This window comes from Bacteroides sp. GM023 (genome assembly GCF_014750685.1).
Lineage (GTDB): Bacteria > Bacteroidota > Bacteroidia > Bacteroidales > Bacteroidaceae > Bacteroides.
Map to the genome: position 1 here is coordinate 230,687 of NZ_JAAXGE010000005.1, position 115,343 is coordinate 346,029.

83 protein-coding genes (2 of these 83 running past the window's edge) are annotated in these 115,343 nt (G+C 41.9%); 45 read left to right on the forward strand and 38 right to left on the reverse strand.

Translation table 11 applies throughout. The features are described from left to right. The 8 genes from HC965_RS11930 to HC965_RS11965 form a co-directional block, all read left to right on the forward strand. Positions 1-35, forward strand: partial view of a fimbrillin family protein gene (locus HC965_RS11930; RefSeq protein WP_191031662.1) — the final stretch only. 1,873 nt of this gene lie to the left of the window's left edge; the window shows 35 of its 1,908 coding nt (coding positions 1,874-1,908); its start codon lies off the left edge, out of view; the stop codon is at positions 33-35. Positions 36-151: 116 nt separating this feature from the next. Continuing rightward, the gene (locus tag HC965_RS11935; RefSeq protein WP_191031663.1) at positions 152-1,180 is read left to right on the forward strand and encodes a virulence RhuM family protein; all 1,029 of its coding nucleotides are present in this window, start codon (positions 152-154) and stop codon (positions 1,178-1,180) included. A gap of 61 nt (positions 1,181-1,241) precedes the next feature. Further along, on the forward strand, positions 1,242-1,733 hold the full coding sequence (locus tag HC965_RS11940) for a PaaI family thioesterase (RefSeq protein ID WP_191031664.1): 492 nt from the start codon (positions 1,242-1,244) through the stop codon (positions 1,731-1,733). Positions 1,734-1,989: 256 nt separating this feature from the next. Continuing rightward, positions 1,990-2,841: an ATP phosphoribosyltransferase gene (hisG, locus tag HC965_RS11945; protein WP_191031665.1), complete on the forward strand. Its 852-nt coding sequence runs from the start codon at positions 1,990-1,992 to the stop codon at positions 2,839-2,841. Between the two features lie 100 nt (positions 2,842-2,941). After that, positions 2,942-4,231 (forward strand): histidinol dehydrogenase, encoded by a 1,290-nt coding sequence (gene hisD / locus HC965_RS11950; protein WP_191031666.1) that lies wholly within the window; start codon positions 2,942-2,944, stop codon positions 4,229-4,231. 17 nt (positions 4,232-4,248) lie between these two features. Beyond that, a complete protein-coding gene (hisC, locus tag HC965_RS11955; RefSeq protein ID WP_191031667.1) occupies positions 4,249-5,289 on the forward strand; it encodes a histidinol-phosphate transaminase in 1,041 nt (346 codons plus the stop codon). A gap of 3 nt (positions 5,290-5,292) precedes the next feature. Beyond that, complete coding sequence (gene hisB, locus HC965_RS11960; RefSeq protein ID WP_191031668.1) at positions 5,293-6,417, forward strand: bifunctional histidinol-phosphatase/imidazoleglycerol-phosphate dehydratase HisB; 1,125 nt, start codon at positions 5,293-5,295, stop codon at positions 6,415-6,417. A gap of 20 nt (positions 6,418-6,437) precedes the next feature. After that, a complete protein-coding gene (locus HC965_RS11965) occupies positions 6,438-6,989 on the forward strand; it encodes a dual specificity protein phosphatase family protein (RefSeq protein WP_191031669.1) in 552 nt (183 codons plus the stop codon). 463 nt (positions 6,990-7,452) lie between these two features. Here HC965_RS11965 and HC965_RS11970 read toward each other — a convergent pair whose 3' ends face one another. Beyond that, complete coding sequence (locus tag HC965_RS11970) at positions 7,453-9,378, reverse strand: NAD(+) synthase (RefSeq protein WP_191031670.1); 1,926 nt, start codon at positions 9,376-9,378, stop codon at positions 7,453-7,455. Between the two features lie 650 nt (positions 9,379-10,028). Between HC965_RS11970 and HC965_RS11975 the strand changes: the two genes are divergently transcribed. The 8 genes from HC965_RS11975 to HC965_RS12010 are packed head-to-tail and all read left to right on the forward strand — an operon-like array spanning position 10,029 to position 24,802. Beyond that, entirely contained in the window at positions 10,029-12,983 is a 2,955-nt protein-coding gene (locus HC965_RS11975; protein ID WP_191031671.1) for a TonB-dependent receptor, read from the forward strand. 26 nt (positions 12,984-13,009) lie between these two features. After that, on the forward strand, positions 13,010-14,569 hold the full coding sequence (locus HC965_RS11980) for a RagB/SusD family nutrient uptake outer membrane protein (RefSeq protein ID WP_191031672.1): 1,560 nt from the start codon (positions 13,010-13,012) through the stop codon (positions 14,567-14,569). Positions 14,570-14,598: 29 nt separating this feature from the next. Then, on the forward strand, positions 14,599-15,546 hold the full coding sequence (locus HC965_RS11985) for a DUF4984 domain-containing protein (RefSeq protein ID WP_191031673.1): 948 nt from the start codon (positions 14,599-14,601) through the stop codon (positions 15,544-15,546). Between the two features lie 11 nt (positions 15,547-15,557). Beyond that, positions 15,558-17,504: a BACON domain-containing protein gene (locus HC965_RS11990; protein WP_191031674.1), complete on the forward strand. Its 1,947-nt coding sequence runs from the start codon at positions 15,558-15,560 to the stop codon at positions 17,502-17,504. Between the two features lie 24 nt (positions 17,505-17,528). After that, positions 17,529-20,186, forward strand: a complete 2,658-nt coding sequence (locus tag HC965_RS11995; protein ID WP_191031675.1) for a DUF4458 domain-containing protein — start codon at positions 17,529-17,531, stop codon at positions 20,184-20,186. Positions 20,187-20,224: 38 nt separating this feature from the next. After that, positions 20,225-21,976 (forward strand): BACON domain-containing protein, encoded by a 1,752-nt coding sequence (locus HC965_RS12000; protein ID WP_191031676.1) that lies wholly within the window; start codon positions 20,225-20,227, stop codon positions 21,974-21,976. Between the two features lie 14 nt (positions 21,977-21,990). After that, entirely contained in the window at positions 21,991-23,784 is a 1,794-nt protein-coding gene (locus HC965_RS12005) for a leucine-rich repeat domain-containing protein (RefSeq protein ID WP_191031677.1), read from the forward strand. Continuing rightward, positions 23,777-24,802, forward strand: a complete 1,026-nt coding sequence (locus HC965_RS12010; RefSeq protein ID WP_191031678.1) for a hypothetical protein — start codon at positions 23,777-23,779, stop codon at positions 24,800-24,802. The genes HC965_RS12005 and HC965_RS12010 overlap by 8 nt, the downstream gene beginning before the upstream one ends. Before the next feature lie 81 nt (positions 24,803-24,883). Here the strand turns inward: HC965_RS12010 and HC965_RS12015 are convergent, their stop codons facing one another. Beyond that, positions 24,884-25,615 (reverse strand): DUF1573 domain-containing protein, encoded by a 732-nt coding sequence (locus HC965_RS12015; RefSeq protein WP_191031679.1) that lies wholly within the window; start codon positions 25,613-25,615, stop codon positions 24,884-24,886. Positions 25,616-25,764: 149 nt separating this feature from the next. Between HC965_RS12015 and HC965_RS12020 the strand changes: the two genes are divergently transcribed. The 3 genes from HC965_RS12020 to HC965_RS12030 all read left to right on the forward strand — a co-directional run bounded on the left by HC965_RS12020 (position 25,765) and on the right by HC965_RS12030 (position 27,505). After that, positions 25,765-26,193, forward strand: coding sequence for a Fur family transcriptional regulator (locus HC965_RS12020; RefSeq protein ID WP_191031680.1), 429 nt, complete (start codon positions 25,765-25,767; stop codon positions 26,191-26,193). 22 nt (positions 26,194-26,215) lie between these two features. Next, complete coding sequence (locus tag HC965_RS12025; RefSeq protein WP_007759170.1) at positions 26,216-26,773, forward strand: NADH peroxidase; 558 nt, start codon at positions 26,216-26,218, stop codon at positions 26,771-26,773. A gap of 96 nt (positions 26,774-26,869) precedes the next feature. Beyond that, on the forward strand, positions 26,870-27,505 hold the full coding sequence (locus HC965_RS12030) for a SagB/ThcOx family dehydrogenase (protein ID WP_191031681.1): 636 nt from the start codon (positions 26,870-26,872) through the stop codon (positions 27,503-27,505). Between the two features lie 119 nt (positions 27,506-27,624). Here the strand turns inward: HC965_RS12030 and HC965_RS12035 are convergent, their stop codons facing one another. From HC965_RS12035 to trxA, 8 genes are all read right to left on the reverse strand, one after another. After that, positions 27,625-28,950 carry a BT_3987 domain-containing protein gene (locus tag HC965_RS12035; protein ID WP_191031682.1) on the reverse strand — a complete coding sequence of 442 codons (1,326 nt, stop codon included), beginning with the start codon at positions 28,948-28,950 and terminating at the stop codon, positions 27,625-27,627. Between the two features lie 33 nt (positions 28,951-28,983). Then, complete coding sequence (locus HC965_RS12040) at positions 28,984-30,858, reverse strand: RagB/SusD family nutrient uptake outer membrane protein (RefSeq protein WP_191031683.1); 1,875 nt, start codon at positions 30,856-30,858, stop codon at positions 28,984-28,986. A 15-nt stretch (positions 30,859-30,873) separates the two neighbouring features. Then, entirely contained in the window at positions 30,874-34,323 is a 3,450-nt protein-coding gene (locus HC965_RS12045) for a TonB-dependent receptor (protein WP_191031684.1), read from the reverse strand. 126 nt (positions 34,324-34,449) lie between these two features. After that, the gene (locus HC965_RS12050) at positions 34,450-35,661 is read right to left on the reverse strand and encodes a FecR family protein (protein ID WP_191031685.1); all 1,212 of its coding nucleotides are present in this window, start codon (positions 35,659-35,661) and stop codon (positions 34,450-34,452) included. A gap of 89 nt (positions 35,662-35,750) precedes the next feature. Continuing rightward, a complete protein-coding gene (locus tag HC965_RS12055) occupies positions 35,751-36,344 on the reverse strand; it encodes an RNA polymerase sigma factor (RefSeq protein WP_191031686.1) in 594 nt (197 codons plus the stop codon). A gap of 12 nt (positions 36,345-36,356) precedes the next feature. Next, the gene (locus tag HC965_RS12060; RefSeq protein ID WP_191031687.1) at positions 36,357-37,907 is read right to left on the reverse strand and encodes an arylsulfatase; all 1,551 of its coding nucleotides are present in this window, start codon (positions 37,905-37,907) and stop codon (positions 36,357-36,359) included. A 196-nt stretch (positions 37,908-38,103) separates the two neighbouring features. After that, positions 38,104-38,568, reverse strand: coding sequence for a co-chaperone YbbN (locus HC965_RS12065; protein WP_191031688.1), 465 nt, complete (start codon positions 38,566-38,568; stop codon positions 38,104-38,106). A 17-nt stretch (positions 38,569-38,585) separates the two neighbouring features. Then, positions 38,586-38,885 carry a thioredoxin gene (gene trxA, locus HC965_RS12070; RefSeq protein WP_022139528.1) on the reverse strand — a complete coding sequence of 100 codons (300 nt, stop codon included), beginning with the start codon at positions 38,883-38,885 and terminating at the stop codon, positions 38,586-38,588. 197 nt (positions 38,886-39,082) lie between these two features. On the opposite strand from trxA, the gene HC965_RS12075 reads away from it, so the two are divergent. Continuing rightward, positions 39,083-40,210 (forward strand): glycosyltransferase family protein, encoded by a 1,128-nt coding sequence (locus HC965_RS12075; RefSeq protein ID WP_191031689.1) that lies wholly within the window; start codon positions 39,083-39,085, stop codon positions 40,208-40,210. Next, the gene (locus tag HC965_RS12080; RefSeq protein WP_191031690.1) at positions 40,207-40,389 is read left to right on the forward strand and encodes a type II toxin-antitoxin system HicB family antitoxin; all 183 of its coding nucleotides are present in this window, start codon (positions 40,207-40,209) and stop codon (positions 40,387-40,389) included. Before HC965_RS12075 ends, HC965_RS12080 begins: the two co-directional genes overlap by 4 nt. A gap of 96 nt (positions 40,390-40,485) precedes the next feature. Here HC965_RS12080 and HC965_RS12085 read toward each other — a convergent pair whose 3' ends face one another. From HC965_RS12085 to HC965_RS12095, 3 genes are read right to left on the reverse strand one after another with little or no spacing between them, the layout of a single operon-like run. Further along, positions 40,486-42,645: a S46 family peptidase gene (locus HC965_RS12085; protein WP_191031691.1), complete on the reverse strand. Its 2,160-nt coding sequence runs from the start codon at positions 42,643-42,645 to the stop codon at positions 40,486-40,488. Continuing rightward, a complete protein-coding gene (locus tag HC965_RS12090) occupies positions 42,646-44,805 on the reverse strand; it encodes a S46 family peptidase (protein ID WP_191031692.1) in 2,160 nt (719 codons plus the stop codon). A gap of 49 nt (positions 44,806-44,854) precedes the next feature. After that, positions 44,855-46,096 carry an anaerobic sulfatase-maturation protein gene (locus HC965_RS12095; protein ID WP_191031693.1) on the reverse strand — a complete coding sequence of 414 codons (1,242 nt, stop codon included), beginning with the start codon at positions 46,094-46,096 and terminating at the stop codon, positions 44,855-44,857. A gap of 158 nt (positions 46,097-46,254) precedes the next feature. Between HC965_RS12095 and HC965_RS12100 the strand changes: the two genes are divergently transcribed. The 3 genes from HC965_RS12100 (at position 46,255) to HC965_RS12110 (ending at position 49,441) form a co-directional block, all read left to right on the forward strand. Continuing rightward, on the forward strand, positions 46,255-46,989 hold the full coding sequence (locus HC965_RS12100) for a DUF4369 domain-containing protein (protein WP_191031694.1): 735 nt from the start codon (positions 46,255-46,257) through the stop codon (positions 46,987-46,989). Between the two features lie 42 nt (positions 46,990-47,031). After that, positions 47,032-48,765, forward strand: coding sequence for a hypothetical protein (locus HC965_RS12105; RefSeq protein ID WP_370539977.1), 1,734 nt, complete (start codon positions 47,032-47,034; stop codon positions 48,763-48,765). Between the two features lie 196 nt (positions 48,766-48,961). Beyond that, the gene (locus HC965_RS12110; protein ID WP_191031696.1) at positions 48,962-49,441 is read left to right on the forward strand and encodes a polysaccharide deacetylase; all 480 of its coding nucleotides are present in this window, start codon (positions 48,962-48,964) and stop codon (positions 49,439-49,441) included. 76 nt (positions 49,442-49,517) lie between these two features. Here HC965_RS12110 and HC965_RS12115 read toward each other — a convergent pair whose 3' ends face one another. Next, positions 49,518-50,276, reverse strand: coding sequence for a 1-acyl-sn-glycerol-3-phosphate acyltransferase (locus tag HC965_RS12115; RefSeq protein WP_191031697.1), 759 nt, complete (start codon positions 50,274-50,276; stop codon positions 49,518-49,520). A 121-nt stretch (positions 50,277-50,397) separates the two neighbouring features. Between HC965_RS12115 and HC965_RS12120 the strand changes: the two genes are divergently transcribed. Both HC965_RS12120 and HC965_RS12125 read left to right on the forward strand, forming a co-directional pair. Beyond that, positions 50,398-51,651 (forward strand): exonuclease SbcCD subunit D C-terminal domain-containing protein, encoded by a 1,254-nt coding sequence (locus tag HC965_RS12120; RefSeq protein ID WP_191031698.1) that lies wholly within the window; start codon positions 50,398-50,400, stop codon positions 51,649-51,651. Then, positions 51,648-54,515 (forward strand): AAA family ATPase, encoded by a 2,868-nt coding sequence (locus HC965_RS12125; protein WP_191031699.1) that lies wholly within the window; start codon positions 51,648-51,650, stop codon positions 54,513-54,515. The genes HC965_RS12120 and HC965_RS12125 overlap by 4 nt, the downstream gene beginning before the upstream one ends. Here HC965_RS12125 and HC965_RS12130 read toward each other — a convergent pair. The 6 genes from HC965_RS12130 to HC965_RS12155 all read right to left on the reverse strand — a co-directional run bounded on the left by HC965_RS12130 (position 54,499) and on the right by HC965_RS12155 (position 59,875). Continuing rightward, on the reverse strand, positions 54,499-55,665 hold the full coding sequence (locus HC965_RS12130) for a metallophosphoesterase (RefSeq protein WP_191031700.1): 1,167 nt from the start codon (positions 55,663-55,665) through the stop codon (positions 54,499-54,501). The genes HC965_RS12125 and HC965_RS12130 overlap by 17 nt on opposite strands. A 35-nt stretch (positions 55,666-55,700) precedes the next feature. Further along, complete coding sequence (locus tag HC965_RS12135; RefSeq protein ID WP_191031701.1) at positions 55,701-56,276, reverse strand: hypothetical protein; 576 nt, start codon at positions 56,274-56,276, stop codon at positions 55,701-55,703. A gap of 5 nt (positions 56,277-56,281) precedes the next feature. Further along, entirely contained in the window at positions 56,282-56,794 is a 513-nt protein-coding gene (locus HC965_RS12140) for an RNA polymerase sigma factor (RefSeq protein WP_191031702.1), read from the reverse strand. Positions 56,795-56,861: 67 nt separating this feature from the next. Further along, complete coding sequence (locus HC965_RS12145; protein ID WP_191031703.1) at positions 56,862-57,773, reverse strand: vitamin B12 dependent-methionine synthase activation domain-containing protein; 912 nt, start codon at positions 57,771-57,773, stop codon at positions 56,862-56,864. A 24-nt stretch (positions 57,774-57,797) separates the two neighbouring features. Further along, a complete protein-coding gene (locus tag HC965_RS12150) occupies positions 57,798-59,135 on the reverse strand; it encodes a dihydroorotase (RefSeq protein WP_191031704.1) in 1,338 nt (445 codons plus the stop codon). After that, entirely contained in the window at positions 59,132-59,875 is a 744-nt protein-coding gene (locus HC965_RS12155) for a polyprenol monophosphomannose synthase (protein WP_191031705.1), read from the reverse strand. The genes HC965_RS12150 and HC965_RS12155 overlap by 4 nt, the downstream gene beginning before the upstream one ends. 334 nt (positions 59,876-60,209) lie before the next feature. Between HC965_RS12155 and mfd the strand changes: the two genes are divergently transcribed. Continuing rightward, the gene (gene mfd / locus HC965_RS12160) at positions 60,210-63,584 is read left to right on the forward strand and encodes a transcription-repair coupling factor (protein ID WP_191031706.1); all 3,375 of its coding nucleotides are present in this window, start codon (positions 60,210-60,212) and stop codon (positions 63,582-63,584) included. Between the two features lie 96 nt (positions 63,585-63,680). On the opposite strand, the gene HC965_RS12165 is transcribed toward mfd, so the two are convergent. The 8 genes from HC965_RS12165 to HC965_RS12200 all read right to left on the reverse strand — a co-directional run bounded on the left by HC965_RS12165 (position 63,681) and on the right by HC965_RS12200 (position 73,095). After that, a complete protein-coding gene (locus HC965_RS12165; protein ID WP_191031707.1) occupies positions 63,681-65,579 on the reverse strand; it encodes a YgiQ family radical SAM protein in 1,899 nt (632 codons plus the stop codon). A gap of 84 nt (positions 65,580-65,663) precedes the next feature. Next, positions 65,664-65,888 (reverse strand): sulfurtransferase TusA family protein, encoded by a 225-nt coding sequence (locus HC965_RS12170; RefSeq protein WP_191031708.1) that lies wholly within the window; start codon positions 65,886-65,888, stop codon positions 65,664-65,666. Further along, positions 65,888-66,205: a hypothetical protein gene (locus HC965_RS12175; RefSeq protein WP_191031709.1), complete on the reverse strand. Its 318-nt coding sequence runs from the start codon at positions 66,203-66,205 to the stop codon at positions 65,888-65,890. The genes HC965_RS12170 and HC965_RS12175 overlap by 1 nt, the downstream gene beginning before the upstream one ends. Positions 66,206-66,284: 79 nt before the next feature. Beyond that, complete coding sequence (locus HC965_RS12180; protein ID WP_191031710.1) at positions 66,285-69,194, reverse strand: xanthan lyase; 2,910 nt, start codon at positions 69,192-69,194, stop codon at positions 66,285-66,287. Positions 69,195-69,320: 126 nt separating this feature from the next. Further along, positions 69,321-71,312 (reverse strand): glucosamine-6-phosphate deaminase, encoded by a 1,992-nt coding sequence (locus HC965_RS12185; protein WP_191031711.1) that lies wholly within the window; start codon positions 71,310-71,312, stop codon positions 69,321-69,323. Between the two features lie 124 nt (positions 71,313-71,436). Next, entirely contained in the window at positions 71,437-72,237 is an 801-nt protein-coding gene (locus tag HC965_RS12190; RefSeq protein ID WP_191031712.1) for an amidohydrolase, read from the reverse strand. A 25-nt stretch (positions 72,238-72,262) separates the two neighbouring features. Further along, positions 72,263-72,817, reverse strand: coding sequence for a 1-acyl-sn-glycerol-3-phosphate acyltransferase (locus HC965_RS12195; RefSeq protein WP_191031713.1), 555 nt, complete (start codon positions 72,815-72,817; stop codon positions 72,263-72,265). Positions 72,818-72,825: 8 nt separating this feature from the next. Then, positions 72,826-73,095, reverse strand: coding sequence for a hypothetical protein (locus HC965_RS12200; RefSeq protein ID WP_073348315.1), 270 nt, complete (start codon positions 73,093-73,095; stop codon positions 72,826-72,828). A gap of 378 nt (positions 73,096-73,473) precedes the next feature. On the opposite strand from HC965_RS12200, the gene HC965_RS12205 reads away from it, so the two are divergent. The 4 genes from HC965_RS12205 to HC965_RS12220 all read left to right on the forward strand — a co-directional run bounded on the left by HC965_RS12205 (position 73,474) and on the right by HC965_RS12220 (position 78,225). Further along, a complete protein-coding gene (locus tag HC965_RS12205) occupies positions 73,474-74,427 on the forward strand; it encodes a tyrosine-type DNA invertase cluster 3b (protein ID WP_191031714.1) in 954 nt (317 codons plus the stop codon). A 409-nt stretch (positions 74,428-74,836) separates the two neighbouring features. After that, the gene (locus HC965_RS12210; protein ID WP_191031715.1) at positions 74,837-75,550 is read left to right on the forward strand and encodes a YjbH domain-containing protein; all 714 of its coding nucleotides are present in this window, start codon (positions 74,837-74,839) and stop codon (positions 75,548-75,550) included. Positions 75,551-75,565: 15 nt separating this feature from the next. Further along, positions 75,566-76,774, forward strand: a complete 1,209-nt coding sequence (locus HC965_RS12215) for a YjbH domain-containing protein (RefSeq protein ID WP_191032013.1) — start codon at positions 75,566-75,568, stop codon at positions 76,772-76,774. A gap of 47 nt (positions 76,775-76,821) precedes the next feature. Further along, complete coding sequence (locus HC965_RS12220; protein ID WP_191031716.1) at positions 76,822-78,225, forward strand: carboxypeptidase-like regulatory domain-containing protein; 1,404 nt, start codon at positions 76,822-76,824, stop codon at positions 78,223-78,225. Between the two features lie 282 nt (positions 78,226-78,507). On the opposite strand, the gene HC965_RS12225 is transcribed toward HC965_RS12220, so the two are convergent. After that, positions 78,508-80,724: a patatin-like phospholipase family protein gene (locus tag HC965_RS12225; protein ID WP_191031717.1), complete on the reverse strand. Its 2,217-nt coding sequence runs from the start codon at positions 80,722-80,724 to the stop codon at positions 78,508-78,510. 275 nt (positions 80,725-80,999) lie between these two features. Here HC965_RS12225 and HC965_RS12230 point away from each other — a divergent pair, with 275 nt between their 5' ends. The 10 genes from HC965_RS12230 to HC965_RS12275 all read left to right on the forward strand — a co-directional run bounded on the left by HC965_RS12230 (position 81,000) and on the right by HC965_RS12275 (position 95,646). Continuing rightward, positions 81,000-82,193: an efflux RND transporter periplasmic adaptor subunit gene (locus HC965_RS12230; protein WP_191031718.1), complete on the forward strand. Its 1,194-nt coding sequence runs from the start codon at positions 81,000-81,002 to the stop codon at positions 82,191-82,193. A gap of 3 nt (positions 82,194-82,196) precedes the next feature. Then, positions 82,197-85,301, forward strand: a complete 3,105-nt coding sequence (locus HC965_RS12235) for an efflux RND transporter permease subunit (protein ID WP_191031719.1) — start codon at positions 82,197-82,199, stop codon at positions 85,299-85,301. After that, a complete protein-coding gene (locus HC965_RS12240; protein ID WP_191031720.1) occupies positions 85,301-86,680 on the forward strand; it encodes an efflux transporter outer membrane subunit in 1,380 nt (459 codons plus the stop codon). Before HC965_RS12235 ends, HC965_RS12240 begins: the two co-directional genes overlap by 1 nt. Positions 86,681-86,788: 108 nt before the next feature. After that, on the forward strand, positions 86,789-88,435 hold the full coding sequence (locus HC965_RS12245) for a diphosphate--fructose-6-phosphate 1-phosphotransferase (RefSeq protein WP_191031721.1): 1,647 nt from the start codon (positions 86,789-86,791) through the stop codon (positions 88,433-88,435). Positions 88,436-88,547: 112 nt separating this feature from the next. Then, the gene (locus HC965_RS12250) at positions 88,548-89,441 is read left to right on the forward strand and encodes a glycoside hydrolase family 25 protein (protein ID WP_191031722.1); all 894 of its coding nucleotides are present in this window, start codon (positions 88,548-88,550) and stop codon (positions 89,439-89,441) included. Between the two features lie 76 nt (positions 89,442-89,517). Beyond that, entirely contained in the window at positions 89,518-90,861 is a 1,344-nt protein-coding gene (gene lpdA, locus HC965_RS12255) for a dihydrolipoyl dehydrogenase (protein WP_191031723.1), read from the forward strand. 19 nt (positions 90,862-90,880) lie between these two features. Then, positions 90,881-91,603, forward strand: coding sequence for a lipoate--protein ligase family protein (locus HC965_RS12260; RefSeq protein WP_191031724.1), 723 nt, complete (start codon positions 90,881-90,883; stop codon positions 91,601-91,603). Positions 91,604-91,712: 109 nt separating this feature from the next. Then, entirely contained in the window at positions 91,713-93,056 is a 1,344-nt protein-coding gene (locus HC965_RS12265; protein WP_191031725.1) for a dihydrolipoamide acetyltransferase family protein, read from the forward strand. A gap of 37 nt (positions 93,057-93,093) precedes the next feature. Continuing rightward, positions 93,094-95,127, forward strand: coding sequence for a thiamine pyrophosphate-dependent enzyme (locus HC965_RS12270; RefSeq protein WP_191031726.1), 2,034 nt, complete (start codon positions 93,094-93,096; stop codon positions 95,125-95,127). A 12-nt stretch (positions 95,128-95,139) separates the two neighbouring features. Then, positions 95,140-95,646: a flavodoxin gene (locus HC965_RS12275; protein WP_191031727.1), complete on the forward strand. Its 507-nt coding sequence runs from the start codon at positions 95,140-95,142 to the stop codon at positions 95,644-95,646. A gap of 252 nt (positions 95,647-95,898) precedes the next feature. Here HC965_RS12275 and prmA read toward each other — a convergent pair whose 3' ends face one another. Then, positions 95,899-96,747 (reverse strand): 50S ribosomal protein L11 methyltransferase, encoded by an 849-nt coding sequence (gene prmA, locus HC965_RS12280; protein ID WP_191031728.1) that lies wholly within the window; start codon positions 96,745-96,747, stop codon positions 95,899-95,901. Between the two features lie 141 nt (positions 96,748-96,888). Here prmA and HC965_RS12285 point away from each other — a divergent pair, with 141 nt between their 5' ends. The 4 genes from HC965_RS12285 to HC965_RS12300 all read left to right on the forward strand — a co-directional run bounded on the left by HC965_RS12285 (position 96,889) and on the right by HC965_RS12300 (position 103,651). Continuing rightward, a complete protein-coding gene (locus tag HC965_RS12285; RefSeq protein ID WP_191031729.1) occupies positions 96,889-98,520 on the forward strand; it encodes a HAMP domain-containing sensor histidine kinase in 1,632 nt (543 codons plus the stop codon). Continuing rightward, complete coding sequence (locus HC965_RS12290; RefSeq protein WP_191031730.1) at positions 98,517-100,454, forward strand: hypothetical protein; 1,938 nt, start codon at positions 98,517-98,519, stop codon at positions 100,452-100,454. The genes HC965_RS12285 and HC965_RS12290 overlap by 4 nt, the downstream gene beginning before the upstream one ends. A 168-nt stretch (positions 100,455-100,622) precedes the next feature. Next, positions 100,623-101,963: a hypothetical protein gene (locus HC965_RS12295; protein WP_191031731.1), complete on the forward strand. Its 1,341-nt coding sequence runs from the start codon at positions 100,623-100,625 to the stop codon at positions 101,961-101,963. 38 nt (positions 101,964-102,001) lie between these two features. Further along, complete coding sequence (locus tag HC965_RS12300) at positions 102,002-103,651, forward strand: OmpP1/FadL family transporter (RefSeq protein ID WP_191031732.1); 1,650 nt, start codon at positions 102,002-102,004, stop codon at positions 103,649-103,651. A 118-nt stretch (positions 103,652-103,769) separates the two neighbouring features. Here the strand turns inward: HC965_RS12300 and HC965_RS12305 are convergent, their stop codons facing one another. From HC965_RS12305 to HC965_RS12340, 8 genes are all read right to left on the reverse strand, one after another. Further along, a complete protein-coding gene (locus tag HC965_RS12305; RefSeq protein WP_191031733.1) occupies positions 103,770-104,573 on the reverse strand; it encodes a fimbrillin family protein in 804 nt (267 codons plus the stop codon). Between the two features lie 43 nt (positions 104,574-104,616). Then, positions 104,617-105,087: a nucleoside deaminase gene (locus HC965_RS12310; protein WP_073348335.1), complete on the reverse strand. Its 471-nt coding sequence runs from the start codon at positions 105,085-105,087 to the stop codon at positions 104,617-104,619. Between the two features lie 153 nt (positions 105,088-105,240). Beyond that, complete coding sequence (locus HC965_RS12315; RefSeq protein WP_167964103.1) at positions 105,241-106,227, reverse strand: Gfo/Idh/MocA family protein; 987 nt, start codon at positions 106,225-106,227, stop codon at positions 105,241-105,243. 476 nt (positions 106,228-106,703) lie between these two features. Continuing rightward, positions 106,704-108,170, reverse strand: coding sequence for a hypothetical protein (locus HC965_RS12320; protein WP_191031734.1), 1,467 nt, complete (start codon positions 108,168-108,170; stop codon positions 106,704-106,706). Between the two features lie 12 nt (positions 108,171-108,182). Next, on the reverse strand, positions 108,183-109,727 hold the full coding sequence (locus HC965_RS12325) for an IPT/TIG domain-containing protein (protein ID WP_191031735.1): 1,545 nt from the start codon (positions 109,725-109,727) through the stop codon (positions 108,183-108,185). A 19-nt stretch (positions 109,728-109,746) separates the two neighbouring features. After that, complete coding sequence (locus tag HC965_RS12330; RefSeq protein ID WP_191031736.1) at positions 109,747-111,237, reverse strand: RagB/SusD family nutrient uptake outer membrane protein; 1,491 nt, start codon at positions 111,235-111,237, stop codon at positions 109,747-109,749. A 20-nt stretch (positions 111,238-111,257) separates the two neighbouring features. Next, positions 111,258-114,365, reverse strand: a complete 3,108-nt coding sequence (locus HC965_RS12335) for a TonB-dependent receptor (protein WP_191031737.1) — start codon at positions 114,363-114,365, stop codon at positions 111,258-111,260. A gap of 21 nt (positions 114,366-114,386) precedes the next feature. Beyond that, on the reverse strand, positions 114,387-115,343 hold the 3' portion of the coding sequence (locus tag HC965_RS12340; protein ID WP_191031738.1) for an alginate lyase family protein. 246 nt of this gene lie beyond the right edge of the window; the window shows 957 of its 1,203 coding nt (coding positions 247-1,203); its start codon lies beyond the right edge, outside the window — the gene reads right to left on this strand; it ends in the stop codon at positions 114,387-114,389.

Below are 115,343 nucleotides of genomic sequence, written 5' to 3' on the forward strand. Positions count from 1 at the left end.
GAAAAGCTTTTGCAATTCGTTGTATCCGAAAGTAAATCCACAGAAATGATTTTTGTTTTTCATATTTTGCTTATATTTGAAGAAGAAAAGATGTGGGTTATAGGTAAATAAGGAGATTGGAAAAAGAATCATTGATAATATAAAATAATATATGAGTAAGAAGATTCAAATACATAATAGTACAGCAGAATTCTTGATTTTTACCAGTCAAGCTAAGGAGGATGGCATTGAGGTTCGGTTGCAAAATGAAACAATCTGGCTGAGCCAAAAGTTGATGGCTACTTTGTTTGATTGTTCAACAGATAATATCTCTCTTCATCTGAAAAATATATTTAATGAGGGGGAATTAAACTCGGAAGCAGTTACCGAGGAATTCTCGGTAACTGCTTCCGATGGTAAAAGCTATCGTACAAAACATTATAATTTAGATGCTATTATAGCTGTAGGCTATCGGGTAAATTCTAAACGGGCAACCGCTTTTCGGCAGTGGGCAACGAATGTTTTGCGGGATTATGTTATTCGTGGATATATTATCGATAAGGAACGGATGAAAAATGGAACTTTTTTCAACCAAAACTATTTTGATAGTTTGTTGGAAGAAGTTCGTGAAATCCGAGCTAGTGAGCGTTTATTCTACCAAAAAATCACAGATATCTATGTAACAGCTTTCGATTACAATCCAAAATCACAAACAACACTTGACTTCTTTGCTACGGTACAGAATAAACTCCATTTTGCAATTCATCATCATACTGCTGCTGAGCTAATAATAGAACGGGCAAACTGTGAAAAAGAACATATGGGATTGACTACATGGAAAAACTCTCCAAGCGGAAAAGTCCTTAAGAGTGATGTTTCTATTGCAAAGAACTATCTGACAGAAAAAGAGTTGCACGGATTGGATCGTATTGTATCTATGTATTTGGATTATGCTGAAACACAAGCCGAACGACATATTCCAATGACTATGGAAGATTGGGCGAAAAAGTTAGATGCTTTTTTACAATTTAATGAATATGATTTATTGCATAATATTGGTTCTGTATCAGCCCATGTAGCTAAAGCGTTTGCGGAAAGTGAATTTGAGAAATATCGTATTATTCAAGATCAGTTGTTTCAATCTGACTTTGATAAATTCAGTTTCAAAGGATTACTAAATTTTGAGAATGATGAAAAATGAATAAAATAGGTTGAGCTATTAAAAATAAATATTACTTTTGTTTTTATAAAAAGAGAGAACCATGAAGAAGATAATAAATCCCTGGAAAGGCTTGGAAGGATACAACTGTTTCGGTTGTGCACCCAATAATGAAGCAGGAGTAAGAATGGAGTTTTACGAAGACGGTGACGAAATAGTGAGCATTTGGAAACCTCGTCCTGCATATCAGGGCTGGATTGATACATTGCACGGAGGCATTCAAGCAGTTTTGTTGGATGAAATTTGTGCATGGGCAGTGCTTCGTAAGTTGCAGACAACGGGCGTAACCTCAAAAATGGAGACTCGCTATCGGAAACCAATTGATACGAAAGATTCTCATGTCGTACTGCGTGCATCCATTAAAGAGATAAAGCGTAACATTGTCATTATTGAAGCAAAGCTATACAATAAGGATGGTGACGTATGTACAGAAGCCGTTTGCACCTACTTTACCTTCTCGCAGGAGAAGGCAAAAAGTGAAATGCATTTTCTGCAATGTGATGTAGAGTCGGAGGAGATATTACCTTTAATTTGAAATGAAAACTCAAGTTTTTGTGATAAATGTTTGGTAGTATCAAACAAATACTTTACTTTTGTCGCAGTTAATAAAAGAATATGAAATATACAGCTACACATCATCATCATCATTTTCCTAACGAATAACCGGTGGGCATAGATGATATTGTGTATACTCTATATAACGATAACGAAGGCTTGCCGAATACGGTAAGCCTTTTTTTATTTTTCAACGTACTATACTTGTAATTAATAATAAATAATTAAATAAAGTCATGTTAAGAATCGCAGTACAAGCCAAAGGACGTCTCTTCGAAGAGACAATGGCACTTTTAGAAGAGTCGGATATCAAGTTGAGCACTACTAAACGTACCTTACTGGTACAATCTCCTAATTTCCCCATCGAAGTTCTTTTCCTTCGTGATGACGATATTCCACAGACAGTAGCTACCGGAGTAGCCGATTTAGGAATTGTCGGTGAGAATGAATTTACGGAAAAAGAAGAAGATGCGGAAATCATCAAACGTTTAGGATTCAGTAAATGTCGTTTGTCATTGGCTATGCCGAAAGATTTGGAATATCCCGGACTGTCATGGTTCAACGGAAAAAAGATAGCGACCTCTTATCCTGTTATCCTTCGCAACTTCTTGAAAAAGAATGGTGTGAATGCAGAAATTCATGTCATTACCGGTTCGGTAGAAGTATCTCCGGGTATTGGATTGGCTGATGCCATTTTTGATATCGTAAGCTCCGGTTCTACTTTGGTTAGCAATCGTTTGAAAGAAGTAGAAGTCGTGATGAAATCGGAAGCTCTGTTGATTGGCAACAAAGACATGAGCGATGAGAAAAAAGCAGTGTTGGAAGAACTGTTGTTCCGCATGAACGCTGTAAAAACTGCCGAGGATAAGAAATACGTATTAATGAATGCTCCGAAAGATAAACTGGAAGAAATTATTGACGTATTACCGGGCATGAAAAGCCCTACCGTGATGCCGTTGGCACAAGAAGGATGGTGCTCCGTTCATACAGTACTTGATGAAAAACGTTTTTGGGAAATCATCGGAAAACTCAAAGCACTGGGAGCAGAAGGTATCTTAGTGCTGCCGATTGAAAAGATGATTGTATAAATATATATAGGCACAGATTACACGGATTACACAGATAATGCAGTCACTAATCTCAGATACCGCGTAATCCGTGAAATCCGTGCCTAATAAAATATAAACTATGAAATTAATTAAGTATCCATCAAAAGAGCAATGGACGGAACTCTTGAAACGTCCGGCACTGAATACGGAGAACTTGTTCGATACGGTTCGTACTATTATAAATAAGGTAAGGGCAGAAGGTGACAAAGCTGTACTGGAATATGAAGCCGCCTTTGATAAAGTTACTTTGTCTGCGCTTGCAGTGACTCCTGAAGAAGTGCAGGTTGCCGAAACATTAGTAAGTGATGAACTGAAAGCCGCCATCTCCCTGGCAAAACAAAATATTGAAACCTTCCACTCTTCCCAACGTTTTGTGGGAAAAAAGGTGGAAACGATGAATGGCGTAACCTGTTGGCAAAAGGCCGTGGGTATTGAAAAGGTCGGATTATACATTCCGGGAGGAACAGCACCGCTTTTCTCAACCGTATTGATGCTTGCCGTCCCTGCTAAAATAGCTGGATGCAAAGAAATCGTACTTTGTACTCCCCCCGATAAAAATGGAAATATCCACCCTGCCATTCTCTTTGCCGCCCAACTGGCCGGAGTTAACAAAATTTTCAAGGCAGGTGGTGTACAAGCGATTGCTGCCATGGCTTATGGCACAGAAAGCGTTCCAAAAGTATATAAGATCTTCGGCCCTGGAAATCAATATGTGACAGCAGCAAAGCAATTGGTAAGTCTGCGTGATGTTGCCATTGATATGCCTGCCGGCCCTTCCGAAGTAGAAGTGTTGGCTGACGCATCCGCAAATCCGGTTTTCGTGGCAGCGGACTTACTCTCCCAGGCAGAACACGGAGTCGACAGCCAAGCCATGTTGATAACAACTTCCGAGAAACTCCAAACAGAAGTGATGGCAGAAGTGGAACGTCAACTGGCAGAATTACCCCGTCGTGAGATAGCTGCAAAATCGTTGGAAAACAGCAAACTGATCTTGGTTCAGAATTTGGATGAAGCACTGGAATTGACTAATGCCTATGCCCCCGAACACTTAATTATCGAGACAGAAAACTATTTGGAAGTGGCAGAACGTGTCATCAATGCCGGTTCTGTATTCCTCGGCTCATTAACTCCCGAAAGCGCAGGTGACTATGCTTCGGGCACTAACCATACCTTGCCGACCAACGGATATGCCAAAGCCTATAGCGGTGTAAGTTTGGATAGTTTCATCCGCAAGATTACATTCCAGGAGATTCTTCCGGCAGGAATAAAAGCCATCGGCCCGGCTATTGAAGAAATGGCAGCCAACGAACTTTTGGATGCACATAAAAACGCAGTTACTGTCCGTCTCAAAGCAATTCAAAATTCATAACTTAAAAAATCAAAGAAGTGAAAACGTTACAAGAACTAACCCGTCCGAACATTTGGAAACTAAAACCATACTCTTCGGCCCGTGATGAATATAAAGGAGTGACAGCTTCTGTCTTTTTGGATGCCAATGAGAATCCATACAATACGCCTCATAACCGTTACCCGGATCCTATGCAATGCGAACTGAAAACACTGCTGTCGAAAATCAAGAAAGTAGCTCCCGAACATATTTTCCTCGGAAATGGTAGCGACGAAGCCATTGATTTAGTCTTTCGTGCTTTCTGCGAACCGGGCAAAGATAATGTAGTAGCTATCGACCCCACTTACGGGATGTATCAGGTTTGTGCAGATGTGAACGATGTTGAATACCGGAAAGTGCTATTGGATGATGACTTCCAGTTCTCTGCTGATAAGTTAATGGCTGCTACAGACGAACATACCAAACTTATTTTCCTTTGCTCACCCAATAATCCGACAGGAAACGATCTGCTTCGTTCCGAAATAGAAAAGATTCTGAATCAGTTTGAAGGACTGGTGATGCTGGATGAGGCCTACAGTGATTTTTCCAAAGCTCCATCTTTCCTGAGAGAGTTGGATAAATATCCTAACCTTGTCGTATTCCAAACATTCTCTAAAGCCTGGGGATGTGCCGCTATCCGTTTGGGAATGGCTTTTGCATCCGAAGAAATCATTGGTATTTTGAGTAAAATCAAATATCCCTATAACGTTAACCAACTCACTCAACAGCAGGCTATCAGTATGCTTCATAAGCATTATGAGATAGAACGTTGGGTGAAGACACTGAAGGAAGAACGTGATTATTTGGAAGAAGAATTTGAAAAACTTCCGTGTACCATTAAGATATTCCCGTCCGATGCTAATTTCTTTTTGGCTAAAGTAACGGATGCAGTGAAAATCTATAATTATTTGGTAGGCGAGGGGATTATTGTCCGCAATCGTCATACCGTTTCACTCTGCTGCAACTGTTTGCGTGTGACGGTTGGTACTCGTACAGAGAATAACACCTTATTGGAAGTCCTTAAAAAATATCCAGGATAGATTATGAAGAAAAAAGTTTTATTTATAGACAGAGACGGGACACTGGTTATTGAACCACCAGTTGATTATCAACTCGACTCCTTAGAGAAATTGGAATTCTATCCGAAAGTATTCCGTAATTTGGGCTTTATCCGTAGCAAACTCGATTTCGAATTTGCAATGGTCACCAATCAGGACGGACTGGGTACATCATCCTTCCCGGAAGAAACATTCTGGCCTGCCCATAATCTGATGCTTAAAACATTGGAAGGCGAAGGAATTACTTTTGATGAAATACTGATAGACCGTAGTTTTCCTGAAGATAATGCGCCGACACGTAAACCACGTACCGGAATGTTGACGAAGTATCTGAATAATCCTGAATACGATCTGCCCGGAAGTTTTGTTATCGGCGACCGTCCTACAGATGTGGAACTTGCCAAAAAACTGGGCTGCCGTGCCATCTATTTGCAAGATTCAACAGAAAGTCTGAAAGAAAAAGGGCTGGAAGATGTTTGTGCTCTCGCTACAACGGACTGGGATCAGATAGCCGAATTCCTGTTTGCCGGTGAGCGGAAAGCGGAAGTACGCCGTACCACGAAAGAAACTGATATTTATGTCGCCTTAAACCTGGACGGAAATGGTGTTTGCGATATTTCTACCGGGCTTGGTTTCTTCGATCATATGCTCGAACAGATTGGAAAACATTCCGGCATGGACTTGACAATCCGGGTCAAAGGTGATTTGGAAGTGGACGAACATCATACTATCGAAGATACTGCCATTGCTTTAGGGGAATGTATCTACCAGGCTTTAGGCAGCAAACGTGGAATTGAACGTTATGGATATGCTTTACCGATGGACGATTGTCTTTGCCAGGTATGCCTGGATTTCGGTGGCCGCCCCTGGTTGGTATGGGATGCGGAGTTCAAACGTGAGAAGATAGGGGAGATGCCGACTGAAATGTTCCTGCATTTCTTTAAGTCATTGAGTGATGCCGCAAAAATGAATCTGAACATCAAGGCTGAAGGAGAGAATGAACATCATAAGATAGAAGGTATTTTTAAAGCATTGGCCCGTGCTTTCAAGATGGCTTTGAAACGTGATATCTATCATTTCGAACTTCCATCCAGTAAAGGAGTGCTTTGATTTCTTAAATGCATGGACTAATGCAGAAACGAATACTGTTGAGCCTACTTTTAGGAGTAATCTTCTCTATCTCTCTTTCCTGTCAGAATTTGAAAATAGAGAAAATTACTCTTCCCGATAGCGAACTGACTAATCTGTATATGATAGATACGGGTGTATATCGTTCGGAACAACCTTCAAAAGATGATTTTAAGGCTTTGGAAAAATATGGAATCGGAGAATCTCTTAACCTCCGTAACAGGCATAGTGACGATGATGAGGCGAAAGGAACGTCTGTGAAGCTTCATCGGGTTAAGATGAAAGCGCACTCCGTAAGTGAAGCGCAATTAATAAGTGCATTACGTATCATTAAGAATCGTAAAGAGCCGATTGTCATTCATTGCCATCACGGCTCTGACCGTACAGGGGCTGTATGCGCACTTTACCGCATTGTATTTCAGAATATCCCCAAAGAAGTTGCCATTCGTGAAATGACTGAAGGCGGATTTGGATTCCATCGTATTTATAAAAATATTATTCGACGAATCAGGAAAGCTGATATTGAACGGATAAGAAAAGAAGTGCAGGAATAATCCGATTGGACTGTATGAGCTCATCAAATCATACAGTCCAATCGGGAATTTCTATTGCATGAATTAGAGAATTCTACCATATGAATTAATGTTTCCCTTCATTCTATTAGACAATTCATGTACTCGATTTAACTTGTTGCACTTGTGTGGCAGACCAAATGGAGTTGAGCAACAGACTGGATGCACTTGTGTAACTGACCGGTTACTCAAGTCTGTTCAAATAGTAGTAATTATATGAGGTAATATGCTGGAAAATAGTATATTATAAGAAAAGTGCAATTTTTCTCTCTGAAATATAAAAATCAACCTTATGTTTTTTGTGAACTTCTCTTAAAATAGGGCTGTTTTTATACTTAAATTGCTGATTATTAGCTCTGTGACATTTTTGTATCTTCCCCGTATAAAACTTTAAATAGATACAAAAATGTCACAGGATATATTATCAATCATTGAAAAAGAATGATTATAAATTCTCTATTTCTTTAAGCCACATTGCTGAACTGGCATCACTCGGCATTCTCCAATCTCCTCTTGGACTGATAGAAATACTTCCTACTTTTGGTCCGTCAGGCAAGCAAGAACGTTTGAACTGTTGATTAAAGAAACGACGGAAGAAAATAGAAAGCCACTTCTTGATTGTTTCTTCATCATAAACACCCTTGAATGCAATATTTGCCAAATAGAAAATTTTCGTAGGACGGAAACCGAAACGCAGGAAATAATAAAGGAAGAAATCATGTAGTTCATAAGGACCTACCAAATCTTCAGTCTTTTGTTTAATCTCTCCGTTTTCGTCGGCCGGAATCAGTTCCGGGCTGATAGGCGTATCAACAATATCAAGCAAAGTCGCTTTTGATTTTTCGTCTACGCCATTCTCTGCCACCCATTGTACCAAGTGCTTAACGAGAGTTTTAGGAACACTTGCATTTACTCCGTACATTGACATATGGTCACCGTTGTAGGTTGCCCATCCCAATGCAAGTTCAGATAAATCTCCTGTGCCGATAACCATTCCCCAAGTCTGATTGGCTACGTCCATCAGTATTTGTGTCCGTTCGCGTGCCTGAGAGTTCTCGTAGGTTACATCATGTAAATTTATATCATGGTCTATATCCTTAAAATGCTGGATACAGGCATCCTTTATGCTGATTTCGCGAATGGATATACCCAGTGATTTCATCAAATCAATGGCATTGTGATAAGTACGGTCGGTAGTTCCGAATCCCGGCATTGTGATTCCAAGAATATCTTTTCGGGACAATCCCAATTTATCAAAAGTCTTCACGCAAACAAGTAATGCCAATGTTGAATCTAACCCGCCGGAAATACCGACTACGGCTGTCTTGGCTCCTGTATGTACCAGTCTCTTTGCCAATCCCGCTATCTGAATAGAGAATACTTCGTTGCAGTGTTCGTCTAATTCGGCTCCCTGTGGCACAAAAGGATGGGGATTGAACTTGCGTGTTAAAGTCAGCTCTTTGCTATTGACAAATTCTGTGGCAATGGAAACAGCTTTTTTATCTCCCAAGTTTGCTTGATTTGCGGAAAAAGTTGTGTTTATCCTACGTTCTGCGCGAATACGTTCTACATCAATTTCACTGATAATAAGTTGTTCTTCCATACTGAAACGTTCGCTCCGTGCAAGGAGTGAACCATTTTCATAAATCAACCCATTACCCGCAAATACTACGTCAGTGGTGGATTCTCCAAAACCGCAGGATGAAAATACATATCCGGCAATACAACGTGCGGACTGCTGGCTGATAAGAGAACATAGATAATTGTTCTTTCCGATTCCTTCATTATCTGCCGACATATTGAATATGATTTCTGCTCCTTGCAGGGCAAGTGATGAACTAGGCGGAATAGTCGACCAAAGATCTTCGCAGATTTCGATACCGAAAGTCGTGTCCGATGTTTCAAAAAGTAAATTAGCACCTATAGGAACAATCTGTCCGCACAAACGTACAGTATCTGTTGTCAATTGAAGAGCGGAAGTAAACCAGCGTTGTTCATAGAACTCTTTATAATTAGGCAAGTATGTTTTAGCGGCAACACCTAATATTTTTCCTTTTTGAATCGTTACGGCTGCATTAATTACTGTCGAATTAACAATTACAGGCATACCGACAATGGAAATAATATCCAATTGACGGGTATTGTTTAATATCTGCATTAGCCCCATTTCTGCTTCTTCAAGCAAAAGCTGTTGCCCGAACAAGTCGCCACAAGTATATCCCGTAATACTCATTTCCGGGAATATAATCATCTGCACCCCTTTACCTTCGGCTACTGCGATTAAACTTTCTATCTTCTCTACATTAAATTTACAGTCAGCCACTTTGACGTGTGGCACGGCTGCAGCTACTTTCACGAATCCGTAGTTCATCTTACACCTTATTTATATATAGTGGATGCAAAAATAGGAAATAGTTTTGAATATTTATCGTTTCTACTGCGAATCCTCTCAAAGAGATAATTTAGGTGATTTATGATACTGTTGCTTAAACAATTAAATAGATTGTCAAAATGAAACAAAACATGTGCGTTTTTTTGTGTATATGGCACTGATATTTTGAATTCATTGATGAATGTATGCCTAAAATGGTGTCAAAAAGATATTGTTGGAAAAATGGTATAAAATAAGCGATATTTAGTTTCTTTTATTTAACTATAATATTTATATTTGCAGTCGAATTAATGCTATTTAAGACAGATGACACTAAGAAACAAGCGATATTACTTGTTAGAAGATATAATTTAAGAGAAGATGGATGTATATTTAATTTCTGCAACAGAAACACAAAAGAGGTATATAAATATTTGGCGTAATATCAAGAATCAGCCAAGTTAAATCTTTCCTGTTTTATTTTTTAGAAAATATTGAATATTCTTTTGTTATTGGCATTCAGGGCATATGTGCTTTTAGAAAGTCTAGTTAAAAAGAAGTGTGTATTATTGTTTTATGTGTGAAATATTATACGCATAAATCACTGTAGAATAAATCAATATCATTAATTTTTAATTCAAGTATCAAAGATGAGAAAATCAATTCTCTTGTTTGTACTCTTTACTCTGCTGAATATCCCCCTGTTGCTTTTTGCGCAGGGTGGATATCAGGTAACTGGGCATATCATTTCATTGGAAGATGGAGAACCGATGATTGGGGTGTCAGTTGTAGAGAAGGGTACATCAAATGGAGTAATTACCGATATGAATGGTAATTACAGTATTAAGGTGACGAAATCTCCCGCCACTTTGCAGTTTTCTTACATCGGGATGAAAACAATAGAGAAACAGGTGACTGGCTCTATTCGTTTCGATTTAAAGATGGAAAACGACGCTCAACAAGTGGACGAAGTGGTTGTAATTGCGTACGGTGTACGTAAAAAGGGAACAGTGACAGGCTCTATGTCGGTAGTAAAAGCTGGACAAATGGAGAATATACCAGCTCCTAGTTTTGACCAGGCGCTACAAGGCAAAACACCGGGATTGCAGGTCATTTCTAATAGTGGTGAACCCAGTGCGACTGCCGACTTTCAAATTCGTGGTGCCAACTCTATTAATTCCGGTACTACTCCATTATTTATTTTAGATGGCATTACTATTACAGATGATGTGTTTTCGTCTATTAATCCCAATGATATAGAAAGCATTTCTGTATTAAAAGACGCATCTTCTACATCAATCTATGGAGCGCGTGCTGCAAATGGTGTAGTAGTAATAACGACGAAACGAGGGCGTGTAAATGATAATGGACAGATTACGGTTCGTGCACAATACGGGGTTTCTAAACTTGCCTATGGAGAATGGGATTTGATGAATACAACGGAACGCTTGAACTTTGAAGAAGAAATAGGTATACGCAAGGCAGGTACTTACGACCGTGATTTGTTGGAACGTACAAATATTGATTGGCGTGATGTGGTATATAATGATGCTGCTCCGTTGGTGAGTGTTGATTTGCAGACGAGCGGAGCTACGCAAAACGGATTTAACTATTATGTATCGGGAAATGTTCATTCACAAGAAGGCATTGCGCTTGGTTCCGATTATAAACGATATACTTTGCGTGCTAATTTGGAAGCCAAAGTAAATAAGTGGTTTAAAATTGGTACGAATGCTTCTTTTGCCTATGAGGATATTCAGGAAGCTACTTCTGGCGATTATAATACTGTTACTCCCATTTCTGCTATTCACTTTATGCTTCCGTATTGGAACCCCTATGCTCCGGATGGAAGTATTGCAAAAGTGAAAGAGGGCACTTGGCTTGGAACAAACGTAAACCCTTTGGAGTATATGGATGCTAACCCTTCTGATAAAAACAATTGGAAAATAGTAGCTTCTGCTTTTGCTGAATTGCACCCTATTACTGGGTTAACAATCAAAACACTGGGAGGCGTTGATTATTTGAACCAGCGCAATGATTATTTCTCGTTACCTTCTTATGCGACCAATGCAGGTGAAGGAACATTAGGTAGAGGAGCCCAACGATATATTAATCTTACTTGGTCTAATACAGCAACTTATATTTTTGACGTGAAAAATGATCATCATTTTAACGTATTGCTTGGTCAGGAATGGGTTGACAACCAAAATGATGGTTTTGCTGTAGTCGGTCGTGGACAGAGTCATGATAGAATGTTGACTTTATCAACAGGTACCCGCGCGGATAAACCTTCTGATACTATGCTTGAAGCACGTTATCTTTCTTTCTTTTCTCGTGTAGATTACAACTATCAGAATAAATATTATGCTGATTTTTCTGTTCGAGGTGATTCTTCTTCTCGATTTGGCGCAGGTGTTCGTTGGGGAACTTTTTGGTCTGTTGGTCTGATGTGGAATACAAAGGCGGAAAAGTTCTTGAAGGATATAGATTGGTTGACAAATGCACAATTGGCGGGTAGTATTGGTACTTCCGGTAACTCATCTATTCCTGCGTATTATCACTGGGCGTTGGTAGGCGGAGGCCCTATCTATGGTCTTGATGGTGAAGCTATGGCCGGAATGGCTCCAAATTCCAAAGGAAATGAGAAGTTAACTTGGGAAAATACCATGACAAGTAATCTATCGGTGAAACTTGGTTTTCTTGATCGGGTAAATTTTGTAGCAGAGTTCTATAATAAGAAGACTACAGATATGTTAATGGAGGTGCCTGTTTCTGCTGTGGGCGGATATACAACACGTTGGAGCAATATGGGCGCAATGGTGAATCGAGGTGTAGAATTATCATTGGATGCGGATATACTTCGCCTTAAAGGTTTCCGTTGGAATATATTTGGAAATGTATCTTATAATAAGAATAAAATTACTGAATTATATAATGGACGTGATGAATATGATTTAGGAGACTACAATATGTTTTTAAAAGTCGGACATGATAGTAGGGAACTTTATTTGAATCGTTTTGCGGGTGTCAATCCTGTTAATGGAGATGCTCTTTGGTACGATAAGGATGGTCATATTACGAATGAAATTAAAGAAGAAGACAAGGTTCTGACTGGAAAGAGTGCGACTGCTCCCTGGCAAGGTGGATTTGGTACTACACTTTCATGGAAAGGAATTACTGTTTCCGCCCAGTTTAGTTGGGTATCAGGACGTTATATGGTGAACAATGACCGTTTTTTCAGTGAAAGTAACAGTTCGGCATATGCAAGTTATAACCATTCTCGTAAGATGCTGTATGATCGTTGGAAGAAACCGGGTGACATTGTATCTATTCCCCGATATGATGTTCCTATTCAGTTTGATGATCGTTTATTGGAAGATGCTTCTTTTCTTCGTTTGAAGAATTTGACCATCTCTTATGATTTTCCGAAAAGTTTGCTGAGAACGGCTAAGGTCTTTCAGCATGCAAGGGTATATGCACAGGGACAGAATCTCTTTACTTGGACTAAATTCCAGGGAATGGATCCAGAGTCTACGATGAATGTATATCAGGCGGCTTATCCGATGTCGCGTCAGTTTACTGTAGGATTGGAGGTCGGTTTCTAACATTTATCTATTTATATCACAAGAATATGAAAAAATTAAAAATACTATTTCTACTATCTGTATTGATATTCGTTTTTTCTTCGTGCGAAATGGATCTTTATCCGGACAGTGCAATACCGGAAAAAGAGGCATTACATACAATAGATGACTGTGACGACTGGGTAGTAGGTATATATAGTGCCTTTAAGAATAGTGCGCTATATAGTGGCGATATGGTCTTATTGCAGGATATTCAGGCTGACTTGGCTTGTGCGGCTTTGCGAACAAATTCCGGTATCTACACAAATTTCTATCAATGGAATATTAAATCGACAACGAGTGATATTTCAGGAGTGTATAATGGACTTTATACTATTATTTCACGTTGTAACTTCTTTTTTGATTATAAAGACCAAGTGGAGTCTAATTTAAAAACCACTGTTGATAAGGAAAACTTTAAAAAACGTCTTGGAGAAGTTTACTTTGCGCGTGCTTTGGCTTTTTCAGAGCTGATTCGTATTTTCTGTGAACCAATGACTTCTGCTAATGCAAATACGGAAAATATGGGAATCAGTTTGGCTACTACTTATAGCGACGATGTACCTATGGTGAAACGTTCTACTCTCCTTGAATCTTATAATCAGGTGATAAGTGATTTGAAACAGGCGGAAGAAAACCTGCCGGCTTCACGAACTGCTGCTGACAGTCCATATTTTAGTTTAGGATCAGTGTATGCCTTGCAAGCTCGTGTATATCTGAATATGGGAATGGGTGATTTGGTTTGCGATAAGAATAATGAATATCTGAAAAAGTCGGTAGAAGCTGCAGGAAAAGTCATAAAAACAGGGGCTTATACTCTTTCTGATGCTGTAAATAATGCGTACCAGATAGGTAGTGCAGTATATACGGATTATCAGATGATGTGGCTTTATGATCAAAGTGACGAGATTATTTGGAAGATAGCCATGACACCGGATAGTTATGGTGGTACAATCGGAAAATATCTACTGGGATATAACACTGTGAATTACAGCCCTCAGTATCATTTTTCTGAGGCTATTCTTGGATTGTATGATGAAAATGATAAACGTGCTGCTGCTTTCTGCTCACAAATAAAGGATGCCTATGGAGATAACGTATATATTATCACTAAATATCCGGGTAATCCCGACTTGAATGGCGGAGCTACTCCCAAATTTATTAATATGCCTAAGCCGTTTCGCTTGTCAGAGGTTTATTTGAACCGTGCTGAAGCCTACTATTGGTTGAATGACGATGAAAATGCTCAAAAAGATCTTTCATCATTAAAACGTAAACGTATTAGTGGTTTCGGCTCCGTTTCTGCTTCAGGGGATGATTTGTTGAAAGAAATAAAGAATGAACGTATTCGTGAATTGTACATGGAAGGTTTCCGCTTGTCTGATTTGAAGCGTTGGCGTGACCCGGTAAAACGTGAAAAGCAGCTTTATAGTATAGATGGTTCTATTAATAATCAGTTGAATGTGAAATATACAGATGCAAGATACCGTTTTACTACTTGGCCTATTCCAAAACATGAAATTGAAGCTACTAATGGTTTAGTGGTAGGTAATGCAAGTAATTATTGAACTAATAATAAATAACAGATTAGATAAATATGAAGAAGTTTTTGAATCTTCTGTTGATGTTTCCGTTGGCAGCCATCTTTGTAATAGGATGTCAATCAGAGGATATTACTTATTCCGGACCGGAGTATGTGATGTTTGCTGATACTACCTATACGATGCCAATATTACAGACGGATAAAATATTTGAGGTATCGGTTGCTGCAACTACTTTGGCAGACTACGATCGGAACTATGCTGTAGAAATTATCAATGATAAATCGACCGCTGTTCGTGGTTATCATTTTGATTTTGTTGACCACTCTAATAATGTCACAATTAAGGCAGGAGAGCGTGTTGCTTTTGTTAAGTTGGCAGGACATTACGATAATGTAAATCGTGATGATAGTTTGGTAGTAAGGTTGCGCTTGGTTGAACCGAAAGCTCAAACATGGGATTTGTATGGAAATGAGACATTGGTAGATTTTATTAAGTGTCATCCATTTAAAATGAACGATTTTCTGCAAATCAAGAATGAGACAGATGAAGCTAATTTCACAATGTTGGCATCTTTTCCTTTTGACAGTAATATGGGCTCCTATTCAGTGAAAGGCTATAAGAAAGATGAAAAGACATTGATGCTTACTGATATGTTCGGACATTCAGGGTCTGGTGATATTCGTGTAATTTTTGACGACTCGGATCCTTTGGACCTCGTGATTACAGTACCCGAACAGGCGGGTTTTCGTGAAAGTAATTATGGAACAGTCTGGATTCGCTCTGTTGAACAATATCCTTCGTATTTCAATACTTTTGATAATTTCTTTGTGTTGACATTAGAAGCATATGTTCCTCAAATAGGAAGTTTCGGAGTATATCAATATATATTCAAGTCACTTGATGCGGATGAAGCGGAGAATAATGGGAATGGTGCTGTAACTCGTAGTATAACAGAAAGTAATGACTGTTCTACTTTTAAATTTAATAAGTTTCACAATTAAAAGATAGGAATATGAAAACTACATCGATTTATTTCAAATATTTATTTGTTTGTGTTCTGATGTGTGCTTTCGTTGCTTGTGGTGACGATGATGACAATAATAAAGGTTCTAATGCCAATATTGAGGTTCTTTTTCCAGAGGACTTGGCAATAACTTGTACGGGAGCTAATAATGATGCTGTGACTGTTACATTCGTTGCAGAAAATGATTGGACCGCTATTGTTAGTCATAACTGGATAGATTTGAGTAAAAGAACTGGTTCTGCCGGTGATCAGAAAATAATAGTAACAGTTGAGGATAATGACGACTTTAAAACTCGTATTGGTACCATTACTATCAAGGACAAGATAAGTGGAAAGTCTGTTGATATCGTTGTGACTCAAGGCGAAAAAGGATCTAATCTAACTTTCTCTACCGAAGATCAAAATGGGACTATTTTGGCTATTGATAATGAAAAACAGGAGATTACCGCAGAAGTAAGTGTAAAGAGTAACTATGATTATTCAATTGCCATATCACCGGATTGGTTGACGTATGAGGATAAAGGGCGAAATAGCGACGGCTCAAGAAAGTATATTTTCCATGCAGATCCGGTAAAATTGTATGCTGCAGGCGGATATGGCGAACAGACTGCAATTGTTAGTTTTGCATATCAAGCAGAAACTCGTACTCCGGCTACAAAAGAATATGCTGTGAAATTTGCTGGTATTACTCCGACTATAACTTTTTATGAAGATGAAGAATCAATTGCTGTAACGACATTAAGTAGTGATGAAGGCACTTATAGATCAGTTGTAAAAGTAACATCTAATGTGGCGTGGAAATTAAATAATTCTTCGGACTATTCAGAGGCTACGATAATTAGTGAGAACATTTCGAAAAACTTTTTTGAAACTCAACTGTCTATGAATGTTGAGATAAAAGATGGTGCTTTGGATACTGATGATTTGACTGGAGGAAAAGTTGAAGTCTTAGACGCTAATACTGATAAAGTGTTAAAAAGCTTACCAGTTATTGTAGAAGGTGTTGGTACAGACTACATCTATATTGACGAGACTAATTTTATAGAAGCTGGAAAGGATCAAACGACTGGTGTCTATATGTTTGCTAAAGAGGGAGGAAAGATGAACTTTAAAGTGCAGGCTGCTAATTTGGAGGATGTCTCCCTTCTTTTGCTGAGGGTTGTATTGTCCGAAAATAATGTTCCTTCTGTAATTAGACGTGTTAGGGTTGATACTGATGGTTATGACCCTGAAGATTATATGATGATAAGTTCTCCTTGGGGACAATGTAAGCCTGTTATAAAAAGTCGCTCAGCCATTCAATCAGGTGAGTTTACAATTGAAATGAATGCTCGTGATATTGAAACTGAAACAGGTATGAATGGTGAGATGTTAGCTTATGAGAATAGATTTTTCGCATTGTTTGCTGTTTCTACCAAGAAATATGCAGACCCTGACGAGGGTGATATAATGGGGGCAGATCTTTTTGATTTCAATGAAGAATCTGGTGCATGGGAATTACGGCCGGAACTAGAAAACAGCTATATTATATTAGGACAAAATAAGGAAGAAATGGATGTAACCAAACTAGAATCTGATTTGAAGGATCAAAAACTACAATTACCATTAGATAAAACTGAATTTTATTATAATGGTCTAGATCTTGCAACAGAATTTGGTGTTGGTGCAACTTGGTACTGGGAGGCAGGAGAACCTAAATATGCTGTTGGTGATGTTTGTCCGGATGATGATAATATAATTTATGGATTGGGAGATTTCTTCTCTAAAGCTAAAATTGATCCGGATAATGAATATGATCCAACTATGGGAACTATTAAATTCACGGAATATTCTAAGAGTGAGAAACCTAACAGAACTAAGACAACGTATTATTTGGTTGCAGGTAATCTTGGTAATAAGATTATTTTGCGTTTTACTGCAGAGGATAAAAAATAATTTTATAATTTTTGAGTAACGAAAATGAATCTATTAAGAAAAATAAACTGGTTGTTTACAGCAGTGCTTTGTATAGCATTGGTGTCGAGTTGTTCAGATGACGATGTCGTTTCTGGCAATGGTACATCAGGATTCCTCAAGTTGCGTCTGACTTCTTCAAAGACTGTAACTAGAGCTACTACATTGGATTATATGTCTGATGCAAAGAAGGTGGAGGTATCTATGTTGTACAATGACATGTATGTAACACAATCCTTGAATCTGAGTTCTGTGGCGAATGCTACAGATCTCGGATTGGAATCGGAGAAATTAGAATTGCGTGCAGGTGAATATCGTATCATGAGTTATTCACTTTTCGGAGCGGTGAAACCCGATATGGAGAAACCGGAGAGGTTGGCTACTATTTATCCGGATGAATCACTCGTGTTCCAGATTACTGGTGGGCATCTTACAGAGCTTGATGTAAAAGTAAAAGCTACTGTGCGTGGCTATGTCTATTTTGATCTATTGAAAGATTTATCTAATTATGAGGATGAAATGGATAAGGCTAATACCAGTGGTAAGACGCGAGCCGCATTGGAAAGTGATCCTAAGGAATTTAGTTATAATAATGTAGAAATAGTAGATATTTACTATCGTAAAAAGGGAACAAGTGAGTATGCTACTCCACACTCTTTTAAAGTTTACGATACAAATAATGAAAAGTATCTGCATACGGACACAATAAGTTGGGAATCTGGAGAGTATGAGATAACCCGTTATATGATGTATGATAAAGACCGTAGGAGTATTCTGTTGGCAGCAGATTTGAAAGATACATATGTGAAAGTTACTACTGGGGATTATGCCAAAGGAAGTGTTAATATTAAATTCCCGGAGAATATGTATGCTATCAAGGATTATATGGCTCTTTATACTATTTGGGTGAATATGGATGGACCGAATTGGAGTTATGCGGGTGAGTCTTTCCCTACAGGAGCAAATTGGCGTTTTGCTAATCGTCCGATAGATGAGTGGGGAAACCAGCCTGGCGTTGAATTGGATAGTTACGGTCGTGTAAAAACGTTGGAATTAGGCTCATTTAATCCAAAAGGTGCTATACCTGATGCTTTGGGAGATTTGACGGAATTAGTTTCTTTGTCATTAGGTACTCATAATGACTTGGCTTCTGTCGAGAACTTTGAAGGGGATAAGGTAAGTTACAGCTTAAATCCTATTGATTTGTATCGTAAAGGGATTGATTACCGTGGTCGTCGTATGGAAATAGCAAAGGAGAGATTGAGTATTCTGCATCCTTCTCCGACTGACAATGGTAAACTGTACACTTCGAAAAAAGTTACTCCTTTGAAATATGCAACTTTTAGTACTTATGATTTTTCCCAAGGTGCTATTTCTAATCGTATAACGAAGATTCCGGCTACTATCCGTAATCTGACTAAACTAAATTATCTATTTGTTGCAAATAGCTTGGTTGGATTGAATGATGATGATCTTCCGATAGAATTGGCAGAATTACCTGATTTGACAGATGTCGAATTTTATAATTGTAAATTTAAGAGATTCCCTACCGCCTTGGAAAAAATGAAAAAGGTAGTTTCATTGAATTTCAGTTGTAATGCGACAATGGAACCTGCTGAGTTATTGAGGGGATTGAATGCATTCATAACAAGTTGTAAAGATGAATTGCAAATCTTGTACGTGTCATCTTGTGGACTAGAGGAGTTCCCTACTGCACTAATTGAGGCAACCAAGATTGGCTTATTGGATTTTTCTTTTAACAAGTTGAGAAAACTACCGGGAACAGGACGTAAACTGGCACCGGTACAGGCTTTCTTTGATGATAATAAGATTACAGAAATAGCAGAAGATTTCTGTGAAACGGATGATATTGAAAAATTCTCGGCATCTAACAATATGCTGAAAGTATTTCCAAATTTATTTAAAGATGGAAAGGATAGTAAATATCAGGCAACGAGTGTTGACTTTTCCGATAATCATATAGAGCGATTTGCTGAGGGATTCAATGGTATCAATGTCGAGACATTGACGCTTACTAAAAATGATTTTGGTAAAGCCAATAAGGATGAAAAAGGAAAAGGCTATTTCCCGGGAGCTTTGAAGGGCTCGGGTATTAGTTACCTATTGATAAATAACTGTGAATTGGATACGCTGCCTCTTTGTTCGTTTGAAGATTTAGAGGTCTTGGAAGCTTTAGACTTATCAGGAAATAATCTCAGAAATCTTCCTGTTGAGTTTAATTCAAGGAATCTGGTTTTTGTATCCGGTTTAAATTTGTCTTACAACAGATTTGGTACTTTTCCGATGAAAGCTATGGAATTACCGATGTTGAATAAGTTGTATTTGAATGACCAGTGGGATATTGACAGAAAGACAGGTAAGGAAACTCGTCCTTTGCAGACTTGGCCGTCTGCATTGGCTTCTTATCCGGGATATGCCACTTTGAGACTTTTAGATGTATCAGGCAATGATATTCGTAAGGTTCCTGATTCGAATTTCCCGACATTGTTGGCTGAGTTTAATATTACTAGTAATAGCAATATTGATATGACTGTTCCATCAGGAGTGTGTTCTAACATTGCTTCCGGCTTATATAACTTAGTGTATGATTCAAATCAGTCTATATTTGGATGTCCGATACTGGATTTGGATATGAATAAATAATGGAGGAAACAGAATTTATGAATTATTTATTTAAAGATATGAGAACAATGTGTTGGGCAATAGTTGCCTTGATAATATTATCGGTATCTTCTTGTAAAGATGATGACGATGATGTGGTTAGCGGTTTTTCTGTGGATCAGACAGAAATGCAGTTTTTAAATAATGGTGGAACCATTGAACTAAAAATTGCCACTGACCAGACATGGACTGCCGAGGCTGAAAATGATTGGTGCATGGTCAGTCCGGCTACCGGAGTAGGAAATGGAGTATGTGTGATAAAAGCTGATTCCTCTTACTTGTATAAGGAACGTACCGGACGGGTTATATTTTATTCTGATAAAGGAGATTTGGCTGAAGTTCTAGTGAAACAATATGGGTATGAACCTACCATTGACTTTACGGAATCGGAACTGACAGTGCCATCTTATGCTGCTCCTGAGAAAGCTTATGTAGATGTTGAGGCCATAGCTAATGTTCCTTTTGAAGTGGTAATTCCGGAAGAAGCAAAGGCTTGGTTAACTCTTGATGGAGTTTCTACTTATACTCCGTCAACAACGATTCCCCGTAAGCGGAAATTTCGTTTTAAATTTAAAACTTACTCTGACTTTGATAGAGGTGACCGTATAGCGGAAGTGCAGTTTAATCAGAAGCCATTGACACCGGCTCGTGCTTCCGGGGAAACAGTTTTGCTCAATAAAGTGGTGAAGATTACTCAAGAGAAGGCTCCGGTTATTATACCTTCACGTGAAGGTGATTCATTAGCTGTTCTGGCGATTATGCGAGTTTTGAATGCGGGTACTCCTTCTACCAGTCGTCCGATTATTCATTGGGATAATATTGTCGTAGAAGAGCGTACATATGACTATTATAATTCGATAACAGGAGTTACGAAAAAGGACACGACAGAACTTCGTGTTGTAGGTTTCCGTTTGTCAATGATTGATACGGATGAAACCATTCCTTATCAGATTAAATATCTAACTGAACTGGAGACTTTTTCAGCGATAGCTAATGCGAATGGATATAAAAAGAAGATAGCATTAGGACCGGAGATTACCACACTGGCTAAACTGAAGAGTCTTTCTCTGATGGGATATGGTATTAATTCACTTCCTGCTGAAATGGCTCATATGCAGAGTTTGGAAGAACTAGACTTGAATGGTAATACCATTTTGAGTTTGGAATCAATAAAAAATGTACTTTTAGGATTGAAAGACAAACTTAAATATTTGGATTTAGGCGGTAACAGGATTAGTGGTTCAATCATGAATCTGAGTACGGATATTCCAAGAAACGAAACACTGGAAACAATTGGGCTTGGAGGAGATTTATCTAAAGCAGACTGGCTATTCCGTGATATGATAGCTTTGGAAGAACTTCATATGTCATATAACTATTTTTATGGTAATATTCCTGACTTGGACGGCGCTAAAGATGGAATTTTGCCTAAGATGAGATATTTGACACTAAACTTGAATCGTCTTACCGGTAAAGTTCCTGACTGGATATTGTATCATAAGTATTTGGCTTGTTGGAATCCGTTCCTGTTATTATTTAATCAGGAGGGGTATGATAATAGAGGGAGTATAGCTGGCTTTACAAATGCTCCTACCAAGTTCTCTGAATTTCCGGCTGAGTATAACCGTACTTGTCCGGAAAACGAAGAATTGGCTACTATTGCAGCGAAATTACCATCATTGACTCAGGAAGACCTCAATACAGTGCCTTTGCATGGTAATTGGAGATATTATAGAATGCTTAATAAAAACTGGTATTTGAATTGGAAATGAAAATGACAATGTATATGAAGGCAACACTTCTATTCTGTTTCATAATCTGTGCAGCTCTATTTACGGGCTGCTCAGAAGATGACGAAGTTGCAACCTTAGCCGAAGGACAAGGAGAAGTGACTTTTAAGTTTGTGCGCAATAAGGTTTTTACCATATCTACATTAGAAGATATGGCACGACTGAAGGTGACACTGGAAAAAGATGGTAAAAAAATCGATTTGAAAACAGTTGATTTAACCGGTAATGAAGACGAATTAACTTCTGAAGTTCTTGCGTTGGAAGAAGGTACATATCAGGTAGTGAAATATGTAGCTTATGATAATAAAGGTGCACAGATTCAGGAAGCTTATGTGGATGATGAAAATAGTGTCACAGTTAAGCATGGAGAAATGGCTACTTTCTACTTCCCTATATCTATTCGTTTTGTGTATGTTAATAATCAGTTACGTAATCAATTATTTGGTTTGTGTGAACAGGTTTTGGGAACGGACTCTACCAAATGGCCTAAAACCTGGCGTGTAGAGAATGAGGACTTGTTGACCTGGGAAAATCTTGAATTTGAGGTAGATGATTATGGGAATATATCCTATTTGGCAACTATAATTTTTGATAATAAAGCATTTCCCGGAATGAAGAAATTGCCTGGACTTATCAGTACATTCTCTACTTTGGAAGGGATACAAATTCTGGATATTCCGGAATTTGAGGAGTTACCGGAAAATCTGGATAAATCTACGCTTTATGCTATTTTGATAATGAATACCGGATTTAAAGATTTTCCAAAGAATTTTGAGAAGATGAAAAATCTACGTTCGTTGACGGTTGTGAATAGTCAATTGACAGAACTTCCTGCAAGATTAGGCGAACTTCCGGAACTTCGTGATTTGGAAATTAGTGGAAATAGCATTTCAGAGTTTCCTGCCGCATTAGCGGAGAAATTGCAAAAAGTAGTTTCGCTTCGAATGAATGATACAAAACTGACAACGTTACCTTCTAATATGTTTAGTATGAAGATGGTATCGACTTTTGATTTCCGCAATAATCCTAATTTGAATTCTATGCCGGAAAGTCGTGGTGAGGGAGTCCGTATGGGAGGTTTACTTTTAGATAATTGTGGTTTTACGTCTATTCCGAAGATTGCAAAAGGAAGACTGCATACACTTACATTAGCAAATAATAAAATTACTTCTGTTACGGAAAGTGAGTTGAATGCTCTGTCGGGCGAATTGGCAACTTTGATTCTGGATGGAAATAAGATTAATGCTTTTCCAAAAATGAATTCAGAAAGTTTGATGGAACTTAAATTGAATAATTGCGGTTTATCTGCTATTCCGAATTTATCGGCACTGCCTAATCTGCGTTCTTTGGCATTGGCAAAGAATAATATTACTGCTATTGGTGATGGAGTCTTTTCTAAGAATCCATATCTTTCAATTTTAGATTTTTCGGATAATGCAGGATTGACTTCTTTTTCAGAGAATACTGGTATATACCTTAGAGAGCAGGAGGATGTAATTGGAGAGAGTGTAAAGAATGTATCCAAACCATTTTATTTACATTGTGTAAATGTGGATAATTGTCCGGCTTTGAACTGGCAAGTACCAGCAACTTGGTGCTGCATTGAGAATTTCAAGATGGAGAATAAGGAGGATTTGCTATTACCACGTAGAAATGTAATTGTGTACAACCGTAATTCTTCTGGTGTGACTCGTGCAACTTGCCCAGTAGATGGATGTAAGGCGACCTATGCACTGCCTAGAGATTTTGACGAATATCTGGAGTCGATAAAAAAGAAGTTGAATGAATAATAGCCGTTGTCTGCTTATAATATTGTGTCTCATCATTGCTTCATGCAATGATGAGCATAATAATGAAAAGCTAGATGTGAAAATTTCTTGTTGGGAAAAAACACATTTAGCTTTTCTCGGTTTGAAGGGGGGAATAAGTAGAGTCGTGGAAGCAACACATTCTCTTGATAAAAATTCAGAAGTTGGAGAAGAAAATATAATTTTCGATATGCGTTTTAACTCTATGGGGCAAATAACATATTATAATCCGACCGGTGTGGAATTTCCAACTCGTGATGTGTGGCAGACAGTTGCTTGCTATTCCTATAAGTATGCTGAAGATGGGAAGATTGTTGAGGCAACCGTTACTCCTTTAGGAGATGAACCACTTGTATATACTTTGCAATATAGTGAGCATTGCAATTATGTTCCTCTTATTTTTCCTTTGGGAAAAATGGATTTTTTTCTGGTGAAGGGTTTACAAAGTATCACTAGTGAAGATGGTTCTATTTCATATTTATATGATGGTAGGAAAGCTGCTTATGAAGAGGAAACATGGAGTGGTAATACAAAAACAGAATATTTGTATGAATCCGGTAGCTTGTATCCTGTAAAGAAAGTTGTTACAACATCCCGTGGAACGACTATTTTGAATGAAGAAATCACAATGTATACTTATGATACTGAAGGACGGCTTTTGGCACAAGATATCAGGGTAGCTGAAGCGGGCATTGAATCAGTCCGTACAATTATCCGTTATGCTGAAGGACAGTTATTGTTACCTATTGCAAAGAAAATGGATATGGGAGCTACTATTTTTGATTGGTCATATACCTATGATTCTCAGAACTGTTTGCAGGGAGTTAAATATATTGAGAATGGAGGCTCGGAAGATGAAATAACAGATAAAGAGGAATATACTTATCTTTCGTTTGATAACTTTGGTAACTGGACGGATTCCAGACAGTTGCAAAGTTGCATGGTTGATTGGTCCCATACGGATGGAGTAGTCGGAGTTAGCCGAAACTTTACATATTGATAAAATGGGAGAGATTTGTTCTCTGCTAGAAGTGGTTGGTTTTAAACGGTTAGGGTTTACCAACCACTTTTTATGTTAGTATCAAGGCTTACATTTTTCAGTAACTATTTCAATATAGATATATTCTGCTTTAGAAGAGGATGTTTTATCTTCTTTTAGCCTGATACATTTTGCTTGTATCTTTGTGGCATCCGCTTTGCGGCAGATTCGTATTTCTCCAATTGAATCAGGAGATATTATTTCTGGAACAGTATAACCGGAAAGAGCAGAATCCAAGGAACGGAACTGTAAACGAACAGCTTCTTTGCCACTATTGATTATAACTATTTTTTGCTCCTGCTCATTTCCGCGCATTGGTGAAAAACGAATTCCTGTCGTTTTTAGCTGTATGCTGTCCATGACATATGGAAAACGCTTATCTTTACGTTGTGCTCCTGGAGTTACCATTCCTGAGATTGTTAATTTGATTTTGCTATTACTTCCTGTAATGTCAACCAATATGGAACGGTTGAATTTCCCCGGTCGTCCTTGAGGATTATAAGTGACACCGATAGTACCGGTTTGCCCGGGTGGTATCGGTGTTCGTGTATAATTGGCTACCGTACAACCACACGTGGTTTGTACATGGGTGATAGCTATTGGGCTTTCTCCTCGATTAGTAAACTTGAAATTATATGTTTGGTTCTCTCCATCTTCAGGAAATGTACCAAAATCATGTGATTGTTTTTCAAAAATAACATGATTGTTTGTTTGGGCTGTCACTGCAACTGCAATAATGGTAAAATAAAGTAATATGATGAATTTGATTTTCATAGTGCAAAGATACAAGTATTTATGCTGCTGATGAGAATCTTTTCTAAAAAAAAGTTGAAAATATTTGGATATCCCATTAAGACTTTCTATTTTTGCATTGGATTTATAATTGTAATGAATACAAGTTTGAAACGAAGGGGCGAAAGATTATGAGACCATACGATCGATTATTACAGCATAACATTAAGCCGTCCATGCAGCGTATTGCTATCATGGAGTATTTGATGGAACATCCGATTCATCCATCAGCTGATGATATATATACAGCATTATCTCCTGAGATGCCGACATTATCAAAGACAACGGTTTATAATACGTTGAAATTGTTTTCGGAACAAGGGGCGGCTTTAATGCTTACGATTGATGACAAGAATACAAACTTTGACGCGGATACTTCCGTACATTCACATTTCCTGTGCAGACGTTGTGGACATATCTATGATTTGAAGTGTCCGGAAGCGGTAAAACAAGTGGAACAGCAGGAAATGGATGGACATCAGGTTACGGAAGTTCATTATTATTATAAAGGTATTTGTAGAAATTGCTTAAGTAAAGATAAAGAAACACGTATTGACTAATTAATTTAAAATTGAGAAGAAAATGAAAAAATTTAGATGTACTGTATGCGGTTACGTTTATGAAGGTGACGCAGCTCCTGAGAAATGTCCTTTGTGTAAAGCTCCTGCCAGCAAGTTCGTAGAAGTTGTTGAAGTAGAAGGTGGCGCATTGTCTTTTGCTGACGAACACGTTATCGGTGTTGCAAAAGGTTGTGACGAAGAAATGATCAAGGATCTGAACAATCACTTTATGGGTGAATGTACTGAAGTTGGTATGTATCTTGCTATGAGCCGTCAGGCAGACCGTGAAGGTTATCCTGAAGTAGCTGAAGCTTTCAAACGTTACGCTTGGGAAGAAGCTGAGCATGCTGCTAAATTCGCAGAATTGCTGGGCGACTGTGTATGGGATACTAAAACTAACCTGCAGAAACGTAAAGATGCTGAACAAGGTGCATGCGAAGATAAAAAACGTATCGCAACTCGTGCTAAAGCTTTGAACTTGGATGCTATCCATGACACTGTACACGAAATGTGTAAAGACGAAGCTCGTCACGGTAAAGGTTTTGAAGGTCTGTACAACCGTTATTTCGGTGATAAATAATCAAACCTCATAATAACTCTTAAAAGGTCTGTATTCAAAAATGAATACAGACCTTTTTTCTTTATATTTGCTCATCAACTTTTAAATACCACAGTTATGAAAAGAGTACAACTATTGTTAGTTTGTTTAGTGCTTTCGGTGGCTGCTTTTGCTGCTGATAAAGTGATTAAGTTGCCGCAACCTAATTTGAACCGTACCGGTACGGTGATGAAAGCGTTATCTGAACGTCACTCGACCAGGGAGTTTGCCTCAAAAGCTCTGAACCTGGCTGATTTATCAGATTTGTTATGGGCTGCTAATGGAATCAATCGAAAAGATTCGGGTAAACGGACTGCTCCGTCAGCTTTGAATAAGCAAGATGTGGATGTGTATGTAGTATTGCCGGAAGGTAGTTACTTGTATGATGCAAAGAATCATCAGTTGAATCTGATAGCTGAAGGGGATTACCGGGGAGCAGTGGCCGGTGGTCAGGCTTTTGTGAAATCGGCTCCGGTTTCTTTGGTTTTGATTAGTGACCTTTCCCGTTTTGGAGATACGAAGAATGCGCATACCCAATTGATGGGAGCTATGGATGCAGGAATCGTTTCACAGAATATTTCAATCTTCTGTTCTACAGCTAAGTTGGCTACAGTGCCACGTGCTTCGATGGATAATAATCAATTGAAGAAAGTGTTGAAGCTCAAAGACACGCAGATTCCTATGATGAATCATCCCGTGGGATATTTTAAATAGAGATTGGATAGGATTTTAAGAATATCCCAAAGTAATCGGAATGTACCCCAATTGTTTCTTATGGACTTTTGGGGTACATTTCTTTTTCATGTAATTCCTGTTAATCAGGAATTACCAGTTTAGTATCCGAAGACTGTTAATTCACGAATTGCTGCGGGGGGACATGCATTTCCATAACCTTCCGGGATGACTAGTTTTATATAACGGGATGTGGTCGATTTGACATAGTAACGAAATGTTTCTCTGATAAACTCATCATTGAAATCTGAAGCTCCAATTTTTTCCCAATTGTTATTATCGTTGCTGGCATAAAATTCCACCCATTTGATATTATTGGCTCGACTGGCTTCTCCACGATTAATCAGGTCAATTTGGGTAATTGTGACTTGTTTTTTCATATCAATGGTAATCTCGTAAGGAGGTTCACACCAACCTGCTTCGGATTTAGTTTTGCAGTGCCAGAAAGTAGCTTCATCATCATCAATGAGATTCTCTACCGGATTAGCTGCTGCAGCAGAATTGCAAGCGATAACTTCCCAATCTGACTTATTTATTTTCTGTCCCTCTTTGACAATACGGAATAAAGTATTACTCTCCTTATCTATAACTAATGAATTATTGGGGGTACCATTTTGTGTAGCTTCAAGACTTCCAATAGTTACAGGTAATATGTAATTGCCGGGAAGTAGATTATCTTTGAGCAGATAGGAAGCAGTTGTTTCATTAGTACCTTCCGGTAAAGAGATTTTTGCCGGAGCAGTGTACGAATCGCTGGGCAGTAAGGTGAAATTAACTTTATTACTTGTATTATATTGCTCAATCAGAGACAAGTCGTGAGTTAAGTTGCATTCTATATCCCATTTATTCGTAAAAGGTACACTGATATGGACATCCATCTGAGAGGCCTGTAATGGATCAATATTGAATACTCCTGAGTTTGTGATTTGTACAATGGGTTCCGATACCTGAAATGCCAATAATGAGGCATTTCTTTCAGGGTTGATTTTCAATTCGTCAGAAACCAACCGGAGTGGAAGGACATATTGAATCTGGTCATAACCGGATAATTCGACTATCTTTTCTGGATGATAGGTTATATGACCGCACATTTCATTTTTATTTAATAAGAGATCGACATTAGTCAACTCATAACAGTTTTCCGGTAACATTTGATAGTTAGTCCTGTCTTCTCTGTTCAGAGAATCCAGTAAATCAGGATCTATAATGAATTGTACTTTGCCGGACATATCGTTTAATCCGCCTCGTTGTACCCAAAGTTCTGCCTGATAACTTTCTCCTACATTGAATGATTTTTGTACATTTAGTGTGTTGATAGCGACTGATGCCAGGCTCTCTGCCTTATCTGCGATTTCAAAGTTTTCATCGCAACTTACTGTCAACATCAAAAAAAAGATAGTTGCCGATATGGAATATATTTTCTTCATCTTTTTTGAATTTAAGTCATGAAACATAGTAATTTACCATCCCGGATTTTGAACGAGTTGCTCGCTCTTTTTCATTTCATTATCGGGAATAGGATACAAGTACATTTTACGTCTGAAGACGATTGGACTAGCTTCTACTTCTTCATAGAATTTATCTTCTGCTGCATTCATATTCATACCATGAACATATCCGAACTGGCGTCCTTCTCCGTCTTGATCTGCTATCATCCAACGACGAACATCGAAATAGCGTTGTCCTTCTGTTGCTAATTCAATACGTCTTTCACGTTGAATTGCAAGTCTTTGTAACTCTTGGTTTCCTGCAATGGCAGGGTTAAGTTCTTCAATATCTACCAAACCGGCACGTCGGCGTACTTCATTTAAATAGTTCAGCACGCGTTCGTCTGCAGGATTTACTTCATTGACGGCTTCTGCATACAACAAGTAGAGATCCGCAAGGCGGAAAATGATAGAAGGACGGAACTTGTTCTGAACTCCCGGAGATTTCATACTGACTTCCCTATTAAATCTTTTATATAACATATAGCCGGTATGGGTATAAATGGTACCGCTTAACTCATTAGGACTTCCTTTATGGAATTGGGTTACGTTGTTTGTCACGTGCCATCTTCTGTTCTGGAAAAATACTGTATTGTAGAAACGTGCTTCCCGATTGAGGAATCGGTTACTGACATTGTTGGCTACTTGAATATCTTTACTTCCGGCTTTGACAGTTTCAGTGTATTTGTCAAATCCTTCGGTTGTGTATAGTGGAGATTGTGGCAGATAGCTTGTCGGCTGTACCGGAAGACCATCCTTCATATAAAAGTCGTCTACCAGTTCTTGAGTGACGCCAATGCAACCCATTCCGTTTTGTTCACTTCTCGGAGTACATCTGCGATCGAACATATCATTTGTCATTCCACCCCATGATGTTGCTGCGGTAGCCCATATGATTTCTCTGTTATATGTTTGGAAAAGATCGTATATGTCTTGTGAAGGATTGCCTGTATTCAGCAATTCATAGTTACCTTCATCTTCAGCGAACTTCATGAAGTCTTCCAAGGCAGCAACTGCCTTATTCCATTTATTAGGATCTTTATCCGGGAAAAGTCTTGTTCCATCCAAATTGGTTGTGGAGAGTGCTTCTTTGTATTCACCATTGAATAACTTACTGGCTGCGTACACCCACATTTTGGCTCTTACAGCCAAAGCTACACCTTTGGTCGGCCATGCATTGTGTTGGTCGTCCTCGTGTAAGGCTTTTTGTGGCAACTCGTGGGATACTGCTGTTAATTCCTCGTCTAAATAGCTGATTACTTCGTCTATAGTATTACGCGGTAAATCCAGATTGTCATCTCTTTCGAGGATGGCATCCTTTATTAAAGGGATGGCTCCATACTGTTCGAAAAGCAAATAATGATAATATGCTCTCATGAATCTCACATTTGCTCTCATTTCTGCAAGCTCTTCTTCTGTCAGGACATCGACATGAGTACCGTTTGCGGCTATGGGTTTGGCATATGTTAGAAATATGTTAGCTTGTCTGATTTCTTTATAGCACATATCCCAACGATGGAAACTCATATTGGATGCGTTTTTATCTGTTTTATTGTAAAGTTTTGCGTCTCCATATCCGACGGTCAATTCATCACACATACCTGCCCAGGGATTTTTAAATCCTGTGATACTTCCGGCAGCTGCGGTAATCCCGGAATAATCAGGAATAGAGGTGAATATGTTGGCATACCATCTCTTTGTATAAGCTACATTGTCGAAAACCTCATCCAATGAGCGAAGGTTTCCGGCTAACTCGTCAGATACGTTCAGATAGTCGCAAGAATAAATATTGCACAATGCAAAGGCGGCTATCAATATTTTCTTATATAGTTTCTTTATTGTTTCCATATTTTATAGATTTAATTAGAATGTGAAGTCTATTCCTAAGGTGAAGGTGCGATTTTTAGGATATACGTTTCCTCCATTTGCATTTCCTGCTTCCGGATCAAAATACTTAAGGTCATCCCATAAAGCAAGATTATATCCCATTACATAGATTCTGGCTGCCTGAACATTAAATTTCCTCAGGAATTGTTTGGGCAGTTGATAACCGAATTCCATGTTTTTTAATCGTAGGAAACCACCATTGCGTAGCCACCATGTACTTGCTACCTGATTATTGGCATTGTTGGCATTGTCTTTATGTAAGCGTGGCATTAATACATTTTGGCTTAGGTTACTTTCAGTCCAACGGTCTAATGCGAAAGTACGATAACTGGATTGGTCGACTCCCCATGCAAATGGATACCAGCCTTCCGGAGTATTTCCTCCCAATAAGACAGAGCAGTTTCCGGTACCTTGGAAGAATACGCTGGCATAAAATCCTTTATATTCGATATTTAATCCAAATCCGTAAACGATTTCCGGTACAGTAGGATGTCCTACTCCTACTACCTTGTCATAGGAGTCGATTACCCCGTCACCGTTCACGTCTTTATATTTAATGTCACCGGGGCCGAGTAATCCACCCAGGGTACTTTGGGGTAATTCAGGACGTAATGTATAATTTTCAATACCGTTGCTGTTTTTGCTAATGATGAAATCATCCTTTGTGTATAAACGTTCGGCTATATAAAGGTTATTTTCGTTAATTCGTTTACCTGTCCGTTCCATCCATGGATATTTCTGAGGTAACTCATCATATTCCTTTATTTTATTCCTTGCGAATGTGAATGTACCTCTTGCGCTGAGTTTTACCTTTCCTATTTGATGGTGTGCGTTCAATGACATATCTATACCATGGTTGGATACGACTCCATAATTGGCATATTGGTTTACACGAAAGCCACTTAATGTTGGTGTGGTTTTTCTTTGCATCAGGATGTTGCTTCTCTCGGAGCGGAAATAGTCGAATACAATGTCTATTTTATTGTTGAAAAGTCCTAAATCGAATCCATAGTTTTGTTTCTTCTCAATCTCCCAACCAATATTCAGTGTTTCTGGAAATCCTTCGATGATACCTTGTCCTAAGGAATTTGTACCTCCGTTACTCCCTATTCCTTGTGACCACGAACCTGCATTCATAGAATAAGTCGGGCGATAAATAAAACGGTCACTGGTCGTATCATTACCTGTTTTACCAACAGAAGCCCTTAGTTTGATCTTATTTACATAATTCTTTAATACTCCGGGATAAAAATGTTCATTCGATAAATAATAAGCTAGTCCTACAGCTGGGAAGAAGCCGAAACGATGATTTTTGGCAAATGCTTCTGAACCTGTATAACCGAAATTTCCTTCAAGAAAATAACGTCCGTCAAAAGAATAGCTTACACGTCCAACCAAACCTTGTTTACGATAGGGGAGAGGTTGGGTTTTGAGTTGTGTTTCCTTTTGCATATATAACAACATGCCACTTACATCGTGCTTCTCTGCAAAAGTGCGTTTGTAGTTGATGGCTGCATCAATGTATATTCTTTTTTGCGCTTCAATACCATTGTCCTTCAAATCACTCAAATCCGGTGTTCCTGATACGACTTGGATAAATGTTAAGTTACCGTTCTCATCTCTGCCGGTGGCATGATAACGGGAAGGGTTATATGAGCGTATAGATTTGAATGTCGCATCAAAATCATAGCTGACATTCACTTTGGCACTAAGTCCCTTGGTGATGAAATCGAGTTTTTGTCTGATACCTACTTTAGACTGAATACCTGTTCTCCATTGGCGGGTGTATCCTGAATTCATCAATTGATTGTAGGGGTTTCTCATATTTGCACCTCGTTCTTGTTCGTAAGTGGCTACTGTTCCGTCACTATATACTGCTGGAAAACAATAAGGAGGAGTAATCAACATGGAGCGGAAGATAGTGGAAGAGGATTCACCCGGATAGTTTGCTATCAGGTATTGTCCTGCCAGGTCGATAGATACTAGTGTTGTAGAAGTGACATCCATATCAATATTTGAACGTAAATTGAAACGGTCCAGTCCAATATTGGTATCATATTTTTCAGTCGGATTACCTTTGTATATACCACTTTCTGTATAATAAGCACCGGATACGAAATATCTGGATCGTGCCGAACCACCACGCACATTCAATGTATATCGGTGATTGTGTGTATTCTTTCTAAGCAGTTCACCGATCCAGTCTGTATCCGGATAAAGGTCGCAGTCTGTGCTGGTACGAAATTTATCTATTGTTTCAGCACTGAATAAATCGGGCTCTCCATCATTATTTAAAGCTTCGTTATATAGACTTAAATAGTCAGCAGAGCCTACAAACTTAGGTAAACGTTGTGGGCTTGAAATGGAGTGTTCTGTCTTAAATGTAATTTTAGGCTTTTCGTCCTTACCGCGTTTGGTTGTCACTAATATAACTCCATTTGCACCTTCGGCACCATAAATGGCAGTTGCGGCAGCATCCTTTAATACAGAGAATGTTTCGATTTCATCCGGTTCAATATCAGTGATTTTACGAGGAACGCCATCTACTAAAACCAAAGGAGCGGAAGCTGAACTGTTGGAAGCGAATGTACTGATACCACGAATCCAAAATTCCGCATCATCGTATCCCGGTTCACCGGAACGTTGTACAGCAATCAGACCGGATACCTGACCAGCCAGATTGTTGGTTAGATTTCGGGTAGGGGCGGCTATTTCGGAAGGTTTGACCGAACTCATGGATACTACTACACTCTCTTTCTTTTGTTGACCGTAACCAACAACGACTACTTCGTCCAATGCTTTGGTATCTTCACGTAGACGGATGTTGATGTTGCGGCGTCCGTTAATCTTGATTTCTTCTGTTGCATAACCTATGAAAGAAACTATAAGAATATCATTCTTATCAGGAACACTTATAGAGTATCGTCCATCCATATCTGAGATTCCCCCTAATGTTGTTCCTTTGACTTTTACAGAAACACCAATCATAGATTCTCCCTGTGCATCGGTTATTACACCTGTAACTGTCAGCTTGTTACCTTGCTGTTGGCTGCCTGGTTGTTCTCCTTTGTGGAAAATTGTAATTTGTCGGTCATTTATACTATAAGTATTATCTGTATTGGCAAATAGCTGATCCAAAATAGCACTTACTTGCTGGTTTTTCACATCAATATTCACTTTACGATTCGTATCAATGATTCGATCCATGTAGAAGATAATGTATTCACTATTTTTTTCAATCTCCTGAAAGACTTGTTTCACTGTCTTTTGTGAGGTTTTCATTGTAAATAATGTATTTTGTGAATACGAACTTGTTGCCATACAATGACCTATTCCTATCAGTAAAAAAGTGAAAAAGAACTTCATAATTAGCAATAATTGTTTTTCTTCAGTCTTTTTTAGACTGAATAACTCGTGTTTTTCCATACTTTTATAACGAATTAGATTATTAATATTTAAACGTGTGAGTAATTTAATTTAAGGTCGGGTGATATGTGGGTATTATCCGGCCTTAACACTTTCTAAAGAGTCATATTTTCATAGGCTTTCAATTTATTTAGATTTGACATGAATATAGATTTCTCCGTTTGATTTTGTTATTTGAGCTGGGACGGTTTGAATAAGCGTACGCAATACATCGTCTAGTTCTTCTTTTAAATCTAATTTACCACTACAGGTGATTTTGGTGAGACGCTTGTCGACAATGATTGTTTTACCATAATATTTGTTGAGCTTCTTTGCAATAACTTCCAGACTTTCTTGTTTAAACTGATAAAATCCATCTTTCCAGGCTATATATTCTTGTACATCTACAGGGTGTACGCTAATACCTTTCAGATCATTATATGCAAGCAGATTATTGGGTGTCAGAGTTTTAATTTCATTGTTATTAGTTTTTACTTCTACTTTTCCAGTGACAAGTACTACTGTTTGCGTATTCTCATTTTCGTATGCACAAACGTTGAATGTAGTACCTAATACTCGTATGTCTATCTTGTTCGTTTTTACAATGAAGGGCCGGTTCTCATCATGATATACATCCAAAAAAGCTTCGCCTTCCACATAAATTTCCCGCTTGTTTTCCATAAATTCAATTGGATAGACAACTCGTGAACTGGCGCTTAACCAAATGCGTGTACCATCAGAAAAGGTAATTGACGAACGTTTTCCGGCAGGTACTATTAACTGGTTGTAGATTTCCTTTTTTTTCTTGTTTTCTGCTTTTTGGCTAATTGTCTGCGAATTGACATTTAATTTTCCCTGTTGGTTATAATGCAGTTTACTTTCCTTCCCTTGTATAGCTATCTGTTTTTCTTCGGATAGAATCAACAGAGTTTGGTCAGTAGAGATATTGGGCTTCTTCACTGCTACTATATCAGAAAATTCCATCCGTTGGCTTTTTTGATGAGTATTTTGCAGATACCATCCGCCTACCAGAAAGATAATGATACAGGCAGCAGCCAAAGTGCGGTACAGGACAAGTCTCTTTCTTTTGTTCTGTACTTCCTGATGATTCTGTTCTGATATGCATTGCCATAGAGCATCCACTTTTTGTTGAGGAAGATAGGGCTTAGGAATATGCTGAAGCATGTGCAGGAAGTCACGTGCAATGGCTATTTCCTTCCCTAATTGCTTATTTTCCCGGGCTAGTATCTCCCAAAAAAGGATACTTTCCGGAGTCGGATGCTGTTCCGATTCTAAAAAATAAGCATCATTGAGTAATGAGTCTGCTTTATAATTACTATAGTCTATTTTTGAATCCATTTTATGCGTTGTTTTATATAAGGACAACTCAAAAAATGGATTCTACTCACTGAACTTATGATTTTTTTAAGAAAATCTCTTTTTTATGTTTATCTGAAGAAAGTTGCTAAAAGACTTATCCATGCGATACATTCTGATGTACCGAAAGTATCTCTTACTTTTTGCAATGAACGTTGGAGCAGATTGTAAGCCGACTGATAATTTATATCCATAATCTGACATATTTCGTCGTACTCCATTTCTTCTATGAAACGATAATATATAATCTCCCGTTGCCTGGGAGTTAGTACATGAAGTATCCTTTTTATTTCATTGATTTGCTCACGGCGCTCTTCTTCATTAAAAAAGTCGTTTTCGGCTATATGCTGTTCTTCTATAGAATGAAAATTGAAAACATAGTCTTCTTCTAATCGCTCTTTATTGAACACATTGTAGATACTGTTTTTAAGAGAAATCATTAGATATATCTTTACGTTTCTGGGAATACTTAGTTTGTCCTTATTCTTGTATATCCTCACAAAAACGTCTTGTATGCAATCTTTCACTACTTCTGTGTTAGGAGTGATTTGTAGACCATATTGATATAGTAATTGGATATGGCTTGTATAAAGCCAACTATAAGCTTCATCATTGCCTTCGAGAAAAAGTTTCCATTTAATATAACTTTCGTCTTGAATTTGCATAGATAATCATTCTTAAATTCCGGTATCAGTCGGACTTTTATCGGGAAATAGCGGGCTATAAAGAATTGTTTGCTTCAATACCTGCAACTTACCGTCTTTTACAAACTTCTCACCACGTTCTGAAAGATGTCCGACCATAGCTTGGCGGAGTTCCTCTAATTGACGTTTATATTTTTTGTCTGTTACGACATTTTTTAGTTCGTGAGGATCTTTCGAGAGGTCAAATAACTCCTCTGTTCCTGTGTGAAAGCGCCAGACATATTTTATTGCTCCGTCAGTGAGTGCACACCAATAATTATCAGGGCTATAGCAAGTTGCATGCTCTAAGTCAATATATTTCCTCCATTGATCGGTTTTGCCTTCCATCAGACGCAGCAAAGATTGACCATCCATATCCTGTGGAACAGAACCACCGGCTATTTCGAGGAAAGTAGGTAATAAATCACGTAATTCTACCGGCTGGGTTATTTTGTTACCTTTGGTAAATTGATAACTTGCCGGCCATTTTACGATGTAGGGTATATGTACCGAACCTTCATAAGGATATGTTTTGCGCCAGTGATGATGATCTCCTAACATATCCCCATGGTCGGAAATATAACAGATAAGTGCATCATCATATACCCCTTTTTCTTTTAAAGTTTTAATTACTTTGCCTATTTCTTCATCAATAAAAGTTACATTCGCATAATAATGTCGGCGTGAATCTTTTGCATATTCCTCACCAAAGTTACCATAAGGAGCATCCTGTTTCACTTTTTGCGGATCCTTTAGTTGAGCATATGGTTTGTCTTTACACCATTCTCCCACCCAGGGTTCGGGTATATTTCGATTGGCGTATTCATCTAACAAACGTTGGGGCGGGTCATAGGGGCTATGTGGACGCGCAAAAGATATTTTTAAAAACAACGGTTGGTTGTTGACACCTTCATAATTACGAATCATTTCGCAAGCCATTTCTCCTGTCCATGCCGTGGGATGTAATCGTTCCGGAAGTTTATAGGTTGCTGCTCCATGGTCATTCCAACCGATATGGGTAGAATCAGGATTTAATCCCGGAGCTTGCATTTGAAACCACAATCGGTAATCGCTAATGAAATCGGGACTTTCTACGCGTCCGCTTTCATCTACCAATGTTCCCCGGAATCCATGAAGCGCTTTTTGTGGATACCAGTGCATTTTGCCAATACCAAAGCTGTAGTAATTCAAGTCGTCTAACATGCGTGGCATCTCATAACGATATTGCCTGGCTACCCTGCCATATCCTAGCATGCCGTGATGCCAGGGGGAGAGACCGGTCAGTAATCCGGAACGCGCCGGTGTACTACTGGGGGTGGAGGAATAACCGTTTGTAAAGAGTGTACCGTCTTCTGCCAATGCATCCATATTTGGTGAAATGACAGAACTATTTCCCATACAGTTCATGGCATCTCCACGATGTTGGTCAGATACAATCAGGATAATATGAGGTCGTTTTGAAACTTGAGCAAAAACTAGTTGCGGAAAGACACAAATTCCTGTTGCTGCAAGTAATGAGTTTTTTAGTAAAAATGGTGTTTTCATATTTTGAAGGGGTATTGTGTTTTCATTGTGGCAAAAATACTATTTCTTTTTGAATAAAAGAAAAATAGTCATGCTTTTTACTTATAAGGAAAGTCTTGGTTTTGCATATAAAAAGAGTGACGGTATCCTGCACGGATACCGTCACTCTTTGCTCATTATAGTGTCACTATCCTTACCGGATAGCGTCACTATCTTTTTACTTTAATAAAAACTCATCAATTGCTTTTTTGTAGGTTGCTTTGTCAGCAGCGCCACGGAAAAGCTGTGGATCTCCTTTCATGGGGATGAATACGAACAATGGAATACTCGTTGCATTGAACAGGGCTGCCAATTCTTTCTGCTTATCCACATTCACTTTGTAGATCGTTATTTTCCCTGCATATTCCTTTGCCAATTCTTTCATGATAGGAGCTGTCTGGCGGCAAGGTCCGCACCAATCAGCATATAAGTCAATGATGGCGGGCTTATCACCTTTGTATTTCCACTCCTTTGATTTTTCATAATCGAAGACGTCTTTCAGAAACATTTCCTTGTTCATTACGACGACTTCACCGTTACCTGTTACCTCTTTTTTACCTTGATTGGCTTCTTCTTTGTCATTGAAAGCGTATACAATCACGCTTACCATGACAAGAGCTACCATTACTAATACTTTCTTCATTCGTTATCTTTATCTTTTTATGTATAATGCTTCTCGATAACCCCTTGCAGTTCACTGCTATGGATTACGCCGGAATGTCTCCATACCGCTTCCCCATCCTTGAATACTATAAAGGTAGGTACGGCCTGTATACGATATTTAGTAGCCAGTTCTTCATGCTGGTCAACGTCTATCTTTACAATCCGGGCTTTGTCACCTACAACTAATTTCAGTTCTTCCAAAACGGGTTTCATTGCTTTACAAGGTCCACACCATTCAGCAAAGAAATCAACCAAAACGGGTACCGGTGACTTTATTAAATCTTCAAACTTTTCCATAATCTTTCCTTTCTTAAAGTTAAATGGCAGCCATTGAAGACTGCAAATATAAATTCTATTTCATTAATATAACGGGAAAAAACTGTTTTTGTTCACAAAATAGTAATCTTAGAGACATCATCTTGTAATGTAAAAGAGGGAACTTTGCATATCGAAAAACAAAAAGAATGAAGGTGTGAACTAAATAATGATAGCCTATGAAATTCTTATTTATCGTTCAAGGTGAGGGTAGGGGACATTTTACACAAGCCATCACTCTCGAAGAAATGTTGCTGCGTAATGGACATGAAGTAGTGGAAGTATTGGTGGGGAAGAGTTCGATACGCACATTACCGGGATTCTTCAACCGGAGTATTCATGCACCGGTGAAGCGCTTTATCAGTCCGAATTTTCTGCCAACAGTGGATAATAAACGGGCAAATCTCACAAAAAGTTTTGCATATAATCTACTGAAAATACCGGAGTACTTTCGTAGTATGTGTTATATAAATCAACGGATTAGGGAGACAGGGGCGGAAGTCGCCATCAACTTCTACGAGCTTCTGACAGGACTTACCTACGCGTTCTTTCGCCCCTCTATTCCGTATGTATGCGTCGGGCATCAATATTTGTTCTTGCATCGTGATTTTGAGTTTCCCGAGAAGAGTTCCGTCCAACTATGGATGTTGCGCTTCTTCACACGGATGACGGCTTGCAAGGCGTCAAAGAAGCTGGCTCTATCCTTTAGGGCAATGGAACAGGATGACGAGCAACAGATTGTGGTGATGCCGCCTTTGATTCGTCAGGAAGTGACAGCTATCCAACCTGAAGAAGGGAATTATATTCATGGTTATATGGTGAATTCAGGCTTCGCGGACAGCGTGGAGAGTTTTCATGCCATTCACCCGGAAGTACCTCTGAAGTTCTTTTGGGATAAAGCAGATACGGAAGAAGTGACGAAGATTGACGAGACTCTTAGTTTTTATCAGATTGATGATGTCAGGTTTCTTAATGGAATGGCAGGTTGCCGGGCTTATGCAAGTACGGCGGGATTCGAGTCTATCTGCGAAGCGATGTATCTTGGTAAACCTGTCCTGATGGTGCCGGCGCATATCGAACAGGATTGTAATGCCTATGATGCAATGATGGCCGGTGCAGGCATTGTCAGTGATTCTTTTGATTTGGAACCATTACTCCGCTTTGTCGGGAGATATACTCCGAGCAGGAATTTTGTTTCCTGGGTGCGTAGCTGTGAACGTCGTATAATTCTTGAACTGGAACGAACGATAGCTTCACAATCCGAAATAACTTCAATACCAACATTTACTAACTATTTACCGATATGAAACTGAATAAGACAGATTATGTGCTTGAACGCGCAGCAGATGGTGGCTATTATGCCTGGTTGACTGTAAATATGCAATGTAATGCTTACGGAGAATCTCCCGAGGATGCAGTCTTGAATTTGGAAGAAGCAATGAATGAAATAATCGACGAGATGTATATGGTGGAAGACTTTGTCTGATTAATGCAGTATTAGAAAAGGAAAATGGATAATGAAGCCTGATGGATTCAACATCATCGCTCATTATCCATTTTTCTTTGTAAATGTCTTTGCTATTTATTCCGCAATAGTCAATTCATCAATGATATGGGAAGTTCCCGCAAATTTATCTATGATAAAGAGTGTATAGCGAATATCGACACAGGCTGCACGCTGTGATGAAGGGCGGAAAGCAATGTCGCCCGTCAATCCTTCAAAGTTACGGTCGAAAGCAGTTCCTACCAACTGACCTTTACCGTTGAAGACCGGACTACCGGAGTTTCCGCCTGTATTGTCAGTGTTTACAATAAAGCAGACAGGCATTTCACCGTTTTTGCCATAGCGACCATAGTCTTTGCCTGCGTATAACTCTTTCAGTTTTTGAGGTACAACAAATTCCCAGTTTCCCTGATCTTCTTTCTCCATTACTCCTTTAAGAGTGGTGTGGGCATCATAAACAGCACCGTCAAATGGTTCATAAGAAAGTACCTGGCCATATGTCAACCGCAAAGTTGAATTTGCATCCGGGTAAATAGGAATACTTTTTTCCTGTCTCATATCCATCATGCCTTTCACCCATACTTTGTGAGCGGCATCGTAGTTCTGATTCGCTTCTTTCATGGCGATAGCTGTTTTCAGTATCCCGTCGGTAATGGAATATTTGAATAATACCATCCAGTCGTATCCTATTTTATACAGGCTCGGCTTTTTGATAAATTTCTCAAAATTTTGGGGACTGCCGAAGATGGAATGTGCAAAGCACTCATCAACGAATGCGTCGATATTACCTTTAAAACGGGAATTGATTATCTCAAAGATATTAATTCGCTGTTCTGCCGGAATATACTTGGCATAAGTTTTCAGCATCTCTTTGCCGACCATTTTCTCTACTTCCGGGAAAGGAACATTGGCAAAATATTTATCAGTTTCTTTTTTCAGGTTTAGCTTTGCCTCTTTTATCTTCTCTTTATCTTTAGATTTTAAGGCAGCAACCATTTCCATTGTAGAAGGAATACGCATAAAATCAAGAGCTGTTACCAATGCTTCATTAATAGCCTGCTGATGATAGAGAGCATCACGGCGATGGCCCACGATGGAACGGATTTCATCGAAAGCTTTCTGATAAGAATCATCTCCTTTTTGACGGCCACGTGCCAAAAGTTCTTCTTGTTGTGTACGCTTGGTATCCAATACGTTGAGACGTACCAGACCTTCGTTCATACCGATGGCATTCTTCCAATAGTTGGCAGATGATGCATATTTGCTGGCATAATGAATACGTACGGCAGGATCTTTCAGCATTTGCTCCATAAGTACCTTTTGGCGGGCTCCACGTACATGCTGACGCATGAAGTTGGTAGTCTGCATACGCTCTTCCACTTCATCGGAAATCATGTATCGCCAGTTGCGTCCGGGGAATCCCATAACAAAGGTGAAATCACCTTCCTGTACTCCAGCAAGGCTGATAGTCAGATGTTTCTTTACTTTCAAAGGAACGTTGTCTTTAGAATAGGCTGCCGGTTTTCCATCTTTACCCGCGTAAATACGGAAAAGAGAGAAGTCCCCCGTGTGACGAGGCCACATCCAGTTATCCGTATCTGCTCCGAATTTACCAATGGAAGAAGGGGGAGCACCTACCATACGAATATCGCTGTACACCGTTTTGATGAACATATAGTATTTGTTTCCACCATAGAAAGCCTTAAGCTCCAGTTTGGTGGCGGGAGTAATTTCTATATTCTCGGCTTGGGCAAAACGTTTTGCCACTTTACTAAGATAGCTTGGTGACAGGTAGTTGACTCCTTCCGGATCCGGATCTTTCTTTAATTGCTCGGTGACATAATCGGTCACATCGAGAATATGGTCGATATATGTGACGGTAAGTCCCGGAGTAGGAAGTTCCGCGTTGCGGTTCATAGCCCAAAAGCCTTCAGTCAGGTAATCATGCTCTACATTGCTATGTTGCTGAATAGCTCCATAACCGCAATGGTGGTTCGTCAGAACTAGTCCTTCGGAAGAAATAACCTCTCCCGTGCATCCACCGCCAAAGTGTACAACCGCATCTTTCAGAGAAAGACCGTTTGCGTTGTATACCTCTTCGACAGGAATCTCAAGACCAAGTTCACGCATGGCAACTGCATTCTGAGTTTTTAGGTCAGTTAGCATCCACATGCCTTCGTCGGCGTGGATGCTAAGAGCTGCCAGTGAAAAGATGGCAAATAGGATTTGTTTTCTCATTTATTCTACGATTGTCATTTCGTTAATCAGATGTCCGCAGTTACCCAGTTTTTCAAGGATGAACAAGACATAACGGATATCCAGGTTGATGCAGCGTTGCAGGTTGTTGTCGAAGTTAATATCACCACTCAACGATTCCCAGTTGCCGTCAAATGCACAACCGATCAGTTCTCCGTTTTCGTTCAATACCGGGCTACCGGAGTTACCACCGGTAATGTCGTTGGTAGACAGGAAGCAAACCGGCATATCGCCGTTCGGTAAAGCATAACGTCCGTAATCCTTCTTTTCTATCAGTTCTTTCAGTTTGGCAGGTACAACAAATTCACGATCTTCCGGGTTTTCTTTTTCAAGGATACCTTTGGTAGTAGTGTAATAGTTGTAATGTACGCCATCTTTCGGATCATAAGGTTTCACGTTACCATAAGTCAGACGAATGGTAAAGTTAGCGTCCGGATAAGAAGGTACAGGCAGTTTCATGTCGCCAAGGCCACGGATATAGGTCTTGTGCAGCAAGGCGAGTTCCTGATCCATATCTTTCAGTTGTGAAACGATTTGCTCGAACAAGTCATATTTAGATTGGCAATATTGTAAAGCCAGGTCGTTGTCGATAGCTTTCACTGTCGGCTTTTTGATGAACTTCTCAAAGTTTTCACGGTTGGCGAAGATGGAGTTATCATACATATCGTCGATAAACTTGTCATAGTCGCCTTTATATTTCTGTTCGATCACCTTGTAGATAGACGGACGCTGGTCAGCCGGAATCATTTCTGCGTAAAGCGGGAACAGAACTTTGGCTACCTTACGGTCTACTTCGTGGTCGTAGTCCTTATTATGGATACCGTCATAGGTTTCTTTCAGAGCTTCTATGCGTGCGTTGATTAAGGAGTCGTTCTTTTCGACCAGTGCTTCCCGTGTTTTGGATAGCAGGGTACTACCGAATTCGATAGCGCCGAAGAATGTCTCTCTTAAACAAGTGAACTGATAGTTGAGAGGAGCGGTTTTAGCTACCAAGTCATCTATCTTCTTTACTACCTCTGCGTATTCGGCATTGTTCTTTGCTTTGGCAAATTCTGCGAATTTAGCTTCCTGCGCAGCTTTTGTACCCAGCACGTCATTATCAATGATCGCTTTGTTCATTCCGATAGAGTTCTTCCAGTAGTTGCTGGAACCGGCATACTTGTTGGCATACTGGATACGAGTTTTGTCGCTGGCATTCATTACTTCTTTCAGGACAGCCAGACGAGCACCCCGGATGCGGATACGCGGTTCGTTTTCTGATTCCATACGTTCTTTTACTTCCGATACAGTCAGATAACGGCTTGTACTTCCGGGGAATCCCATAATCATTGCATAATCTCCTTCTTTCAGACCTTTGATGGAGATAGACAAATGTTTCTTGGTTTTCAGAGGAGTATTGTCAGCACTGTATTCTGCCGGTTCACCGTTAGCGTCTGCATAGATACGGAACATGGAGAAGTCACCGGTGTGACGAGGCCACATCCAGTTATCCGTTTCGCCACCGAACTTACCGATAGAAGAAGGCGGTGCGGCAACCATGCGTACGTCCGGATATATTTTCTTATAAAACAGGTAGGATTTATTTCCGGCATAGAACGGAAGTGCTTGCGGCACAATTCCCTTTTTGTCTTTCAGATCACTTTTAGAGTAAAGTTCTTCTGCCAGTTTCTGAAGAAACGCACCTGTGAATGATTCCGATTCGGTGATTTCTTTAGCGGCGATTTTTGCGTTGACAATATCGGTAATATCTTCAATACGTTCGATAAAGGTGAATTTCAATCCCGGAGTAGGGAGCTCTTTATCTCGGGAAGTAGCCCAAAAGCCGTCGGTCAGGTAATCGTGTTCAACGCTGCTGTGTTGTTGAATGGAAGCATAACCACAATGATGGTTTGTCAGGATCAGACCTTCCGGTGAGATGATTTCTCCCGTACATCCTCCACCGAATATACCGACAGCATCCTTTAGTGAGACACCGTTAGGGTTGTATAAATCTTGGGCTTCCAACTTCAAACCTTGTTTCTTCATCATATCTATGGAATGTTGCTGCTGCATCAGTTGCAATAACCACATACCTTCGTCCGCCTTGGCGGAACATACGATTAGCGCAGTCAGCGCCAATAAATAAAGTCTTAGTCTATTCATTAATTAAGTGATAAAAATTAAATATATGATTGTTAATATGTTCTGCTTCTTAGTCTGCTTTGAATGTTCCGTTCTTTAGGGCTTCCATAATGTTTGCCGGTGGACGTTGGTTCATTAGTTCGTTTTTCATGAAGTCCATGTATGGAGCTACATGTTTGATGAACTGATAGTATCCTTTGCATAAGTAATTCAAGCCGGGTTCACCTTCCGATGTTTGGCTGAAACGATTCTTCGGACACTCCCCGTTGCAGGCAAAGAGGAATTCACATTCCTTGCATTGAACCGGGAGAGACTGATATTTCATGTTTCCGAAGTTATGCTGGCGTTCGCTGTGCATCATTTCCACGAGCGTTTGGTTGTAGATATTTCCCAATTTATATTCGGGGAACACAAAATGGTCACAGGAATAAACGTCTCCGTTAAATTCCATCACACCGGCATGTCCGCAGGTTTTTGCCATTGTACATACTCCAGGCTGTTCACCCATCCAGTTGGCGAGGGTAGAGTCGAATATCTGTATGTAGTAGTTGCCTACATCTTCCTTCACCCATTCGTCGAAAAGAGTACAGAGGAATTTACCCCACTGTTCGGGAGTGATTGAGAAGTCGGCCAGTGTTCCTTCCTTGTTTTCAGCGAGAGAGGCGAGGTGGCGTCCGTCCTGATGTGGGAGGATACGCTCTACGATAGGTGCAAACTGGATATAGTGGCAATCTATTTCTTTGAAGAAATTATAAAAGTCCAACGGATAGTCGGCGTTGAAGTCGTTAATAACAGCCATCGCATTCCATTCTACCTGATGTTTTTTCAAAAGGTTGATGCCCTGCATCACTTTCACGAAAGAGGGTTTTCCCATCTTGTTTTTGCGATACTCATCATGGAATTCCTGCGGTCCGTCGATGGAGACACCTACCAGCCAGTTGTTATCGTGGAAAAACTCGCACCATTCATCGGTGAGCATTGTTCCGTTGGTTTGGATACAGTTGTCGATCGTACGTCCACGGGCATACTTTTTTTGCAGTTCCATTGCCTTTTTGTAGAAAGAAAGCGGTCGCATTAGCGTTTCTCCTCCGTGCCAGGTGAAAAGTACCTGTGGCATGGTCTGTGAGTTAATGTACTCGTCGATAAACTTTTCAAGAAGTTCATCGCTCATTACGTGTTTCGGATTGTCTTTGTATAGGTTGGCCTTCTCCAGATAGTAGCAATAATCGCATGCAAGATTGCATACGGCACCTACTGGCTTTACCATCACATAAAGCGGTTTGGCAAAAGGGGCATAAGTTGATGTTTTCATGACTACAAAATTAGATAAACTAAATGAAAAAAAGTCCCTTATACGTATGTTTATAAGGATTATTAAAGAAAAGAGACTTACAAGATTTAAATATTGATAAAATGTTTCCTTGGATTCTGAATCAATTGTACCTTTGCACACAGAATTTTAATGAATAGATGAACGTGAATAAAATTTTGCCTTTTTTGCTTTTGCTTCCGTTTCTGGCTTCTTGCACCAGTAAGTACAAGATTGAAGGAACATCTTCAGTAAACAGTCTGGATGGAAAAATGTTGTATCTTAAGTCCCTGAACGACGGCGAATGGGTAAAACTGGATTCCGCCGAAGTGGTGCATGGGGGATTCTCCATGAAAGGGAAAATAGATTCAGTGCAGATGGTAACACTCTACATGGATAATGAAAGCATCATGCCGATTGTGCTGGAAAATGGCAAGATTACGGTAACTATCAGCAATACCGACCTGAAAGCAGTGGGTACACCCCTGAATGCGGCATTGTATGAGTTCATCGACAAAAGGAATAAGCTGGAAGAAGGTATCGGTGAGTTAGAACAGAAAGAAACCCGCATGGTGATGGATGGCGGCGACCTGGAAGAAATTCACTCACAACTGATGGTGGAAGGCGATTCACTGATGAAAGAAATGAACCAGTATGTAAAAACTTTCATCTCGACCAATTATGAGAATGTGCTGGGGCCAAGTGTATTTATGATGCTTTGCAGCTCCTTGCCATATCCTGTTATGACTCCTCAAATAGATGATATAATAAAAGATGCTCCTTACTCTTTCAAGAGCAACAAGCTCGTGCGTGAATTTCTTTCCAAGGCGAAAGAGAATATGAAATTGATAGAAGAACATCAACGTTTAGAACAAAATACTCCGACAAATAAGTAAACTTTGAGTTTTTTGCGTATTTTTGTGCAAAACTCAAGTAAAGTGAAAACGACTATTTCGGTATATGCCGCTTTCTTTTTTATTTCTGTCTCATCAATTTCGTGTCATAAGGATTCGGATGTCCTCGGTGGGACTTTTTCTAAAGTGGAAGAGTATATGGACATCTGTCCGGACACAGCCTTGTATATATTAAATTCAATTCCAAATCCGGAGGACTTGCGTGGTAAAGCGGGAGCTGACTATGCACTTCTGATGACGCAAGCCATGGATAAGAACTATATGAAGTTTAGCTCGGATTCATTGATTGCACTGGCTTTGAATTACTATTCAGTGGATAAGAGAGAACCTGACATGCGTGCAAAAGCCCAGTACTACTATGGGCGGGTGTTGTTGGAGTCGGATAAAGCAGAAGAAGCCTTAGGATACTTCCTTGCCGCAAAAGAATACTTCGAAAGTGTCCGAAACTATAAGATACTGGCCTTGATTGCCGAAGAAACAGGAAAAATAAGCCGGAAGCAGAAGAAACATGCCGAGGCTTTGGCTGATTTCAGGGGAGCATTTGCCATGCATCAGCAATTAAAAGACTCTATGGGCATCGTACGGACCAGTCTCCATATGGCGCGTTCCTTTTTGTTTGAGAACCAATGGGACAGTAGCCACTACTATTATAACTACGCTTTAAAACTTACCGAGTTAAAGAAATATCCTTTTGAAAATTCAATTTTGCATGAATTGGGGATATTATACCGTTCAATGGGAGATTTGAATGCTGCCGAACCTTATTTCCTTTCCGCTTATCAGAAAGAAAGCGATGAAGAAAAGAAGTATATGGAATGTCTGTCTTTAGGTTATCTGTATATGCAGATGGGGAGAGTGCAGGAGGCTAAGAAATATTTGAAGATGAGCATGAACTCTCCCCATGCATATACGAGGATCAATGCTTATACCTATTTATATTTTCTGGAAAAAGACATAGATAGTTTTGAAAAGGCTGTTATCTATCATGAGAAGGCGGATTCCATAACGAATGCGATGGAAGCGATTAACTCAGAGAAATTGATTACTCAATTGCAGAAGCAATATGAGAAGGAGAAACTACAGAATAATAACTTGCGGATGAAGATACAGTATACGAGTTTCACCCTGTGGAGCGTCGTTGCTTTTTTGCTAGTAGCTTTTTGTATGTGCTATTATTATCGCAAGAATCGGGAACATAAGAGTAAGATTGTCGAAATTGAATCCCAAATTAGAGATAATGAGGAAGAAATAGACCGCTATCAACAAGAAGTAGAAGAAATTCAGAAATTAAAAGACTTGTTACAGGAAGAGAATCGTTCGAAGGTAGGAGAGTTGAACGGGAAAATAGTGCTTCTCGCCATGCAGAATAAAAATCTGTCGGGATTATTAAAAGAACTGGGCGGGGAATTGGCTGTCGGAGCTTCTTCTGAACAATATATATCTGCCTTTCGTTTATTACTTGCCATCAAAGAAGGAACGTTGAGGGGTAAGTTATCCAATGAAGAACGTGAAAAGTTATTCAGCTTGTTTGATTTGCTTTATTCCAATTATGTCAGTCGCTTGCTCGAACTGTGTCCTTCGTTGACGAGACACGATCTTGAAATCTGTTGTTTCCTGAAGTTTGGCTTGACGCATGAAGAATTGAGTCGTATTTTTCAGACCAGTCCCGATTCGGTAACCAAGGCAAAAGGACGGTTGAAAGGTCGGTTGGGTGTATCTCCTCAAGAAGATTTAGTCCTCTATTTAAGTGAATTTTGATAAATAAAAAATGAATTGTCCGGGTTGATGACCGTTACGAAAATGTTACCCTTCTGACTTTTAGTAGTTTATGGAAAAATAAATGTCTCGTAATTGTCCGGGTAACTTTTTTTGTAGTTTCGGATACATCCCGTACTTTTGACACAGCAAAAAACAATATAATAGTAAAAACCTTTTCCTTTAACTGTTTTAAAATATGAAGAGTCCTAATGAAGCATCCGCTTTTTCCTCCTGGAATGGGAGTGAATTGCAGCTCATGGAACAAAGAACTCGCATTGTGGTCGGGATCGGTAATCCCCGTACTAGATTAAGGGTGAATGTTCTGTTAAGTACGATACCGGAGTATCATGTAAGGTACATGTCATCTGATGAAGATGAAATCAGTAGCGTGATTGACGAAGCTGATTTGATTATTGGTACGGGGATTATAGCCCGCGAAGGAGTGCTGAACCGGAAACCGGTTATTATAGTGGGAGATTATGGATTTGGAGGCTTGGTTACTCCGAATACATTCCGCAAACATTATAATAATAGTTTCAGAGGTAAGATTAATGGAGTGAGAGATGAATACTTCTCTTTAGAGAGACTGGAAGGTGAAATAAAGAGAGCATTCTGTCTGACATTTCAGGAATTGCAAATGATGTCGAATCAAACAATTACTTTTCTCAATATATAATTTTTTTATGAATCAATGCATAAAAACTGGTTAGGAATGTGGGGGTGCGTGAGTATCCCCACATTTATTTTTTGTGCTACCGGTCCTGGTCTTCGTTTTTCACCATTCCCTTGTGTTCTTCGGGAAGTGCACTTTCAACCGCGGCATAAGCCTCTGCCATAGTAGCTTTGATGTTTTCCATACCTTTTCCTTTGGGTGGGATAGGATCGTGAATTGTCAGAATCATGCGATGACGATGTATCCACTTCCCAGTACGCGGCAAGATTTCAAATGAACCGTCGATAGTGACAGGCACCACTGCCAGTTGTAAATCATCGGCCAACTGGAAAGCTCCTTTCTTGAAATATCCCATATGTCCTGTGAAAGTACGTGCCCCTTCCGGAAAAACCACCAAAGAAACTCCGTCTTTCAGAGAGTCTTTTGCCTGTCGGATAGTTTCCAGCACTTTCTTCGGACCGGAGCGGTCAACAAAGATATGTCCTGCACTTTCACAAGCCTTTCCGACGAATGGCAATTTGCGCAGGCTTTTTTTCATCATCCACTTGAAGTTCCTTCCGATGAAGCCATAGATTACGAAAATATCGAATGCCCCCTGATGATTAGGTACGAAAATATAGGAAGTTTTATTATGTAACTTTTCACGCCCGCGAATCTTTACGGGAATCAACAGAAAAAGACAAATTAATTGTGACCATATCTTCCCCGGATAATATCCCCAGAAGTGGGCTCCACCCAAAAGGGAACCTACAATAGTGACGAGTGCCGTGAGGATAGTCAACACTAATAAAATAGGCAAAGCGATGCAAATCTGATAAATATAATACAGTATCTTCATAGGGTTGGATTTTTATCCTGCAAATATACATGATTATTGGTAAAAAAGAGATGCAGATGCTATATTATCTTTTCGATTGTGTTATTTTTGTCTCTTGTTATTTAGAGATAGTTACAAAAATATGATACGTATATTACATACTGCCGACTGGCACCTCGGTCAAACCTTCTTCGGCTATGATCGTGCCGCAGAACATGAGGCGTTTTTGAATTGGCTGTCAGAAGAAATTCGTCAGAAAGAGATTGATGCATTGATTATAGCCGGGGACGTTTTTGATGTCTCCAATCCTTCAGCTGCATCCCAAAGCGTGTATTATCGGTTTATTTACCGGGTAACGGCGGAGAATCCGAACTTACAGATTGTGATTGTTGCCGGCAACCATGATTCGGCGGCACGCCTGGAAGCTCCTTTGCCTTTATTGCAGGCTATGCGAACAGAGGTCAGAGGGGTAGTACGCAAACGGGAAGGCGGAGAGATAGACTATGAACATTTATGTGTGGAACTGAAGAATCGCCAGGGAGAAGTAGAGTTGCTTTGTATGGCAGTTCCTTTCTTGCGTCAGGGGGATTATCCGTCTCTGCAAACGGAAGGTAATCAGTATGCGGAAGGAGTTCGCGAACTTTACGCTCAACTTCTGCAAAGGTTATGGAAGCGAAGGAAAGTAAACCAGTCGATTCTTGCCATTGGTCATTTGCAGGCTACCGGATCGGAGATTGCAGAGAAAGATTACAGTGAACGTACGGTCATTGGCGGTTTGGAGTGTGTATCGCCGGATGCCTTTTCAGAACAGATAGCTTACACAGCTTTGGGGCATATTCATAAAGCCCAACGAGTATCCGGACGGGAGAATGTACGCTATGCGGGGAGTCCCATTCCGATGTCTTTTGCAGAGAAACATTATCATCATGGAGTGGTGATGGTAACTTTTGACGGTGGTTGTGCGGTAGATATAGAACGGATTGAATGTCCGAAGTTAGTCCCTTTGGTGAGTGTACCGAATGGAGAACCTGCATTGCCGGAAGTTGTACTGGATGCTTTGAAAGATTTACCCGTAGCAGAGGAAATCGCGCCCTATTTGGAAGTAAAGGTACTGTTGGAAGAACCCGAGCCTATGCTCCGGCAGGAGATAGAGGAAGTTTTAGCGGATAAAAACTATCGGTTGGCACGCATTGTTTCCACGTATCACAATGATGCGGGAAGGGTGGAAAAAGAAGAAACAGATTGGAAGAGGGGATTACAAGAAATGTCCCCTTTGCAAATTGCGCAATCTGCCTTTGAGAAGATTTACCAGGCGGAAATGCCTGAAGAATTAACAGAACTTTTTCAGGAAGCCTACCTGGCTGCCACCCGTAAAGAAGAGGAGGAAGAAGGATGAAAATATTATCGATACGATTGAAGAATCTGACTTCGATAGAAGGAACGGTCGAAGTGGATTTTACATCCGAACCTTTACATTCAGCAGGAATTTTCGCCATTTCGGGACCTACGGGAGCGGGTAAATCTACTTTGTTGGATGCGCTCTGCCTTGCATTATACGATAAAGCGCCCCGTTTTGCCACTTCGGTGGAAAGTGTAAATCTGGCGGATGTGGGAGATAATCAGATTAACCAGTCCGATGTCAGAAACCTGTTGCGTCGTGGAACGAGTGACGGTTATGCGGAAGTCGATTTTTTAGGAATAGACGGACGTCGCTATCGTTCCCATTGGTCAGTAAGACGGACTAGAAATAAGGTGAGCGGTTCTTTACAACCACAGGCGTTGGAAGTGAAAGAACTGGATACGGAGAAAGAATTTCAAGGTACTAAAAAAGAACTGTTGGCTCAATTGGTCGATTTGATTGGCCTGACGTATGAACAGTTTACCCGTACGGTACTATTAGCTCAAAATGATTTTGCCACTTTCCTGAAATCGAAAGGAGCGGCAAAAGCGGAATTACTTGAAAAGCTGACGGGAACAGGGGTTTATTCACGGATTTCACAGGAAATTTTTGCCCGGAACAAAGTAGCGCAGGAGGAAGTGACTCTGATTCATAATAGAATGAGTGTGATTGAGCTGATACCGGAAGAAGAACTGCTGGCTTTGCACGAAGAAAAAGAATCATTGATTAAAAAACGTGCGGAGGGAATAAAATTGTTGGCGGAGCAGAATACACAATTGAATGTTGTCCGCTCATTAAAGATGCAGGAAGAACTTCGGAAGAAGAAACAGGAAGAAGAACAAGGTGAGCAAGCGAAACTGAAAGTCTCCTTAGAAAGGCTTGCTTCGCAAGAGGAAGGGCTAGTACATTTTAAAGCTCAATGGGAAGCCATACAGCCGGATTTGAAGAAGGCGCGTCAGTTGGATGTGCAGATACAGTCGCAGCAAGATGGATATAAGCAGGCACAACAGATTTTGCAGGCAGCTTGCGGGCAAGTAGCAGAACAGGAAAAGAAGATGCGGATAGCTACGGAGCACCTGCAATTATCTTATCATTCCTTGAATCGTTTGTTGAATCATGCAGGAGTGGAAGAATCTCTGCAACTTGAACAGGTGGAGACAATCTTGCGGCAGGAAGAAGAGATGTTAAATGCCAGAATAAAGGCGAACGAAGAACGGTTGGAACGATTGAATTCTTTTGGCTATCCGTCGTTGGCTGAAGAACAAGTGAAGTTACAGAAAGAACAGACACGTCAGCAGACCATCCGGCAGTTAACTGAAACGCAAACGAAAGCCAATACGGAAATCGAAAGGTTAGAGAAAGAAATGGCCGATTGTTTGAAACAACTGGCAGAACAAGAGACTGCACTGAAAACAGTTCAACGGCTTTATGAAAATGCCCGCATGGCGGTAGGAAAAGATGTGAAGGCTTTGCGCCAGCAGTTGCAGGAAGGTGAAGCCTGTCCGGTTTGCGGTAGCACATCGCATCCTTATCATCAGGAACACGAGGTGATAGATACTCTTTTTCGGAATATAGAGAAGGAATATAATACGGCGGTAGCTGCTTGTCAACAGAACAATAACTGTAGTATTGCTCTGCAACGTGATTTGGCACATCAGAAAACGATTGAAAGACAGGTACGTGAACAGTTAACCGCATTGCAGAAAGAAGGTTTGGATGCTGGTAATGAAGAACAGATACAACATCGCCTGGAAGAATTGGCTAAACTCATTTTAGAGTACCGTAATCTTTATGCGAAATGGCAACATAGCGATGAAGAGATTAAGAAAATGCGTGCTCATTGTGAGGGGCTGCGAGAAAATGTCTCCCAATGTCGTTTAGCAATGCAGAAAGTATCGTCTGCCAAAGAACAACTGACTATTTTGCAGAATGCAGTCGCAGCCGAACAGAAGCGGTTTGAAGTGATAGAGAAGGCATTGAACACATTACGTCAGGAACGTTCGGTCTTATTGAAAGGCAAGAGTGCGGACGAAGCGGAAGCTGCCGTAGCTCGAAGAGAAAAAGAACTGAATCTTGCTTTGGAACAAGCGCGTAGAGAAGTGGAGACAGTGCAGAATCGTCTTTCCGGGTTGCAAGGAGAAGTAAAGCAAATAACTTTAGCTATTGGAGAATTACAGGAACAACAGAAACAGATTGAGTTCCCCGAGCAACTTCCCGAAATAATCAAGAAGCAACAGGAAGAAAATCTGAATACGGAACGAACCCTTTCTGCTATTGAAGCCCGTCTGCTGCAACAGATAAAGAATAAAGAAACAGTAGAAAATATTGCCAAAGAACTGGCTGAAAAACAAACTGTTGCCGAACGCTGGGCGAAACTGAACAAGCTGATTGGAAGTGCAGACGGAGCGAAATTTAAGGTTATCGCACAAAGTTATACCTTGAATTTACTGTTGCTTCATGCCAACAAGCATTTGTCCTATCTCTCCAAACGCTATAAATTACAGCAAGTTCCCGGCACATTGGCGCTTCAGGTCATTGACTGTGATATGTGTGATGAGGTGCGGACAGTATATTCCCTTTCCGGGGGAGAATCCTTCCTGATCTCTTTAGCATTGGCATTGGGACTGTCATCTTTATCCAGTAATAATCTGAAAGTGGAATCCCTTTTCATTGATGAAGGATTCGGCTCTTTGGATGCGGAAAGTCTGCGAACAGCTATGGAAGCATTGGAACAACTGCAAATGCAAGGAAGAAAAATCGGAGTGATTTCTCATGTGCAGGAAATGAGTGAACGGATTTCCATTCAGGTACAAGTACATAAGAAAGTGAATGGAAAAAGTGTGCTTACCGTCGTAGGGTAAGCACCGTTATTTCCGGCCATGCGCCAAAGCGGAAAGGTAATCCTACATAACCGATTCCAACATTGACATATAAGCCACGTGTGCCTTCTAAATACATTCCACCCCATTCAGGATAGATATAAACAGAAGGAGAGTAGTTACCGAATTGAAGCTGCATGGCATGAGTATGTCCTGCCAACATTAAATCTACGTCCGATTTGGGTAACACTTCCCGCCGCCAGTGTGTAGGGTTGTGGCTTAACAGTATTTGGAACATACCATCAGTGCCGGCTTTTGCCCCGGCGAGGTCACCATGTTGGGAGAAGGGCGGTTCACCTTCATTTTCTACTCCGATAAGGGCAATACTGTCATTTCCCTGAATCAGAATGGAATGTGAGTTATTCAGCAGTTTCCATCCCATAGCTACCTGCCTTTGTTCTAAATCAATCAGATTATCATCTTGCTCCTGCTTACTTTTCCAACGGAAATAAGGGCCGTAATCGTGATTTCCCAAAATGGAGTAAACCCCGTCTTTGGCTTTCAATCGGGCAAGTATCTCTTGAAAACCATCCAATTCTTTCGCACGGTGATTTACCAAGTCCCCGGTGAAGACAATAAGATCGGGCTGTTGGGCGTTTACCAGGTTTACCATTCTTTCGATGTCAGGCGCATTTCCTATCCAACTACCGATGTGTAAATCTGAAAGCTGTACAATGCGGTATCCGTCAAAAGCTTGGGGAAGGCGCGGAGAGGAGTAAGTGACTTCTTTGACTTCAAACTGGCTTCGTCCGATGAAAGAACCATAGAGAATCATAATAATACAGAGGACAGCTAATGTCAATCCCGTACAGATAAACGGAGTACGTGGCATCCGGAGCCATTTATGAAAAGGAATCCCGATGACAGTGCAGAGAGCCAGTAGCAGCTTGGGAGCCGCAAAAAGGAAGAAGATAACAGAAAACCATCCGATGTCCCTCGTGTGGCTTTCGGAGAAAGGATTATTGGCGAAAAATACCAGATACACCAGTCCCGCGAGGATAAGGGTAGTCGGTATCCAATAGAGGATTCGTAGCCATCGCTTTGCTGTGAGCCGGACGATAAAACGAAGATACAGATAAATATCCGGTAGGATCAGAAACAATAGCAGAAATATGAATAAACGTTGTAACATGCTGGTTCGGAGTTAATATGTTTAGAGTCTCTTTTTTATATCAATTCATTTAATTCGCTCAGGTTCTTTTTGATTTCGTGGATACGGTTAAGGAATTTCTTGCGGTAAATCCATAGGATCAAGCCAAGTCCGCCACCCCATAACAAGAAGAAAAAGAGCATCATACCTATTCCATATTGCCATACTTGCCAATAAATAAACGAAAGTACAGCCAGTATCAGAAGAAAGACAATGGCAAACAATCGTTCCCTGATAGTCCACCGGTGGATACGGTTGACACGGCCAATCACTTCCACAAGCGGCATTTCGTCTATTTGAGTCCGTTGGAGAAAACGGGTGGTGACGATGTCCCAGCAAAGTGCCGGAATCCAGGCAAGAAGAATGATGATATAGATTGGATTCAAGCGGTTATGTAACAATACTTCCGCTAAAAACAATATTAATACCGGCAGAGAAATCAGGATCAGCTTGATATTCAGGTTGGCAATGGCATGGATACCTTTATCGGCATGTCCTATCAGCTTCGAAAGCTCTTCTTCCTTGATAAGCTCCTTGTCTTTCAAGTGCTCATCGAGGGTATTCCAGGATTTTTTCAGTTCTTCCAGTTCCATATATCTTATTCCTCCTTTTTCATTCTTTTAAGTTTGTCTTTGATACGACTTAGCTTGGTCGCTACGTTCGTTACGGTCAGCCCGGTGATTTCTGCGATTTCATCATAACTTTTATCTTCGAGATAAAGCAGGATGATTGACTTGTCGAGTTGTCCCAGTTGGTTAATCATCCGGTAGAGCTGTTTCAGCATTTCATTGATCGGGTCGTGTGCTTCGCTTGTCCAGTCAATCTCATGGGTAAGGCTGACGATTTCCGGTACATTTTTCTCTTTACGATAAAAACTGATACAGGTGTTGAGGGCAATACGGTAAATCCATGTGGAAATCTTACACTCTTTTCTGAATTTGGGAAAAGCTTTCCAAATATTCAGTATCACGTCCTGATAGAGATCGTTGAGGGGAGCGTTCGGGTTGGCATACAGATAGCATACTTTGTAGATAACCCGCTCATATTCGCGGATGACCGACAAGAACTCTTGCTCAATGGGGTTATTTGCCTCTGTTGCTCGTTCTCTCATGGAGTTTATGATTGCTTTTTTGGTTAGTTAGTCGTGAGAAAAGGAGAAAAATCACAGTAAACGGAAGCTATTGTAAATTGGCTGCCAGGAATTTACGGATTTCTTCTACGCTCTTTCCCCGACGACGGGCATAATCTTCGAGTTGGTCTTCACCAATCTTACCGACAGAGAAATATTCGGCTGCCGGGTGAGCGAACATTAGTCCGCAAACGGATGCGTGAGGATACATTGCTCCGTTTTCAGTCAGCGAAATACCTATCTGTTTCATATCTAAAAGGTCGTCCAATAGGAAGTTGACAGATTGATCCGGCAAAGAAGGATAACCGACTGCCGGACGGATTCCCTGATATTTCTCAACCAGCAGATCTGCCATACCTAAGTTTTCATCCTTGGCATATCCCCATGCTTCTTTTCGTACATACTCATGCATCTTCTCCGTAGCTGCTTCCGCAAGTCGGTCGGAGAGGGTTTGGACGAGTAAATGTTTATATGGATCTTGCTCATACAGTCCTTCCATATCTGCGTCAATGGATGAAGCAAAAGCACCGATAGTATCCGGGATACCGGAAGACAACGGACGAATAAAGTCGCTTAAACAAACAAAGGGACTACCGTCCTTTTTAGGCGTTTGTTGGCGAAGTAAAGGGAAGGTGATGGACTGTCCTTCTTCCTTTTCAATCAACAGGTTATCTCCATCAGAATTTGCCTTGCAAAGTTTGAAGATTGTTTTTACTTCATAGTCACGGTCGAGCAAATCCAGCATCCGGTTGGCCTCTTTGAATAATTGCATGGCTTCGGCAGCTTTGCTACGTTCTTCTTCGGGGAAGTTAGCCAACCACATGGCACGACAGGAATCACATCCATGAATGTTGGCAATGGCTGCAAAGCGCGGTTGGAAACCCCATGCATGGAAGAAGTAAATCCAGTTGATGTATGGGGTGACGTTATGTATTTTGTAAGATATAACAGTACTACTCATAGGCTATCAGTGACGAATTGTAATTTATCTGAATCTTAACTCTTGTCCGCGATAAGTTTCGTCTATCTCTCCGTTGTTATATAACAGATGTCCATTTGCAAATGTTTTCTCCACTTTCCAGTTGAAAGTATGCCCTTCCAATGGACTCCATTTACATTTGCTTAAAATACAGTCGGTTGTTACTGTCCACTTATTGTCAGGGCGTACCAAGACAAGGTCTGCCTGATAGCCTTTGCGAATGAAGCCACGATTTTGTATTTCGTACATTTGCGCAGGTGCATGAGCCATCTTTTCTACCATTTTTTCAATGGTAAACGCTCCCTTGTCAACTAATTCGAGCATACTGACTAATGAGAACTGAATCATCGGCATACCGGACATGGCTTTCAGAGCTCCTCCTTCTTTCTCGCTGAGCAAGTGCGGAGCATGATCTGTTGCAATAGCGTCAATAAGGCCGCTATTGACTGCTTCTTGCAATGCTTTCCGGTCTTCGGCTGTCTTGATGGCAGGATTACATTTGATACGTGCACCTAGCGTCTGATAATCTTCTTCGGTAAAAAGCAAGTGGGAAACGCAGACTTCTGCTGTGATTCTCTTTTGTGCCAAAGGAGCGTTGGAGAACAAACTCAATTCTTTAGCGGTGGAGATATGCATGATATGCAGACGCGCGTTGGTTTCACGTGCCAGTTGCACTGCCAGTTCGGAAGAACGGTAGCAAGCCTCTTCCGAACGGAGAAGCGGATGGAGAGCCAACGGTACATCGTCTCCGTATTCTTTTTTATATTTATCCGTATTCTCTTTGATAATTCCCTGGTCTTCGCAATGAGCGGCGATCAGCAGATCCGTTCCACCGAAGATATTGCGAAGACTGGCCATACGGTCTACCAGCATATTGCCGGTGCTTGATCCCATAAACAACTTCACACCACAGACGCGGTGTTTGTCTAACTTTGCAAACTGGGTGTAGTTATTATTGGTTGCTCCGAAATAGCAGGAGTAGTTGACAGACGACTTTTCGCCCAATAAAGCAAATTTCTCATCCAAAGCTTCCAATGTGGTGGTCTGCGGATTGGTATTCGGCATATCCATGATGGAAGTGATGCCACCGGCTGCCGCGGCATGGCTTTCTGTGGTAATATCCGCCTTATGAGTCAGTCCCGGATCACGGAAATGTACATGTTCGTCGATAGCACCCGGCAACAGATAACATCCGGTTGCATCTATGATTTCGTCACAAGGTGCGGTTGCTTTTTCTTCGCCTGCCAATATTTCGGCGATTTTTTCGTCTTCGATTACAACCGAACCCAGTACTTTTCTTCCTTCGTTGACAATAACGGCATTTTGAATCAGTGTACGTTTCATTTCTTTTGCGGGAATTTATGGAACCAACTATTTACTTTTAATTTAATCACACCAAATATGGCTTCTCCGAAGATACTGCTATTCATCTTGGATGTACCCAACTCGCGGTTGATGAAGATAACGGGAACTTCGATGATTTTAAAGCCGCATTTATAAGAGGTGAATTTCATTTCAATCTGAAAAGCGTATCCTTTAAAACGAATATGGTCTAAGTCAATCGTTTCCAGTACTTGGCGGCGGTAGCAGACGAATCCGGCAGTCGTGTCGTGCACGGGAATCCCTGTGATGAATCTCACATATTTGGAAGCAAAGTACGACATCAGTACCCGTCCCATCGGCCAGTTCACCACATTTACTCCGCTGACGTAGCGGGAGCCGATAGATACATCTCCGCCCTGTTCCGAGCAAGCCTGATATAAACGGGGTAAATCGTTCGGGTTGTGGCTGAAATCGGCATCCATTTCGAAGATATATTCATATGCGTGTTCCAGTGCCCATTTAAAACCGGTAATGTAAGCAGTACCCAGTCCCAGTTTTCCTTTACGCTCGATGATGAAGAGACGTTCGGGAAATTCTTGTTGCAAGGTCTTTACGATAGTTGCCGTTCCGTCCGGTGATCCGTCCTCTATTACCAGAATATGGAATACTTTGGGAAGTCCGAAAACGGCACAGATGATATTTTCTATGTTCTCCCGTTCATTATAGGTAGGGATAATTACGATGCTATCCGATGTTTGCATATAGATACTATAAAATTTAGAAACAAAAGTAGTTCTTTTCCTTTAGTTATGGATGAACTAAGGAAAATTTAACGTGTTCCTCGTCGTATTGTAACTAATCCCATACTTTACTACAACTATACCCGCACTTCGCCTGGTGTAAGCCCGCGTTTGACTGATGTTGAGCCCACGTTTCAGCGAAGCTCATCCCACACTTCACCAAAGCTCACCCCACGTCTTAAAGGTGACGAGCCCACATCTTGGCGAACTCTGAAAGCCACCCTTTATAATACTTCCGTCCTAAGGGTGTGTACTCCCATTATTTTTTGTAATTTTGCGGTGAAATTTTATAGGTATGACAATAACTGAATTGCAACGATTATACGCTGCCCATCCCAATACGGCAGTAATGAAGCGCTTGTTGAAGGACACCTCTGTTCAGACTATTTTTTGTGGTGGACTGTGCGCTTCTGCTGCTTCCCTTTTTTCTTCCGTATTGGTGCAAGAGGGTGGTTGCCCGTTTGTTTTTATTTTAGGTGATCTTGAAGAAGCCGGATATTTCTATCACGACCTGACACAGATATTGGGTACGGAGACGGTGCTTTTCTTCCCCTCTTCTTTTCGTCGTTCCATCAAGTATGGACAGAAAGATGCGGCCAATGAGATTCTGCGTACGGAAGTATTGAGCCGTTTGCAGAAAGGGGAGAAGGGACTGTGTATCGTTACCTATCCGGATGCGTTGGCGGAGAAAGTCGTGTCCCGCAAAGAACTGAGCAATAAAACGTTGAAACTGAACGTAGGCGAGAAGGTAGATACTACTTTTATAACGGATGTTCTGCATAGCTACGGTTTTGAATATGTGGATTATGTTTATGAACCGGGACAGTATGCCGTTCGGGGTAGTATTATCGACGTTTTCTCTTTTGCTTCGGAATATCCCTACCGTATCGACTTTTTTGGTGATGAAGTAGAAAGTGTCCGTACCTTTGAAGTTGAAACCCAATTATCCCGTGAGAAGAAAGATGGAGTATCTATCGTGCCCGATTTGGCCGTGACAGGTGATGTGACTACTTCTTTCCTTGATTTTATTCCGAAAGATACGACTTTGGCAATGCGTGATTTTCTTTGGTTGCGCGAGCGGATTCAAGTGGTGCATGACGATGCGTTGACACCGCAGGCGATAGCCGTTCAGGAAGCCGAAGAGAATGGCGGTATTACATTAGAAGGAAAGCTGATAGACGGCAGCGAATTTACAGTGCGTGCGCTTGATTTCCGACGTTTGGAATTTGGTAATAAGCCGACTGGTACGCCGAATGCCAGTGTGACTTTCAGTACTTCCGTCCAGCCTATCTTTCATAAGAATTTCGATTTGGTAGCTGGTTCTTTTAAGGATTATCAGGAAAAAGGATATTCGCTTTACATCTGTAGTGACAGTATGAAGCAGACGGATCGTATCAGGGCTATTTTTGAAGATCGCGGTGACAAGATACAATTCACGCCTGTTGAACGTACCATTCATGAAGGATTTGTGGACAACACTTTACGGCTCTGTATCTTTACAGACCATCAGTTGTTTGACCGTTTTCATAAATATAATCTGAAAAGCGATAAAGCCCGTTCGGGAAAAGTGGCTCTTTCATTGAAAGAATTGAACCAGTTTACTCCCGGTGATTATGTAGTACATACGGATCATGGTATCGGTCGTTTTTCAGGATTGGTACGTATTCCGAATGGAGATACTACGCAGGAAGTTCTGAAACTGGTCTTTCAAAATGAAGATGTAGTATTCGTCTCCATACACTCTCTGCATAAAGTTTCCAAATATAAAGGTAAGGAAGGCGAAGCACCACGACTTAATAAGTTGGGTACGGGTGCTTGGGAGAAGCTGAAAGAGCGTACAAAGAGCAAAATAAAAGATATTGCCCGTGACTTGATTAAGCTATACTCACAGCGTCGTCAGGAGAGAGGATTCTCTTATAGTCCCGATAGCTTTTTGCAGCGTGAGTTGGAAGCATCCTTTATTTATGAGGATACGCCGGACCAGAGCAAAGCGACTGTCGAAGTAAAGGCGGATATGGAAAGTGACCGACCGATGGATCGCCTGGTCTGCGGAGACGTAGGTTTTGGAAAGACGGAAGTGGCTATCCGTGCTGCTTTCAAAGCTGTGGCAGATAATAAACAGGTAGCTGTCCTGGTGCCGACAACGGTACTTGCTTACCAGCATTTTCAGACCTTCCGCGAACGTCTGAAAGGATTGCCTTGTCGGGTGGACTATTTAAGTCGTGCACGTACGGCTGCACAATCCAAAGCAGTTCTAAAAGGATTGAAAGAAGGAAATGTCGGTATCCTTATAGGTACTCATCGTATCTTGGGGAAAGATGTTCAATTTAAGGACTTGGGACTGCTGATTGTTGACGAAGAACAGAAATTCGGAGTTTCCGTAAAGGAAAAGCTACGCCAGTTGAAAGTGAACGTAGATACATTGACAATGACTGCCACCCCGATTCCACGTACTCTTCAATTCTCATTAATGGGAGCGCGTGACTTAAGTGTTATTTCCACGCCGCCACCCAACCGTTATCCGATTCAGACCGAAGTTCATACTTTCAATGAAGAGGTAATTACGGATGCGATTAATTTTGAAATGAGTCGTAACGGGCAGGTTTTCTTTGTTAATAACCGAATCGCTAATTTACCGGAACTAAAAGCGATGATTGAAAGACACATACCGGATTGCCGTGTGGCAATCGGTCATGGACAGCTGGAACCGTCGCAACTGGAGAAAATTATCCTGGACTTTGTCAACTATGATTATGATGTGCTTTTGGCGACGACTATTATCGAAAGTGGTATTGATATTCCGAATGCCAATACAATTATCATCAATCAGGCACAGAATTTTGGATTGAGTGACCTTCACCAAATGCGTGGGCGAGTGGGACGTAGTAACAAGAAAGCCTTTTGTTATCTGATGGCTCCGCCATTGAGCAGCCTTACCGCAGAAGGAAAACGACGACTTCAGGCGATTGAAAACTTTAGTGATCTCGGCAGTGGTATCCATATTGCCATGCAAGACTTGGATATTCGTGGAGCTGGAAATTTACTCGGTGCGGAACAAAGTGGATTCGTTGCGGATTTGGGGTATGAAACGTATCAGAAGATTCTTTCCGAAGCTGTCCATGAACTGAAGAACGACGAATTTGCAGATTTGTATGCCGATGAAATCAAAAGCGAAGGACAGATTAGTGGTGAAGGATTTGTTGATGAATGTCAGGTGGAAAGCGATCTCGAACTTTTGTTACCTGCTAATTATGTAACCGGTAGCAGCGAACGTATGTTACTCTATCGCGAACTGGATGGTCTGACATTAGACAAAGATGTAGATGCCTTCCGTTCCCGACTGGAAGACCGTTTCGGCCCTGTTCCACCGGAAACACAAGAGTTGCTGCGTATCGTTCCTCTTCGTCGCCTGGCAGCACGTTTGGGAGCGGAAAAAATATTCCTGAAAGGCGGACGCATGACCCTGTTCTTTGTGTCCAATCCGGATAGTCCATTCTATCAGAGCCAGGCATTCGGTAAGGTGATAGACTATATGATGAAATATACACGGCGATGTGATCTTCGCGAGCAAAATGGAAAACGGAGTATGCTGATTAAGGATGTATCGAATGTCGAGACAGCAGTCTGTGTGTTGCAGGAGATTGTGGCATTGCCGGTAAAAGAAGGATAAATGAATAGTTATTCGAATGACCGCGGGAAGGAAAAGCTCTTCTTTGTATAAAGAAGAGTTCCTTCGGTGATTTCAGGATGGAGGATTTGTTTTCTTTTATCTTTTTCCTCTTCCTTTTCCCCTTTCCTTTTCTGATTCTTTCCCTTTTCCGTATAACTTGTCTATCAAGTCCGAACGTCCGATACGTCTCAACTCATTAATAATGTTTTTCCGTTCTTCCGGTTTATACCAAAAGAAGAACTGACGTTGGGAAAGTTTCTCCCGTTGGGTTTTAGCACTGAATATCGGTTCTAATGTGTATGGATGAAACCCGGTATACCATGCTTCGGTAGCTACTGTCATTGGAGTAGGAGTGAAGTCCTGAACTTGTTCCAAATGGAAGTCAAGCTGTTTGGTGATGACGGCAAGCTCTGCCATATCTTCTTCCTTACAACCCGGATGCGAAGAAATAAAGTAAGGTATCAGTTGCTGACGCAGATTTTCCTCTCTGTTAATACGGTCGAATATTTTCTTGAATGTTGTAAACTGTTCGAAAGATGGTTTGCGCATAATGGATAATACACGGTCACTGGTATGTTCGGGAGCCACTTTCAAACGCCCACTAACGTGATTGATAATCAGTTCGCGAGTATATTCGGCAGTACTGCGATTTGTTTCAGGGTCTTTACTTTGATGAAGTAACAAATCATAGCGTACTCCACTTCCGATAAAGGATTTCTTAATACCGGGTAAAGCATCTACCACATAATAAATATCCAGTAACGGGCGATGATCGGAGTTTAAGTTCGGACAAACTTTCGGATGAATACATGACGGGCGTTTGCACTTCTTGCAGATAGATTCATCTTTCCCTTTCATCTGATACATATTGGCCGAAGGACCACCCAAGTCACTTAAATACCCTTTGAAGTCCGGTAACTGAATAACCTCTTTTACTTCTTTCAGAATAGACTCCTTGCTACGGCTAACGATAAACTTTCCCTGATGTGCGGAAATAGTACAAAAAGCACAGCCACCGAAGCATCCCCGATGGATATTAATGGAAAACTTAATCATATCATAAGCCGGAATCCGTTTGCCTTTATATTTAGGATGCGGCATACGGGTATATGGCAAATCGAAAGAACGATCCAAATCCTTTTGGCTCATAGGTGGATATGGCGGATTGACTACTACAATCTTATTCCCGACAGCTTGTGTGATACGTGAAGCCGAATATTTATTAGATTCTTCTTCAATATGCCGGAAATTGCTGGCTTGTTTTTTCTTATCCGTCAGACATTCTTCATGTGAATAGAGCTGAAGATCGTCTTCGGCAGAAGTCCACTCTGTCTCACGGCAAAGGTAAGCTGTTTGTGGAATCGTTCCGATGATTGTTTTGAATTTACTGCTTGTCAATGAAGTTTCTTCATCGGTGAGCAGGCTTTTCATATTCTTCACCAAGTCTACCAGCGGTTTTTCCCCCATCCCGTAAATAAGTAAATCCGCACCGCTTTCACATAATATACTCTTTTGTACTTTGTCCTGCCAGTAATCGTAATGACTTAATCGTCTCAAACTGGCTTCAATACCGCCCAGTACAACAGGAACATCGGGATAAAGTCTTTTCAGAATTTGGCTGTAAACAGTCGAAGGATAGTCCGGGCGCATATCCGGGCGGCCGTCCGGGGTATAAGCATCTTCGCTGCGCAGTCGTTTGTTGGCTGTATATTTGTTTACCATGGAATCCATGCATCCGCCGGAGATACCGAAAAATAGACTGGGACGTCCCAGTTTCTTGAAATCACGCAAGTCATCACGCCAGTTAGGTTGAGGTACGATGGCTATTTTCAAACCTTCCGCTTCGAGAATACGCCCTATAACAGCAGCGCCAAAAGAAGGATGATCCACATAAGCATCCGCGCTGAAAAGAATGACATCCAATTCATTCCATCCGCGAAGTTCTACTTCTTTCTTAGTAGTGGGTAACCAATCAGTCAAACGATATTCTTTCATGCCGCAAAGATACGGATAATAAAAAACATCCCAATGATTTTTTTATTCATTGGGATGTTTAACTTCAATCATTGGGATATTTTTTCAAAACTTCTCATTGATTGTGAACTCTAATGTCATTTGTTCTCCGTCATAGATTTCACGAAAACCGATACCTTGCTCGGAAAGATACTCCTTCAAGTCCTGAAATGCGTCGGAATGGTTCATGATAATCTCTATCGTTTCACCGGGAGAAGCACCGCATATGGCTTTTATTGCAGGAATCAGCGGGCTGTAAGCTGTCGTTCCGCAGGTATCTACCGTAATCATTATTCCTCCTCTTCTTCCGCTTCCGGACTGGATAGCCAGGTGAGATAGAGTTTGATAAGCTGTTGCAAGCCAAATGCCTTCATATTATTGTGATAAATCACATCAATGCAAAGATCCAGCAAGTCTTTACTGTCTTCTTCCTGACTGGCGATGAGGGAACGGATGTTTAGTTTCAGCTTGTCCAGTACGCTTTCATCTACAATACCGGTGCTGTCAATGAGATGGCGGAACAGTGCATATTTTTCAATTGTTCTCAAGTTTTCGTTAGATACTTCTATGCTGCGTGTACCGCTGGGATTTGCTTGTATAGTATACATTGTTTTTTAGTTTTAAGGGTTATTACAGTAGCAAAGATAGAATTTAAAATGAGAAACAGATTAAAAAAAAAGATATTTTTTATTTCTGAATAAAGAATTCCAATATGCCTGCCATAATCGTTGCCCGGTCAGCTTCCGACTGGATACTTTCAAAAGGAAAGCCCAATACGAAAGTGCGGTAGTTCCCTTTATAAGCGATACCTGCACTCTGGTTACCGGGAGCATATGTGAATACCGGAAAAGCAGTATCTACCGGAACGATGCAGTCCGGTGCGGGGACAGCGTAACTATCTTCATTGGGGACACGCGGAATAGTAATCGTGCGTCCCAATCCATTAATCCGGTTCGAAGTCTTATCCGTCAGACTGCTCTGATAACCGTATTTCAATGTCTTCTCCGTAAACTCCCGATTTCCTTGTGTGCCGCTCATATCGCTTCCCACATATGCTCCGCTGACGAATAAGTTACCGCTTGACTGGCAATAGCTGGTGATAATCCGTTGCATGGCCGAAGAGAATGTCTTATAATATGCTTTGTTTACAGGATCTTCCTTCTCCAGTCCCAGGATATAATCCACAATCGGATAGTCTTCCAGTGATACTAGTCCGTTCTCTACCGCTTCATCACTGCATGACACGAAACTATATTTACCGGCTGCCTGAATAGCCTTTCCATGTATAAAAGGATAGTCAAACGTATTTCCTGCAATTTTCATTCCCTCTAATTCACTTCCGCTATGTCCCAAGCTGCCTTTTCCTTCTTTACCTGCTTGCGAGCGATCGAATCCTACCTGTGCCCCGCTGAATGAGATATTCGACAGATACGGAACTCCGGGATCTTGCTCCAAATCAAATCCCGCTTTATCAAAAGTATTAATAACAGCCGGGCCGCTGATTCTGTCAAATCCATTGATGATTAATACCTTTTCCCGTTCCCGTTTCGCCTTATATGCAGAAAGAATTTCGGAAGGGAAACTTTCTCCACCCCTGTTTACGGCAGTTACTTTAAATGAATAGACAAGTCCCGGTTCTATCTTGACGGTATATGAGGGCTTGCTGACCAATGTTCCATTATCAAAGCCGCCATAACCAATGCGTGTATATACAATGTATTCCCGTGGGCGGGCAGTAGGTTCTTGCGGATCATCTTCCCCTTTCCATGAAAGTTCCAACGTATTCTTCTTTTTACCGAAACGAACGGCGAAATTACTTACAGGCAGTGGTTGTACCACATATTCTTTATCATGTTGGCTGGTGACAAACTGCAAAATACCTTTATAGATGGCACGTCCTACGGTAAACTTGAAATTCGGGTCATGTCCTAACTGCATATCTGCGAAGTTCTGATGAGAAAGCAACTCGATAATCGTAGAAGGAGTGGCGGGAAGTCTCGTCTCGCTATAATTCCGGTTCCACATACTCCGGCGTGTCCAAGGCAGATTATAACTTGAATGAATATCTTTCTGAATCTGTGAAAGCAGAATGTCTGCTAAATCGCGTGATGCATACCGGTCTGTACCTGTATTTAGTTTACCATTATTGAAATCGGTGGTATAAATGCCGAGTGAACCGATCAGTTCATCCGTTTTGCTACATCCTGCATCGCTGTGCAGTGCCATTGTCATTTCCAATGGTACACGTAGTCCCGGTTGGTCCGGATTATAAACAGAACCTCCGGATAAGTAATTGATAGTGTTGGAACGTGTATTTATATCATCCACATAATCATTATCACCTTTACGTCCGGCATATACATCATATGGCATTCCTGCCCATTGGGCAGAGTAACGTGCTCCTTCCAGGTAACGTGGCAACCCACTGATCTTTCCCCCCCGGGAAATATTACCCATTCCCCCGCCGAAACGTACCGCATCGGCACAGACTACGCCGTGCTCACTGCTCTCATTACTTAGTATGACCATTCCATAGTCATTGTTTCCCTTATCAAATTCAAATGTACCGAGATATACCCATGTGCCGCCACCTGTTTTTTGATTTACCTTATATTCGGTAACTCCGCCATTGTGAAAAACGATATACTTGGCGTCACTTACACTATTAGGTAATGTCTGATAAGAAACATAAACGGCATATTCACCTGTTGCCGGCAGGGTAGGTACCCATTCGGCAAATGCCTGATCCTTATTCTTCTTTTTCTTTCTTTCGGTGGAGATGAAACGACAAGTGCCGTCGGCAAAAGGATTTTCCCCATCTCTATAAATCTTTTTCTTTTGGGCGAATCCTTTCACGGGTGCCATCGCCCACTTCGTTTTTTTACTTCCTACTTCCAGGTAGAGAGAAGCGTTGGGCGTATCGTTATCCACTATGATTTCATTCTTTTGTGTATCCCGTTCACGGGGTGTATAAACGATAGCACCTGCATTCTCCAGCATGGGAATCACATAGGGCAGAATGAAAGATTGCGTAAACAAATCTTCTGTAGTGCAGAACAAGCGGGGACGTTGCCATCCCCATTCGTTCTTGTCATTCTTGAAATAGTTGCCATGGCTTTGCCAAATTGCGATGTGACGGTCTTGTAATCCGCGTGAAATATCATTAGGTCGTGAGATGTTCTTCACCCAGGGGGCTCCTTTATAATCGACGTTCAGGGACATTCGCTCCTTATCCTTTTTCTTGTTCCGGTAGAAATTAGGAACCAGTTCTTCAATAGGTTTTCCATCCGCATAAATCGTCAATTGGTAATAGTGGACGGGGCCCGGGAGTAATTCTTTCACCTGGTTGTAAATCGCTTCTACGGTTTCCGGCCGGAAAGGCTGATAGGCGAAACTCTCTGAAGCATAGACAGCAATTGTCTTGCGGTCGTAATTGATGTCGATGCTGTTCAGCTTGGGTGTACTGATTTTAGCTGTTACGGTATATTTGCCGAAATAATCCGTTAATCGTTCTTTTACATTCCTTTCAATATCTTGCGCAAAAAGGAAATTTACGCCGAGTGTAAGGCATAGAAAAAACACTATTATTTTTTTCATCATTCAATTCTTTTAGGTCATTTATCACAGATCGCCCGCAAAAATAAACAAAAAAGAGTGAGAAGTATCCAAACTTCCCACTCTTCTTTCATTGTTTTATATTCTCTTAATTAAGAATGTTTTCTCTTATAGCGGAATGTATTCTACGAATGCTTCCATTGCTTCGTAAGAAGCCAGTCCTAACAGGTCGTACAAAGTAGCTGAACCACGGTTGCGGTCTTCACTGCGTTGCCAGAACAAACGTTCGTCATTACCCAGGAACGGAGCGCTTTCCATCTGAGACTGATGTTTCAGGATAGAGTTGCGTTTTGCACGAAGTTCTTCCGGACTGATAGGCACTGCCATTTCGATATTTTCAATTTCCCATTCAGCCCACGCACCACGATACATCCAGATACGGCAATCCTTCAGCCATTTGGCACCTTCTTCTTTCTCAAGGTCAACAGCGGCAAATACGGCATCCGTACATACACGGTGTGTTCCATGCGGGTCAGCCAAGTCACCGGCTACGAATATCTGATGAGGCTTCACTTCACGGAGCAGGTTACGTACGATTTCCACGTCTGCTTCGCTGATAGGATTCTTCTGAATCTTACCTGTTTCGTAGAATGGCAGGTCAAGGAAGTGTACGCGATCCAATGGAATATTATTATAAGAAGAAGCAGTGCGGGCTTCACCACGACGAATCAGACCTTTGATAGTCAGGATGTCACGGTTGTCCATATCACCGTCTTTCTTATTTTTCAGGAAGTTACGTATTTCCGTATACTTCTCATTGATAATCTGATCCTCGCTATTATTGAAAATCTGATTGAAGCCGTTGATGAAATGCATGAAACGAACCACTTCTTCATCACCTACGGCGATATTACCGGAAGTTTCGTAAGCTACATGTACTTCGTGTTTTTGCTCTACCAGACGGCGGAGTGTTCCACCCATGGAGATAACGTCATCATCCGGGTGCGGAGAGAAAATAATCACACGTTTCGGGAACGGTTTGGCGCGTTCAGGACGATAAGTATCGTCAGCATTCGGCTTACCGCCGGGCCATCCTGTAATAGTGTGCTGCAAATCATTGAAAATCTTTATATTTACATTGTATGCAGAACCATAAAGTGCCAGCAATTCACTCAAACCGTTTTCGTTATAGTCTTTATTTGTCAACTTCAAGATAGGCTTGCCTGTCAACTGACATAACCAAACGATCGCGCTACGGATCAGCTTGTCGTTCCATTCGCAGGAAGTTACCAGCCACGGACGTTGGATACGTGTCAGGTTCATTGCTGCCGAAAGATCGAGAGCTACGTGCGCATTGTTGTGAGTTTGCAGGTAAGATGCAGGAATTGTGTCGGTAATTGTACCTTCCACACATTCTTTAATCATAGCTGCCTTATTTTCACCCCATGCAAGCAGATATACTTTCTTTGCACCGAGAATGGTAGCTACACCCATCGTGATAGAACTGATCGGGGTATTATCCATCGTGCCGAAAATCTTGGATGCTTCATTGCGTGATGCATTATCCAGCAAAATCAGACGAGTGGTAGAATTCAGGCGGGAACCCGGTTCGTTGAATGCGATGTTACCTACGCGACCGATACCCAACAGGGCAATATCAATCCCGCCGAAGCTTTCGATGCGTTGCTCGTACAAACGGCAATATTCAAAGATTGTATCTTTGGCAATGCTTCCGTCGGGAGTGAATATATTCTGCTTGTCGATGTCAATATGATCCAACAACATACTCTTCAAAGCGTTGAAGTTACTGTTGACTGCATCGGGAGACAACGGGTAATATTCATACATATTAAATACGATCACGTTACGGAAGCTAAGTCCCTCTTCCTTATGCATGCGGATAAGTTCCGTATACACATGTCTGGGTGAATCACCACCAGGAAGTGCCAATACGCAGAAGCGTCCGGCTTTTTGCTTTTCGCGGATGGTCTGTGCTATTTCGCGAGCAATGTAGTTAGCGCCTTCTTCCACGGACTCATAAATGTCAGTGGGAATTTTTTCGAGTCTTGTCAAGACTGATTTTTCAAATGCATTCTCCGGTCTGTAGTATCTGGGGGAGACCCGGTGGAGACTGATTTGAGAACTAAGATTTGTTTTCATAAAGTTGTTAATTAAGTTATGTAAGATTAGCGTCCTTACGACTGTATTTTCACGACAAAGATACAAAAGAAGTCTATATTATTAACTACCAAGTTCTAGGTATTGTTGTCGTTTTAATCCGTTTTTAACATTTGTTTTGTTGCGTATCCGACAGATAAAATTCGTCGGCATCTTTCCATACCGGAAACTTCTCTCTGAATTGATTGAGAGAAGCCAGATTGAGTGTTGCCGCAGTTATTCCTTCCTGTCCGTCGGGCAGGGAAGCAACTTCTTCACCAAAAGCCGAGTAAACTTTGCTTCCGCCGTTATATTCCAAATGGTATCCATCTGTTCCTATCCTGTTCACACCGCATACATAACATTGGTTCTCGAGCGCACGGGCACGAAGCAGGGTATCCCATACCAGTCGGCGGGGGATGGGCCAGTTTGCTACATATATTAATAGGTCATATTCGTTATTGACATTCCGGCTCCATACCGGAAAACGAAGATCATAGCAGACAAGCAGACAAATATTCCATCCGCGATAGGGGATAATGAGTCGTTTGTCACCGGCTGAAAAGTGTTCGGCTTCCCGTCCCATGCGGAACAGATGCCGTTTGTCATAATAGAACTCTTCTCCTTCAGGAGTCAGGAAGAATGCGCGATTATAAAACTGCCCGTTATCTGTTGCCATATAACTTCCGCAGATGACCAGTTGGAATTGCGAAGTCCATTGTTTGAGAAGGGTGATGGTCTCACCCGAGTTTTGTTCTGCCAGCATTTCACTCTGCATACTGAACCCGGTAGAGAACATTTCCGGTAAAACAACAATCTCCGTTGTTCCACGAAGGCTTTGCAGCTTTTCGTAGAGCAAACGGAGATTTTCTTGTTTATTTTCCCAAACGATATCGGTTTGTACTATGGAAATACGGATAGGCTCCATAATTTAATACCTCTATACTTAATGTTTAAAGTTCGCCAAGAGCAAAGTTTTCAGGATGTTTCCCTTTAAAGTCCTTGAAGTAAAGTTTGATTTCTTTCATGTCCTTATTAATATCTCCTGAAGGCATGATGGATTTCGTTGACGAAATTGTCTTCTTGTTGTAATCAATACCAACCAGGACGATAGGAACCTGAGCCTTCAATGCAATAAAATAAAAACCTTTCTTCCAGTTTGGGTTTGCTTTTCGGGTTCCTTCGGGGGTGATCGCCAAATGGAACTTCTTGCACTCGGCAAAGTGGCGAACCATCTGATCGACTAACGAAGTTTTCCGGCTACGATCTACGGGAATTCCGCCGACCGCCTTGAAGAAAATTCCCAGCGGAAAGAAAAACCAATCTTTTTTCATCATAAAACTTGTCTTACGTCCTAGGGAACCATAAAACAGTTTTCCGATAAATAAGTCAAGATTTGTAGTGTGTGGCGCGGCACATACCACGCATTTATCATAATTAGGTACCGTAACGTTTGTCTTCCACCCTAACAGGCGGTGATAGATAAAGCTATAAATTGCTTTCTTCATTCTGCTCTTTAGTTCAATTTTCCGATAGCTTCAATAATCTCGTTAACCTTTGCATTAAAGTCTGCACGGAATTTCTTATAAAAACCTTTCACATTTCCCGGTTCGGTATGACTGATGCGTGTTACAAATTCATCTTGCATCTTCAGCACCTCAGCCATTAGTTCATCAGCTTTAGCTTTATCTGTTCCAGGGATAAACATGGTATTGATTAAACACTCGGTGAACAATTCTCCTGCGATATAGTTTACGTTCTTTTTGAGTTCTCTTCTACTTGCCATAATCTTTACATTTAATGGTGAATAATAAAAAATACTTGCGGTAAAGATAGGCACTTTCTTTGATTCAGACGAATAAATAATAGAAAAAAACATTATTGAAGCCTTCATCTTTTAACTGTATCCCTTATCTGATAAGGGGAAAGCAGATGAAGGGTTATTCCTTCACTTGCTTCTTCACTCGAAATTATATCTTTTTGTGTATGTATCATGAATTACCAAAGTCTTCAAGTAAGTATGTACAAATATGGCAAAATAATCTTTCTTCTCTCTGTTCAATGACGGCTTTTCTCTTACTTTCCTTTTTTAATGTTTGCCAAAATCATAAAGAGGCTTATTTTTGTTCTTTCTATTACATTGTATAATATAAAGTAATTAATGATGCAAAAGATGAGTAAAAATGGGTTTAGCCGATGTGCGCGGATGTACATTGGACGTTTGCGAAAAGAGGGGCGGTATTCTACTGCCCATGTTTATAAAAATGCGCTCTTTTCTTTTAGTAAGTTTTGCGGTACATTGAATGTATCGTTCAGACAGGTGACGAAAGAAAGTTTACGCTGTTATGGGCAGTATCTCTATGAATGTGGTTTGAAGCCTAATACGGTTTCTACCTATATGCGTATGCTGCGTAGTATTTATAATCAGGGAGTGGAAGCGGGGAGTGCGCCTTATGTACACCGGTTGTTCCACGATGTTTATACTGGTGTGGATATCCGTCAGAAAAAGGCCTTGCCGGTTGCTGAATTGCACAAACTACTGTATGAAGATCCGAAAACGGAACGTTTACGGCGTACACAGGCTATTGCTGCGCTGATGTTCCAGTTTTGTGGAATGTCGTTTGCGGATTTGGCACATTTGGAGAAATCAGCCGTGGAACGGAATGTCTTGCAATATAATCGTGTCAAGACTAAAACTCCTATGAGTGTGGAAATTTTGGATAGCGCCAAGGAAATGATGAACCAGCTTCGAAGTGAAAAGGCGGCTCAGCCTGATTATCCCGATTACCTGTTCAATATCCTTCGGGGTGATAAGACACGGAAGGACGAAAGAGCTTATCGCGAATATCAGTCCGCTCTCCGATGCTTTAATAATTGTTTGAAGGATTTGGCAAGAGTACTGCATCTGAACTCTCCCGTCACTTCGTATACATTCAGACATTCCTGGGCCACTACGGCCAAATATCAGGGAGTTCCGATTGAAATGATAAGTGAATCATTGGGACACAAATCTATAAAGACTACACAAACCTATTTGAAAGGCTTCGAACTGAAAGAACGTACTGAAGTAAATAGAAGGAATTTATATTACGTGAAGAATTGCTGCGTAGGCAAATGATTTGTAGGCAAAACGCTAATAACCAGGATGAAACTATGTGTGTTACTTCTTAGGTAACGGAATTAAATATGACGCAAAGATAGACAAAAACATAAATAGCAAACAAATATTCTTCCATTTTTTTTCGTTTTATCTGAAACATAGGGCAAAAAAATATCCGAACATGAAATAATACAATCTTCACGCTCCGTTTTTTTATGCCTTGTATCCGGAAGATTCTCCCCTTCGCTAAGGATAAAAACTTCTCTGTCACTGCATTTGTCGATGTTTTTCTCTACTATTTCATTTTGTTTGGTTCTGACTATGTGTTTACTGTTACCTAAGAAGTAATGGAAAAACAGATAGTAAAAATAGTAGATTTATCAATCAGTTGGACAAATCTCTATTGAAAGTATAACATACAAATAAAATGAAACAAACTAAAGCACTGTTCATACTTCTGATTTTTATCTCGCTGACTAATTTGGCTCATGCACAATACTCTTTAGGAACGACGGGACAATTGATGATACCTACTGCCGAAATGCAGGAAACAGGTACATTTATGGGGGGAGCTAATTTTCTCCCTGAAAAGGTTACTCCGTCTGTTTTTAGCTTTCCCACTATGAACTATTTTGTAGACATGACTTTGTTCTCCTTCATTGAGTTTACTTACAGGATGACTCTGCTTAAAATGACGACAGGTATGGGAAGGACAGGTTATCATAATCAGGACCGCTCCAGTACGATACGTATTCGTCCCATAAAAGAGAGCCGTTATTTTCCGGCTGTCGTAATCGGTGCGAATGATCTTCTGATAGAAGGGGCTACTCCATATTGGGGAGCTTATTATGGCGTATTGACTAAAACAATTGATTTTCATTCGAGACACCGGTTGGCTGTTACTGCCGGATGGTATATTCACCAAGGGGATAAGCCTGCATATAATAAAGGACCTTTCGGTGGTATTCGCTATACTCCTTCTTTTTGCAAAGAACTGAAGTTAATGGCGGAATATGATACGCACGGTTGGAAAGTCGGTGCTGCCATGCGCTTTTGGAAACACTTGTCCGTCAATGTATTCACCCGCGAGTTTACCTGTGTCTCTGCCGGTCTGCGATATGAATGTACATTAATACATTAATGAAGATGAAAAAAGATTATTAGTATTATATCTGTTTTGTTCTGTGGACTTTCATTGTCGCAAGCGCAATCAGTACATGTGGCTGAAGTGCTGAAAAAGTTGGATATGGAGAATATCAGGGTAGCGGAGAAAGAGGATACAATCACTGCGTCTTTTGAGACTTCCGCATATAGGGGAATTTATAACGGCATCGGGATTGCCATACGCCATCTGATTGCCGTGCCGGAATCGCCTACTTTGCAACTTGTCATATTGGATAATGCATTGCCGCAACTTTGTATCACTTTACCGGCAGAGTTAATTAAAGATTATCAGTTCGGCAAATGTACATTGGATGAAGTCTATCGAAACATGAAGATGACTACTTCTACTCAGACTGCGATGCAGGGCTTGAAAGATGTGAAGTCACAGCAGAGTAGTTTCGGAAAAGTGGATTTAGTATTGTACCCCGGAGTGATGTTGGTAAATAATGTGACCTATAAATTGTATAAGGCAGCTCTTGACCTGCAACCTGCTTTGGAAATGCAATTATGGAAGGGAGCTTCGTTGAGGATGCAAGTCAGCCTGCCTATTGTGAATAACGAGTCGGGTAAATGGGACTGTATTCGCTTGGGATTTATGACTGTACGGCAGGATTTCCGTTTGTATAATCATTGGAAGGGATACATTACCGGTGGTAATTTCTCAAATGACCGTTTGGGAGTTGCCGCAGGCGTCGGTTACTTCTCCAACAATGGCAGATGGACGATAGAGGGCGAAGGCGGACTTACCGGTTCTTCCCATTTTTATGGGAGTGACTGGAAGATGAGTAAATGGAAAAGGATAAATGGCCGGTTGGCAGTAGGATACTATGTGCCCGGGGTTAATACTTTGCTGAAAGTGGATGGCGGTCGTTTCATTTATGGAGATTACGGAATACGGGGAAGTGTTTCGCGCTATTTCGGTGAGTATATAGTAGGGGTTTACGGTATGTATACGGATGGGGCTAAAAATGCGGGATTCAATTTTTCTATCCCATTGCCGGGGAAGAAACGCAAACGCCATGCTGTACGAGTGATGCTTCCTGAATATTTCAGTTTCCAGTATGATATGCGTAGTGGTAATGAATATGCCCGTCATTTTCTAGGTGAGAGTTATAGTACCGAACCGAAATCTGCAGAGAATTCACGTTTTTGGCAACCGGACTATATCCGTTATTTCCTGATCCGGACAAATAAGAAATGAACTTGATTAATATATAGAACTAGTATTTTAAACAAAATTGAAACATTATGAAAAGTGAAAAATGGTTGTATGCATGTTTTTTAGCGTTAGTCTTTGGTGTATTTTCCTTTGCGGTTGTCGCCTGTCATGACGACGATGATCCCGAACCGGAAGCTGGTGAAGTAATTGATACTCCCAAACCGGTTGTTGAATTTTACATTATGGGTACTGTGACTTCGAAAGGGGAAGCTAAAAGCGGGGTAAGTGTAAAAGTGGGCGAACAGAATTGTACAACAGACTCGGAAGGTAAATTCTCTGTAACGGAGAAAACGACTGGCACTTATACGATTGAAGTTGCTCCAAAAGGTTATCTTGCACAGAAAACTTCTGCTGTAATAGCTGATAATGCTGAAAATCGCACGGTGGTAACTGTTGCTTTTGCTTTGACTGAAGAAAGTCCGAAAGAAGAAGTGAAGTTGGATGCAGAAGAGACAACTACAGTGGAAGATAAAAGTAACTCTAATGTGGACCTTCCAAAGCCGGAAGAAGTAGCACCGGAAGAGGTTGTTGAAGACAGACCTTTGGCAAAAATAACTGTTGAGATTCCGGCAGGTGCCATTGAGGAAGAAGGAAATGAAGATATTGTTACTGAGAATAAAGTAAATATCAGTGTAACTACATTTGTGCCTGCTCCTGAAGAAGTAAAAACTGAGGTAAAACCTGCAGAAGAAAACAAAGCCGTAGAAAAAAGTATTCCTTTGGCTGCAGCTCAATTTGAACCGTCCGGATTGAAATTTGCGCAACCTGTCACCATTTCTATTCCTAACCCTATCCCGGGAGTCTCTTTTGCTGATAGTGACGTACAACTTACGTATCTAAATCCCGAGACTGGAAATTGGGAAGTGCAAGATGGGAAAGTAAGTGTAGGGGAGGAGAATTATAGCGCTCCTGTCAATCACTTCTCTGCTTATGCTATCGAGAATAAGGTAACCAGTACTGTCAGCAAAGAGACTATACAGAAAGAGGATATTTTGGGACAGGCAAGTCAGGATAATAGTGAAAATCCGAAAGCAGTGACAGGCATTGTTCTGAAATATAAGGAAAAAGCCGGTTGGGATTACGAAGGTGATATTGTACAAACTGTAAAGAAACAATTGACCGGAGCCAATGAGAAAACTATCAATGCGATGGTAGCCTATCTCAAGACCCGTATGTTTGCGCTGATGGGTTCGGTATCCGGCATCACGTCTACTGAACGTGTTTATAATACAGTCAATGTAAATGGCTATACGAAGATGGATTATTCTTGTTTTGCCAAGACTCGTATTACTACATTGAAAACGAAAGTAGTATATAATAATCAGAATGTGACCATTGAAATATCGGCAAAACGATATACAGGAACGGACCATCAGTACAAGACGGTAACGTTCGACCCGCGCCATAGTGGTGGTAAGGGAGGAAATATCTAAGAATCTTTATTGGTTTAATCTTAGAATGATCCAAAATTTGAATTTTCAATGTAAAGACATAATAAACCCAGTTTCAGGTTTTCCAAAGGGAATGCCTGAAACTCATCTCAAGATAGTTCAAGCTTGTGAAAGTCTGAACTTTCAACTTTTCTTAAACTATCTTCTCCCGTTGCGCAAGATACGCTGATCCTTATTTCCCTTAGACAGAAGATGTTTTAAGAATACAAAAGCCCGGGCTTGCGAAAGTCCGGGCTTTTCGATGATAAATAATAATATGTACAATTAGAAATAATATCCTAAATTCACAAAGCAACTTCCCTTATCCGTCTGATTGGAGTATCCCAATGAAATTTCCAACGGACCGAAGATACTGTCCATCCCATAGCCTGCGCTGATGCCGAATAGCTGTTTACCCTTCAAAATCTCAAAGAAATTGCTTTCCGTCAGTCCATAATTCCCTGTTAGAGTAAGGTAATGAATAGAACCCATGCGCTGTCTGAACTTTACGGACGCAATCATGAGAGTGTTGTCCATCAACTCCAGATTATTGACTCCTGCAAATGGCAATTGCTGTGGAATATAGAAACCGGGTACTTCGCCACCAATTGCGTTTTGCAAAGGATATGGAAATCCTTTTCCAATTAGGATACGTCCATAAATGGAGGGGATGACAGAAAAGCGGCGGGTGATGGGAATGACACTTGCCCACGATGCACTCAAGGCGGAAAACGGAGCGTGTTCATTGTATTGCGCCATATTATCCGTATAGAGTGAATAAGCGGCTTTGAAATCACTTCCTTTAGCAGGGAAATATCCCTTGTCATACGTATTATAATGTACTTGGGCAAAATAACTCAGAAAATGCTCCGACTCTACTTTCAGGTTCGTAAGTTCCGGTTTCTTAAACAGGAAATCTTTGTATTTATAATATTCAAAACGAAGTCCGAGACCGAAGCGGAAGTTCTTGTACCACACATCCGAGAAGCCAAATTCCGCCAAGTGGTATTTGTAAGTTGTATTGTAGGCACGATCACCTTCTTCATAGATGTTGATATCATTGTATTGAAACATATATGAGAAGTTGAAGTTGCGCTGTTGCATCGGCTCGAGTGTGTAATCTATACGGGCGGCATACCGTTTCCCCAATCGTCCGGTAAGGGAAAGACGAGAAGGGATGCGAGTTTTGAGGTCTGCTGTCGCGTTGAGTAATAGAGACGCAATCTCTTCCGAATCGAAACGGATACCGAGATTGATTCTTCTTTCATATTTCTCTTGCAATAGGAAGTTGAGCTGGTATCCTTCAAGAGTTTCTGTTAATGTATAACTGGCACCGGAATAGGATTGGCTGCCACGTAGTTGGTACAAAGCCTGTTCTATCTGTTGAGTCGAGATATTGCTGTTCTCTTTCAGGTTGCATTTCTTTATCAGCCATTTCTTATCGTCCACTTCTACGCCGGAAAACGAGATGTCCGTCACGTAGATGGTACGCACATTGGATAGAGAGGAGTAAGGCCCGTGTTGCTTGGGCGTATAATCATCCGCTATTCCTATCTTCTTTTTCAATGCGAGCAGAGAGCCCCATTGTGCCCTTGCCGCTTCTTCACCCCTTCGCATCAAGGAGTCTATGGCGGCAGGTGTGAAGCTGGCGGATGAATAACCATCCACGTTTACACGGATATAGGTATCTGTGAGGTCTACATTCTTTTCATGATTCGACTGGCAGGTAATATCCACAATCTGTCCTAAAATATCGGGAACACTATTCAGCTTGTCCGCTGTTTTCAGGGCATTTTGTACATCCACTCCGATAATAATATCAGCTCCCATCGCTTTTACCACATCTGCCGGGTAGTTGTTGACGATACCGCCGTCTACCAATACCATGCTGTCTTTCCGTACCGGGGTGAATGCACCAGGGATAGCCATACTGGCACGCATGGCGGTAGAAAGTATCCCGTCACGAAATACAATCTGATCTCCGTTTACGATATCAGCAGCTACACAGGCAAAGGGAATAGGAAGTTTATTGAAGTCGATAGAGTCATGATACCCCATCGTTAAGTCCGAGAATAGATTCGCAAGATTCTGACCTTTCATGATTCCCCCCGATGCTGCATCCTTGGGAGTTTTAGTGAAAGGTATGGAGATGACGAACTGTTCAGAGCGTTCGCGGTCAGTCAGTGACATGGCACTTCGTTTGACACGGTCACTGAGCAGGAATGTCCAGTTCTGTTTCCGTACCATGCTGTCCAGTTGTTCCGGCGTGTAGCCAATGGCATAAAGACCACCCACAATAGCCCCCATACTGGTTCCGGCTATGTAATCAATAGGAATACCGGCTTCCTCAATCACTTTCAATGCTTTGATGTGCGCCATTCCTTTGGCACCACCACCGCTTAAAACTACTCCTACCTTTTTGCGTTGCTCCTGTGAATGCAAAGAAAAAGGTAATAAGATGCAGATTGACAAAACTAATGTTGAAAAGATTTGTTTTTTCATTAGGACATGGTCTAGTGTTGTTGTTTTAATATAATACAAATGTAGGGCATAATTTGTTTAGTTGTTGAAATGGGAATTAAAAAAAATGTTCCAAAAGTCGGAAATGTGGATTATTTCTACACTTTACCCGGCAAATTCCACATTTCCACATCTGATATGACAGAATATAATAGGCTGAATGCCAGTAAATAGTAGGTGTAAGGAATTTTGGCATGCAAATTGCATAAAAAGGAGTAGAGAACAAACATAAGTTAAATTTAATAATAAGATTCGATATGAGATTATTCTTTTCGAAACATGAGTTGAAACTGAGGAGAAAGAGAACCATTGCTGCTATTATCTGCGCGGTAGTTGTGTTGGGCGTGTACTGGATACTGACCCGACCTCAGAAGGCTGAGCCGGAAATGCCGACAGTTATTGTTGAACCGGTGGTGAAAGACGATGTAGAAATATATGGGGAATATGTGGGACGTATCCGTGCCCAACAGTTCGTCGAAGTACGTGCCCGTGTGGAAGGCTACCTGGAAAATATGCTTTTTGCCGAAGGTACATATGTAAATAAGAATCAGGTTTTGTTTGTGATTAACCAGGACCAGTATCGTGCCAAAGCGGATAAGGCCAGGGCTCAATTGAAGAAAGACGAGGCACAGGCTTTGAAGGCAGACCGTGACTTGAAGCGTATCCGTCCGCTGTTTGAACAGAATGCTGCGAGCCAATTGGACTTGGATAATGCGGAGGCAGCTTATGAGAGTGCGGAAGCAACCGTAGCAATGAGTGAAGCAGACTTGGCACAGGCAGAACTTGAATTGGGCTATACGATTGTTCGTTCGCCCCTGGCTGGACATATCAGTGAAAGAAATGTGGACTTGGGTACATTGGTTGGTCCCGGTGGAAAATCACTGCTCGCCACCATTGTGAAAAGTGATACGGTGCTGGTAGACTTTAATATGACGGCACTTGATTATTTAAAGAGTAAGGAAAGAAACATTAATTTGGGACAACAGGATTCTACCCGTTCCTGGCAGCCGAATATTACCATTACATTGGCGGATAATACTGTTTATCCCTATAAAGGTTATGTCGATTTTGCCGAACCGCAGGTCGACCCTCAAACCGGTACTTTCTCCGTTCGTGCAGAAATGCCTAATCCGAAACAAGTTTTATTGCCGGGACAGTTTACAAAAGTGAAACTGTTGCTGGATGTTCGCGAAGGCGCACTTGTTGTTCCTATGAAGGCGGTTACCATCGAAAAGGGTGGAGCCTATATTTATATTATGCGTAAGGATAATACGGCAGAAAAACGTTTTATCGAATTGGGTCCTGAAGTAGGAAACAATGGCGTAGTGGAACGAGGAGTGGCTGAAGGAGAGATGGTTATAATAGAAGGTTTCCATAAGCTAACCCCGGGAATGAAGGTGCGGGTAAGTCAGCCGGACACAGAAACGAAGGATAACGCGAAAGGAGAATAAACGATGAAAGTTACTTTTTTTATAGATAGGCCGGTCTTTTCGGCTGTAATCTCCATCGTGATTGTAATTGTCGGCATTATCGGCTTGACAATGCTTCCGGTGGATCAATATCCGCAGATCACGCCCCCGGTGGTGAAGATCAGCGCATCTTACCCCGGTGCGAGTGCGCTTACCGTGTCACAAGCGGTAGCCACCCCGATAGAGCAGGAAATTAACGGTACGCCGGGGATGCTTTATATGGAATCCAACAGTTCTAACTCCGGAGGTTTTTCGGCAACGGTTACATTCGATGTTTCTGCCGATCCGGATTTGGCGGCTGTTGAGATTCAGAACCGTGTGAAACTGGCGGAATCCCGTTTGCCGGCGGAAGTGATTCAGAATGGTATTTCAGTAGAAAAGCAGGCTCCCAGCCAGTTAATGACTCTCTGTCTGACTTCTACCGACCCGAAGTTCGACGAAATTTATTTGAGTAACTTTGCTACAATCAATGTGCTCGATGTGATTCGCCGTATTCCGGGAGTAGGGCGTGTCTCGAATATCGGTAGCCGTTACTATGCGATGCAGATATGGGCACAACCCGATAAGCTGGCCAATTTCGGACTGACCGTACAGGATTTGCAGAATGCATTAAAAGACCAGAACCGTGAATCGGCGGCAGGTGTGCTTGGACAACAACCGGTGCAGGGATTGGATATTACGATTCCTATTACGACACAGGGACGTCTTTCCACAGTCGGACAGTTTGAAGATATTGTGGTGCGTGCCAATGCGAACGGTTCCATCATCCGGTTGAAAGATGTGGCGCGTGTATCACTGGAAGCTTCTTCCTATAACACGGAGAGTGGTATCAACGGTGAAAATGCCGCTATACTTGGCATTTATATGTTGCCGGGTGCTAATGCTATGGAAGTTGCCGGAAGAGTGAAAGAAGCGATGAATGAGATTAGCAAAAACTTCCCCGAAGGATTGAGCTATGAGATTCCGTTTGATATGACGACTTATATTTCCGAATCTATTCATGAAGTATATAAGACGCTGTTTGAAGCATTGGCATTGGTGGTACTTGTTGTCTATCTGTCCTTGCAGAGTTGGCGTGCAACATTGATTCCGGTAGTGGCAGTACCTATTTCATTAATCGGTACTTTCGGATTTATGTTGATTTTCGGTTTCTCCCTGAACATCCTGACATTGCTCGGATTGATTCTTGCTATCGGTATCGTTGTAGATGATGCGATTGTGGTGGTGGAAGGCGTAGAGCATATCATGGAAACGGAAAAGTTGAGCCCTTACGAAGCCACAAAGAAAGCAATGACCGGGCTGTCAAGTGCATTGATTGCCACTTCGCTGGTTTTGGCGGCAGTATTTGTTCCGGTTAGTTTTCTGAGTGGAATTACGGGACAGTTGTACCGTCAGTTTACGGTGACGATTGTGGTGTCCGTACTTATCTCTACGGTGGTGGCGTTGACACTGAGTCCTGTCATGTGTTCTCTGATATTAAAGCCGGATAGTGGAAAAAAGAAAAATATTGTTTTCAGGAAAATCAATGAATGGCTGGGCATTGGCAGCAATAAATATGTAGCTGCCGTAACCCGTACTATCAAACATCCACGTCGGGTATTGAGTGCTTTTGGAATGGTGCTGATTGCGATTTTGCTGATTCACCGTTTTATTCCGACCAGTTTCCTGCCGGTAGAAGACCAGGGATATTTCAAGATTGAACTCGAATTGCCGGAGGGAGCTACTTTGGAACGTACGCGCGTCGTAACAGAACGTGCCATTAAGTATCTGGAGAAGAATCCATATGTGGAATATATCCAGAATGTAACGGGAAGCAGTCCGCGTGTAGGAAGCAATCAGGGGCGTGCTGAACTGACAGTCATACTGAAACCTTGGGAAGAGCGGAAGAGTACCAGCATCGAGAAGATAATGGATACGGTGGAGAAACATCTGAAGGAATATCCGGAGTGTAAGGTTTACCTGTCCACTCCTCCGGTAATACCGGGACTCGGTAGTTCGGGAGGTTTTGAAATGCAGTTGGAAGCTCGTGGAGAGGCTACCTTCGATAATTTAGTAGATGCGGCGGATACATTGATGTATTACGCGTCCAAGCGCAAGGAACTGACAGGCTTGTCTTCTTCTCTGCAATCGGAGATACCGCAACTCTACTTTGATGTAGACCGTGACAAGGTGAAGATGCTGGGTGTACCTTTGGCCGACGTGTTTTCTACCATGAAAGCCTATACCGGTTCGGTGTACGTGAATGACTTTAATATGTTCAACCGTATATATAAGGTGTATATCCAGGCGGAAGCTCCTTATCGTGAACATAAGGATAATATCAACTTGTTCTTTGTGAAGGCATCCAATGGAGCTATGGTGCCGCTGACCTCTTTAGGAAATGCGTCATACACCACAGGACCGGGTAGCATCAAACGTTTTAATATGTTTACTGCTGCTGTCATTCGCGGAGCAGCTGCGCAAGGATATAGTTCCGGACAGGCTATGGAGATAATGGAGCAGATTGCCCGTGACCATCTTCCCGACAATATCGGTTTGGAATGGAGTGGACTTTCCTATCAGGAAAAGCAGGCTGGCGGTCAGACTGGTATGGTAATGGCGTTAGTGTTCCTGTTTGTTTTTCTTTTCCTTGCCGCACAATATGAGAGCTGGACAGTGCCTATCGCAGTATTGCTTTCTTTGCCGGTTGCCGCTTTGGGAGCCTATTTGGGAGTTTGGCTTTGCGGATTGGAAAACGATATTTATTTCCAAATCGGATTGGTAATGTTGGTAGGACTTGCCGCCAAGAATGCGATTCTGATTGTAGAGTTTGCTAAGGTGCAAGTTGATAAAGGTGAAGATTTGGTGCAGTCGGCCATTTATGCAGCCCGGTTGCGTTTCCGCCCGATTCTGATGACTTCTCTTGCGTTCGTTCTCGGTATGCTTCCAATGGTATTGGCAAGCGGTCCCGGTTCGGCAAGCCGGCAGGCAATCGGTACGGGAGTATTTTTCGGAATGATATTTGCCATCGTGTTTGGTATCATTCTCGTGCCGTTCTTCTTTGTGATGGTATATAAGACGAAGTCGAAAATCTTAAGACATAAGAAATAATGAAACGAAAAAAACTATATATTGCTATCTTATTACTTGCAGGAGTGTTGACTTCCTGCAAGGTAGGAAAAAGCTATGTCCGTCCCGACCTTCATTTGCCCGACAGCTTGGCGCAACGTCAGGATTCAGTCAGCTTTGGTGATTTGGACTGGAGAGACATCTATACGGACTCTACATTGCAAAGTCTGATTGAACGCACACTGGAGCATAATAAGGATGTGCTGATAGCTGCCTCCCGTGTGCAGGAAATGGCTGCGCAGAAAAGAATCTCTACGGCAGCCCTGCTACCGGATATAAAAGGAAAAGTGACCGCAGAACGTGAACTTGAGAATCATGGGGGCGATGCCTTTAGGAAATCTGAAACGTTTGAAGCCCAATTCCTTGTTTCATGGGAACTCGACCTTTGGGGAAACTTGCGTTGGGCACGTTCCGCCAGTGTTGCCGAATACCTGCAATCAATAGAAGCGCAACGGGCACTTAGAATGACGATTGTAGCTGAAGTGGCGCAGGCTTATTATGAACTGGTAGCTTTGGATACGGAACTGGATATTGTAAAACAGACCTTGAAAGCCCGTGAAGAAGGTGTCCGGTTGGCACGTATCCGGTTTGCCGGAGGGCTGACTTCGGAGACTTCCTATCGACAGGCACAAGTGGAATTGGCGCGTACGGCAACATTGGTGCCGGACCTGGAACGCAAAATTTCTCTGAAAGAGAATGATATTGCCTTTCTTGCGGGCGAATATCCTAACAAGATTGCCCGTTCCCGTTTGCTTCAGGAGTTCAATTCTCCGAAGATGCTTCCGGTGGGACTGCCGTCCACTTTGCTGGAACGCCGTCCTGATATTCGTCAGGCAGAACAGAAACTGATTGCCGCTAATGCCAAAGTAGGAGTGGCTTATACAAATATGTTCCCGCGCCTGGCACTGACCGGTGGTTTCGGTACGGAAAGTACTTCTCTGTCCAGTCTGCTGAAATCTCCTTATGCCGTTATGGAAGGCGCTTTGCTGACTCCCATTTTCGGTTGGGGAAAGAACCGCGCGGCGCTGAAAGCGAAAAAGGCAGCTTATGAAGGCGAAGTGCATAACTATGAGAAGTCCGTACTGCAAGCATTCAAGGAAGCACGCAATGCGATTGTAAATTTCAACAAGATAAAGGAAGTCTATGAGCTTCGTGCTAACTTGGAACGTTCGGCGAAGAGCTATATGGACCTTGCGCAGCTTCAATACATCAACGGTGTCATCAATTATCTGGATGTGCTGGATGCCCAACGTGGATACTTCGACGCACAGATAGGTTTGAGCAATGCGATTCGTGACGAATTGATTACTGTTGTGCAACTTTATAAGGCTTTGGGCGGTGGTTGGAAACAAAATCCTTAAACAAAAGAAAGAAGAATTTTTATAATTCGGAAAAAAGTGCGAAATTTGCAACGCTTTTCAAGTTTGACAAGAAACTTACTAACACCTTTAAATAAAAAATTAAAGAAAATGACTAAAAGTGCATTGCAAATCGCAAGGGCTGCTTATCAGCCCAAACTTCCGAAAGCATTGGCATCAGGAGCCGTTAAAGCTGTAGCGGGTGCTGCTACACAGTCCGTTGCCGACCAGGAAGCTATCAAAGCATTATTCCCTAACACGTACGGAATGCCGTTAATTACATTCGAAGCAGGTGAAGCTGTTGCTCTTCCTGCTATGAATGTGGGTGTAATCCTTTCAGGTGGACAAGCTCCTGGTGGTCACAATGTAATCTCAGGTTTGTTCGACGGTATCAAGAAACTGAACCCGGAAAACAAATTGTATGGTTTCATCCTGGGTCCTGGCGGTCTGGTAGACCATAACTATATGGAACTGACTGCTGACATCATCGACGAATACCGTAACACAGGTGGTTTTGATATCATCGGTTCAGGTCGTACGAAGCTGGAAGCTGAAAGCCAGTTTGAAAAAGGACTTGAAATCATCAAGGAACTGGGCATCAAAGCGCTGGTTATCATTGGTGGTGACGACTCTAACACAAATGCTTGTGTATTGGCTGAATACTATGCTGCGAAGAAGTATGGTGTACAGGTAATCGGTTGCCCGAAGACTATCGACGGTGACTTGAAAAACGATATGATTGAAACTTCTTTCGGTTTCGATACAGCTTGTAAGACTTACGCAGAAGTAATCGGTAACATCCAACGTGACTGTAACTCTGCACGCAAATACTGGCACTTCATCAAATTGATGGGTCGTTCGGCTTCTCATATCGCACTGGAATGTGCTTTGCAGGTACAGCCTAACGTATGTATCATCTCTGAAGAAGTTGAAACAAAAGATATGTCTTTGGATGATGTAGTAACATACATCGCTCAAGTGGTAGCCGACCGTGCTGCACAAGGACACAACTTCGGTACAGTATTGATTCCTGAAGGATTGGTTGAGTTCATCCCGGCTATGAAACGTCTGATTGCTGAATTGAACGACTTCCTGGCTGCTAACGCAGAAGAATTCGCTCAAATCAAGAAATCTCACCAACGTGATTATATCATCCGCAAACTTTCTCCGGAAAACTCTGCTATCTATGCAAGTCTGCCGGAAGGTGTTGCCCGTCAGTTGACGTTGGACCGTGACCCGCACGGAAACGTTCAGGTATCATTGATTGAAACAGAAAAACTGTTGTCTGAAATGGTAGCTACCAAGTTGGCTTCCTGGAAAGAAGAAGGCAAGTATGTAGGTAAATTTGCTGCACAGCACCACTTCTTCGGTTACGAAGGACGTTGCGCTGCTCCGTCAAACTTCGATGCTGACTACTGCTATTCTTTGGGTTACACAGCTTCTGTGTTGATTGCTGACGGTAAGACTGGTTATATGTCTTCTGTACGTAACACAACTGCTCCTGCTGCCGAATGGATTGCAGGTGGTGTGCCTATCACAATGATGATGAACATGGAACGTCGTCACGGTGAAATGAAGCCGGTTATCCAGAAAGCATTGGTGAAACTGGACGGTGCTCCTTTCAAGGCATTCGCTGCACAACGTGACCGTTGGGCTGTTGAAACGGATTATGTATATCCGGGTCCGATTCAGTACTTTGGTCCTACAGAAGTTTGCGACCAGGCAACCAAGACTTTGCAGTTGGAGCAAGCTAAATAAAAGATAAACAAACAAGCGGTGAACGGTAAGTGCCATGCGGAAAATCTGTATGGTTTCTGTTCACCGCTTTTTTAGTTCATCACGAATCACTAACCCTTAATCACTAAGACACTTGCCGCCACGCAACAACCCAATCTCTGCCGTACAGAAGAAAAAAACTGTCTCCACTACCCGAAAGAAAGGAACGGCTTCTTCTTCCAAATCTTCCCGTACCCCGAAAAAGGTACAAGCGAAGCATAGTCATGCTATGCCTGTTTGGCTTCGCAATATCGTGGCAGTGATGATTGTCGGTTGTTTCTCCATTGCTTTTTATTATTTCTTTATCCGTCCTTATGCTTACCGTTGGAAACCTTGCCACGGATTAAAAGAATATGGCGTCTGCATTCCGGCAGGATATGATATTCACGGAATTGATATTTCCCATTATCAGGGAAAAATAGACTGGCCGAAACTTCGGCAGAACAAAGAAACAGTGACTCCCTTGCACTTTGTTTTTATGAAGGCGACGGAAGGCGGAGACCATGGCGATACTACTTTCTCGGCTAACTTTGCCAATGCCCGTAATCACGGATTTATCCGGGGAGCCTATCATTTTTATATTCCGAGCACGGATGCTCTGAAGCAGGCGGACTTTTTTATCCGTACGGTGAAACTGGATACAGGCGATTTGCCACCTGTACTTGATGTGGAAGTGACCGGACGAAAAGAAAAAGCAGAATTGCAGCAAGGCATCAAACGCTGGCTCGACCGTGTGGAATCTCATTACGGAGTGAAGCCGATTCTTTACACTTCCTATAAATTTAAGACACGTTATCTGGACGATTCCATTTTCAACGCATATCCTTACTGGATTGCCCATTACTATGTTGACTCCGTGAGGTATCAGGGCAAATGGGACTTTTGGCAACATACGGATGTGGGAAGTGTGCCCGGAATCAAGGAAGACGTAGACCTGAATGTATTCAACGGTACATTGGAAGACCTGAGAAAACTGACAATTAAATAACAGGTATTTCCTTTCTAAACAACTTATCTCTTCTCTTATTTGTTATAATCGTATTATTACTTAAAAAAATACGATTATGAACTTTGATATAGCTATTATTGGCGGTGGCCCTGCCGGTTATACAGCCGCCGAAAGGGCAGGGGCAAACGGATTGAAAGCCGTTCTTTTCGAGAAAAAAGCAATAGGTGGAGTATGTCTCAACGAAGGATGTATCCCTACTAAAACTTTGTTATATTCTGCTAAAATACTGGATAGTATAAAGACTGCTTCCAAATATGGCGTTTCCGCCGAATCTCCTTCTTTCGATTTATCCAAAATCATGAGCCGTAAAGATAAGACGGTGAAAATGCTGACAGGAGGTGTGAAGATGACTGTAAACTCTTATGGGGTGACAATCGTAGAGAAAGAAGCCCTCATCGAAGGAGAGAAAGACGGATTGATTCGCATCACTTGTGACGGCGAGACTTACTTCGCCAAATATCTGCTGGTCTGTACAGGTTCTGATACGGTGATTCCCCCGATACCGGGATTGTCGGATGTCAGTTACTGGACTTCAAAAGAAGCATTGGAAATAAAGGAACTCCCCAAAACACTGGTTATCATTGGCGGCGGAGTGATTGGGATGGAATTTGCTTCTTTCTTCAATAGCATGGGCGTAAAAGTGCATGTAGTGGAAATGATGCCCGAGATTCTAGGGGCAATGGATAAGGAAACGAGTGGTATGCTCCGTGCCGAATATGCTAAACGCGGAGTTATTTTCTACCTGAATACGAAAGTGGTGGAAGTGAAACCGAATGGAGTCGTGATAGAGAAAGACGGAAAAACGTCTACTATTGAAGCGGAAAAGATATTGCTTAGCGTAGGCCGTAAAGCAAACCTATCCGGCGTAGGACTGGATAAACTGAACATCGAACTCCTGCGCAACGGAGTGAAAGTGGATGAACATCTACAGACTTCCCATCCCCATGTATATGCTTGCGGAGATATTACGGGATATTCCTTATTGGCTCATACCGCCATCCGTGAAGCGGAAGTTGCTATCAATCACATTTTGGGAGTCGAAGACCATATGAATTACGATTGTGTGCCGGGTGTAGTCTATACCAATCCAGAAGTCGCAGGAGTCGGAAAGACCGAAGAAGAACTGATAAAACAGGGACTTTCTTATCGTGTCTCCAAATTGCCAATGGCTTATTCAGGGCGATTTGTAGCGGAGAATGAGCAGGGCAACGGACTTTGCAAACTGATTCAGGATGAAGAAGGAAAAATCATCGGTTGCCATATGTTGGGAAATCCTGCATCGGAACTCATTGTGATAGCCGGCATCGCCATTCAGAGAGGATATACGGTGGAAGAATTTCAAAAGACCGTATTCCCGCATCCTACGGTTGGAGAGATTTATCACGAGATTATGTTTTAATTCTTATCCCGGCCAATCTATGATTCGATGTATATATAGTCCGTTTACTGATATTTATTTTCACCTGGCAGCAGAAGAGTATTTGTTGAAGCAGGGGAACGACGATATTTTTATGCTTTGGCAGGATACTCCCTCTGTGGTGATAGGTAAACATCAGCGTCTGCGGTCGGAAGTGGATACGGAATGGGCAGAACAGGAACAGATACATATTGCCCGCCGCTTTTCGGGCGGCGGAACGGTGTATCATGATATGGGTAATGTCAATCTGACTTTTATCGAAACGGCTCCGCGCCTGCCTGAGTTTATCACTTATCTTCAGCGGACATTGGACTTTTTGGCATCCATCGGTGTAATGGCAAAGGGGGATGAACGACTCGGTATCTATCTGGATGGAATGAAAATATCAGGAAGTGCACAATGTGTACATAAAGCCAGAGTGCTGTATCATTGCACTTTGCTGTATGATACCAATCTTACGGTGCTCAATGAAGTATTGAATCCGGAGCCGCTAGTCGATGATGGAACTTTATCCTCTGCATATGCCGTTCCATCCGTTCGGAGTGAAGTGACCAATATTCGTAAGCACTTATCAGTAGGAACTGTGGATGATTTTAAAGAAAATGCTTTTCGGTATTTCAGCAAATCGCAAAGGGTCAGTTCATTCAGTGGCGAAGAGATTGTGGCTATCAATCAGCTTCGGAAAGAAAAGTATGTTCAGAGAGAGTGGATATATAGTCGTTGAAATATAAGTTATGTTTATCAGCATCCGGTTAAAAATACCTTAACATAAAACTTTCTATTTCAGCCCATTGTTCTATTATATCAAGGTTGAATAAATAAATTTACTGTCTATGTCAAGATTCGAAATAAAAATGCCCAAGTTGGGCGAGAGTATAACCGAAGGGACAATCGTCTCTTGGTCTGTAAAAGTGGGTGATATGATTCAGGAAGACGATGTTCTTTTTGAAGTAAATACTGCTAAAGTAAGTGCCGAAATACCTTCTCCGGTAGCGGGAAAGGTAGTCGAGATTTTATATAAAGAAGGGGATACCGTTGCAGTAGGTATTGTTGTAGCCATTATTGATTTGGATGGCGAAGACGCTGCCGAAGGGGAAACTACCCATGAAGAAACCGTAAAAGAAGAAGTTCCTGCAAGCCAGTCTCCGGTTCAGCAAGAAGTTGCCAAACCGGTTGTTGCCGAGGAAGAACGTTGGTATTCGCCGGTTGTGATTCAGCTCGCAAGAGAAGCGAAAATTCCGAAAGAAGAACTGGACTCCATACTGGGAACCGGCTACGAAGGACGATTGAGCAAGAAGGATATAAAAGATTATATCGACAAGAAGAAAAGAGGAGTCAGTGGGGATTCCAAACCGTCAGCACCCGTTGCTGCTCCGGCTGCAAGCAAACCATCGGTTGCTGCTGCTTCCGCACCGGCAAGCCCGAAATCTTCTCCGGCCGCTCCGGTTGAGTCTAAATCATCCGCTCCTGTCACTATGCCGGGTGTGGAAGTGAAAGAGATGGACCGTGTCCGCCGGATTATAGCCGACCATATGGTTATGTCTAAGAAAGTATCTCCGCATGTCACTAATGTGGTAGAAGTAGATGTCACCCGTTTGGTGCGCTGGCGCGAAAAGAACAAAGACGCTTTCTTCCGTCGCGAAGGTGTCAAGCTGACTTATATGCCTGTGATTACGGAAGCCGTAGCGAAAGCATTGGCAACCTATCCGCAGGTGAATGTATCGGTGGACGGATATAATATTCTATTCAAGAAACATATCAATGTGGGTATTGCCGTTTCTTTGAACGATGGAAATCTGATAGTGCCTGTGGTGCATGATGCCGACCGTCTGAACCTGAACGGACTGGCTGTTGCCATTGATTCCCTGGCCCTGAAAGCGAGAGATAACAAACTAATGCCCGATGACATTGACGGCGGTACATTTACGATTACCAACTTCGGTACATTCAAGAGCCTGTTCGGTACGCCGATTATTAATCAGCCCCAAGTAGCTATCTTGGGAGTAGGCTATATCGAAAAGAAACCTGCCGTCATAGAAACTCCTGAAGGCGATACGATTGCTATCCGTCATAAGATGTACCTTTCCCTGTCTTACGACCATCGGGTAGTGGACGGAATGTTAGGAGGTAACTTCCTGCATTTTATAGCCGATTACCTGGAAAACTGGAAAGGTTGATAACTGATTGTTTCATTCATTAAGAACTTCATTAACCATGAAAAAGTATGATATAAAAAATACAGATGTCGAAACCCTGAAGAAGTGGTATCATCTGATGGCATTGGGACGTGCCCTGGACGAAAAGGCTCCATCTTACCAGTTGCAATCTTTAGGTTGGTCTTATCATGCACCCTACGCAGGGCATGATGGCATCCAACTAGCCGTCGGGCAAGTCTTTACTCTCGGAGAAGACTTCCTGTTTCCCTACTACCGGGATATGCTGACCGTACTCTCCGCCGGAATGACTCCTGAAGAGATTATTCTGAACGGTATTTCCAAAGCGACAGACCCCGGAAGCGGCGGACGCCATATGTCGAACCATTTCGCGAAACCGGAATGGCACATCGAAAATATATCTTCCGCAACGGGAACACACGACCTCCATGCGGCAGGCGTAGCCAGAGCGATGGTCTATTACGGACATAAAGGAGTAGCTATCACTTCTCACGGAGAATCGGCTACCTCCGAAGGCTTTGTCTATGAAGCTATCAACGGTGCCAGTCTCGAACGTCTTCCGGTGATTTTTGTCATTCAGGATAACGGTTACGGCATCTCTGTCCCCAAATCGGAACAGACAGCTAACCGCAAGGTAGCGGAAAACTTCTCCGGTTTCAAGAACCTGAAAATCATCTATTGCAATGGCAAAGATGTATTCGATTCGATGAACGCCATGACCGAAGCCCGCGAATATGCCATCAGTACCCGTAATCCGGTGATTGTGCAGGCGAATTGTGTCCGCATCGGTTCCCATTCCAATTCTGACAAGCATACCCTCTACCGGGATGAAAACGAACTGGAATACGTAAAGGAAGCTGACCCTTTGATGAAATTCCGCCGGATGCTGCTTCGCTATAATCGTCTGACTGAAGAAGAACTGCAACAAATAGAAGCGGCAGCCAAAAAAGAATTGTCCGCTGCCAACAGGAAGGCTTTGGCTGCTCCCGAACCTGACCCAAAAAGCATCTACGATTTCGTAATGCCCGAACCTTATCAGCCGCAGAAGTACAAAGACGGTACGCATGAGACAGAAGGCGAAAAGACCTTCATGGTCAACGCCATTAACGAAACACTGAAATCCGAATTTCGTCACAATCCTGATACTTTTATTTGGGGACAGGACGTGGCGAATAAGGAAAAAGGCGGCGTATTCAATGTGACGAAAGGTATGCAGCAGGAGTTTGGTGACTCCCGTGTATTCAGTGCGCCGATAGCCGAAGATTATATCGTAGGTACAGCCAACGGAATGAGCCGCTTTGACCCTAAAATTCATGTAGTAATAGAAGGAGCGGAGTTTGCCGATTACTTTTGGCCTGCCGTCGAGCAATATGTAGAATGTACGCATGAGTATTGGCGCAGCAATGGTAAGTTTGCTCCGAACATCACTTTGCGTCTGGCTTCCGGTGGCTATATCGGTGGCGGACTTTATCATTCCCAAAATATAGAAGGCGCTTTGACGACTTTACCGGGAGCACGTATTGTTTGTCCTTCTTTTGCGGATGACGCAGCCGGACTGCTTCGTACCAGTATGCGCTCCAAAGGATTTACTTTATTCCTGGAACCGAAGGCATTGTATAACTCCGTTGAAGCGGCTGCCGTTGTGCCCGAAGACTTTGAAGTACCTTTCGGTAAGGCACGCATCCGTCGGGAAGGAACTGATTTGAGTATTATCACGTATGGTAACACCACCCATTTCTGTCTGCAAGCAGCGGAACGATTGGAGAAAGAGGGCGGCTGGAAAGTGGAAGTCATCGACATTCGTTCTTTGATTCCGCTGGACAAGGAAGCTATCTTCGAATCGGTGAAGAAAACGAGTAAAGCGTTGGTTGTCCATGAAGATAAAGTATTCTCCGGCTTTGGTGCGGAACTTGCCGCAATGATTGGTGAAGAGATGTTCCGTTATTTGGATGGACCTGTGCAACGTGTAGGTTCTACATTTACCCCTGTCGGCTTTAACACGATTCTTGAAAAAGAAATCCTGCCTGATGAGGCTAAAATCTATGAAGCTGCCAGGAAATTATTAGAATATTAAATAGTATAGATTATGAAAAAGATAGGTTTATTTTATGCAACGAAGGCTGAAAAGACGAGTTGGGTAGCAGAGAAGATTCAGCAGGAGTTTGGCGAAGACAAGATAGAAGTAGTACCCATAGAACAAGCCTGGGAGAATGATTTTGCCGCTTATGATTGTTTTATAGTCGGCGCTTCCACCTGGTTTGACGGCGAACTTCCTACCTATTGGGACGAACTGTTGCCGGAACTTCGTACAATGGATTTAAACGGAAAGAAAGTGGCTGTCTTCGGTTTGGGAGACCAGATACGTTATCCCGAAAACTTTGCGGATGGTATCGGGCTGCTGGCGGAAGTTTTCGAAGGGGATGGAGCTACCTTGGTAGGTTTCACTTCTTCCGAAGGATATACCTTCGAACGTTCCAAAGCATTGCGCGGCGACCATTGGTGCGGGCTGGTTATTGACTTGGATAATCAGTCGGAACAGGCGAAAAAGAAAATCAAGGACTGGTGCGAACAGGTAAAGAAGGAGTTCAAGTAATATCCCTATTCCCAATACTTGGTTGATAGGGACCTAACGTCTAAATGACCGTTACACAACGTCCTTTTCATTAAAGGATACCATATACCAGATGCTCATCTCGTACATTACCGGATGAGCATCTGGAGCATGACGGGATGAGCATCTGGTATTGTACGAGATGAGCATCTCGTCTTTTGAGTCTTAACGACTAGTTGTAGGCTTGTTCTAATGATAAGCCGGTTATGTCTTTGTGGACCAGATAAAGAGCTATCAGGCTTTATAAACAAACTTCACCTCTGCCCAACGATTCTTCTCTTTGTAATGAACATAAGTCAATCCGTTCTTTTCCGCTTCCTCACGAATAACCGTAATGTCATCTACATAGAATCCGCTCATATACAGTTCAGACCCCGGATGCATACAGGCAACATAGTGTTTCATATCATTCAACAGAATATTCCGGTTGATATTGGCAATAATAACATCAAACGGGTCTTTCCCTGTAAGGGATGAAGCATCTCCCTGGGAAACGGCAATATCATCTACCTGATTTAATTCAATGTTTTCGATAGAGTTTCGCACGCACCATTCGTCAATGTCGATAGCTGTACACGGACGCGCACCTCTCATTCGTGCAAGGATGGCGAGAATTGAAGTGCCGCAACCCATATCGAGCAGAGATTTATCTTTCAGCTCACTATCCAGCAGTTCCTCAATGATAAGGCTTGTTGTCTCGTGATGTCCCGTTCCGAAAGCCATTTGCGGGTTAATGACAATATCATATTCCGCTTTAGGTACATCCTGATGGAAAGTACTGTGAATCACACAACGGTCACCAATGATAATCGGCTGGAAGAAATTCTTTTCCCATTCCTCGTTCCAGTCCTTGTCTTCCGCTTCCACACAGGTATAACTGATTGTCGTATCAGGCAGTGGAAATTCATCTATTGCATTTTTTATCACAGTTTCGTCACATAGTGTTTGCTGGATATATGCGGTCAGCCCTTTCTCGTTTTCAACAAAACTTTCGAACCCGGCTTCGCCTAATACTGCCGCCAATACATCATTCACCGTTTCGGTGCAAGGATGCGTATGAAATGTAAACTCAAAGTATTTCATAATTTTTCTGTCTATCTGAATAATGCGCAAAGATACTCAAAAAACGAATTATTGACGAAGTATTTTGGCGAAGTATCTGTTACTATTGTTTTTTTTGTATATTTGCCGCGTAGATGGCTAATGGCTGTCTTCTGTTAGAAAATGAAGCATAAACAAAACCGAAGAATATTAGTCTTATTATTTTTTGCTGCGTATTTATTTACGAGTGTCCAGGCACATGGGGTGAATGATAAAGCCAAGCAGTTAAAATCTCCTGAAGGCAGAGCCTTATCATTGCAGGCTATCGGAGATAGTTATATGCATACGGGGATTTATGAGCTGGCTGCCGAAACATTCGAAGCTGCCGAAACGGAACTGGAAAACAGTAATGACGCTTTCCTGAAACTTCGCCTGACTATTCAGCAGATACATACTTATCTGAAAATGGACAAGGTAGAGAAAGCAATGGAATATTTGGATAAGGCAGAAAACCTTCTTCCCCAAATCGAGACAGAAAAGGACGATTTTGAATATTACATCTGCTCATACCGCACATTGGCATATATCAAGATGAAGGATAAAGAACAAGTTGCCAAATACTGGAAGGAAGGATTGGACTTGCAGAAGAATAGTAAACACTTATCCGAATTATCCCTGGAACTGTCTATCAATTACCACCTTTTTATGGAAGAGTATACCAAAGCGATTCCTTTGTATGACTCTCTGATAGTTACTGTCCAAAGAAGGGGAAACCTGTATGAATATAAAAATGCGTTGCAGTCAAAAGGAGCTTTATTGCATACACTGGGAGATCTGAAAGGCGCCTGTCTACTTTATAATAAAGTGAAAACGTTGAACCAATCCTTAAATACGGAGCGTTTCGTAGAATCCCTGGACTCCATTCGCTCAACCTATATCGCCGACCGGATGGAGTTGGAGAATGCCGAAGCGCATGACGAGTTATTGTTACGTATTATTTTCTTTTCTCTCTTGGTTTTGATTATCGCAGGTGCATTGGTTGTCGTGATAAAAAGAAATAATAAGGAACTGAACAAGTCGCGGGAGAAGTTATCCGAAACCAACGAGAAAGCAAAACGCGCTATCTTGTCAAAGAGTATGTTCCTCTCGAATATGACCCATGAAATCCGTACGCCATTGAATGCTATAGTAGGATTCTCGGAAGTACTATCTTCTATGGGAGATTCTATTGATGATGAAACACGGCAAATGTGTGGAGAAAGTATCAGGCAAAACGCCCAGTTACTGCATAAACTAATTAATGATGTGATGGAATTGTCGAAGCAAGAGGAGAGTAGCATGTCGTTTAAATTAGAGAAACATGAAGTGGTGGCGTTATGCCGGAACACGATAGAAACAGTTGAAAGAGTAAAACGGACTTCCGCGGAAATATTGTTTCAAACCCCGTTGAATGAATTGGAACTATACACAGACAGTATCCGCCTTCAACAAGTCCTTATTAATTTATTGATTAATGCGACGAAATTTACCTCTAGTGGAACTATCACTCTTCTGCTCGATGTGGATGCCGAAAATAAACAAGCTGTTTTCACAGTAGAAGATACCGGATGCGGTATCCCTTTAAACAAGCAGTTAGCCATATTCTCCCGTTTCGAAAAGTTGCACGAAGGTATTCAAGGCAGCGGCATCGGATTGGCTCTCTGCAAGTTTATCGTAGAACATTTGAAAGGACGAATTTGGATTGATCCGAAATATACGTCAGGAGCAAGATTTGTATTTACCCATCCGTTGAACAATAATGAACCTGAAGTATGAAGATAATCATAAGTAAAATCGTATTATTGCTCTGCTGTCTGCTTGGGGGAAGCCTGACATCTCTGTATGCGGGAGATAATGATGCCAAAGAAGAATTGATGCAACAACTGGAATCGTCCAGGCATGATACCATCCGGCTGAAAACGTTATGTGAAGTGGTAGATATATCGAAGCCCGAACCCGTAGTTAGAAAACAATATGTCGAAGAATTACTGAAGGAAGCGGAAAGCCAGCGGAACAATTTTTATAAGTGCCGCGCTTATCTATATCATATCTATATATGCTTCAATGAGAACAAACAGGATGAGCTTCAAAAGTGGCTTGACCAGCTCGTTACATTAGCCAGGAAGGAAAAATATTACGATTTGATGTTTTTGGGCAAGCAATGTGCCATTGACTTATTAGTCTTGAATCAGAGTTTCGAAGAATTGGAGAATGAAGCGCTGGAAATGCTACATGAAGCACAGGCGCTGAAAAATAAAAAGGGGATAGTGCTGGCATATCAAAGCATTGCGCGTGCCTACCGCATGACAGGCAGAGTTAAACCGGCTGCGGAGATGTTGGAAAAAGCATACGCCCAGTCGCTTGAATTTGATGATTATGTGTTTTCTGCTGATATAAGCAACAGTTTGATAGCGGTATATAAACTATTGAAAGATTATCCGTCTTTGTTGAAAAGCATACAGGAACGGGATAGAATCATTCAGAAAGAACTTCGCAGGCAACCGCACATGGAGCAAATGCTCCAAATGGATTTCTTTTATTTGTATATCTCTTATGCTGAATATTATTTGGCAATAAATGATTTGCAGAACGTCAAGAGATATAAGCAGTTGACAGACAAGTACTATTCCGGCAGATACTTCGTCAATACATTGAGATACTATGAGATGAACAAAACTTATTACGCTAACACGGAACAATGGAATAAGGCAATTGCCAGTGTCGATTCTCTGATAGCGGGTTATCTGAAAGTGGAATATTCCTATTATAATAATGCATTGCTTGAAAAGGCGGATATCCTTTCGAGTATGAATAAATATGAGGAAGCCTTGCCACTATATGAAAAAGCTTTAGCAGCTAATGACTCCATCCTGGTGTCAATATATAGCAGACAGGTCGATTTCATAAAAGATACCCATGCAGAAGAGAAGATTCAATTACAAACCCTGCGTTTTCGTTATTATATCAATGTTTCCGTATTAGTGTTGATAGCTGCCATCATCATAGTATTGCTGATTTTCTTCATCCTTAAATACCGCATCAACAGGGAATTGCGTCACTCGGAGAAAAAAATGCGGCAAATAGCCCGTGAAGTGGAAAAAGTGAATGAAGTGAAGGAAGCCTTCATCTCCAATATGAATAACGCAATACGTGAACCACTGACTGAAGTAGTCGATTGCTCTTTGGCATTGGCTTCGAACGAGGAGTTCACAAAAGAACAGCGTGACCGGGCATCGGGTATCATATCCGGTACTGCTACCGAACTATCCCAATTAATAAACGATATATTGGATTTATCCCGCCTGGAAGCCGGAATGATGAAGTTTCAGGTAGAGGAACTTTCTTTTAATTCTTATTTGGAAGAAGCCATCGCATCCGCTTCCGCAAATTATGTATTGCAGAAAAATATTAAGTTGAAAGCGGATGTCAACTATTCAGTCCGCTATGACGGAAACTGGCTGTACCGACTTATGCGTACTGTATTCGTTCCGATTGGCGAACCCGAAAGAATACTTTCCATACTGGTAGAAGTGGATACGGAGGAAGGCAAAATAACAGTTACTGCTTATCACTCCATTCTAGTCTCTGTCAATCCCGGTCAGAGCATCGTTATTCAGAATGAAATGAACCGTATGTTGGTGGAACACTTCGGAGGAAGCTGGGAAATAAACCGGGCATATGTGAAGTTTACTATACCTTTGATACAGTAAGTTAAATAGAACTGTTTGGGCAGTATAAAGTAGTCTTTTTCTCTCATAAATGTGTCGAATTTAGGGATTTCCCTATTATCCTTTCGGGAAAATCTTCCCTCATCAAAAAATCTCTTCCTTATCTTTGTAACGTGAATAAGTTTAAGTAATTATATAAACCTAGATGATATGAAAAAGATTGTTTACTTCTTGCTATTTGCCTTGTGCCTCCCGATAGGCTTGATGGCACAAAGCGTTGATGACGACCTTTACTTCGTACCTTCCAAAGACAAGCAGGAGAAAAAAGAAACTCCAGTTCAGAAGGAACCGAAGAAGCAGGTGACAAACATCTATACATCACCGGGGACTACAGTTGTGGTTCAAGACCGCAAGGGCAGAACACGGGACGTGGATGAATATAACCGCCGTTACGATGCACGTGAAAATGAATTCGTAATGGATAATGATACCTTATACATAAAAGAAAAATCTAATCCGGATTTGGACGGAGAATGGGTGACCGGCGAATTTAATGGTACGCAAGACGACTATGAATACGCTGAACGTATCATCCGTTTCCGCAATCCGCGTTTCGCAATCAGTATCAGCAGCCCGCTCTACTGGGACGTAGTTTACGGACCGAACTCCTGGGACTGGAACGTATATACCGACGGTATGTATGCTTACGCATTCCCGACGTTCAGTAACCCGATGTGGTGGGATTGGCGTTATGGTTCTTACGGCTGGGGCTGGAACTCTGGTTGGGGATGGAATCGTCCTTACTATTCTTGGGGATATTCTCCGGGTTACTGGGGCAGCGGCTGGTATGGCGGCGGCTACTGGGGTGGCTGGTATGGCGGCGGTGGCTATTGGGGACATCATCACCATTGGCATGGTGGTCCTAGCTGGGGCTGGGGCGGTGGTGGAAACCATTGGGCACGTAATACCTATACGAATCGTCGTTCTTATGGTTACAATAATTTCTCTTCTTCACGGAGAAGTGGATCATATTCAGACCGTAGATCAGCAATAAGTACAGATCGCCGTAGTTCTTCAGGTTCTTATACCGGAAGAACAGTAGGAACAAGACGTGAAGCAACAACTCGCGTTAGTACTGGACGCACAGGCGTAACTACTCGTAGTGATGCTTCTTCTACTCGCAGAAGTAGTAACTACACACGTCCAAGTAGTACACGTAGCTCTTCAACTTATAATAATAATCGTGAAAGCTCCGTTCGTCGTAGTGCTTCGCCTACTTCAAGATCATCGTCGTCTTCATCATACGGAACTACAAGAAGATCTTCTTCTACTTACAATAGAGGAACTTCAACCAGTAGCCCATCTACTAGAAGTAGCAGTTCTAGTCGTTCATATGATAGTGGCAGCCGTTCTTCTTCTTCTTCTTCTCGTAGTACCTATTCACCAAGTAACAGTAGTAGCTCACGTTCCAGCGGTAGTTATTCAAGTGGTGGTGGTTCTTCACGCTCAAGTGGCGGAGGTGGCGGATCCAGTAGAAGTGGAAGAAGATAATAAAACTATATATTAACTCTGTAATATAAGACAACGTTATGAAAAAGATAATCGCAGTTGCTTGCGCCTTGTGTTTTGTCGCAGGTGTCAGTGCACAGACAATATATGATGCAGCGAAGTTAGCAGAGCGAGATTTGAATGGAACCGCCCGTTTTGTTGGTATGGGCGGGGCGATGGGCGCTTTGGGAGGTGATATCTCTACAATGGGAACAAACCCTGCCGGTATCGGTATTTATCGTAGTAATGATATTATGACTTCTTTCAGTTATTCTGCTTATGGTACTGAGAGCAAATACTTGGGGCAGACTTTTAATAATGATAAGAATCAGTGGTCGTTTGATAACATTGGCTTTGTGTTTGCTTCCAAAATAGGAAATCAAACAGCATTGCGTTATGTAAACTTTGGCTTTAACTATAAACGTACCAAGTCTTTCTATAAGAACATGACAATGGGCGGATTAATGGGAGCTGTAGATGATATATTTGTATCCCAAGTTAATATGATGGGACAACAGGCTACGGATGCTGTATGGTATGATAGAGATAATTATAACTTCAATGGTGTTGATGCCTATGGTAACAATCGACTTGGATGGCTAGGAATCATGGGCTATCAGGGTTATTTGACGAATGCAATACGAGAGGATGGTTATGATAGATATGATCCTGTAGTTCCGGATGAAGTTGAAGCTTATTTCAATTCTAACGAAAGAGGTGGAATTAGTCAGTATGACTTTAATGTTGCACTAAATGTGAATGATCGTGTTTATTTAGGATTGACGATTGGTGCATATGACGTGAACTATAAAAAAACTACTTTGTATGATGAAGATTATGGAAATGGTGAAGGTTACGAATTGGCTTCATACAATCGGATTAAAGGTTCGGGAGTAGATGTGAAGTTTGGTGCTATTTTCCGTCCGTTCGAGTCTTCTCCTTTCCGTATTGGGCTTGCGATACATACACCTACATTTTATAATTTGACATATGAGAATGGTGCGAGTATGACATCGGATGTTTTCTTGAAAAAGGTGCAGAATGGTGATAAAGAATTTTATGTACGTGACGATAAGCCCGCTGAAGGTGCTTCTACAACAAGGGAGTCTTTTGATGCCAATGATGGAAGAAGAATAGAACAGGATTTCCGTCTGTCTACTCCGTGGAGATTTAATGCAAGTTTGGGTTATACAGTTGGAACTTCTTTAGCATTGGGAGCGGAGTATGAATATGAAGACTATTCATCTATGAAGTTTAAGTATCCTGAAGGAGACGAAATGGTAGATCAGAATAATACAATTAAAAATTTTATGAAAGGAGTGCATACATTCCGTGTCGGTGCCGAATATAAAGTAATACCTGAGTTTGCTTTCCGTTTAGGTTATAACTACAGTACTACTGCTTTCAAAGAAAATGATGCTTATAAGTGGATACCGGTTAACTCTACTTTGACGGATACGGATTTTGCAAATTCTCAGTCGCATAGTAATTATACACTTGGAATTGGATATCGTGGAAAGGCTTTTTATGCTGATTTAGCTTATCAATATTCTATGTATAAAGAGAAGTTCTATCCATTCTATAATGACTTGGAGACTGCGCCGGGATTTTGGGAGACAGTCACTCCGCAAGCTACGAAAGTAACCAATACACGTAGCCAAGTACTATTAACCCTAGGTTTGCGCTTCTAATCTAACAAAGACAGTTTTCAATTTCAATAATAACTTTTGTGTGTGAAAAATCCCAGGAATGCTGAGTGTCTACAGCGGTTCCGGGGATTTTTGTTAGTATCACTTTTAATTTTTTGTTTTATCTGCGCAATGGAGTCCGTTCGTCAATAATACCGCGACCTCTGTAAAGGCTGATGGCAACAGGAGTATCGGGAGTTAACTCGATATCCTCATCCACGATAATAGGCTCCTCCTTATCATCTACGATAACCGTTCCTATTGTCTCGCCGGCCTTAATCCGTTGCGGGAGCAAGTTAGTCAGGATACCTTCCGATATTTTCCGGATGTTGATGTATTCAGGTTTTGCATCCTTGTCCGCTTCGATTTTACCATTGAACAGGTCTTGTACACCTTTATTCTTCAGGAAAAGCTTAACGATTGCACTACCTTCATACGGTTGTCTCTTCTCATCAAGCAGGATAACGGGCACCGTCATTCGCTTGAATTTAAGAGCAACGTTCCAGGAACCTTTGGCAGCTTGTGCCATTCCGAACAAAAACTCTTTGCCACCCGTGATACCACGATAACGGCTACCGAACGAACGCGTAGCAACATCATCAGACAATTCGGGATAATGAGCATAAAAAGTAACAGCTTCCGCATCCGTATCTATCGCGTCCCAGGCAGGATTCTCCATACCTATGGTAAACGGTAGATAATCCTGTTCGGAAGCGGACATTGAGATGATATCTCCATCCGAGAAACTACTTTTTGCAGGAAGCGAAAGAGTGCTGCTACTACGTGTAAGAGCATCAGTGATACTTTCATTGTCGATAGAAGCAGAAAAGCTGAAAGCTTTCTTGCTGGGTTCTTGTTGTTCATCTTGTTGCTGACAACTGAACAGGCATGATGCCGCTAAAAAAAAGAGAAGGTTTTTCTTCATGTGAGGGGTAAATTAATAGGTTAATAATAGTGAGAGGTTTACTTTAATATTCTATCTTGTCTTCTTTGGCCGCCCAGGCTTTGAAGGCAGTAAGGGCTTCATTGTGTAGTAAGATTTCAGAGGGGAGTTTTCTGTTTTCAGGTTTAAGTTCCAGTTCGTCATAAATAAAAGAGTCATCAAAACCGATTTCTTTGGCATCCGTCTTATTGTTGCCATAATACATCTTGTCCAGTCGTGCCCAATAGATAGCACCCAAACACATCGGACAAGGTTCGCAGGAAGTATATATTTCATATCCGCTAAGATTGAAAGTTCCGAGCTTCGCAGCCGCGGCACGTATGGCACTCACTTCAGCATGAGCAGTAGGGTCACAGGATGCCGTAACACGGTTCACACCCGTTGCAACTATTTCCCCTTCTTTCGTAGCAATCACAGCGCCGAAAGGGCCACCACCATTTTCAATGTTCTCCTTAGAAAGCTCGATTGCTTTCCGCATTAATTCTTCTTTTGTCATAGCACAAAAAATATATTGTTAGTTTTATTCTAATCTCTTCTTTTACAAAGATAGAAAAAACTAACAATATACAATGGAGTGTTTCTATTAATTTTTTACCACCGCTGGTAAATAGCCAAAAAGAAAGGTAGTTCGTTTTTGCTTTTATTAAGGTTATAGCTTTCCTAAAATCTTATCCATCACCCAGTTGGTCAACGTGGCGCTTTCACCGTCGCAGGAACAAACGGACTTACCTAGTAAATGGTCTACTACTGCTTGGATAAGCGGCTGTTGCACATGCTCAGGGTTGCCGATGCAGATTTCTTCACGTCCCTTTTCGGTATGCAGTCCGATAGGCTCGTAAGTAAAGACAGAGAAACAAATCATTCCCTTGTCACCGATAATCTCTATACGGTCTTCGCGGGCGGAATCATGGGCGACGAAGCACCAGGAACCGCTACCTACCAATCCGTTGTCGAATTGGAAGCAGGCGCTCAATGTATCTTCGGCGGGATAGAGTCCGCCACGATTGCTCTTGTAGCCGCTGGCTTCGAGGATACAGCCAAACATATCCTGCAATAAATCTATCTGATGCGGGGCGAGGTCATAGAAGTAACCACCTCCGGCAATATCCGCTTGTACACGCCAGGGAAGATTCTCGCGATTATAATCCAAATCACGCGGCGGCTGGGCAAAACGAATCTGTACATTGATAACGTTGCCGATAGTCCCGTTCTCTACAAGTTCCTTTACTTTCTGAAAATAAGGTAGATAACGGCGATAATATGCGACGAAACAGGGGACACCCGTTTCTTTGGATATGCGGTTGATGCGGGTACATTCTTCATAAGTGACGGCCATCGGCTTCTCGATATAGGCCGGCTTGCCTGCTTTCATGGACATGATTGCATAAGTGGCGTGTGAAGAAGGGGGAGTAGCGATATAAATAGCATTTACTTCCGGGTCGTCTATCAACTCCTGTGCGTCATCATACCATTTCTTGATACCTCTCTCTTTGGCATAAGCTTTCGCTTTCGCACCGTCACGGCTCATTACTGCCACGACTTCCGAATGGTCTACTTTTTGGAAAGCAGGGCCACTTTTTGTTTTCGTAACTTCTCCGCAACCGATGAAGCCCCATTTAATAATCTTTTCACTCATAATATAATTACCTATTGTGCCTGTTTAAACAAACCCCAAAGATAAAGCTATTTTTTGTCAAGAGCAACTTTATTGATTATTAACTTAGAAGAGAAGTTTGGAAAATGAACGTTGCATTTCACTGAAACAGATGTTCTGTTTTGGTAGAACAGACGCTCCGTTTCGGGGGAACAGAGCCTCTGTTTGAGGGGAATACACACTCTATTTGGGATAAGAAGGAAGGTGAATAGGGGTAAGTCCGGGGATAAATGATGATAACCCCAGGGCTGAAGGATGATAAGTCCAGGGTTAAAGGAGGATAAGCCCGAAGGAAAGTGAGATGAAAAGCCGGGATGAAAAGATATTTATTCCTTCTGAGAAAAAAGAAAGGCGGGAGTTTCAGTTCCCGCCTTTACGTGTAGTTTAATTGAAACTACTTTATCATTAACTCTGTAAAGATACGACATTCGGAAGCGAAAGTCAAGTCTTTGAGAGTTTTATTTTTCGTAATAGACATCCATGGTGATGGTATTAAGCTCTTTTTTTTCTCCAAGAGTAACGCTCTTTACCCATATGATACCCATTTTATCTTTGTTCGTGTTTTTGAAAACCAGGATATTGTTCTCGATAACAGTTGGGGCGCTTGCCGAAGGATTTATGCTACCAATATCCTCTTTTACATCTGTGATTTCTCCATTCAATACTTTCTGAATCAAAGCATTTTCCGCTGTATTGCCTGTACTTAATACCCTGAATTGAGTCTTTAGAGAAGTACGTACGATTGAATAATCTTTGCCATCACTGAAAAGTGTTGATTCACCGCATACTTGCGCCTTCATAAAATTATCGTTTATATTGGCTGGATTTAGTAAACGCGCTGCTGCGCTAGTAGTAGCATCCATTGCAAAATCCACATCTGCTTGATGGTCGAATAAATCACAAGGAGCAATAGTACGTCCTGTAGAAGCATCGAAAAGGGCACATTCGGTTGCCGGAGCTCCTAGTGTTACATTCTCCCAATGATAATAAGACAGTACCACCGTAGCTTTCTTTACCTTCACTGTACCGATAGAAGCACTTTCTTTATCACTTTTTCCATAAACCAGTGTCACGGTAAATTCTGTATCCTCTTCTACTTCCGGAGCTTTAAAAGTAAATCCGGTTGCTTCAGGGTTTGTAATAGTAATGTCAGATGATACGCCACCCGCTTTTGTCAGACGAACAGCTTTCACAACATTCAGATTTGTTCCTTCAATCGTGATGTCTTTTCCGGTTTCTACTTCCTGCGTTTCGTTGGTTACGCTACCACTAGGAACAACTTCTTTGACTGTAAACTTACCCGGTACAACCAGCTTTTGGTCGTTACCCAATGAATTATCATAAACAAGAGTGATTGTAAATTCGGTATCCGTATCTACTTCCGGGGCTTTGAAAGTTATTTCAGTAGCCTTCTTATTATCAATCGTAATCGACTCTCCGTTAGCTTGCAGAGCTTTGATAATACCCAAGTCTGTTCCTGTAATAGTGATAATATTGCCCGGTTTCACTTCACCCGATAGGGTAGTGGAAGTTGTAGGAATAACAGGCGCGATATAAACAGTCAATTCCTCGCATACGACAAGACGATGCACAGAATTGTACAATACAGCGAGAGGAACGACCTTTGTCTCTTCGAACACTTCAGTAGGTACATAAACCGTGAGTGATTGATGGTCACGCTCTGCTTGCGGTGTTTTAACATCAATCGTAGTAGCGTCACCGAAATACACTTTAGAGATGAGATGCATATTCGCACCTGTCAGAGTGATTGTCTCTCCCGGTTGCACGGTGGTTGCTCCCATCGTGTTGATAGAAGTCTGCGGAATGTCAATGTCATTATCGCGGGTACATCCGTTCAGCAGGCATATCAGGCAGCACAGGGCTGCCGTCAATGCGGTGGTTAATGTATAATTTCTTTTTTTCATGTTCTTTCTTTTTTAGCGTTGATAGTAAAGGTCGAATGTGATGTAAGCAATACCCTGATTATTCTTATCGCCATTATTGATGTTGTTGGCCTGACCATAATCTACGTATACTTCCAAAATGTCGAGAATACCATATTTATCCTTATGGTTATTGTAGAATACAACTACACTACCGGCATCAAATATCTGTTCGCTCACTGTACCTGCCGCTTCTGATGATTTACGTGTACGGGCAGAACTTTTGGTAATATTCAGACTGGTAAAGAGTGATGGAGTAATTTCCAACTGGTCTTTTCCTGCTCTGATTTGTTCGATAAGCGCTGCATGTGTTGTTGCGTTCAATACAAAGAATCTTGTTTGTACTGCCGTGAAAGGTGCAAATATAGTGAAGTTCTCCGCATTAGGCACAGCAGCCGTTCCGCACCAGTAATTCTTCAGATTATTCTTCGTATTTGCCGGGTCAGGATTAAGAATGGCATCCGGTGAGTTGAACGCAAAGTCCAGTCCACTGTTCACATAACCTGCAAAGTCTATCTTATCAAAATTCTCTTCATCTTTCAGTACGCAAGGAGTACAGATAGGATTACCGTCGGCAGAATTACCATTCAGCATACTACCATAACCATACTTACTATTACGTGTCCCTATCGCCTGATTGGCACTGAACAAGTTCTTCATGCGAATCACTTGGCAAGCATCGGACAGAATAATTTCCTTCGTCTCCTTATAATACGTCACTTTGATTTTCACTGTGCTAGTCGCTGCCAAAGTCGGTACCCTGAACACAATCACATTCTCTTCCTGGCTGACCGGAGCACTCTTTTCTTCTCCGAAATAAATATACTCAATCAAGTTGAGATATTTACCGCTCAATGTGAGCAGGCTTCTTTCCATCAGACTTTCCTGGTCTATCTTCTCTATTTCCGGTTCATCCTTTTCTACAGCGAAGTCGTCGGATTCCCCTTTAACTTCAGATTCACCACCTGTCTGATTCGTATATTTCAAAGCAACGGTGGCGTTATCATCAATGATAAAAGGCACTTTTACAGCAATCTCTTTCTCACTCTGATAGATAATTTCTCCCTCTTCTCCGCCCATAAGGACTTTGGAGATAATATCAAGATTGCTACCTAGAATCTCAACATTGTTGCCCACTCTTCCGCTTTTCGGGAAACTCGTCACACTTGGAGTTGGGTAAGTCACAGTGAACGATTGTGTGCTCTCCGCACGTGCACCTTGGCTGGCGTCGTCTTTGCGTGAAGTAGAAAGGGCAATCTTTCCGCTCTTAGTGCCTTCACGTGGCACTACAATAACGATTTCCTGCTGTGACAGCTTATAAAGTATCTGTGCTTCCACACCACCGACTGTGGCGTACACTATATCGCGCAGGTTACTACCTTTGACAGTCACCTCTGTACCGGCTTTCCCGCTTGCAGGAGCAAACTCGCTGATTTCCGGCGCACCCTGTGTTTCGGTTTCAATGCTCAACTTTTCGTTGCAACTCGTCAGCGTGACAAGTACAAAGAGAACCAATAGATTATATAGTTTATTTTTCATACTGTTTTCGTTTGATGGATTAGTAATTCGGATTCTGGGTAACAATGCTTGGATTATTATCTATCACACTTTGCGGGATAGGAAGCAATAATTGCCAGTTATCAATCTTATTAACCGTGAAAGCATACTTGTCATAGAAGCCTTCGGTTTCCGTGATTTGTTTATTGATTGTTTCCACCGCTTTTCCCCAACGCACGAGGTCGAACCACCGCTGATTCTCGAAAGCCAGTTCCAGACGGCGCTCTTTTTCCAGCTTTTCGCGGAAAGCGGAGCGTACGGATACTTCGGAAGCATCAATAGCATCCAGTCCGGCACGTCGGCGCACTTCGTTGAGATAAGGCAGTCCGGTGGCAGGGCCATCCGTTTCGTTCAGTACTTCGGCATACATCAACAGTACGTCTGCATGACGAATGATAGGCCAGTCGTTTTCAGCATCATAGCGTACACTGACAGGAGAAACAAACTTCTTGATATACGCCGACTGGTCTGAAATGACCACCGGGTCTTTCTTGCTTGGGTCGATATAATGGTCGCTTACACTGGCATCTTTACGCAAGTCACCTTCCGGATAAATACCCAACACCTCGGTAGTCGGATAGTTGCGTCCGTCACCATCACCCGTCACCACATTGGCACCACTCTTGGTAGGAGCAAAGGTGTTGGCAAAAGGAGAACCAATACCCAGACTACCCGATTTGTAACGGACAGCAAAGATAATCTCATCATTCATCTCCTTGGAAATGTCGAACACATCGGAATAGCTGACAGTCAACTGGTCGCCCTTTACATCTACTACCGACTTGAGCAAGCCTTTAGCTTCCGTATATTTCTCGATAGTCAGATACACTTTGGCAAGCAGGGATTGAGCAGCCGCCTGAGTGACACGTCCTAAATCAGCTACGTCATACGTCACACCTTCCAGGTCGTCAATAGACGTTTTCAGGTCGTCGATAATCTGCTGATAAGTAGCTTCCACACTGCTACGGTCTTTCTTCATGGCTTCTGCCACGCTTAATTCTTCCGTCACGATGAAAGTAGGACCGAAAAGACGTACCAGGTTGAAGTAATGATAAGCACGGATGAAACGCACTTCTCCTTCAAATTGCGCCCGTTTCTTCTCATTGGCTACAACAGCCAGATTTTCAGGGGCGAGTACATTGTTGCAACTGTTGATATTGCTGTAAGTTGCTTCCCAGTAAGTACGTATGTTCGCGTTACTGGCATCCATTGTACCAAGATCCAGTGCCTGCTGTTGCAGGAAAGCATCGTTAGTGGAACTGTTGCTGTTCATACGGGTATTGTCCGCACGCAGTTCGGTAAGCGTCCACTCGATGTTTAACGGAGCCTGCATTCCGCCGTAGCAGCCGATAACGGCAGTATTCATTTCAGCTTCATTCTTGTAGAACGAACCGTCGGGGATATAGGAGTCCGGTGTAATGTTGAGGTCACAGGAAGAAAGCCCCAGCAAGCAAGCGGACAGACTAGCGATAAATGTATGTTTTAGTTTCATTTCTGTACGTTTTAAGATGATTAGAAATTAAGTTCGAATCCGAAGTTGACAGTAGACTGTATCGGGAATCCGCCGCGTTGGTATCCGTTCACCAGTGGTGAAGCGTACGAGCCGCTTGTCACACGGGCTTCCGGATTGATACCCCGGTAGTCTTTTCCCCAGAAATAGAGCAAGTTCTGACCGGAAGCATACAGGCGAAGCGAGTTGAGGCCTATCTTTTTCAGTTTCTTCTTATCAAATGTATAACCTAAAACTAAGTCGCGCAGTGCAACGAATGAACCGTCTTCAATCATATAATCGGTGAATTCCCAGGAGATTCCGGCGGAACCTACTGTCGGAGTGCGTCCGTCGCCCGGATATTCGGCACTAATCCAACGGTCTTTCACGTAGTTGCGATTGAACTTCTTGGACTCGGTGTAGTATCCGTCACCGTTGAATACATCCAGTCCGCTTACTCCTTGAATCAGGAAGTAAAGGTCGAATCCTTTCCATCTGAAGGTATTGGAGATACCCCAGGTTACTTTCGGGAACGGATTGCCGATAACGGTACGGTCTTTGTCGTTTATCACACCGTCGTCGTTGACGTCTACAATCTTGAGACTGCCCGGTGTGGCGCTTGCCAAGTGCGGTGAAGCATCCAGGTCGGCCTGGCTGAGGTAAACACCGTCTGTCTTGTATCCGAAGAATGAGATGGCGCGATGGCCTACTTGTGCTAGATAAGTTTCATTACGTTCTCCGGTAGAAATCAATCTTTCTTCGCCGGAAAGTTCGAGCAATTTGTTGAAGTTGGACGAGATGTTGAACGAAGTAGTCCATTCGAAGTTCTTATTGCGAATGTTGTGTGTGTTCACTTCTACTTCAATACCGCTGTTGCGGATACGTCCGATGTTGTTCCAGTAATCGCTGTAACCCATGAAGGAAACGACCGGTTGCTTGAACAAAAGTTGCTTGGTGATAGAGTAGTAACCTTCCAGGGTCAGGCTGATACGGTTGTCCAGTGCGCTGAAGTCGATACCGGCATTGTATTCGTAAGTCTGTTCCCAGGTGATGTCGTAGTTACCTTTCGTAGAGGTAGTCTTGCCCAATCCGGGGACGAGAGCGCCCGTTCCGCTACCCAGTGCGTAGTTGCTGGCATAGAGCAAGTTGTAGTATGAGTTGGCGGGGATATTATTGTTACCCGTCACACCGAAGCTGGCACGCAGTTTCAGCATATTCAGCCAACTGATACCTTTCAGGAAAGCCTCTTCTGAAGCACGCCATCCGAGAGATACGGAAGGGAACCAACCCCATTGCTTACCGTCGGCAAAGAGAGAGCTGCCGTCTGTACGGATACTGGCAGAGAGCAGGTACTTGTCTGCATAGCTGTAATTGACACGTGCAAGGGCGGACATCATGGCGGTGCGGAATTTTACCGTATTCGTTTGGCTGACATCAAAAGAAGTAGCCGCATTGAGCGTGTGGACATAATCGGTAGGGAAGCCCAAACCTACGATACTCGCTGTGGTTTCCGATGTAGTCTGTGCGGTGTAACCCAGTAAGGCGGCGTAGTCATGCTTGCCTTTCTTGCCGATATAGTTCAATGTGTTTTCGCTCAACATATCGACGTAGAGACGGTTTTTGTAAGTACCCATAGCCGATTCCTCGTCTTTGCGGGATTCGTAATTGCGGTACTCGTTGTTCTGACGGTATTTGATGTAGAAACCGTTGGAAGTAGTAAAGGTAAGACCTTTCATTATTTGCACATTGATAGAGGAATTGGCTTGCAGGTTATAGTCTTCCTTGAAGCGTTCTTCGGTATCCATCAATGATTTGGGATTGTTGTTGCTGGTGTTGAACGGGCTGGCTTTCACTTGTGTGCCGTCTTCACGTGTGTACATGATATTGCTGAAGTCGCTGCCGCGTGCCCATGAACCGATGGCTTTTCCGGTGAGGGCTGCCGTTTCCGCCGTATGGCGTACCGGCATGAAAGACGGTGTACGGTAGAAGTCGATAAAGTTGGTCGACGGAGTTTCTGTCTTGGTGTAAGACGGAGCGATATTCAAGCTGAGGTCTACCCGCTTGGATAACTTCGCGTTGATACGTGAACGGAGATTCAGACGCTTGTAGCTGCTGTTAATCATGATACCGTCTTCCTGGGCATAGTTACCGGAGATATAGTAAGTAATATCTTTCTTACCACCCGATACGGAGAGCTGTACCTGGTGAATCTGCGGAGTATCCTGCAAACCTTCGCGTTGCCAGTCGGTGTGATTATTGATAAGTCCGAAGGCTTCATCATTGGCGGCTATGGTCTTGTTTTGCAAGGCAGCTTCGTAACCCATCATGTTATAATAGTCTTTGGAACTCATGATAGGGTGCAGTTTGTACGCCCACTTCAATCCGGTAGAGGCTTTCACGCTGTATTTGGCTTTGCTGGCATTTCCTTCTTTGGTAGTCACGAGGATAACGCCGTTGGCTGCACGCGAACCGTAGATAGCGGCGGAAGCGGCATCTTTCAGTACTTCGATAGAAGCGATATCCGCCATGTCGAGTGTGGAAAGGCCTTCGGGAACGGGATAACCGTCGATAACAATCAGCGGAGAACTGTCGGCGCTGATAGAACCCATACCACGAACACGGATTTGCGGAGCGGCTCCGGCTTCGGAAGTGGAGTTCTGGATATTGACGCCGGCAATCTTTCCTTGCAGCAGTTGGTCTACCTGTGTCACGGGAATATCCGTCAGGCTGTTGACATCCATCTTGGATACCGAACCGGTCAGGTGGGATTTCTTCTGCACGCCGTAACCTACCACTACTACTTCGTCCAACACTTTCGTGTCTTCCTTAAGATTGATATTCAGTGTCTTCTGATTATTGACGGGCACTTCCTGTGTCACATATCCGATGTACGAAATGACGAGGACTGACTTGGAAGAGGGGACGCTCAGCGTAAATTTACCGTCTATATCGGTGATAGTACCGGTGGTACTTCCTTTCACCTTCACATTTACTCCGGGAACACCGCCCTGACTGTCGGCGACTGTACCGGTGACAGTAAATGATTGCGCGTAGACAACCGTTACGAACGGGGTACATAACAATAGCAGTATAGCTATCATTAAAGGATAATAAAACGATTTGTTCCTCATAATATTAGGATTTAATAGGAGTTATTCTAAACTGTATAATAAATTCAAACGACTGGAAGCGGAAGTCTTGCGATGCTGTGCACCGATAGCTTCGTATCCGGCTTTCGGGTCGAAGAAAGAGGCTTTGCGAAGTACCCAGCAGGCTTCGTCCTGTTTCTTGTCCCATTCCTTGATTTGCTGGTAAGGCCATTCGCTTTGAGGTTTGCCGATATAAGGAATGACAAACTTCAGCGCGGCGGTAATGGAACGTCCGTCTCCGCTGGCAGCGTTATAAATATCCATTCCTTCCGTAGAAGCGATGAAAGCCATATCCAGCATATGAGTCAGATTAAAGAGAGTATAACCGAAAGCAGTTGTGCGTTCCAGTTCCAACGGTTGTTTGCCGTCCGGTTCAATCTGAGAGAACAGGCGCTTCTCAGGGAATGACTTCAATACCTGTGCCGCCAGTTCCTTATTGCCGATATAGAGTGCATAAGCTGTCAACTGTACATCATATGCCAGTCCATGATTGTTCTTCGCTACGTTTTCTTCGGCAGCCACCGGGCTGGTCTGTATCCATTCAACGAACTGTGTGAACCATTCTTTCATACCTTTCTTGATGGCAGGTGTCATCGCTTTTGAATTATCAAGCAAAGCGAGTGCGTCCAGCATTTCTACGAAGCAGTACGTATCTATCATACCTGTTCCGCGTCCCAAACCATCTCTGCGGCCGGGGATAGTCTGGCCGTAATTTAAGTTCGGATTCATCTTTGTCTTGGCATCCAGGAACCATACTTTCAGGAAGTCGGCGGCTTTCTTTGCATATTGCTCGTTGCCTGAGAAATAGTAGGCGATTCCCAAAGTAGTAACAGCCTTTGCCATATCTCCCAACCGGTTACGGTCTAGCTTGGACAGTTCGGGATTGCGTTGCCCGTCTTTGCGGATATAAGGCAATCCGTCCGGTTTGGAAGGGTCAGGCCACCAGTAAGGGCCCATGCT

What these genes read in the sequence shown, in the direction of transcription:
- HC965_RS11935 (WP_191031663.1), top strand. Translation starts at nt 152, where the DNA reads ATGAGTAAGAAGATTCAAATACATAATAGTACAGCAGAATTCTTGATT.
- HC965_RS11940 (WP_191031664.1), top strand. Translation starts at nt 1,242, where the DNA reads ATGAAGAAGATAATAAATCCCTGGAAAGGCTTGGAAGGATACAACTGT.
- hisG (WP_191031665.1), top strand. Translation starts at nt 1,990, where the DNA reads ATGTTAAGAATCGCAGTACAAGCCAAAGGACGTCTCTTCGAAGAGACA.
- hisD (WP_191031666.1), top strand. Translation starts at nt 2,942, where the DNA reads ATGAAATTAATTAAGTATCCATCAAAAGAGCAATGGACGGAACTCTTG.
- hisB (WP_191031668.1), top strand. Translation starts at nt 5,293, where the DNA reads ATGAAGAAAAAAGTTTTATTTATAGACAGAGACGGGACACTGGTTATT.
- HC965_RS11965 (WP_191031669.1), top strand. Translation starts at nt 6,438, where the DNA reads ATGCAGAAACGAATACTGTTGAGCCTACTTTTAGGAGTAATCTTCTCT.
- HC965_RS11970 (WP_191031670.1), bottom strand. Translation starts at nt 9,378, where the DNA reads ATGAACTACGGATTCGTGAAAGTAGCTGCAGCCGTGCCACACGTCAAA.
- HC965_RS11975 (WP_191031671.1), top strand. Translation starts at nt 10,029, where the DNA reads ATGAGAAAATCAATTCTCTTGTTTGTACTCTTTACTCTGCTGAATATC.
- HC965_RS11980 (WP_191031672.1), top strand. Translation starts at nt 13,010, where the DNA reads ATGAAAAAATTAAAAATACTATTTCTACTATCTGTATTGATATTCGTT.
- HC965_RS11985 (WP_191031673.1), top strand. Translation starts at nt 14,599, where the DNA reads ATGAAGAAGTTTTTGAATCTTCTGTTGATGTTTCCGTTGGCAGCCATC.
- HC965_RS11990 (WP_191031674.1), top strand. Translation starts at nt 15,558, where the DNA reads ATGAAAACTACATCGATTTATTTCAAATATTTATTTGTTTGTGTTCTG.
- HC965_RS11995 (WP_191031675.1), top strand. Translation starts at nt 17,529, where the DNA reads ATGAATCTATTAAGAAAAATAAACTGGTTGTTTACAGCAGTGCTTTGT.
- HC965_RS12000 (WP_191031676.1), top strand. Translation starts at nt 20,225, where the DNA reads ATGAGAACAATGTGTTGGGCAATAGTTGCCTTGATAATATTATCGGTA.
- HC965_RS12005 (WP_191031677.1), top strand. Translation starts at nt 21,991, where the DNA reads ATGAAGGCAACACTTCTATTCTGTTTCATAATCTGTGCAGCTCTATTT.
- HC965_RS12010 (WP_191031678.1), top strand. Translation starts at nt 23,777, where the DNA reads ATGAATAATAGCCGTTGTCTGCTTATAATATTGTGTCTCATCATTGCT.
- HC965_RS12015 (WP_191031679.1), bottom strand. Translation starts at nt 25,615, where the DNA reads ATGAAAATCAAATTCATCATATTACTTTATTTTACCATTATTGCAGTT.
- HC965_RS12020 (WP_191031680.1), top strand. Translation starts at nt 25,765, where the DNA reads ATGAGACCATACGATCGATTATTACAGCATAACATTAAGCCGTCCATG.
- HC965_RS12025 (WP_007759170.1), top strand. Translation starts at nt 26,216, where the DNA reads ATGAAAAAATTTAGATGTACTGTATGCGGTTACGTTTATGAAGGTGAC.
- HC965_RS12030 (WP_191031681.1), top strand. Translation starts at nt 26,870, where the DNA reads ATGAAAAGAGTACAACTATTGTTAGTTTGTTTAGTGCTTTCGGTGGCT.
- HC965_RS12035 (WP_191031682.1), bottom strand. Translation starts at nt 28,950, where the DNA reads ATGAAGAAAATATATTCCATATCGGCAACTATCTTTTTTTTGATGTTG.
- HC965_RS12040 (WP_191031683.1), bottom strand. Translation starts at nt 30,858, where the DNA reads ATGGAAACAATAAAGAAACTATATAAGAAAATATTGATAGCCGCCTTT.
- HC965_RS12045 (WP_191031684.1), bottom strand. Translation starts at nt 34,323, where the DNA reads ATGGAAAAACACGAGTTATTCAGTCTAAAAAAGACTGAAGAAAAACAA.
- HC965_RS12050 (WP_191031685.1), bottom strand. Translation starts at nt 35,661, where the DNA reads ATGGATTCAAAAATAGACTATAGTAATTATAAAGCAGACTCATTACTC.
- HC965_RS12055 (WP_191031686.1), bottom strand. Translation starts at nt 36,344, where the DNA reads ATGCAAATTCAAGACGAAAGTTATATTAAATGGAAACTTTTTCTCGAA.
- HC965_RS12060 (WP_191031687.1), bottom strand. Translation starts at nt 37,907, where the DNA reads ATGAAAACACCATTTTTACTAAAAAACTCATTACTTGCAGCAACAGGA.
- HC965_RS12065 (WP_191031688.1), bottom strand. Translation starts at nt 38,568, where the DNA reads ATGAAGAAAGTATTAGTAATGGTAGCTCTTGTCATGGTAAGCGTGATT.
- trxA (WP_022139528.1), bottom strand. Translation starts at nt 38,885, where the DNA reads ATGGAAAAGTTTGAAGATTTAATAAAGTCACCGGTACCCGTTTTGGTT.
- HC965_RS12075 (WP_191031689.1), top strand. Translation starts at nt 39,083, where the DNA reads ATGAAATTCTTATTTATCGTTCAAGGTGAGGGTAGGGGACATTTTACA.
- HC965_RS12080 (WP_191031690.1), top strand. Translation starts at nt 40,207, where the DNA reads ATGAAACTGAATAAGACAGATTATGTGCTTGAACGCGCAGCAGATGGT.
- HC965_RS12085 (WP_191031691.1), bottom strand. Translation starts at nt 42,645, where the DNA reads ATGAGAAAACAAATCCTATTTGCCATCTTTTCACTGGCAGCTCTTAGC.
- HC965_RS12090 (WP_191031692.1), bottom strand. Translation starts at nt 44,805, where the DNA reads ATGAATAGACTAAGACTTTATTTATTGGCGCTGACTGCGCTAATCGTA.
- HC965_RS12095 (WP_191031693.1), bottom strand. Translation starts at nt 46,096, where the DNA reads ATGAAAACATCAACTTATGCCCCTTTTGCCAAACCGCTTTATGTGATG.
- HC965_RS12100 (WP_191031694.1), top strand. Translation starts at nt 46,255, where the DNA reads ATGAACGTGAATAAAATTTTGCCTTTTTTGCTTTTGCTTCCGTTTCTG.
- HC965_RS12110 (WP_191031696.1), top strand. Translation starts at nt 48,962, where the DNA reads ATGAAGAGTCCTAATGAAGCATCCGCTTTTTCCTCCTGGAATGGGAGT.
- HC965_RS12115 (WP_191031697.1), bottom strand. Translation starts at nt 50,276, where the DNA reads ATGAAGATACTGTATTATATTTATCAGATTTGCATCGCTTTGCCTATT.
- HC965_RS12120 (WP_191031698.1), top strand. Translation starts at nt 50,398, where the DNA reads ATGATACGTATATTACATACTGCCGACTGGCACCTCGGTCAAACCTTC.
- HC965_RS12125 (WP_191031699.1), top strand. Translation starts at nt 51,648, where the DNA reads ATGAAAATATTATCGATACGATTGAAGAATCTGACTTCGATAGAAGGA.
- HC965_RS12130 (WP_191031700.1), bottom strand. Translation starts at nt 55,665, where the DNA reads ATGTTACAACGTTTATTCATATTTCTGCTATTGTTTCTGATCCTACCG.
- HC965_RS12135 (WP_191031701.1), bottom strand. Translation starts at nt 56,276, where the DNA reads ATGGAACTGGAAGAACTGAAAAAATCCTGGAATACCCTCGATGAGCAC.
- HC965_RS12140 (WP_191031702.1), bottom strand. Translation starts at nt 56,794, where the DNA reads ATGAGAGAACGAGCAACAGAGGCAAATAACCCCATTGAGCAAGAGTTC.
- HC965_RS12145 (WP_191031703.1), bottom strand. Translation starts at nt 57,773, where the DNA reads ATGAGTAGTACTGTTATATCTTACAAAATACATAACGTCACCCCATAC.
- HC965_RS12150 (WP_191031704.1), bottom strand. Translation starts at nt 59,135, where the DNA reads ATGAAACGTACACTGATTCAAAATGCCGTTATTGTCAACGAAGGAAGA.
- HC965_RS12155 (WP_191031705.1), bottom strand. Translation starts at nt 59,875, where the DNA reads ATGCAAACATCGGATAGCATCGTAATTATCCCTACCTATAATGAACGG.
- mfd (WP_191031706.1), top strand. Translation starts at nt 60,210, where the DNA reads ATGACAATAACTGAATTGCAACGATTATACGCTGCCCATCCCAATACG.
- HC965_RS12165 (WP_191031707.1), bottom strand. Translation starts at nt 65,579, where the DNA reads ATGAAAGAATATCGTTTGACTGATTGGTTACCCACTACTAAGAAAGAA.
- HC965_RS12170 (WP_191031708.1), bottom strand. Translation starts at nt 65,888, where the DNA reads ATGATTACGGTAGATACCTGCGGAACGACAGCTTACAGCCCGCTGATT.
- HC965_RS12175 (WP_191031709.1), bottom strand. Translation starts at nt 66,205, where the DNA reads ATGTATACTATACAAGCAAATCCCAGCGGTACACGCAGCATAGAAGTA.
- HC965_RS12180 (WP_191031710.1), bottom strand. Translation starts at nt 69,194, where the DNA reads ATGAAAAAAATAATAGTGTTTTTTCTATGCCTTACACTCGGCGTAAAT.
- HC965_RS12185 (WP_191031711.1), bottom strand. Translation starts at nt 71,312, where the DNA reads ATGAAAACAAATCTTAGTTCTCAAATCAGTCTCCACCGGGTCTCCCCC.
- HC965_RS12190 (WP_191031712.1), bottom strand. Translation starts at nt 72,237, where the DNA reads ATGGAGCCTATCCGTATTTCCATAGTACAAACCGATATCGTTTGGGAA.
- HC965_RS12195 (WP_191031713.1), bottom strand. Translation starts at nt 72,817, where the DNA reads ATGAAGAAAGCAATTTATAGCTTTATCTATCACCGCCTGTTAGGGTGG.
- HC965_RS12200 (WP_073348315.1), bottom strand. Translation starts at nt 73,095, where the DNA reads ATGGCAAGTAGAAGAGAACTCAAAAAGAACGTAAACTATATCGCAGGA.
- HC965_RS12205 (WP_191031714.1), top strand. Translation starts at nt 73,474, where the DNA reads ATGCAAAAGATGAGTAAAAATGGGTTTAGCCGATGTGCGCGGATGTAC.
- HC965_RS12210 (WP_191031715.1), top strand. Translation starts at nt 74,837, where the DNA reads ATGAAACAAACTAAAGCACTGTTCATACTTCTGATTTTTATCTCGCTG.
- HC965_RS12220 (WP_191031716.1), top strand. Translation starts at nt 76,822, where the DNA reads ATGAAAAGTGAAAAATGGTTGTATGCATGTTTTTTAGCGTTAGTCTTT.
- HC965_RS12225 (WP_191031717.1), bottom strand. Translation starts at nt 80,724, where the DNA reads ATGAAAAAACAAATCTTTTCAACATTAGTTTTGTCAATCTGCATCTTA.
- HC965_RS12230 (WP_191031718.1), top strand. Translation starts at nt 81,000, where the DNA reads ATGAGATTATTCTTTTCGAAACATGAGTTGAAACTGAGGAGAAAGAGA.
- HC965_RS12235 (WP_191031719.1), top strand. Translation starts at nt 82,197, where the DNA reads ATGAAAGTTACTTTTTTTATAGATAGGCCGGTCTTTTCGGCTGTAATC.
- HC965_RS12240 (WP_191031720.1), top strand. Translation starts at nt 85,301, where the DNA reads ATGAAACGAAAAAAACTATATATTGCTATCTTATTACTTGCAGGAGTG.
- HC965_RS12245 (WP_191031721.1), top strand. Translation starts at nt 86,789, where the DNA reads ATGACTAAAAGTGCATTGCAAATCGCAAGGGCTGCTTATCAGCCCAAA.
- lpdA (WP_191031723.1), top strand. Translation starts at nt 89,518, where the DNA reads ATGAACTTTGATATAGCTATTATTGGCGGTGGCCCTGCCGGTTATACA.
- HC965_RS12260 (WP_191031724.1), top strand. Translation starts at nt 90,881, where the DNA reads ATGATTCGATGTATATATAGTCCGTTTACTGATATTTATTTTCACCTG.
- HC965_RS12265 (WP_191031725.1), top strand. Translation starts at nt 91,713, where the DNA reads ATGTCAAGATTCGAAATAAAAATGCCCAAGTTGGGCGAGAGTATAACC.
- HC965_RS12270 (WP_191031726.1), top strand. Translation starts at nt 93,094, where the DNA reads ATGAAAAAGTATGATATAAAAAATACAGATGTCGAAACCCTGAAGAAG.
- HC965_RS12275 (WP_191031727.1), top strand. Translation starts at nt 95,140, where the DNA reads ATGAAAAAGATAGGTTTATTTTATGCAACGAAGGCTGAAAAGACGAGT.
- prmA (WP_191031728.1), bottom strand. Translation starts at nt 96,747, where the DNA reads ATGAAATACTTTGAGTTTACATTTCATACGCATCCTTGCACCGAAACG.
- HC965_RS12285 (WP_191031729.1), top strand. Translation starts at nt 96,889, where the DNA reads ATGAAGCATAAACAAAACCGAAGAATATTAGTCTTATTATTTTTTGCT.
- HC965_RS12290 (WP_191031730.1), top strand. Translation starts at nt 98,517, where the DNA reads ATGAAGATAATCATAAGTAAAATCGTATTATTGCTCTGCTGTCTGCTT.
- HC965_RS12295 (WP_191031731.1), top strand. Translation starts at nt 100,623, where the DNA reads ATGAAAAAGATTGTTTACTTCTTGCTATTTGCCTTGTGCCTCCCGATA.
- HC965_RS12300 (WP_191031732.1), top strand. Translation starts at nt 102,002, where the DNA reads ATGAAAAAGATAATCGCAGTTGCTTGCGCCTTGTGTTTTGTCGCAGGT.
- HC965_RS12305 (WP_191031733.1), bottom strand. Translation starts at nt 104,573, where the DNA reads ATGAAGAAAAACCTTCTCTTTTTTTTAGCGGCATCATGCCTGTTCAGT.
- HC965_RS12310 (WP_073348335.1), bottom strand. Translation starts at nt 105,087, where the DNA reads ATGACAAAAGAAGAATTAATGCGGAAAGCAATCGAGCTTTCTAAGGAG.
- HC965_RS12315 (WP_167964103.1), bottom strand. Translation starts at nt 106,227, where the DNA reads ATGAGTGAAAAGATTATTAAATGGGGCTTCATCGGTTGCGGAGAAGTT.
- HC965_RS12320 (WP_191031734.1), bottom strand. Translation starts at nt 108,170, where the DNA reads ATGAAAAAAAGAAATTATACATTAACCACCGCATTGACGGCAGCCCTG.
- HC965_RS12325 (WP_191031735.1), bottom strand. Translation starts at nt 109,727, where the DNA reads ATGAAAAATAAACTATATAATCTATTGGTTCTCTTTGTACTTGTCACG.
- HC965_RS12330 (WP_191031736.1), bottom strand. Translation starts at nt 111,237, where the DNA reads ATGAAACTAAAACATACATTTATCGCTAGTCTGTCCGCTTGCTTGCTG.
- HC965_RS12335 (WP_191031737.1), bottom strand. Translation starts at nt 114,365, where the DNA reads ATGAGGAACAAATCGTTTTATTATCCTTTAATGATAGCTATACTGCTA.